This window comes from Ruegeria sp. AL1, assembly GCF_056540905.1.
In genome coordinates, this window is record NZ_JBQFXP010000003.1 from 281594 (window position 1) to 374357 (window position 92764).

A 92764-nucleotide genomic window follows, 5' to 3' on the forward strand; every position below is an offset into this window, starting at 1 on the left:
ATGCGGTCGGCGATCAGCGCGAGGATGGCCATGGCCGCCCCGGCCGAGATACCAAGCCCCACATCCGCCTGCCCCAGCGCCAGATAGATCGACTGGCCCAGACCGGTGGTCCCGATCAGCGCCGCGATCACCAGCATCGCAAAGGCATAGAGGATGGTCTGGTTCAGCCCCAGCAGGATGGTCGGCGCGGCATAGGGCGCGCGGATGTCGCGCATGATCTGCCACTCGGTCGCGCCGCTGGAGATTGCAGCCTCCATCATTTCATCCGGCGTGTTGACCAGCCCGTGCCGCGTGTAGCGGATCATCGGGACGATGGCATAGGCGCAGATGGCGAGGAAGGCCGAGAACTCTCCGATTTGAAAGACCATCAGCACCGGGATCAGGAACACGAACAGCGGTATGGTCTGCAGCATGTCGCAGATCGGGCGTACGATGGTCCAAACCGGCTTCCAGACCGCGCTGGCCAGACCAATCAACCCACCGACCACAGCGCAGGAAAACACCGCCGCGCCGCTGAGATACAGCGACAGCAACGCGCGCTCCCACAGACCCGAGACGAGGATGGTGCAGAGCAGACCCACCGAAAGCGCAGCCAGACGCCAGCCGCCCGCGACCCAGCCCAGCGCGGCAGCGCCGGTCAGGACGAAGGGCCATGGCAGGTTGGCAATGCCGGTCTCCAGTATGCCGATCAGGATCAGGACGATCAGACCTCCGGTCAAATGCCCGCGCCATGCCATGAGCAGAGCGATGGCAGCGCCGACGGCAAAGAGCCCGTAGCTCATGGCGGGCGTCCATGCGAAGCCCCATGTGAAGGGCAGCACGGCCTGATCCAGCCCGATCCGCAGCGGCAGCAACACGTAGAACAGCGAGTTGTTCTTAAGCGCGTCCAGCCACGGCCCGTTAGCTTGCGTGAAAGCCGTCAGGCCGCTGTCGATGGCCGCGGCCATAGGGTCCAGAACGGTTAGTTCGGACGGGTTTGGCAGCCACGCCCAGAACGCGGCGGTGAACAGCACCGCAAAGCCCAGCATCGCCCAGACCACGCGGCTGTCATAGCGTTTGCGTTCTGTCGCCAGCGTGCCGCTCATCCGGTCGATCACCACCGCAAAGACCACGATGACGAGACCTGCCATCAGGGATTCGCCAAACTGCGCCTTACGCATAGTCAGCAGGACCTCCCAGCCGATGTCGTTGAACCCCCCGATGACGGCTGCGATGATCACCATCGACAGGGCGGCCATCAGGCATTGGTTCACGCCGACCATGATCTGCGTCGTGGCGGCGGGGATTTCGACCTGAAACAGCTGTTGGAACCGGGTGCCGCCGGACATGATGGCGGCCTCTTTGATCTCGGGCTCGACCCGTTCCAGCCCCAGCATCACGTTGCGCGCCATGGGCGGGGCGGCATAGATGGCCGAGGCGATCAGGCCAACCACCGGACCAAAGCCAAAGAGCAGCAACAGCGGTGTCAGATAGGCAAAGGTCGGCACCGTTTGCATGATGTCCAGCACGGCCTGCACGAACGCTTTCACCCTTGGCACTTCGTTGGCGAGAATGCCAATCGCACCGCCCATGATCAGCGCCACGGGCACAGACACGGCGACAAGGGCCAGCGTGTTCATGCTTTCGGCCCAATAGCCCGAGGCCAGCACAAAGCTGAGCCCGATAAAGCCCAGCGCCGCCATCGGCAGCCCGCCCAGATACCAGCCCAGCGCGGTGACGATGCCGATCAGGATCGGCCAGGGCGTGTTGCCCAGCACATAGTTGGCGGCGTTCATCGGATAGGTCATCATATCCGAGAACAGCCGCATCGCCGGTTTGATGCCGTCCAGAAACCAGTCGAGAAACGCTCCGACCCATTGAGTTGCGGGCAGTTCCCATGCGGCGGGCCATATGACCAGCCACGGGGCGACACCCTCCAGCGCGAGGCAGATCGCGCCGACGATCACGGTGATCAGCGCCGCTTGTGCCCCGGCCGTCAGACGCGCCTGCTGCGTGGGGATGTCCAGCGCCGTCATGCGTCATCCACCTGCAACGCAGCCGCCAGATCAGAGGGGTGCACGGTGCCGACAACTTTGCCCTCGGCATCGCGCACCGGCACGGGTTCGTATAATTCCATGCAATGCGCCAATGCCGCGTCCAACGTCATCGAGGTCGTCAGACCGGGATCATCCGGGCCGCACTCGGCCTCATCCCGCATGACCGAGGCGACCTTGGCGTGCTGGCCCTTGGCCACATCTTTCGAGAATTCACGCACATAGTCGTCCAACGGGCGCAGCACGATATCCGTGGGCGTGCCGATCTGAACGATCTTGCCGTCGCGCATGATGGCGATACGGTCGGCCAGTTTCAGGGCCTCTTGAATGTCATGGGTGATGAACACGATGGACTTCTTCAGCGTCGCCTGAATGCGCAGGAATTCATCCTGTAACTGACGGCGGATCAGGGGGTCGAGCGCGCTGAACGGCTCGTCCAGAAACCAGATGTCCGGGTTCACGGCAAGGCTGCGGGCGATCCCGACGCGTTGCCGCTGGCCGCCCGAAAGCTGCCGGGGGAAGCTGTCTTCGCGCCCCTCAAGTCCGACCAGAGAAATGACTTCCTGCGCCCGCGCCAGACGCTCCTTTTTGCCGATACCCTGCACGCGCAGCGGATAGGCCACGTTCTCAGCCACGGTCATATGCGGGAAAAGGCCAAAATGCTGGAACACCATGCCCAGCTTTTTGCGCCGCAGATCGGTCAGCACCTTCTTGGACGCGCCCATGACATTCTCGCCATCCACACGAATCTCGCCACCCGTGCCGGGCAGCAGTTGCGAGATGCAGCGGATCAGCGTCGATTTGCCCGAGCCGGACAGGCCCATGATGACGAACAACTCGCCTTCCTGCACCTCGAAATTGGCGTCCTGAACGGCGGGGATGAATCCACCTTCACGCAGATTGGCGGCGGCTTGGTCGGCGTCATTCCCTGACCGAGACAGCGCGTCGGTCAGGGCCTTTTCTGCGCCGGGGCCAAACACCTGCCAGAGATTCCGGCAGGCGATGGCTGGCGTGTTTGCGTCAGTCACTGATGTCAGCTCACTGGGTTGCTGCGTCAACGACGGGGCGCCATTTGCCCTCATTCTCGGCCATCCATGCGGCCACGACTTCCTCGACCGAGCCGCCGTCGACGTCGATCGCGCCCATCATCGGCTGCTGGTCTTCGACCGCCAGTTGGTAGTTCGACAGGATTTCATAAGCGGCAGGCCATTTGTCGGCCATACCGCTCCAACCGGCCTTGAAGATGCGCGAGGGCGAGAAGTCGCAATCGTTTACGGCGTTGGGGTTCGGGCCCCAGGCCGGATCATTGAAACACGCCTCTTCGCCAACGGGCAGATCCACGAACTGCACATCATAAGCCGACATCGCCCAATGCGGCTGCCAGAAGGTGATCAGCAGCGGCGATTTCCGCTCGGTCGAGGCGCGGAGTTCGGCGATCAGAGCGCCCTCGGACCCTGCGGGAACTGCTTTGAACGGCAGTTCCAGACCGGTCATGCGGTCCGCGCCGGGTGTTCCCCAATCGGCCGGGTAATCGACCAGACGACCTCCGGGCAGAGTTTCCGCCGTGGCGAAGACCTGCGCACAGTCCTTCAGCGCTTCCCATGCGGGCAAGCCCGGGCACAGGTCGGCCACGTGCGCCGGGTAAGCAATGCCCTCTTTGGCATCGAGCCCCAGATCACCGATTTCGACCACGGTGCCCTCGGCCACTTTTTTCGCGTATTCATCAGACACGTTGGACGACCAGATTTCCAGCGTCGCATCGATGTCTCCATCGGCCAGCGCCTGAAACTGGTTCATCATGCCCGCAGTGATGTATTCGACGTTGTAGCCTGCGGCTTTCAGCATCTCGCCCGCCACATGCGTGGTGACGTGCTGACCGGTCCATTCGTTGATCGCCAGCTTGATCGGCTCGTCCACCGCACCCATGTCGGCGGCGTGGGCCGATCCGGCAACGGCGATGGCCAATAGGCTTACGCTTAACTTCTTCATGGTATTACTCCCTGTTTTGTTCTGTTTGCCCGACAGCCGCATCAGCGACCATCGGGGGAAATCCGTGGTGACAGCACCTGTCGCAACATGCACAATTTTGGTCGGAAAAGGAAAGGGAACTGTTGCCCCACTTACCACTTTCCGCGACCGAGCGGAAACACGGAAGTTACGCCCCGAACCTCAACCGAAATTTGCACCCTGCAGTCATCATTGGCGCACGTTAAGGATATTGACTGACCAGTCAATAAATTATCTTCTGTCCCCGATCTCTCCAACCAGTATTTCCGCTTGCCTGAAAGGAACAAAAGGGCAACACTTATGGGTGGAGGATCCGGACATGCGCCACTTTGAGGAAATCTACAAAATCTCGGCCAGCCGTCACGGCGGGCCCGAAGCGTTGGAGGCGACGCTCAGCAAGCCCAAAACACCCTCAGAGCTTGCGGCGATGCCGGACGACCGCTGGCTGTCGGTCATCACCAAATGCATCTTTCAGGCCGGCTTCAACTGGAAAGTGATCGAAGCAAAATGGGACGGCTTTGAAACCGCCTTTGATGGTTTTGACGTGGGCAGATGCGCATTCATGGATGATGAAAAGTTTGATGCCCTGATTCAAGACACCCGGATCGTGCGCAATGGAACCAAGATCGCTGCTGTACGCGATAACGCCGCCTTTTTACTGGAGTTGCGCAACGAAGGCGGCGTGGGTCAGATGTTGGGCGGATGGCCGTCCAATGATTATGTCGGGTTACTGGCAATGCTGGGCAAACGCGGGTCACGACTGGGCGGTGCCACGGCGCAATACGCCATGCGGTTTGCCGGGCGGGACAGTTTCATCCTGTCGCGGGACGTAACTGCGCGGTTGATCGCAGAAGGTGTGATTGACAAAGCGGCAACATCAAAGAAGGCCCTTACAGCAGTGCAGGACGCCTTTAACACCTGGATGGATCAATCCGGCCGGTCGCTGACAGAAATCAGCCGGGTTTTGGCGATGAGCCTTTGAAAACGTCTTGCCGCAGGGATCAGGTACACTAGGCTACCGGGTATGATCCGCCCCCTACTGATTTCGATCCTGTGCCTTCTGTTATCTTGCGGTCGTCCCCTGACCGAACAAGAACGCGCATTTGCAGGTCAGATTCACGGCGAGACCTTGAATCTGGATCGTGTCCGACTGGTCGAGGGGGCGCCGGTTGCTGCCATTACATATACCCGAAAAGCACGTCCCCGACTGGCCTGCCGCGAACGTATCCTGCCCCCCGTCAAGGAAGAGACCGTCACTGGAAAACCGGCGGCAGTTGCGCTGTTCAACCGTGTTTACTTTACCCGGGACTGGTATCTGGACGATTACATGTCGCAATACCCCGAACGCGTGAACCTGATCGCCGCCATGTTGCTGGCCCACGAATTGACTCATGTCTGGCAATGGCAGAACCGCAAGACCACCGGATATCACCCTCTGCGGGCAGCCGCCGAGCATGGCCGGGCCGACGATCCCTATCTGTTCGATCTGGACACCTCGCCGGACTTTCTGGCCTATGGGTTCGAACAACAGGGCGCGATTGTCGAGGAATATGTCTGCTGTCGCGCGCTGGACCCCGATGCCCCGCGCACCCAGCGCCTGCATCAGATGCTGGCCGCGCATTTCGACCCCGCACAATTACCTGGCAGCCGTCGCGAAAACGATGTTGGGCTGCCCTGGGCCGGGGCCGAGATTGATAGGATTTGCGGCTGACGCAGATCAGTTGCCCTGGATTGTCTCCAGATACGCGACAAGGTCCACGATCGGTTTGCTGGTCAGGATCGGTTGTCCTGCCGGAGTTTTGAGCGCGGTGTCCTGACCCTCGAAATACGGGCCGTAGACCGGCATCGGGCTGCCGTGACTAACCAAGGGATCGCGCCCGTCTATCCGCGCGACCACCCGGGCGGTTGGAAAAACCCCATCAGAATCGGCAAGCTTTGTCAGGTCCGCCGGTTGGATCACAAGCACACCCGCCATCGGGCCATGACCGGTCGCGTCCAGGCCGTGGCATGAGGCGCAGTAATGCCTGAAAAGCTCGGCCCCAGTCTCGACGTCCTGCGCCCAGGCGCTGTGTGAGGTGGTGGTGAATGCGAGCATCATGACTGCTGCAAGTGTCGACTTGTTCATCGCTTTCCTCCTTTGTGCCCCGCAAACACAGACTTGCCCGACGGGCCTTATGACGCAATGATCCAGATCAACGAAGCGGTTCAAGGGGTTCGGGCAATGACACAATATGCTGCTATCATGCTGGCAGCCGGGATCGGTGTTCCGATCCTCGCGGCACTGAACGCCGCTTTGGGCAAGTTGATCGGTTCGCCAACCACAGCCGCCGTGATCCTGTTCGCGATAGCTTTTGGTGCCTCAGCGGTTGTGATGCTGGCGTTTCCGGGCACAGGAGCCCTGTCGAAAGTCGCGCAAGCGCCCAAACACCTGCTGCTTGCCGGAGTATTGATCGCGTTTTATGTGCTTTCAATCACCCACGTAGCCCCGCATTTCGGGGTCGGAAATGCAGTGTTCTTCGTTCTGATCGGACAATTGATCAGCGCGGCCGCTATCGATCATTTTGGCTTGTTCGGCGCGCAAGTTGAACCGCTGACCCTGATGCGGGCAGGAGGAATTGCCGTAATGGCGGCGGGCGTCGCGATCACGCAGCTGGCCTGAGCGCCCCGCCTTCCAGCTTGAGGATCCGATCCATGCGCGCGGCCAGGTCCAGATTGTGGGTTGCAATCAGAGCAGAGAGCCCGGCCTCGCGGACCAGGTCCATCAAGGCTGTAAAGACCTGATCGGACGTGCCCGGATCCAGATTGCCTGTTGGTTCATCTGCCAGCAGAACACTCGGCTCATTGGCCAGCGCCCTGCAAAATGCCACACGCTGTTGTTCGCCGCCGGACAGCGCCGCTGGCCTGTGATTGGCCCGGGGTGCAACGCCGACACGTTCCAGCAACATCATCGCCCTTTGGCGCGCAGATTTCTCAGAGTTTCCATTGGCCAGTTGCGGCAGAACGATATTCTCAAGCGCGGTGAATTCGGGCAGCAGGTGATGGAACTGATAGACGAACCCGACGTCGCGCCTGCGGATAGCGGTGCGTGTGCGGTCGCCTTTGCCGGTCGCCACCTGCCCTGCGAGCTCAACCGTGCCCCGATCAGGCATGTCCAACAGCCCTGCGATATGTAACAGGGTCGACTTTCCCGCGCCGGATGGGGCCACAAGAGCCACCGCCTCGCCCGCGCGCAGTTCCAGATCAACACCGCGCAATACCTGCACCTCACCGGGCGTGCCCTGCAGATAGGTCTTGGCCAGACCGTTCAAACGCAATGTCACATCATTCATAGCGCAACGCCTCGACCGGGTTCAGCCGCGCCGCGCGCCGGGCCGGGAAATATGTCACCAGAAAGGACAGCCCCAAAGACAGCGCAATCGCCTTGAGCACATCCGACAGATGCAACTCGGCCGGTAATGCATAGATGCCGCGAATCGAGGGGTCCCACACGCCGCCGCCCATCGCGTAATTCACGAAGGAAAAGATCGGGTCGATATACAGCGCAAACAGACACCCCAGGATCACACCCATCGTGGTGCCGATGATCCCGGTGAACGCACCGCAGATGAAGAATACACGCAGGATCGACCCTTCGCTCAGACCGATGGTGCGCAGGATTCCGATATCGCGCCCCTTGTTCTTCACCAGCATGATCAGACCCGAAACGATGTTCATCGCCGCGATCAGCACAAGGATCGACAGGATGATGAACATCACGTTGTCTTCAACCTCCAGCGCGCGCAGGAAACCACCCGAGGCATCCTGCCACGTCCAGACCTGACTGCGCTCACCCGCAGCTTCGAGGATCGGGATCAGGATCGGCCCCAGCTCTTCCGGGCGGTCGACCATTACCTCGATCTCATCAGCCACGCCGTCGCGGTTGAAAAAGCTCTGCGCTTCGGCAAAAGGCATGTAGACGCGCGTGCGGTCAATGTCATAGCGCCCGGCCGAAAACACATAAACCACCTCATAGGCTTTCACGCGCGGCGACGTGCCAAAGGGCGTTTTGACCCCGTTGGGCGAGGTCACCTTGACCCGATCCCCCACCGTGGCCCCAATCGCCCGGGCGACGCCGGATCCGATGGCGATCCCCTGCGGGAAGTTCGCCAGATCGCCTGCGGACTGTTCGGCTTCGGCGATCCCCGGCAAGCTTTGCAAATCCTCGGGGCGGATACCGAACACCTGCACCCCTGAACTGCGGTCCGCATTGGTAATCAGCACCTGCCCTTTCACCAGTGGGGCCGCCCGCTCCACGCCGGGCACTTCGGCGATCCGTTCCGCCATGGCGTCAAAGTCGGCGATGGTGCGATCCACCCGACCGCGTTCATCAAACTCGCCCGCCGAATAAACCGTAACATGGGCATTGGCCCCCAGAATGGTTCCGACGAATTCAGACCGGAACCCGGATCGAACGGACAAGGTGGCAATCAGTGCGAACACAGCCAGCGTGATCCCGATCAGCGAAATCCACGTCATGACGCTGACACCACCTTCGGCTCGCCGTGCGCGCAAGTAGCGCCAGGCGATTTTCCATTCAAACATTGCAAAGGGCGGGGGAGATTTGGCCATTCCTGCCTCGGCTACCGGTTTTGCGAGACCCTTTCGGCATTTGGTCCGAGGGTCAAGCAGGTTATGCGCTCTGGCCGCTCATAGGCCAGAGTTTGAACATCTGACTCAAAGCGAACCGAATCGAAGGCTTGCACATCTGCGCAAGAAAAAAGCGATTGCGGCGAAAACCAGCTATACCAAGGGTTGTGACGCTCTTCACAGACAGCGGTGTATTGTTTCAGCTATGACATCAATACGAGCGTGGAGTTATAAACTGAATTCCAAATGCAACAAATTTCGCGTAATTTTATTTCGCCTTTTGCTTCTTTTGAGGAATTTTGTCACTCTGTTCTTGGGGGAACGTATTAGTGGAGCGGGGGTCGCTCATGGGTATTGAAGGAAACATTGAAAACGCGGGTCCAGTTGTCGCCCGCAACGCAGCGTCGGAACTGGATTGTGAGACAGCTGCATTGCTACGAGCCGCGATCCGGCCGATCTTTGCAAGCGCTGCAAGCTGGGCCAGTCTGGCGGATATTCTCAAAGACAAAGGCTATCGACTGGAATTCCGGCAAGGCCGCCTGTGTGTCACGGATCGCATGACCCGAGATCGCGTGTGCGGCCTGCGCTTTCTGGGCATCGAGTTCATTGATCTTGTGCGCCGAATGGGACGCCCGATTGTCGTGGCGCGTGGCCATGACGCGGATGGCGATCTGCTGAGGGCGCGCCCGACCTCGGGCGCAACCTGATTTTCACCTGACACAATAGCTCTCAGGCGATGCCTTCGTAGATTTCAGCGACTTTGGTCACCGCTGCCTCGGGGCTGAGTTCTTCGCTTTCACCGGTACGGCGACAGGTCAATTCGACCACACCGTTTTTCAGACCTCGCGGACCGACCGTTATACGCCAAGGCAGGCCGATCAGGTCCATGGTGGCAAACTTGCCCCCTGCCCGTTCGTTGCGATCATCGTACAGCGGTTCAAGACCCAACGCCGTCAAAGCGTTGTAGAGTTTGTCACAGGCCGCATCGGCCTCATCATCCCCTTGCTTCAGGTTGACGATTCCACAGTGGAACGGCGTCACGCCCTCGGGCCAGATGATGCCCTTGTCGTCATGGCTGGCCTCGATGATCGCACCGATCAGGCGGCTGACGCCGATGCCGTGGCTGCCCATATGCACCGGAACCGGTTTGCCATCGGGGCCTTGCACCGTTGCGCCCAGAGGTTCGGAGTATTTGGTGCCGAAGTAGAAAATCTGCCCCACCTCGATCCCGCGCGCAACGCGGCGGCGGTCCTCGGGGATCTGGTTGAACAGCACCTCATCATGGGTCTCATCCGTGCGCGCATATTTCGAGGTGAACTCTTCGAGGATCGCCTGACATTGCGCGCGGTCATCATAATCGATCTGGCGGTCGCCAAAGGTCAGGTCGGTGACGGCGCTGTCATAGAAGACCTCGGATTCACCGGTGTCGGCCAGCACAAGGAATTCATGCGTGTCATCGCCACCGATGGGTCCGGAATCGGCCCGCATCGGGATGGCCTGCAAGCCCATACGCTCATAAGTGCGCAGGTAGCTGACCAGATGGCGGTTGTAAGCGTGCAGCGCGTCTTCTTTGGTCAGGTCGAAATTATAGCCGTCCTTCATGTAGAATTCGCGCCCCCGCATCACGCCGAAACGCGGGCGAATTTCATCGCGGAATTTCCACTGGATTTGATAGAGAGTCAGCGGCAGGTCTTTGTAGCTGCTGACATGACCCCTGAAGATATCGGTCACCAGTTCCTCGGCGGTCGGCGTGTACAGCATGTCGCGGTCATGCCGGTCTTTCATCCGCAGCATTTCCTGACCGTAATCGTCATACCGCCCGGATTCGCGCCACAGATCCGCCGATTGCAGGATCGGCATCTGAATCGCGATATGACCGGCTCGCGCCTGCTCCTCATGCACAATGTTTTCGAGCTTGCGCAGCACTTTGAAGCCCAGCGGCAGCCAGGAATAAATACCGGCTGCGGCCTGCTTGATCATACCCGCGCGCAGCATCAGCCGGTGGCTGACGATCTGAGCCTCGGAGGGGTTTTCCTTGAGAACGGGCAGAAAGTAACGGCTGAGGCGCATTTCGTAACCTTTTGGGTGATATTTCAACACAAAGGTGATTATGCCAAAGCCCCGCCCGGGGCAATCATGCTTTGACCTTTTTGCGACCTCGGCGCGGTCGGTTTTCTGATTGACCCGTCTGCGCCGGTTCTCAAAGGTGGCGGGAACGCGCAAAACGAGGCCCCAATGCGAACCATAACCGAACCCGCCCGGCAGATTCCGGTTGTTCACCAGACCGACATTCTGGTCGTGGGATCCGGCCCTGCCGGGCTGGCTGCTGCTCTGGCCGCCGCGCGCGCCGGGGCAGAGGTGACGATCATGGACCGGTTCGGCTGCATGGGCGGCAACATCACCGCCGTCGGCGTCGAAGGTTTCGCGTGGTACCGCCACGAACAGACGGTCGAGGCAGGCGGCATCGGCATGGAGTTCGAGACCCGCGCTAAAGACATGGGCGCGGCGGTGCCGGAAAGCCAATCGCTCAGCTATGAGCTGGACAGCGAAGGGTTCAAGCTGGTCGCCGACCGTTTGGTCGAAGAGGCTGGCGTGCATCCCATGCTGCACCGGCAATTCGTCGCTCCGATCATGGAAGGGGATCGGATCACCGGCGTCATCACCGAATCCAAGGCCGGACGCGAGGCCATTCTGGCGCGTGTCGTGATCGACGCCACTGGCGACGCCGATGTGGCCCATCGCGCGGGCGCGCCGACGCATAAATCCGCGCCGGAGCAGATGATGGCGGCCTCGGTCATGTTCCATCTGGCCGGTGTCGACAAGCGCGCGTTTATGGAAGGGGTCAAGGCCGATCCGCAAACCTACAAGGACTGGGGCGGCGGCGGTGAGTGGAATATCGAGACCTCGGGGAAAGAGGACGACATGTTCTCGCCCTTCGTACACAAACCCTTTCAGCAGGCGATTGATGCGGGGCTGATCCCGCCGCATCTGAACACCATCGCGGGCACCTGGGGCGCGATGCATGATACCGGAGAGCTGACCTATATGAATCTGATCCATCTGGATCAGATCGACGGCACCGACCCCGACAGTATGACGCGCGGCGAGATCGAAGGGCGGCGGCAATCCATGCTGGCCATTGAGGCCCTGCGGCGCTTTATGCCGGGCTGTGAAAATGCCCGGCTGCGAAATTTCGGAATGACCATTGACATTCGCGACACCCGCAAGATCGACGCCGTTTACAATATGACCGAGGATGACGCCCGCCATCAGGGCCGGTTCGAGGATACTATCGGCATCTACCCCGAATTCATCGACGGCTATGGCATCCTGATCCTGCCGACGACGGGGCGGTACATGCAGATACCGTACCGCTCGATGCTGCCCAAGGGGATCAAGGGGTTGCTGGTCGCGGGCCGTTCGCATGGGGCGGATCGGGTGGCTCACGCGGCGACCCGCAACATGGCCTGTTGCGCGGTCATGGGTCAGGGCGCGGGCATCGCTGCTGCCGTGTCGCTGCAAAGCAATCAAGAGCTGGACCGCATGAACCTTGCCCCGGTGCATCGGGAATTGGAACGCCAAGGGGTCCGGATCACCTGATGCAGCACATACCGACCATCGACATCACACCGCTGGCCAATCCCGACGGGGACACCTATGACCGGACCGTCCGGCAGATCATGGAGGCCTGTTCTGATATCGGGTTTCTGTCGATCATCGGAACCGGAATATCTCAGCAGACGGTAGAACAGGTCCGGCAGGTCGTCCGCGCGATCTTTGGCATCGACGAGGCGCGCAAATGGGATCAGGCGATCACCCGCGAGAATTATCGCGGCTATATCCCGATGGGGTTTTTCTCGCCCAATGATGGCTCGGGCACGGCAGACAAATACGAAGGCTACAAGCTGCACCATGAGGTGCCCGAGGATGCGGCGATCCGGCAGGACTGTACGCTCTATGGCCCGAACCTTTGGCCCATTGAGGTACCACAGGCCCGCGAGACCATCCTTGATTATTGGCAACAACTGGACGGGGTGGCCGATCTGTTGCTGGGCGCGCTTGAGGCCGGATTGGGCCTGACGCCGTGCACGCTACGCGATGCGTTCCGAGACCCGATGACAAACATGACGCTGCTGCACTACCCTCCGCAGGCCCCGGATGAGGGCGGCTATGGCATCCACCCGCACAAGGATACCGACGCCCTCACCATTATCGCCCCCGACCCTGTGGGCGGGCTTGAAGTGCAAACGCGCGAGGGCGGCTGGATCACGCCCGACTGCCCGCCCGGAGGCTTCGTTGTCAATATCGGCGACATGCTGGAGCTGTGGTCCGGTGGGCGGCTGAAATCGACACCGCATCGCGTGGTCAATCGCTCGGGACGCGAGCGCTATTCCTTCCCCTATTTTGCGGTGCCCCGCCATGACGTGGTGGTCACACCTTTGCTGCCTGCCCTTCCCGGCTTTAACCGACCTTCGGTACATTGCGGCCATTGGTCGGCCGAGATCTGGCGCACCAACTGGCCCGATGAGGCGGCTACCAAGGACACGCCCGAACTGGGCACCCTGACCGATTGAGGCGCAAAAACCGCGCGCCATGAACCGCTTGCATCGCGGGACATCATGGGCCAAGAACACGGCAACGCTGTGCAACAAGGGAATGCGCCATGGCCTTGCCGGTAAAGGACCAGCTTCGATATTGGGGCGTCACTGCCGCGGTCTTTGTGGTGCTTCTGTACCTGCTGGGTGACGTTCTGTTGCCCTTTGTGATCGGTGGGGCCATCGCCTATTTCCTCGACCCTGTGGCCGACCGCCTGGAACGGCTGGGCCTTTCGCGCATGGCTGCAACCGGGATCATCACGGTCGTCGGTGTCTTGGGCTTTGTTCTGATGATCTTGATGGTGGTGCCTGCACTGATCACCCAGTTGCTGGACCTGATCGACATCTTGCCAAGCCTATTCAAACAATTACGTACCTTTGTTGAAACGCAGTTCCCATCGCTTCTGGACCGCGAATCCAACACGCATCAGATGCTGGTCTCTTTCGGAGATACGCTGAAATCCAAAACCGGTGACGTGCTGCAAGGCGTCCTGGCCTCGCTCGGCTCAGCCATCAACGTGGTCGTGCTGCTGGTCATCGTGCCGGTTGTCGCGGTTTATATGCTGATGGACTGGGACCGCATGATCGCCCGCATCGGAGAGCTGCTGCCCCGCGATCACGCCCCCACGATCAAGCGTCTGGCCGGTGAGATCGACGCGGTTCTGGCCTCATTCGTGCGCGGCATGGGCACGGTCTGCCTGATCCTCGGCACCTATTATGCCGTGGCGCTAATGCTGGTCGGTCTGCAATTCGGCCTGATCGTCGGCTTCATCGCCGGGCTGGTGACCTTCATCCCCTATCTGGGCGCGCTGATCGGGGGCACTCTGGCCATCGGGCTGGCGCTGTTCCAGTTCTGGGGCGACTGGGCACATGTGGGCATGGTCGCGGGCATCTTTGTTATCGGACAGGTGACCGAGGGCAACTTCCTCACCCCGAAACTGGTCGGCAGTTCAGTGGGCCTGCATCCGGTTTGGTTGCTGCTGGCGCTGTCAGTGTTTGGCGCACTGTTCGGGTTTGTCGGCATGCTGGTCGCGGTGCCTGTCGCCGCCGCCTTAGGTGTTCTGGCGCGGTTTGCGACTTCGCAATACCTTGGCAGCCGGCTTTACACCGGCTTGGAAGGCTCGCAGCAGGACAGCGAATAAATGCCCACCCAGCTGAGCTTTGATCTGCCTTCAAAAACCGCATTGGGGCGCGAAGATTTCTTTGTCTCACCCGCAAACGCGCTGGCTGTGGCGATGATCTCGGCCACGTCGTGGCCCGGCAACAAGCTGGTGCTCAGTGGGCCCGCAGGTTCAGGCAAGACGCATCTGGCTCATGTCTGGGCCGCCGAAACTGGCGGGCGGATCGTGCAGGCGGCGACACTGCGACACGAGGATGTACCCGATCTGGTCCGTGGACCCGTTGCCGTCGAAGACGTACCGTTGATCGCATCTGACACCGAGCAGCAGAAAACCCTGTTTCACCTGCACAATCTGGTGCTTGCCGAAAGGCATGCATTGCTGATGACGGGGCGCGCCTCTCCGAACCTTTGGCATCTGCCTCTGGCCGATCTGCAAAGCCGGGTCGATGGTGCGCATCATGTTGCGCTGGATGGACCCGATGATGCGCTGTTGGGCGCTGTGCTGGCGAAACTGTTTCTGGACCGCCAGCTTAGTCCGCCCCCCGATGTCATCGCCTATCTGGTGAAACACATGGAGCGCAGTTTTGAAACTGCCGCAGCGGTGGTCGGCCAACTTGACCGATTGGCGCTAACCGAGAAACGAGACATCACACGCGCCCTCGCTGTTCGCGTTCTGAAGACGTCGCCCACCAATTCCGTTCGCGGCGATTGACCGGGTATCTTTCATTGCGCATCCTGAGCCACAAGTAACTGGAAGCCACATGGAACAGACCATCCAGACGAAACCCCATGACTATGGGCCCTTCGGAAAACCGCTGGTCGACGATCCCGGTGCGCGGGCCTTGTCGCGGGTTGGTGTCGTGGATGTGGGATCGAACTCGGTCCGCATGGTCATCTTTGACGGGGCCGCGCGGTCACCCGCCTATTTCTACAACGAAAAGGTCATGTGCGAGTTGGGGGCCGGTCTCTCGGAAACCGGGCGGCTGAACCCGCGCGGACGCGAACGCGCGCTGGCCGCAATCCAGCGGTTTCAATTCCTGGCCCGCGATATCGGCCTTCCGGCCCTGCACGCCGTAGCCACTGCGGCAGTGCGTGAAGCGCAGGACGGCCCGGAATTCTGCGATCAGGTTCAGGCCGAAACAGGCCTGGCGATCAACGTCGTCAATGGAGAAGAAGAGGCGCGCCTGTCTGCACAAGGCGTGTTGCTGGGCTGGCCCGGCGCTTATGGCCTGATCTGCGATATCGGCGGGTCTTCGGTCGAGTTGGCCGAGATCGGAGACGGCGAGGTGGGCCGCCGCATGACCTCGCCTCTCGGGCCCTTGAAACTGCGGGACATCAAGGGCGGTCGCCGGGCGCGCAAGGCGCATATCAAGAAGACTTTGGAAGATATGCGGGACCAATTGGGCCCACAACGTGACCGACTGTTTCTGGTTGGTGGCAGCTGGCGCGCCTTTGCGCGTATCGACATGCTGCGACGGGACTATCCACTGAACGTTCTGCACGAATACCGAATGTCGCATAAGCAGGTGCAGGAAACCATCAAGTTTATCGAGCAAAGCGACCCGGACAAACTGCGCAGTCAGGCGGGGGTCTCGGGTTCACGCATGGCGCTGATCCCTTACGCGATGGACGTTCTTTCGCGCCTGATCCGAACGTTCAAACCCAAGGATATCGCAATTTCAAGCTATGGTATCCGCGAAGGCCTTTTGTACCAGCAGATGCCGCAACATCTGCGCGACCGCGATCCGCTGATCGAAGCCAGCCGCTTTGCCGAGGCCAAGGACGCCAGATTGCCAGGCTTTGGCAAACATCTGTTCGATTTCGTGATGCCCTTGTTCAAGTCCGCCCCGCCGCAAAAAGTTCGGCTGATCAAAGCAGCATGTCTGCTGCACGATGTCAGCTGGCGCGCGCATCCCGATTATCGTGCCGAAGTGTGTTTTGAGAACGTCACCCGGGCCAATATGAGCGGGCTGAAGCACTCTGAACGTGTCTTTATCGGCCTTGCCCTGCAACATCGCTATCGTAACAAGCGCGAGGGCGCCCGGTTTGCCGGTCTTTACGAATTGCTGGACGAGCGCGGGCAGACCCAGGCCGAAATCCTGGGCAAGGCCATGCGATTCGGAGCCATGCTGTGGATGCAAAGCGACGCCCCCATGGGGTCGCTCAGGTTCTACCCGAAGAAACACGCGCTGGAACTGCGCCTGCCCAAAGCCGCAAAACCTTTGTTCAACGAGGTGGCCGAGGCCCGGTTCAACTCTCTTGCCACCGCGTTGAGATCCGAACCCCGCGTTATTATCCGCGGCTGATCAGATATCAGTGTACCCGTCGGGCGTCTCTGCCGTATCTGGGTCATCTGGCGTTTCCGGCAGAGGTTTCTTGCGGATGATGATATCGCCATTGGGCAACATCTCGGGGGCCGCGTAGCGGCTCCAATCCTGCACCTGAGCCGCCAGATCGGCCAGCGCGGGACCCATCTCTTCGATGAAAGACTGCATTGCCGGGCCAAATTGATCGGACAGGTCTTGCAAATCCTCCAAGGTCGGCGCCATCTCCTGACGCAGCCCTTCCAGAAACAACTCGGCCCCCCCGCTCCATCAGGGATTTTCCCGAGTCGTCCTGCGCTTGGGCAGGGAATGCGGTCACGGCACAGGCCGCGCACAGGATCAGAACATGTCGCATGGGTTGAATATAAGGCACGTGCAACAGCGTTGAAAGGTCACAGATCAATGTCCAGCGTGACAGGAAAATGATCCGAAGCCATCAAAAGCGCATCACGCAATTCAGGGTTCGACCAACAGGCGGCATCGCGAAACGGATGCCAGATGCGCCATTTCGGCAAACGGCCCCGCAAATCTTCGGTGATCATGATGTAGTCCAGCAGCGCTTCCAGAAACCGGCCCTCTTCCGGCTTGGCGAATCGGGCTGTTGCCGGCAGTGACCTCGGGCGCGGCCCGAACGCACGAGCGGCATGCGGATCATAGAGCCCCGCCTGCAACAAGATTTCGACCGATGAGCGTCCGAACAAATGCTCGAACTCATCCAGGCCTGGCCCATCATTCAGATCTCCCATCAAGATCACTGGGTCTTTTACGGCAATATGCCCCCCGACCCGGCGCGCCAGCCAAACGGCTTGCGCCAGTTGTTTACGCCGGTTGGCGATCGAAATCCGTATCGCCTCGTCCCGCGATGCCGCACCATGCGGAGCCTTGGACTTCAGATGCGCCCCGATCAGTCGAAACGCCGTCCCCGAGGCTGTCTCGACCGCCAGTTCCAGCGGTGGCTTCGAGAACCGAACCAGGTCCTCCTTCGCGTCGACGTCCAGATCAATCCGAAATGTTCCGTCAAATCGCGGCGCATCCGGGCTGCCTGCGTCCGAGGTCGCTTCGCCCACCGGAACATGCCGCGCGGTCAGGCTGGTCGGATCAAAAAGCAACGCCAGTTCCTGATGCGTGTCATTGGCAAACCCCATAACCGCATGAGAGGTCCTCAGATCAAACGCGTCGGCAAAGCGCTGCAAAGCCCGCACTGTATTCTGTGTTTTTCCTGTATTGGGCGCTTCGACCACCAGAACTGCATCCGCGTCAAGGGCGGTCAGAACCTTGGCAATCGCCTCAAGTTGCTGAAGTTTCGTGACATCACGCCGACCTGACCAGCTGTCATCCGCAATCAACCGATCCTCGCGATCAAACAGGTTGGCGAACCATTCGATATTGTAGGTCGCCAGCCGCATCCCGTCAGGCCTGCGCGCCCTTTATTTCATCCCAGGCGCGGTTGATGTCGATCATCTTCTTTTCCGCCAGACGGATCGCCTCTTCCGGTACGCCCCTTGCCATCATCGAATCGGGGTGTGTATCGCGCACCAATTGTCGCCAGACCTTGCGGATATCGGGCAGCGCCATGTCACGTGGCACTCCCAGAACCGTATAAGGGTCTTTGGGCGCATCCGGTACGAACCGAGCGCGAAGCGCCTGAAACTGGGCATCGGTCTGGCCGAAAATCCTGCTGACCTCCTCCAGAAACTGGTTTTCATTCGGATGATAGAACCCGTCCGCCATGGCGATGTGAAACAGACCTTCCATCAGATCGCACAAGGTGGTGCTGTCATCGGCAAACATGCGGGCGATCTTGCGGGCATAGTCATCGTACCCGGCCACATCCGTACGGGCCATATCAAAGACACGCGCCGCGCCTGCCTCGTCCTCCTGGGCGATCTGAAAAACCTCACGAAAGGCCGTGACTTCGTCGCGCGTCACTTGCCCATCGGCCTTGGCCATTTTCGCACCCAGCGCAATCACTGCGATCGCAAACGCGACCGAGCGTTCCGGAGGTGTCCGCAGCTTCTCAAAAACGGCGGCCAGGCTTTCGCCCTGGGCAAGCGCACTCAACGCATCGGATATTCGGGTCCAGATCGACATAGGGGCACCCTAACGCCGTAAAGACCGACTGTCAGGTGCGACCAATCACTCCGGCCCAAGAATTTTCTGCATCAGCACAAGATCCAGCCGTTTGCCCCATTTCACGCCAACTTCAGGCAAATGACCAACCTTGCTGAACCCCATCGCTGCATGAAAGTCCACCGCCACCGGATTGGCCGAGGAGATGCCTGCCACAAGCACATGTACGGCCTCACGCCGCGCGATGTCTTCCAAATCGGTCATCAAAGCACGGCCCGCACCCTGCCCTCGCGCCACGGGCATCAATTGGATCGAATGTTCGCGGCACTGCGCATAACCCGGTCCTGATCTGAACGGCCCATAGGATGCAAACCCCACGACCCGACCGGCATCCTCTGCCACCAGAAACGCGGCCCCCCGCGCTTTGATATCCAGACCGATACTGTCAACCGAACGTTCATCCGTCGTAAAGGTGACCAGAGTGTCCCGTATGATCTGATTGGTGATCCGGGCGATCGCGTCCGCATCCCCACCGCGTGCCTGTCGGATGATCATTCCAGAACGCGCGGACCATGCGGCGTATCGAACTCGGCCCGCAAAGCGGCTGGTCCGGTGTCGAATACCACGCGCTCCAATGCGCCCAACTGGGCTGCCAAGTCCAAAGCATCGGGATGGAAAACAACAAGCCGACGCAGCCCGCATCCGCTATCCTGCAACATCCGGGCGGGATGCAGATCCCCCTGCCACTGAATAAGCGCCGGAAACAGGTTGTCGAACGGTAGCCGACCATTCGGCGGGACTGCCATACGCCACCGCAAAGCGCCCCGCGTCAGATCGATAGGATGCCCGACCCCGTCCGGAAAGACAGACAACGCGGCCTCGATATCCGGAACGCGGCAAATCCAGTTGGTCAGGCGCGGTGACCCCTCGAATCGATCCAGATCGAACCACCGGGTACGTTCGGGGTTCGGTGCCTCAGGATCAATGGCAATCGCTTCCAGATACAACCCGTCGCGCAGACCCAACAAACGGTTATGCGTACCGAATGTCTCATGCTTGCCGCCAGCCTGCAGCCGGACCCCAAGCGCGTCTTCAACATGCGCCGTAGCCTCTTCCAACGTGGCCCCGGCCACAGCAATATGATCCAATTCCATCGCACCCTCCATTCCCGGCAGCCTACCTGCAGCAAAAAAGGGCGCAAGCCCAAGCCGCGCCCTTCTTCTGTTTGAAAATACCTTCGGGGGTGAATTTGCCGTCAGGCAAAGAGGGGGCAGACAGCCCCCTGCCCGCCTTACGCCCGCGCCGCGCCAATGAGGCCCAGAATATCCTGAGCCGCCTCGGGAATATTCGTCCCCGGACCAAAGATCGCCTTGACCCCATGATCATACAGGAACTGATAATCCTGCTGCGGGATGACGCCACCGCAGATCACGATGATGTCCTCGGCTTCTGCCTTCTTCAGCTCTTCGACCAGTTGAGGTGCCAGCGTCTTGTGCCCTGCCGCCTGAGACGAGATTCCAATGACATGAACGTCATTGTCCACCGCATCCTGCGCGGCCTCGGCCGGGGTCTGGAACAAGGGACCGACATCCACGTCAAAGCCGATATCGGCAAAGGCAGTCGCGATGACCTTGGCCCCACGGTCATGCCCATCCTGACCCATCTTGACCACCAGCAGACGCGGGCGGCGGCCTTCGGCTTCGGCGAAATCCTCGATGGATTTCTGAATGGCGGCAAACCCTTCGTCGCCCTCATATGCCGCACCATAGACACCGGCCAGCGTTTTCACCTCGGCGCGGTGGCGGCCGAATTCTTTCTCCATTGCCATGCTGATCTCTCCTACGGATGCGCGGGCGCGAGCTGCTTCGACAGCAGCAGCCAGCAGGTTGCCACCCTCGCGGGCGGTGGTGGTCAGCGCGTCAAGTGCGGCCTGACATGCGGCTTCGTCCCGGGTCGCGCGAATGCGCTCCAACCGCGCCACCTGCGCCTCACGCACCGCGACATTGTCGACGTCCAGAATGTCGATCGGGTCTTCCTGTTCCTTGCGGTATTTGTTGACGCCAACGATCACTTCGTCACCACGGTCGATCATCGCCTGACGACGGGCCGCGCTTTCTTCGATCCGCAGCTTGGGCATTCCGCTGGCAACCGCCTTGGTCATGCCGCCCATCTCCTCGACCTCTTCCATCAAGGCCCAGGCTTTTTCGACCAGTTCATTGGTCAGGCTTTCGATGTAATAAGAGCCCGCCAGCGGATCGACCACGTCAGTCACACCGGTCTCTTCCTGCAGCACCAGCTGCGTGTTCCGCGCGATGCGGGCCGAGAAATCGGTGGGCAGGGCAATCGCCTCATCCAGCGCGTTCGTATGCAGCGACTGGGTGCCGCCCAGAACCGCGCTCATCGCTTCATAGGCGGTACGGATGACGTTGTTATAGGGGTCTTGTTCCTGCAGGCTGACGCCCGAGGTCTGGCAGTGCGTCCGCAACATCTTGGAGCGTTCGGATTTCGCCCCGAAATCCGTCATCACCCTGTGCCACAGCGTGCGCGCGGCACGCAGCTTGGCGATTTCCATGAAGAAGTTCATGCCGATGGCGAAGAAAAAGGACAGACGGCCAGCGAACTTGTCCACGTCCATCCCGGCCTGTGTCGCGGCGCGCACATATTCGCGCCCGTCCGCCAGCGTATAGGCCAGCTCCTGCACAAGGTTCGCCCCGGCCTCTTGCATGTGATAGCCCGAGATCGAGATCGAATTGAACTTGGGCATCTCGTTCGAGGTGTAATCGATAATGTCCGAGATGATCTTCATTGATGGTTCAGGCGGGTAGATATAGGTGTTGCGCACCATGAATTCTTTCAGAATGTCATTCTGAATGGTGCCCGACAGAACCGATTTGTCATGGCCCTGCTCTTCGCCCGCTACAATGAAGCTTGCCAGAATCGGGATCACTGCGCCGTTCATCGTCATCGAGACCGAGACCTTGTCCAGCGGGATACCGTCAAACAGGATTTTCATGTCCTCGACACTGTCAATAGCCACACCGGCCTTGCCCACATCGCCGACAACACGGGGATGGTCGCTGTCATAACCCCGATGGGTCGCCAGATCGAAGGCGACTGACACGCCCTGCTGACCGGCGGCCAGATTGCGGCGGTAGAAGGCGTTCGATTCCTCGGCCGTGGAAAAGCCCGCATACTGACGGATCGTCCACGGACGCCCCGCATACATCGTGGCCTTAACCCCGCGTGTGAACGGACCAAACCCCGGCAACGATCCCATATGCGGCAGATCGGCGGTGTCTTCCTGCGTATAAAGCGGTTTGACATCGATGCCTTCCAGCGTCTCTTTGGTCAGATCGCCCAACGGGCGTCCGCGCAGCTCTTTCTCAGCCAGCGCGCGCCAATCCTTCGTATCGGTCATGTCGGTTTCCTTTGTTCCATTCGGACTTCGGCGGGCGCAAACCCGCAATCTTCGGTTTTTGTATTGCACATCAGTTCGGCCACCCCATCAGCACCCGCTGCAAGCCAGGCCAGATCATCGGCATAACCCGCCCACAGCTTCATCACCTGCGCAGGATTCAGACCATGAGGCGCAGGCTCGGGCGCGCCGTTCAACGACGCATTATCATCGCGGCCAGTGACGGGACGGTTCAAAAGCATCTCAAGTTGCGTCTGCGGGTGTCCTGCGAATTCTTCAAACGGCAGCACAAGCAGAGGCACGTCGGGAAACGCACGACCCAGCTCGGTAATCACGTTGCGCCAACTGCGTCGGGACTTTGCGATGCGCGTCCAGCGTGCGGGATCGATCGGCGCGCCGCCTCGTTTGTGCAGATAGGCCGCAACTGATGTCCAATAACTGTCCAGCGCCCGGATGTTCAGACCGATTCTGGTCACCCGGCCTGCAAATGCGCGCGCCAAAATTTGTCCACGCTCCTCAACGCTGGGGTAAAGGCAGGCATAACCAACGTTGCGCTGCATCGAGCCCACAAAGTTTTCCTGACTGATCAGAAGTTGTGTGGCCCCCGATCGCGCGCATTCATCCAATTCTTTCCGCAGCGCCGACTGGATGTCAGGTGTCAGCTGATCGAGACTGTTCAGACCATTTTTTCGAGTACGCGGCGGCCCCCAATACGCCACACCCTGCGCTTTCAGCGCCCGTGCATTGGTGCTCAGGTAATTCTGGAAACTGGTGGTCGCGCAGCGATGCGCGCCGCAATGCAGGATCACTTCCATCTGCGCACCCCATTGCGTCGAGGCCAGATGCAATCTGCGCGCCTAACTGCGCCTGGCTCCATGGCTGTCGCTTCCGCACGCATATTTTTGAAGCCCACCTGCAAATCGCATGTCGCATTCATCGGCACAGGGGCTATATTCAACGTGACAGGAGACCTCATGACACGCTTGATTGGCATTATTTTCTCGTCACTTATGCCACTGGCCGCACTGGCTGCAGATGGCGCTGCACCAGCCGAGGATGCATTTGTACGCCCTGCGGGGGATAGCGAGTTGAGCGAGTTTCTGTGGGTCAGCCGCCCCATTGTTGTCTTTGCCGATACCCCCGCTGACCCACGTTTCCAGCAGCAGATCGACATGCTTTTGCAGGGCGAAGAGGCGATGCGTGATCGTGACGTGATCGTGCTGACCGATACTGACCCGGCCGCTCGATCCCCGATCCGGTCGCAGTTACGCCCGCGCGGTTTCCAGATGGTGTTTGTCGACAAGGACGGCGTGGTCAAACTGCGCAAACCCTCGCCCTGGAGCGTGCGCGAGATTGGCAGGTCAATCGACAAGACCCCTCTGCGCGAACGCGAGATCCGCGAACGGCGCCAAGGCGGCTGAACGTTTCCGCCACGTATTGCGCCTCCGGCGTCTATAGCCGGAGACCCAACAAGATATGACGAAAACGCGGTCATGGTCACTCGAATTCCATGATCACATCATCGACTGCCAAACTGTCGCCCGGTGCCGCGTTGATCTTGGACACAGTGCCTTTCTTTTCGGCACGCAGGATGTTTTCCATCTTCATCGCCTCGACGGTGCACAGCGCCTGCCCTTCCTGCACTTCCTGGCCCACTTCAACGTCAACCTTCACGATCAGACCGGGCATCGGACAAAGCAGCATTTTCGAGGTGTCGGGGGGCAGTTTTTCCGGCATCAATCTTGCCAGCTCCGCCTGACGCGGGGTGCGTACGTGCACTTTCATATCCGCACCCCGGTTGCGGATGCGGAACCCGCCCGAGACCTTGCCAACCTTCAGGACCAGCGGGCTGCCATCTACGTCCAGAACCGCCAGCTGATCCCCCGGTGTCCAGTCCGAGGTCACGCGCGTCGCGGTACCGTCGGAAAACGTCACGGTCGATCCATCGCGATCCGCGTCCACTCCGACCTCAAACTCCTGCCCCTGCAAGGTCACAACCCAGTCCGAGCCCACCTTGCGTTCGTGATTGTCCATCCGACCCGACACGCGGGTCCGGCGAATCTCGGCAACCCGGTGCATCGCCGCGCACGAGGCCGCGATGCGACGCAGGTTACCCTCGGGCAATTCGACGCCCTCAAACCCATCGGGATATTCCTCGGCGATGAAGGCGGTGGTCATGTCGCCCTTGATGAAAATCGGATGGTCCATCACCGCCGACAGGAAGGGCAGGTTGTGACCGATGCCTTCGACCTCAAAACTGTCCAGCGCCACGCGCATCGCTTCGATCGCCTGATCACGGGTCGGGGCCCATGTGCAGAGCTTGGCAATCATCGGGTCGTAATACATGCTGATCTCGCCGCCCTCATAGACGCCGGTATCGTTGCGCACCGCCGCAGGCCCTTCGGGCGCATCGCCCTGCCATTTGCCATTGACCAGCATTGGGCCAGCGGCAGTTTCCTGCGGCGGGCGATAGCGGGTCAGGCGACCGATTGAGGGCAGGAAGCCACGATACGGGTCCTCGGCATAGAGACGGTTTTCGATGGCCCAACCGGTCAGGGTCACATCGTCCTGTGTGATGGTCAGCTTCTCACCCGCCGCCACCCGGATCATCTGTTCCACCAGATCAACACCGGTGATCAGCTCGGTCACCGGGTGCTCCACCTGCAAACGGGTGTTCATTTCGAGGAAGTAAAAGTTCTTCTCACCATCAACGATGAATTCCACGGTCCCAGCGCTGGCATAGTTCACGGCCTTGGCCAAGGCGACCGCCTGTTCGCCCATGGCCTTACGGGTTTCAGGATCGAGAAACGGCGACGGGGCCTCTTCCACAACCTTCTGGTTCCGGCGTTGGATCGAACATTCGCGCTCGCCCAGATAGATGCCGTTGCCGTGGCTGTCGCAAAGGACCTGAATTTCGATATGACGGGGTTGGGTCACGAATTTCTCGATGAAAATCCGGTCATCGCCAAAGGAATTCGCAGCCTCGTTCTTGGACGACTGGAACCCCTCGCGCGCCTCGTCATCGTTCCACGCGATCCGCATGCCTTTACCACCGCCCCCGGCGCTGGCCTTGATCATCACGGGATAACCGATCTCGTTCGAGATTTTCACGGCCTCATCGGCGTCCTCGATCAGACCCATATAGCCGGGCACGGTCGAAACCCCTGCATCCTGCGCGATCTTCTTCGAGGTAATTTTGTCGCCCATGCTTTCGATCGCGCCCACCGGCGGGCCGACAAAGGCGACGCCTTCGGCATCCAGCGCCTCGGCAAATTTCGAATTCTCGGACAAGAAGCCATAGCCGGGATGCACCGCCTGCGCCCCGCTTTGGCGGATTGCGTCCATCACCTTGTCGATCACAATATAGGACTGGTTCGCGGGCGGCGGGCCGATATGCACCGCCTCATCCGCCATCGAGACATGCAGGGCATTCTTGTCCGCGTCCGAATAGATTGCGACAGTGCCGATACCCATCTTGCGGGCGGTCTTGATGACCCGGCAGGCGATCTCGCCCCGGTTGGCGATCAGGATCTTGTTGAACATGGAACGTCCTTTGTCTTGAAGTTCTGGAAACGCAAAACGCCGCCGCAGGGCGATGACCCCACGACGGCGTGATGCGCGATGACAGTTTGGGCGGTGTCCGCCCCGATAAACTCAGAGTTACCGGCAGTTACCTTGCGTCTTGCAGTACAGCACATTGCCGGCCGCGCCGACTGCTGCGCCAAACAGCGGATCGGCGCTGAGGACCGCCGCCCCAACCGCGCCCGCGCCGCCGCCAAGGATGGCCTGTTCGCCCGTGCTGTTGCCACAGGCCGCCAAGCCTGCGCAGACCGATATGGCAAGGAAAAGTTTCGAAATTCGCATGTGTTCTGCCCCTTCAGGTTTCTTGATGCCTCTGCCGCGACATGCATCAAGCGGTCATTGTTATGCAATAACAAAGGCACAAAAATCGCCGAGTGCGCGAGTTTCTGCTGCTTTTTCCACCGCTTAGAACAGAAAAACGCGGACAGGACGATGTGATCAACACAAACCTGCCCGCGCAAGGAAGGGGTACGGAATAGTAGGTGCATGCGCGACGCAGGCAAAACAGAGCCACGCAGCCCGCTCAGTCTGCATTGCACAATTCCCCGCGCCAACCATGCATTGTTTCCGATGTGATTTCCGGCTAAAACCCGCCAAAACGGCGGAATCCCGCGCAAATTTGCGCCGACGAGAAACGGCACACGAGCGTTCACAGCCGCTACTGAAACCGTCACGTTGCTGTTACATTGCCCTCTCAATTCGAGACTTCCAGCAAAGCCCACTTCACGGCCTGGAATTCGTGTCGGGATAGAAAAACGGCTTCTTTTCAGCGTTTTATTCACCAGCTTCACCGGCCCGTGAATTTGGATGTGCAAATTCACACGAATACTTGAGATTCCTCGAGCGATTTCTCTCAAATTGGTGATTTCACTCATTAACGTTTGCGTGAAACCTTGGCCGTGCAATATCGCACACAAGGGACTATCCTCATGAAAACAAAGGGTAAATACGCTCGCCTGCTTGCTGCCAGCGCGCTTTGCGCGACTGGCTTGCCTGCCTTGGCGCAAGATGCACAGACACAAGCGGAGCTTGACGCGCTGCGAGCCCGGGTTGAGGCGCTCGAAGCGTCCACACCCGGTTCCGGGACGGGTGACCTGACAGTCGGGAACACGACATTGGACGTCTATGGATACGTCAAGGCCGACTTCTTTTATGATTTCGACTTTGACCAGGGCGACACGGCGTTCGTTAACGTCGTTGGCGAACCCGCGAACGCAACCTCCGGTTCGTTTGGCGCCACGGTTCGTCAGTCGCGTATCGGTTTGAACACCAGCACGCCCAGCGGCATCGGCGACATTCGTGGCCAGATCGAGGTTGACCTGTTCGCAGCAGACGGCAATGCCGAATTCCGCCTGCGTCATGCCAACATCCGGATTGGTGATGAATGGCTGATCGGTCAGTTCTGGACCAACTTCCAGCCGCTCGACACCTACCCGACCTCGGTCGAATTCAACGGCCCGGTGGGTATCGCCTTTGCGCGTGTTCCGCAGGTTCGCTACACCAACTCGTTTGGGGCCAACACCGAGTTTGCCATCGCCATCGAGGAAAACGTCAGCGGCTCGAATTCGGAAGATCCAGTCTTTACCGCATCCGCTGAATATAATGACGGCAAGTACATCGCCCGCGGCGCGCTGCTGTACGGTAAAGCCGAAGGTGGCGGAGATGAAGTGGACCAGACTGGTCTGACCCTGTCGGGCTCGGCTCGTCTGTGGGAAGGCGGCCTGTTCCAGGTCAACTACGTGACTGGCGAGGCACTTGGCCCCTGGCTGATCGGCCTGGGTGATGCTGTCGTGGGTGGCGAAGCCAACGATGTGGACGGCTTCACAGTCGAACTGCGCCAGCAACTGACGCCCAAATGGAACGTAGGTATCGCCTACGGTTACGAAGACTACGACCTGCCGACCTCGACCGGCACACTGGCCTTCACAGAGCTTGAGACGATCCACGTCAACGCGTTCTACCAGGCAACCGACAGCCTGACACTGAGCGCCGAATACATTTATGGCGAACGGAACGACTCTCCTTCGGGGCAGGATTTCGACGCCAGCCGTATTCAGTTGGCGGCTCAGCTGAACTTCTGATGCATAAAACCGATCCCGCCCGACACAGGGCGGGATCACCCCATGTCCGGTTGCAGGTTGCGGATATGCAACGACCGGGCGCACGTTCAGCGTACCCCATCGAAAATTTCAGGAAATGAAACGCGCGCCGTCGTGACATCGATCACCAGCAGCGCATCATAGCTGGCCGGATCGAACGGGTCTTCGGCAGGTACGACTTCGCGCTCGAAAAACCAGCTCAGGCGTCCGGCATCCAGATTGCCGCGCTCAAAAGGCTGATCCCCGAAATGCTGCCACAGCGCCTCGATAAAAGCTGCGTCCGCACGACGATCAGCGGGCTTGCGATCCCGAAACCGCTCGCGTCGGGTCAGGGGTGTGACGCCCTTGGGGTTGGCGCGTCGGATGGTGAATTGAAAATCGGTGCCGGCCAGGCGTCCGGGAAATCCGCGATGCTTCAGCATGTCGGCTCCTTGTCACTGGTGTGATGTCCGAGAAAAGCGGTGCTGGTCTTGCGGACCAAACGACGCGTCCCTTTGTCAAAGCGGGTGGCGGGCAAACCCCTTTCACGAGATGCAAAAGCCATCAGAATTCCTCCCAGATGCATTGAGATTGCTCCAGCCGATAGGCTTCGAAAAACTGTGTAGCGTCGGGCGAGGATTGTCCGAATTCGACCGCACGATCCGAAAAGGAAATGATGACGCGTGCCGGGTCCAGCTCGTATTTGGCAACATAGGCGACAGCCAGGCTTTCGCACAGATGCGCCATATCAATGGTTGCAATATCATGCCCGATATAGCCCGTGGTTGAACCGATCTTGGGTGCAACAAACCGAAACCTGATCCAAAGCTCACCGGGATTGGTGTCCAGCAGGACCTCGTTCAGATGAACGGGCTGGCCAGACGGAACGGGCAGAAGGTTCTCGGTTTCGGCAAAAGCGGGTGAGCTGCAGCCCAGAACGGCCAAAATCAAGGCGCGACCCCGGACCTGCCAAAGGCAAGCTCCTCTCTCCGGGGTCGCGCGCGCCTGGCTATGGGCCTGCGCAACTCTATGTCCGATTGCTAAGCGCATTTATCAGTTCCGGCCTCAAAGTCAAATTTGCCTGCCCCTGCCCCACCCGAGGCGTCCCGAAAACCAGTGTTCAGGTCACCTCAAGCAAGACTGCGTCCGACACCGCCTGGTTAAAGCGGGATGTTGTCGTGCTTTTTCCACGGGTTCTTGAGCTGCTTGTTACGCAGGCTGGCAAAGGCGCGCGACACACGGCGGCGGGTCGATTGCGGCATGATCACCTCATCGATGAACCCACGCTCAGCGGCAACGAACGGGTTGGCGAACCGGTCTTCGTAATCCTGCGTGTGCTGCGCGATTTTTTCGGCATCGGCCAAATCGGCACGATGGATGATCTCGGTCGCGCCCTTGGCACCCATTACCGCGATCTCGGCCGTTGGCCAGGCATAGTTGAAATCCCCGCGCAGGTGCTTGGATGCCATCACATCATAGGCACCGCCATAAGCTTTACGGGTGATCACCGTGACCTTCGGTACCGTCGCTTCGCCATAGGCAAACAACAGCTTCGCGCCGTGCTTGATCACCCCGCCATATTCCTGCGATGTCCCCGGCAAAAAGCCCGGCACATCGACCAGCGTCAGGATCGGGATTTCGAAACAGTCGCAAAAGCGGACGAACCGCGCGGCTTTCCGGCTGCTGTCAATATCCAGACAACCCGCCAGAACCATCGGCTGATTGGCGACGACCCCAACCGTCTGCCCTTCAAGACGGACAAATCCGGTGATGATGTTCTTGGCGTAATCTTCCTGAATCTCGTAGAAATCCCCCTCATCCGCGATCTTGGTGATGAGTTCCTTCATGTCGTAAGGTGAGTTCGGGTTTTCCGGGATCAGCGTGTCCAGCGAGGTTTCGACCCGATCAGGCTCATCAAAAAACGGCCGTACTGGCGGCTTTTCGCGGTTGTTGAGAGGCAGGAAATCAACCAGACGGCGGACTTCGGCCAAAGCCTCGACATCGTTTTCAAACGCACCATCGGCAACCGAGGACTTTTTGGTATGGGTTGAGGCCCCGCCCAGTTCTTCGGCTGTGACGACCTCGTTGGTAACGGTTTTGACCACATCCGGGCCCGTCACGAACATGTAAGACGTGTCTTTGACCATAAAAATAAAGTCGGTCATCGCCGGGCTGTAAACCGCTCCGCCCGCACACGGCCCCATGATGACGCTGATCTGCGGCACCACGCCGGACGCCATAATATTGCGTTGGAACACTTCGGCATACCCGGCAAGCGAGGCAACACCTTCCTGAATCCGCGCCCCGCCCGAGTCGTTGATGCCGATCACCGGCGCGCCGTTCTGGATCGCCATATCCATGATCTTGCAGATCTTCTGCGCGTGGGTTTCCGACAACGAGCCGCCGAATACAGTGAAATCCTGGCTGAACACATAGACCATACGCCCATTGATCGTGCCCCAGCCCGTCACCACGCCGTCCCCTGCAGGCTTTTGGTTTTCCATGCCGAAATCCGTGCAGCGATGGCTGACAAACATGTCAAATTCTTCAAAGCTGCCTTCGTCCACCAGCAGTTCGATCCGCTCGCGCGCCGTCAGTTTGCCACGGGTGTGCTGAGCATCGATCCGCCGTTGCCCGCCACCCAGACGCGCATTGTTCCGGCGATCTTCAAGTTCGGAAAGGATGTCTTTCATGACGGTAGTCCCTTTTGAAATTTTGCCAGACCTTAGCCGCAGCACAGGCTGAGCCAAAGAACTATTCAGCAAATTTGCAAATACCTTTCGAGATTAATTTATAAAACTGCAAATTTGTTAATTAACACGACAATCGCCACCTGTGCATGGTATTTCTCCGGGGTGGGCTATAATTGTGAACCATGCAGTTCAGTCCGACCTCAACCCATCGCACACCGCCAACACTTGCAACGCTCGTGTTGCTGTCGGGGCTGTCGGCGCTCAGCATGAACCTGTACCTGCCCAGCCTGCCCTTTATGGCGACGTATTTCGAAACTGACTACAAAACCATGCAGCTGTCGATTGCGCTGTACCTGCTGGTTAACGCCGTACTGCAGATTCTGATCGGACCGCTGGCAGACAAGGCCGGGCGCAGGCCGGTTCTGCTGTGGGGTCTGGGGTTGTTCCTGCTTGCCACCCTGGGCTGCATCTATGCCCCAAATGTCGAGACTTTTCTGGCCTTTCGGATGTTTCAGGCTGTGATCGTAGTGGGTATCGTGCTCAGCCGGGCGGCCGTTCGGGATATGTATGATCAGGATCAGGCCGCCTCGATGATCGGATATGTGACCATGGGCATGGCCATCGTCCCTATGATCGGGCCTGCCATCGGTGGGATTCTTGAGGAAGCCTTTGGATGGAAGGCCAATTTCTGGCTTCCGTTCATCCTGGCAGCCTTGACCCTGTACCTGACCTACCGGGATTTCGGCGAAACCGCCGCAGCCAGCGGAAAAAGCTTGTTCCAGCAGTTTCGTGAATATCCCGAGTTGCTGACCTCACCCCGGTTCTGGGGCTATTCGATGTCCTCCGGCATGTCGTCTGGTGCCTTTTTTGCCTATCTGGGTGGCGCGCCTTTCATCGGCACAGAAATCTTCGGCATGACGGCCGCCGAGGTGGGCATCTACTTTGGCGCACCCGCCGTCGGATATTTCTTTGGCAATTTCATCAGCGGGCGTTTCTCTGTCCGCTTCGGAGTCAATCGCATGGTGCTGTGGGGATGCATACTGAACGCCTCTGGCGTCGCCCTCTCGGCTTTGCTCTTTCTGCTCGGCATGGGCACAGCGCTCAGCTTCTTTGGGTTGATGACTTTTGTCGGATTGGGCAACGGCATGTCCATTCCGAACGCGACAGCTGGCTCTCTGTCCGTCCGACCACATCTGGCGGCCACCGCCTCAGGGCTCAGCGGCGCGATCATGCTTGGCGGAGGCGCAGCCCTCAGCGCCTGGGCCGGAGCCTTGCTGACACTGGAATCCGGAGCCATGCCTCTATTGTGGCTGATGCTGGCAACCGCTGGCCTCGCGATATTCGCCATCAGCAGCGTCATCTGGCGCGAGCGCCAATTGGGCCTTTAGTCCGCTTGCACCGATGGCTTTGCAAAGTTAGCCTAATCAGCAAGTAAATCTGCAAAGAAATACCATGGCCACTCAAAAGCTCTATGCTGGCGCAAAACTCCGTGAAATGCGCACGCGCCTGACCTTGACGCAAAAAGAGTTTGCGTCCAAACTGGGCGTCTCCCTGCCCTATCTGAACCAGATGGAGAACAACAACCGTCCAATCTCGACCACCGTTGTTCTGGCGCTCGCGCAAGAGTTCGGAATGGACGTCACAGAACTTAGCACCGGCGACAGCGAGCGTCTGGTGTCCGACATGCGCGAGGCATTGGCTGATCCGGTTTTTGCCGACGCCATGCCCCCCCTTGCCGATCTCAGGCTGACCGCATCCAACGCGCCCGCACTGGCCCGAGCCTTTATCGAGCTGCACAAAGCCTATCGCCAGACCCATGAACGACTGGCATCTCTGGATGAAGCACTGGGGCGCGAGGACGCCCGCATTCAGGCGAGCCCCTGGGAGGAGGTCCGCGATTTCTTCCACTATTGCGACAACTACATCGACGCGGTGGACCGTGCCGCGGAACGTTTTGCCATGCGCGCCGAAGAGGCCGGAGGCATCCGCCAGGCCGCATTGAAGAGTTTGTCCGAACGGGGGATACACGTCACGTTTTCCGACACCGAAACCTTTCGCATTTATAATGCGACAGACAAAACTCTGCGGCTTTCTTCCCGCACCGCGCCGCAAACCCAAGTCTTTCAACTCTTGTTGCAGGTGGCGCTTCTCAGCCAGGACAAACTGCTTGAGGCAACTTTGGATTTTGCCAGATTTCAAACGGAAGAAGCCCGGTCAATCGCAAAAATCGGCCTGGCCAACTACTTTGCCGGTGCGTCGCTGATGCCCTACAGCACCTTCCTCGGCGCGGCGCAGGATTGTCGGCATGATCTGGAATTACTGAGCAATCGCTTTGGCGCCTCCATCGAACAGGTGGCGCATCGCCTGTCCACGCTGCAACGCCCCGGGGCCAAAGGCATCCCGTTCTTCTTTGTCCGGGTCGATCAGGCAGGGACGATCACCAAACGCCACTCGGCTACGCGTTTGCAATTCGCCCGCTTCGGCGGGGCCTGCCCCTTGTGGAATGTCCACCGCGCCTTCGAAACACCCGGCCATTTCCTGCAGCAGCTTGCGGAAACACCCGATGGCGTGCGCTACATCTCGCTCGCGTGCGACGTATCCAAATCAGGCGGGTCCTTCGGCGCACCCACGCGCCGCTACGCCATTGCGCTGGGCTGCGAAATCCGCCATGCCGAGGCACTGGTCTATGCCGACAACCTCGACATCACCAATGCCACTGCCTTTGAACCCATCGGGATTTCCTGCCGCATCTGCGAAAGACAAACCTGCCACCAGCGCTCGGTTCCACCGCTAGAACGCCGATTGAAAATCGACGCGCACAAACGTGGCACCCTTCCTTACGAAGTAACCTGATCTTCTTCTGTTCAAAAATACCTCGGGGGAGTCGCGGCCTGCCGCGACGGGGGCAGAGCCCCCGCCGACGCCTCAGCTTTTAGACAGGATCGCCCATATCGCATCTTTCAGAACCGCGCGTTTCTTGCGCAATTCCACTTCGGCCAGTTCTTCCATCGGCGCGACATTGGTTTCGGCCCGATGGACGATACGGTTGACCTCGTGATATTCATCCGCCAGCCGGGCAAAATGGGCATCGGTTTGCTTGAGCTGGCTCATCAATTCGACCTTTTCGGGAAACTCTTCGGCCAGTTCATGCGGGGTGTGGGACATCCGGTTTGCTCCTTGATGCGTTGTTGCAAGCCAGAATTAAACCTGTCGGGCAAATACCGCTTTGACGCGGATCAAACTTCACATCAAAACCTGTGATTAAGTGCTTACTTCCCGCTCTCTTTATCGTTGCGCAGTCGCCCATTCAGGATGAACCCAAGGCCGGTCATTGGCCTTCGACAAAGCCTCTTTACCCAGCAGATGATCCGACATTTTCTCACCCACCATGATTGACGGCGCATTGAGGTTTCCATTGGTGATCTGCGGGAAGATCGAGCTATCCGCGACCCGAAGCCCGTCCACCCCAATCACCCGGCCCTGAGGATCTACAACCGCATCATCGTCATCTGCACGCCCCATTCGGCAGGTTCCGCAGGGGTGATATGCACTTTCTGCATGTTCAGCGATGAAGGCATCCAGATCTGCATCCGACTGAACAGCAGCCCCCGGTTGAATTTCATGACTTGCAAACGGTTTGAATGCGGGCTGTTCGAAAATCTCGCGCGTGAGGCGGATGCAGGTGCGAAAATCCTCCCAATCCTGTTTGTGGCTCATGTAGTTGAACCGGATCACCGGCGCGTCTTCGGGCCTGCCCGAGCGGAGGGTCACCGATCCGCGCGACGGTGAACGCATCGGCCCCACATGTGCCTGAAATCCGTGCCCTTCAGCTGCGGCCTGCCCGTCATACCGGATTGCCATCGGCAGGAAGTGGTACTGAATATCGGGATATTCGACACCGGGTCTCGAACGTATGAAGGCCGCGCTCTCGAACTGGTTCGATGCGCCCAGACCGGATTTTGTAAATACCCACTGCGCGCCGATCAACCCTTTGCTGAGCAGGTTCCAGTGCTTGTATAACGTGATCGGCTGCAGCGAGGCCTGCTGGATATAAAGCTCCAGATGATCCTGCAAATTTGCGCCTACTCCCGGACGGTCAACCACGACAGAAATCCCGTGCGCGGCAAGTTGCGCGGCGGGGCCGATTCCGGACAGCATCAGCAGCTTTGGGGAATTGATGGAAGAAGCCGCAAGGACAACTTCGCGGCGGGCGCGGATCACCTCTGTCTGCCCGCCACGGATCAGTTCAACCCCGGTCGCGCGCCCCTCTTCGATGACCACCCGGGTCGCAAGCCCGCGCACAATGTTGCAGTTGTCGTATTTGAGTGCGGGTTTCAGATAAGCATTCGCCGCCGACCAGCGCCGTCCTTTCCAGACAGTCTGATCCATCGGGCCAAAGCCTTCTTGTTTTTCTCCATTATAATCGCCTGTAACTTCGTACCCAGCCTGTTGCCCCGCATCGACGAAGGCTTGAAACAAGGGGTTATGTCGAGGCCCTCGTGACACATGCAAGGGGCCATCACTGCCCCGCCAAGATGCGTCACCTCCATGGCCGCCATCATGCCAGGTCTCCATACGTTTGAAATACGGAAGCACGTCCGCATAAGACCAGCCATCCGCGCCCATATCGGCCCAGGTGTCAAAGTCGCGCGCGTGACCGCGCACGTAAACCATGCCGTTGATCGAAGATGACCCGCCGATCACCTTGCCGCGCGGACAGGCCAGCCGGCGGTTGTTCAAATGCGGCTCTGGCTCTGATTGAAACCCCCAGTCATAACGCGCCATGTTCATCGGATAGCTGAGGGCAGCAGGCATCTGAATAAAGGGCCCGACGTCGGTACCGCCGTGTTCGACTACCAGAACCGAGGCCCCGGACTCGCTGAGCCGATAGGCCATCGCACACCCTGCGGACCCAGCCCCGACGATAACAAAATCTGCTTCCATAGCTCTATCTCCGGTCCGCGCGGGTCAAGATTTTTCGTCGAAAAATCTCTTTGCCTCCGGCGGGAGTATTTTCAAAAAGATGAAGAGGTTATTCTCCGCGCGGGAAGCGTTGGGTGTCTTCCACGTCGTTGAGGTCCATGTGGTTGCGCATATAGCGTTCAGACGCTTTCTGCAGCGGTTGATAATCCCACGGATAATACCCCCCTTGCCGCAGGGCCTCGTAGACCACCCATCGACTGGCCTGACTGGCCCGGACCTCCGCATCAAAGCGGTCGAGGTCCCAGCGAGCTTCGGATTTGGCGCGCAGGGTTTGCAGGGTTCCGGCGTGATCGGGATTCGCGGCCAGGTTTTGCGTTTCGTGCGGATCGGCTTCGAGATCAAACAGCTGATCGGGGTCCAGCACGCATCTGTTGTATTTCCACTTGCCATAGCGCAGCGACACCAGCGGTGCATAAGAGGCTTCGGCGGCATATTCCATCGCAACCGGCACGGTGCGGTCTTGCCCACGAGCCAGCGGCACCAGATCCTCGCCATCCGTCCATGGAGCGATCTCGGCCATGTCGACGCCAGCGAGCGCCCCAAGGGTTGGTGTAACGTCGATTGTGGATACCGGTGAATCGATGCGCCCCACGGGAAGGTCGGCTGCTGAAATCATCAGCGGAACCCGAGCCGAGCCTTCGAAGAAGGTCATCTTGAACCACAGGCCGCGTTCCCCCAGCATATCTCCGTGATCTGAAACAAAGAGGATGATCGCCTCTTGCCGGGTCGCGTTCAGCACCTCCAAAATATCTCCGATCTTGTCGTCCAGATAGGAAATATTGGCAAAATAGGCACGGCGGGATTTGCGGATATCCTCTTCGCTTATGTCGAAGCTGCACCAGTCGTTTGCGTCGAAGATTCGTTTCGAGTGCGGGTCCTGATTGTCATAACCAAGATCGGCGGTCTGGGGCAGAAGATGCTCGCAATCCTCATAAAGGTCCCAGTATTTACGGCGCGCCACATATGGATCATGGGGATGGGTGAAACTGACAGTCATGCACCACGGACGATCATCTTTGCCGCGCGCAAGGTCATACAGCTTTGCCTTGGCGTGATGGGCGACCTCGTCATCATATTCCATCTGGTTCGTGATTTCCGCGACGCCGGCCCCCGTGACCGAGCCCATGTTATGATACCACCAGTCAATCCGTTCCCCGGGTTTTCGGTAGTCTGGCGTCCAGCCAAAATCGGCCGGATAGATATCGGTGGTCAGGCGCTCTTCGAACCCGTGCAGCTGATCGGGGCCAACGAAATGCATTTTACCGGACAGGCAGGTGTAATACCCGGCCCGGCGCAAATGATGCGCGTAGGTCGGGATATCGCTGCGGAACTCGGCCGCGTTGTCATAGACCCCGGTGCGCGAGGGCAGTTGGCCGGACATGAAACTGGCTCGTCCCGGCGCGCATAAGGGCGATGCGGTATAGGCATTTGCGAACCGCGTGGATCGCTCGGCCAGTTTTTTCAGGTTCGGAGCATGGAGCCAGTTTGCGGGACCGTCAGGAAAGAGGGTTCCGTTCAACTGATCCACCATCAGGATCAGGATGTTGGGTTTTGTCATTTTTCAACCTCAAGGAACGTATCAAGCACACGCATGGCGTGAGTGACGGCAAGGTCGGGTTCTTCCGGCGCATTGAGGGCGGCGTGGATATACAGGCCGTCAATCAGGGCGACCATGTCCTCGGCGGCCTCAACCGGATCCCTGAGCACCGGGCGCAACGCGTCGATCAGGTTGGATTTGATCCGCGCCTGATAGATTTGCCACAGGCGCAGCGCCTCTTGATTGGTTTGGGCCAGCACATAAAAGGTCATCCAGGCAGCAATAACATCAGGGGTGAAACAGGAGGGTGCGAAACAGGCCCGGATGATCGCCTGTGCGCGTTCCTTTGGTGCGGCGGCTTTCAATTGCTCCCGCACTTCGGTCGCGAAATCGGTCAGAATCTGGCGCATGGCGGCCAGAAAAATCTGATCCTTACCGCCAAAATAATGATGCGCCAGAGCGCTGGACATACCTGCGCGTTTGGCGATCTGGCTGACGGTGACATCCAGAGATTTTTTCACACCAAGCTCGGCGATCGTGGCCTTGACGATCGCATCCCGCCGGATCGGTTCCATTCCGAGTTTCGGCATTCCTGCCCCTTTGTCACGCCTTTAGAGTTGTGACAAAAATGCTAGGGCTTCTTTATTGACTCGTCAATCAATAAACTTGAATTCCGCGGTGGCGGGCTTTCAGACCCCTGAAGCGGGGTTGGCCTTGCAGTTCGACCTTTGCTCATCACAGCTTCGCGCCACGTAATGAAGCTGATTGCGGTCAGGATCAGAGTGCCTCCGGCGACGACCCAGATATCAATGCCTTCGTGGAACACCGCTGCTCCCAAAATGGTGGACCAGATCAGCTGCAGGAAAGTGACCGGCTGAGTGACCGCAACAGGCGCAGCCTGCAATGCAAGCGTCATGAAATAATGCCCGCCTGTCGCGAATGTGGCAATCAGGAACAGGATGCCCAGATCCCACAGACTTGGGGGCTGCCAGACCGAAACCGCGAAGGGAACCAACGCAATGGTAACCCAAATCGAAAGGTGCGCCACAACAACCGACGGGCGGATTTCGCGCACCATAACTTTGGCCAGCAGATAGGATATGCCAAGCGTCAAAGACGTGCCCAGCATCGCCATATGCCCTGCCGTGACCTCGCGAAACCCCGGGCGCAGAATAATGAGGACACCGACGAGCGCCACCAGGATGGCCGCGATCCGCCGAAAGGCCAGTTTCTCGCCCAGAAACAGGGCCGCACCGGCGGTCACGTAAACCGGTGTCATGTAGTTCATCGCCGTGACCTCGGCCAGAGGAATGCGCGTCATCGCAAAAAACCACAGCATCACCGCCAGTGCGTGCACGACACCCCGGACACCAAACAGCGTCAGGTTGCGCTTTGACAGAGGCGTTCCAGATAGGGCGCGCAAGGCGGGAAGCAGAAACACCAAGCCCAGAGCATAGCGAAGAAACGCCGCCTGTATGGGGTTCATATGGCTGCCCAGAGTTTTGACCAGCGCCGTCATGGCCACAAAGGACAGACCAGCCGCGAACATCCAGAACATTCCGGCCATTGGACGCGACAGATCGGTGGTTTGGGTCATGGCACGGTTGAACACCCATTTGAAGGTGGCCACAACCCTTCACATGACAACGAGTTTCGCCGCGATGCCAAGCATGACCAGTCCAACCACCGCATCCAGCACCTGCCAAGCCCGGGGGCGGGCAAAGAGCGGCGACAGTATTCCGGCCCCGTAGCCCAGTGAAAAGAAGAAGACGAAGCTGGAAGTCATCGCGCCCAGCGCGAAGGCCAGCCGATTGTCATATTGGGCTGAAATCGACCCGATCAAGACAACCGTATCCAGATAAACATGGGGGTTGAGCCATGTGAACGCCAGCACCGTCAGCATGGCTGTGCGCAACGTCGTAGCATGAGCGCCGCCGACGTCCATGACTGCTCCACCCTTCCATGCAGAGGCAAGACTGCGCAGACCATACCATGTGAGGAAAATGGCGCCTCCGTACCGCATCACCGTTTCAAACCATGGCACCGTGTGTGCAAGGGTACCGAACCCGGCCACCCCTGCTGCGATCAGGATGGCATCGGACACGGCACAGGTCAGGCACAGCGGCAAGACATGCTCGCGCCGAAGGCCCTGACGCAAGACAAAGGCATTTTGCGCTCCGATGGCGAGGATGAGGCTGAAGCCAAGCACGAACCCGGCGATCATGGGATTGGACATGTGATCTCCTGTAATGCGCTGTTGACTAACCTCTGGCTGTGCGCCAATCAAATTAAAGAAAATTGCATGAGTTAAGTTTGACTAATGTTGCTCGATCCTAACCACCTCGCGGCGTTGTCGGCCATTCTGCGCACCGGCAGCTTCGATGCCGCCGCGACCGAGCTGGCGGTGACGCCCTCGGCCATTTCCCAGCGCATCAAATCACTTGAGGATCGTGTCGGCTCGGCACTGGTTCATCGCGGGACGCCCTGCACGGCGACACCGGCAGGCCTGCGGATTGCACGGCACGCCGAGGATATTGCCCTGCTTGAAGCACAACTGAGCCGGGAACTGACACTGGGCCAAACTGATGGCCCGGCAAGGGTACGGATCGCGGTTCCGGCCGACAGTTTGGCCACATGGTTCATCGACGCGATGGCACAGACATCGGATATGCTGTTCGAGCTGGTGATCGATGATCAGGATCACTCGGCCGACTGGCTGCGGCGGGGTGAGGTCAGCGCGGCCGTGACCGTCGGTGGCCAGCCTGTAGCGGGGTGCGATACGTATGCGTTGGGCACGCTGCGTTATCTGGCAACTGCCAGTCCGGAATTTATGGCGCGGTGGTTTCCAGCCGGGGTATCGACAGAAGCGCTGGGAAAGGCGCCGTGCCTGACATTCAATCACAAGGACAACCTGCAAAAGACTTGGGTTGCCGAACGGACTGGCCGTCGCCTGTCCACGCGGACCCACTACCTCCCGTCCACGCAGGGCTTTGTCGAGGCAGCTATGGCCGGGCTTGGCTGGGGAATGAACCCGATCGCGCTGGTGCAAACTGCCCTTGCCGAGGGTAAACTGTGCGAACTGGTCTCCGGAACACCACTGGATGTGCCCCTGTCATGGCAAACGCGGCGCATCCTCGCCCCTGCGCTAAAACCTCTGTCTCGGGCGGTTCGGCGAATGGCGGCCAAGCACCTGATTGCCGTGGAAGGTGACGTTTGACGCTACGCTCAGACTAGTCCCACGACGACATCCCGGCAGAAACAAAAAAAAGCCCGACCAGATGGCCGGGCCTGAATCGTGATATGACGGCGCGTCAAAGCTGCGCCATGACCTCGTCGGTTGCGTCGAAATTGGTGGTCACACGCTGCACGTCATCATCATCTTCCAGCGCGTCCACCAGCTTCATCAGCTTCTGCATGTCTTCCAGACCCAGCTCGGTGGTGGTGGTGGGTTTCCAGACCAGCTTGGTGGATTCGGATTCGCCCAGCGCCTCTTCCAGCGCGTTGGACACATCGTTCAGATCGGTGTCGGCGCACCAGATGATGTGACCGTCTTCCGAGCTTTCAACATCCTCGGCCCCGGCCTCGATCGCGGCTTCGAAAATCGTGTCCGCGTCGCCTGCATCCGCCTGATAGACCACCTCTCCCTTGCGGTCGAACATGAACCCGACCGAACCGGTCTCACCCAGATTGCCGCCATTCTTCGAAAAGGTCGAACGTACGGTCGAAGCCGTCCGGTTGCGGTTGTCGGTCATGGTCTCGACGATCACCGCCACACCATTGGGACCATAACCCTCGTACCGGATTTCTTCGTAATCGTCGCCTTCACCGGCCACAGATTTCTTGATCGCGCGGTCGATCACGTCCTTGGGGACCGAGTTCGACTTGGCCTCTTTCACCGCCAGACGCAGGCGCGGGTTCTTGTCGGGGTCGGGGTCGCCCATCTTGGCGGCCACGGTGATCTCTTTCGACAGCTTGGAAAACAGTTTGGACCGCGCGGCGTCCTGACGTCCCTTGCGGTGCTGGATATTGGCCCATTTGGAATGGCCTGCCATGGTGCGTCCTCGTCATCGTAGTTTCGTGTTCGGCGCTCATATAGACGGTTGCAGCGCTTGAGTTCAAGAGACCGGCTTGTTCACACGCCCCCCACAGGTATGGTGGCGGCATGACGACAGATCAGATTATTCTATTTAGCCTTTTTGCGACTGTTTTCGGGATGCTGCTTTGGGGGCGTTTCAGATACGATATGGTGGCTTTCACGGCCCTTATGGTTGGTGTCGTCCTCGGTGTTGTCCCGGTTGAACGCGCTTTTGCCGGGTTCGGCCATCCGGCGACCATTATAGTTGCGCTGGTTCTGGTCGTCTCGGCCGGGCTGGTGCGGTCGGGGGCAGTGTTTCTGATCACACGTTCGCTGGTTGATGCCTCGCGCGGGCTGGGGGCGCATATTGCGCTAATGGGTGGCATCGGGGCGGTTCTGTCGGCCTTCATGAACAACGTCGCAGCACTTGCGTTGCTGATGCCGGTCGATATCCAGACCGCGCGCAAGGCGGGGCGGTCCGTGGGTCTGACCCTGATGCCGCTGAGTTTCGCGACCATTCTGGGCGGGATGGCCACGCTGATCGGCACACCTCCCAACATCATCATCGCCTCGATCCGGGCCGAAACCCTGGGCGAGCCGTTCCGAATGTTCGATTTCGCCCCTGTCGGTGGCATCGCTGCGCTGACAGGGTTGGCGTTTGTGGCATTGGTGGGCTGGCGTCTGATTCCGAACCGGGGACCGCAGACTGAAACATCCGAGGCGTTGGCCGAATATATTGCGGAACTGACCATCCCACCCGAGTCACCCCAGATCGGCAAACGTGTCAGCCAGCTTTATGAGGATGCCGAAAAATCTGATGTCGCCATCATCGGCCTGATCCGGGATGGGAAACGGCTTTATGGGCGGTCTGCCCACAGGACATTGCAGGAAGGCGACGCGCTGGTGCTAGAGGCCCGCCCCGAAGCGTTGGATGAATTCCGTGCCGCGCTTAACCTGAATTTTTCGGACACACGGCGACAGGAGCTGTTGACCGCCGAAGGCGACGGGCTTGAGGTGATCGAAGTTGTGGCAACCGAAAGCGCCCGCATCACCGGGCGCACCGCGCAGGGTCTTGGTCTGGCGTGGCGGCAGAGCACGGTATTGATGGGGATCTCGCGTCAGGGACGTCAAATCACCCAGCAGGTGCGCAAGACCGAGGTCGAGGCCGGGGATATCCTGCTGTTGCTCTGCCCGCGCGACCGCAGCGCGGATGTGACCGAGTGGCTGGGCTGTCTGCCCTTGGCCCAGCGGGGCCTGAACGTGACGGCCAATGACAAGGCGTGGCTGGCAATTGGCCTGTTTGCCGCCGCCGTGCTGGCGGCCAGTATCGGGCTGATCTATCTGCCCATCGCTTTGGGGCTGGTCGTTGTGGCCTATGTGCTGACCAAGATCATGCCCATAGCCGATATCTACAATCACATCGAATGGCCCGTGGTGGTGCTTTTGGGTTCAATGATCCCATTGGGCAGCGCGCTGGAGACGTCGGGCGGGACTGAAGTGATTGCAAACGCATTGATCCAACTGACCAACGGCTTGCCCGCATGGGCCATCCTGACCGTGCTCATGGTGGTCACCATGACCCTGTCGGATGTGCTGAACAACACCGCAACCGCCATCGTCGCCGCCCCCGTCGGCATCCAAATGGCGCGTACGCTTGAGGTTTCACCCGACCCGTTCCTGATGACGGTGGCCGTAGCGGCCTCGGCGGCGTTCCTGACGCCGATCGGGCACAAGAACAACACGCTGGTGCTTGGTCCCGGAGGCTATCATTTCGGCGATTACTGGCGCATGGGCCTGCCGCTTGAGATTTTGATCATCGCGGTCTCGATCCCCTCAATCCTTGTGTTCTGGCCGCTTTGACGGGTAAAGGCAGCGCATGAAACGCTTTCTGATCCTGCAACTGCGCCCGGAAACCGATGCCTCGGATGCCGAGTACGCCTCGATTCTGGACAAAACCGGCCTCAGCCCCGCGCAGACCCACCGCATCCGGTTGGATTGCGAAGACCTGCCCGAGGGGCTGGACGTCACCGACTATGCCGGTGTCATCGTGGGTGGCGGACCGGGCTGCGTCAGTGACGATCCGGCCAGCAAATCTGCGCTGGACGCAAAGATCGAAGGCGCGATCATGGGGCTGATGCCGCAGATCACCGGGCAAGATCATCCGTTCATGGGCTGCTGCTATGGCCTCGGGATCCTGACCGCCCATCTGGGTGGCGACGTCAGCAAGCGGCAATATGGCGAACCGGTCGGCCCGTCCGATTGCCGCCTGACCGAGGATGGTGCTCAGGACCCTCTGACCGCTGGGCTGCAGCCGGAATTCGAGGCTTTTGTCGGCCACAAAGAAGCGGTGCAATCCCTGCCGGACGGCTGTGTGCATCTGGTGGCCTCGGACCCCTGCCCGTTCCAGATGATCCGTTGGGGGCAGAACGTCTATGCCACGCAGTTCCACCCCGAGGCGGACGCGCATGATTTCGAAGAACGCATCCATATCTACAAGGATCACGGCTATTTCCGGCCCGAAGATGCGCAAGGCCTGATCGATATGTGCCACGCCGCCGACGTCACCCAACCGGGCGAGATCCTGCGCCGATTTGCACAACGCTACGGCTGACCCAACGGAGCGGTTGCCTGATCCACGACCACTGGCATAGGCTGTTCCGAACGGCTTTGGGAGGAGTTGTTCTTGGACTTGCTAATCAATGTCGGCCTGCCGCTGTCGTTGGCAATCATTATGCTGTCTCTGGGCATCGGGCTTGAGGTCGCCGATTTCCGTCGTGTCCTAAGCCGGCGCTACCCTTTTGCCATTGGCGCATTGTGTCAGGTCGTGCTGCTGCCGGTTGCGGCGTTCATCACGGTCAAGCTGTTTGCCCTGCCCCCCGAGATCGCGGTGGGGTTCATGCTGCTCAGCTTTTGCCCCGGCGGGGTGACCAGCAATATCCTGTCAAAGCTTGCCAAGGCCGATGTTGCCCTGTCGGTCAGCCTGACCGCGGTCATCAGCCTGCTCTCGCTCATCACCGTGCCCATACTGGCGGCCTGGTCTGTCGCACATTTCATGGGTTCGCAAGCGCCCGAGGTTTCGATCACCGGATTGGCCATCGCCCTGTTCCTGATCACCACGCTGCCGGTGGCCATCGGGGTCAGCATCCGGCATTTTGCCCCCGGTTTCGCCGACCGGATCGAGGCAGGCTTGTCGAAACTGGCAACCACGCTGTTTGTTCTGGTCGTTCTTGCCGCGCTGGCGGGGAACTGGCAATTGTTTGTTGATAACCTCGGCATCATGGGGGCCGGGCTGATCACCCTGAACCTTGCCTTGCTGCTGATTGGATTGGGGCTGGCGCGGGTTGCAAATCTGTCGTGGAATGAAAGTAAGACCGTCTCGATTGAGACCGGCATTCAGAACTCGACGCTCGGGATTACACTGGCCGCGCTGATGACCGGGACCGAAAGCGGGTTCAGCCCGCTGGCCCTGCCATCCGCCGTCTACGGCATAACCATGTATGCCGTGGCGCTGCCGTTCATCCTTTGGTTCCGCCGCCGCTGAAAGGACTTTTGATGACCAACAATACAGCAGACGCAATCGTTGTCGGCGCCGGGCTGGCGGGTCTGACCGCAGCAGCCGAGCTGAGCGACCGGGGCAAGAAGGTCATTGTTGTGGATCAGGAACCTGCGCATTTTCTGGGCGGGCAAGCGTTCTGGAGCCTGGGCGGACTGTTCATGATCGACACCCCTGAACAGCGACGCATGGGCATCCGCGACAGCCATGATCTGGCCATGCGCGACTGGTTGGGCAGCGCGCAATTTGACCGCGCGGAAGATGCATGGCCCCGCAAATGGGCCGAGGCTTATGTCGAATTCGCCGCCGGAGAAATGCGTCCCTGGCTGCACGAGATGGGCCTGCGCTGGTTTCCCATCGTCGGATGGGCAGAACGCGGCGGCTCCTATGCGGATGGGCACGGTAACTCCGTGCCGCGCTTTCACATCACATGGGGCACCGGACCCGGCGTGCTAGAACACTTCATCCGCCGCGTTCGCGGCCATGTCGATGCCGGTCTGATCCAGCTGAAATTTCGCCATCAGGTCAGCCATATCATCATGCAAAACGGCTGTGCCAAGGGCGTCTCGGGCGAGGTGCTGGCAGATGACACTGCCAAACAGGGGGCCCGCACCAACCGCGATGAGGTCGGTGAGTTCGAAGTTTACGCCCCTTCGATCATTGTGACTTCAGGCGGGATTGGTGGCAATTTTCAAATGGTGCGCAAGAACTGGCCCCGCGACCGGCTGGGCGAGCCGCCAAAGGAAATGGTGGCAGGCGTGCCCTTTCACGTCGACGGCCGCATGATCGCGATCAGCGAAAAGGCTGGCGGGCATGTGATCAACGGCGACCGGATGTGGCATTACACCGAAGGCGTGCGAAACTGGGATCCGATCTGGCCGTCTCATGGCATTCGCATTCTGCCCGGCCCCAGTTCGATGTGGTTTGACGCACGCGGCAACCGGATGAAACCGCCCTGCCTGCCGGGTTTTGACACGCTGGGAACGCTCAAGGAGATCCTGAAAACCGGGTATGAATACAGCTGGTTCGTGTTGACCCAGAAAGTAATCAAGAAAGAATTTGCCCTGTCCGGGTCCGAGCAGAATCCTGACATGACGGATGGGGGCTGGCGCGAGGTGCTGTTCCAGCGGGTTCTGACCGGATCAAAAGCAACGGCACCGGTCGAGGCGTTCAAACAGCATGGCGAGGACTTCATCGTTGCCAACACCCTCAGCGAGCTTGTACGCGGCATGAACCAGATGGGCGAGGCCCAGATCGACGAGGCCCATCTGCGCGCTCAGATCGAGGCGCGGGATTCGCAGGTGGATAATCCGTTCACCAAGGACGTCCAAATGGCGGCTATACTGGCTGCGCGCAACTATCGTGGTGACCGGCTGATCCGCACCGCGAAACCGCACAAGTTTCTGGACCCGGCCAATGGCCCGCTGATCGCCGTCAAGCTACATGTACTGACCCGCAAGACTCTGGGTGGGCTGCAAACCAATCTGGACGGCCAGATGATCGGCGCGGATGGTCAGGTCGTCCCCGGCCTGTTTGCCGCCGGTGAGGTCGCGGGGTTTGGCGGCGGCGGGTATCACGGCTACAACGCGCTGGAAGGCACGTTTCTGGGCGGCTGCATCTTTTCGGGCCGCAATGCCGGTCGGTCGCGCGCCGTGGCCTGATCAGGGCGTGCGAATGAATTTCAGAACCGGCTCGCCCGAAGCGTCCAGCATCGCAAGGCTGTCACCCGCGACCGCGTAGGTCGCAACGGTCTGCAAAGCTGCGAAGAACTGCCTTTCAACCTCTTCAATTTCAGGGGCGCAGGCCATCAGGGTGGCCGCCATGTTATCGGGAAACTCCAGGGTGGTGCCCGACAGCCGGGCCTGCCCCATGAACCGGTTGCATCCGCCCGTACCGCTGAACGCGCCGTCTTGTGCAAAGGACAGCTGCGGCGGTCGGTCGGTGGTCAATGTGTCGGCATTGATGCCGATGGCGGTCCAATTGGTATCACCCAGGCCCGGTTGGTTTTCACCGCCCACCTGCACCAGCAGCAATTCAGCTGTTTCTCCGGCCCCGTTGGTCAGCACCGGATGCACCGTGTCAGTAATGAACAACAGCTGTCTTCCGTTATAGATTGCTGCGCTGACGGAATAGGTCAAACCATCCCGGATCAATGCCTCATCATAAGTCAGCTCGAACTCTGCAGGCACCGCGCTCAGCGCATAGCGCTGGGATGCCAAGGTAACTGCGGGCGCATCCGCCAGCGAGATATCCTGCAACTGGACATAAAGCGTGGCATCTTCGGGCACAGCAATCCGTTCGCGGTAGGTGGCGGTTCCCGTCACCGTCCCTGCATGGCTTTGACTGCCCAGCAAGGCCACCAGAACAGCAGCTGCTATGATCGCTTGACCGAGTTTTGGAAAAGGCATGATCCCATCCTTTCACATCCGTGTTTGATGAAAAGATTGTGGCTGGATCGGCATTTACAAGCCCCCCAAATCCCGTGTCGGCAAATTCGTGCCAGCCGCTACAGCGGCCAGATCAGCGGGATCAACAATGAGGCCAACAGTCCCACTGTCAGATTCAACGGCACTCCCACCTTGAGGAAATCCGTAAATCTGTACCCACCGGGGCCGTATACCATCATGTTTGTTTGATACCCGATCGGCGTCGCAAACGAGGCCGACGCGGCCACCATCACCGCCACGACCAACGGTCGCGGATCGATCCCGACAGCCTGCGCCAATCCGATGGCGATGGGCGTGACAACCACGGCCACGGCGTTGTTCGACACAAGCTCGGTCAGAACCGAGGTCAACAAGTACACCGCCCAGATGATCAGGAAGGGTGGCAAGACGCTGAGACCCGGTGCTATGGCCTCGACAATCAGCGACACCGCGCCCGATTTATCCAGCGCCGCTCCGATGGCCAGCATCGAAAAGATCAGCGCCAGCAAGCGGCCTTCGACAAAGGAAAACGCCTCATCGGCATCAATGCAGCGGGTCAGCAGCACCACAGCCACCGCCAGCACCGACAACAGCAGGATCGGGGCCACACCCATGGCCGCCAGCGCAACGATCCCAACAAGCGCTCCGATGGCAACCGGGGCGTGGCTGCGACGAAAGGCACGGGCTGACGGCTGTGTCACATCAACCATTTCCATATCCGCTGCCAATTTCTGAATGTCGGCAGGAGACCCTTCGAGCAGCAAGGTATCGCCCACGCGCACGACCAACGCATCCAGTTGCCGCCCGATATTCTGGTTCCGCCGATGCACGGCCAGCACATACACGCCATAGCGGCGGCGCAGGCGCATTGTACCCAGCGAGCGCCCGACCATCCGACACCCCGGCGTGATCAGAACCTCGACCGTCTTGGTCTCGACCGCCGAAACCTGATCGACGCGCTTGAGCTCTTTATTGCTTTGCAGGCTCAGCAATTCGGTCATCTCGGTGCGCAGAACGACGCGGTCCCCAAGTTGAAGTTCCACACCTTTCAGGTTGCGGCGCAACGATTCATCGCCCCGGATCACGTCAATCAACCGCACGCCGGGGCGTTTGAACAACTGCACCCCTGTCACCTCGCGCCCGATCAGGTTGCTTTCCGGTGGAATCACGGCCTCGGTAAAGAACTTCATCTTGGAGCGGTCGCTGAGCAAGGTGGCCATGCTGTCCCGGTCGGGCAGCAGGCGCGGCGCGATGTAACGCAGATAGACCATGCCATAAATCACCAGTGCGATACCCAGAGGCGTGACCTCGAAAATCGTGAATGGCGTCATGCCCTGCGCGCGGGCCACACCGTCCACCAGCAGGTTCGTCGAGGTCCCGATCAGGGTCAGCGTGCCGCCCAGAATGGCCGCGTAGCTGAGCGGGATCAGCAGCTTTGAGGCAGGAACATTCAGAGTGCGCGCGATTTGCACGAAAACCGGAATCATCACCACCACAACCGGTGTATTGGATACAACCGCAGACGCCAGAACCACGAACCCCATCAACAGGCCGATGGCGATGCGCGGGTTGACCTGCGCCTGCTTCTGCGCGGTCGAGGTGAAGGCATCAAGCGCTCCGGTCCGCACCAAAGCGCCCATGATGATGAACATCGCGGCAATGGTCCATGGCGCCGGATTCGACAGGACTGTCAGAGCGTCTTGATACGGCAGGATGCCGGTCACCAGCATCAGGGCGACACCGCCAATAGCCACAACCTCGGTCGGGTAAACCTCGCGCAGGAACATGATGAACATGCCCGCGACGATCATCAGCGCCAAAATCGCGCTGCCGGTTTCTGTCAGTTGAAGGAATTGCATTCTTGGTATTCTGTCCGAACCCTGGCCTGGCACACGCGCCCGACAGGCAGTTTCACGCATTGCACGCGGCAGAGCAAGCCTGACATCACTTTACAGCGGCCCGGCCTGCTGCAAACGCCCGCCAACGCGTATCATTTGCACAGATTTGGCCTGTCCGGTGCGATCATCGGTCTCAACGAAGACACCGCTCAGCGTCGCCTCACCATTTGCCGGCGTGAACCGCGCCTTGGGCATTCCGGTGATAAAGCGGCGCATCGGCTCGACCTTGTCCATGCCGATGACCGAGTCGTAATCGCCGCACATCCCGGCATCGGTCAAATAGGCTGTACCTCCGGGCAGAATCTGCGCATCTGCGGTTGGCACATGCGTATGCGTTCCAACGACAAGGCTGGCGCGCTTGTCGCAGTAGTGGCCCATGGCCATTTTCTCCGAGGTTGCCTCGCAATGCATATCGACAAGGATGGCCTGGGCCTGCCCGCCACGAGGATGGGATTTCAGGATCGGCTCAATGGCGGAAAACGGATCGTCAAAGGGCCGTTTCATGAACACTTGCCCCAGCACCTGAACCACCAGAATCTTGCGCCCGCCCGGTGCGGTATACAGGCGATGCCCTCGCCCCGGCGCGCCCTTGGCAAAGTTTACGGGGCGCACGATGCGCGGCTCGGATTCGATGAACTGCAACATATCTTTCTGGTCGAACGCATGATCACCCAATGTCAGACAGTCGGCCCCGGCATCCAGCAACAGTTTGGCGTGATCGCCGGTCAACCCCATCCCGTTCGACGCGTTCTCGCCATTGATCACAACAAAATCCAGACGCCATTCGTCGCGCAGACGCGGCAGATGCTGCTGAACGGCCGCACGTCCCGCGCGGCCCATGACGTCACCCAGAAATAGTATTCTCATGCAATCCGTCCTAAGTGTGGCGCCAGACAAGCACAAGTGATTAAACTCGGGCCATAAACCGTCAAAAGTGTTTCCCAAAGGAGAGTTTCATGCACCGTTTCATACTACCCGCCGCCGCACTGCCCCTTCTGGTTGCATGTGATCCGGTGCCCGAACAATCCACTGAACTCGCCAACCCGGCGGCCACTTTCTGCGTCGAAAGCGGCGGCACCTACGCAATCCGTGATGGCGCCGACGGGCAGACGGGCGTTTGCACCTTACCGGACGGCCGCGACGTCGATGCCTGGGACTATTTCCGCGAGAACCACACCGGCTGATCACCGCTAAAAGGTCATAACCCGACTTTCGGTAATCACCATGTCCAGTGGCTGATCCGTGGGTTCCAGTGGCAGGTCGTCCGCCTCCTGCGCGTCAAAGGCAAAGCCGATGGCCAATGTCGGACGTATGGCACGCAACCTTTCCAGCGTGCGGTCGTAAAATCCACCCCCATACCCAAGTCGCCCACCCCTCGCATCAAACGCGACAAGCGGAACGATCAGAATTTCAGGGTCGAAATAATCATCGACCTCGGGCACTTTTGCACCGAAGGGGCCATCTTTCAGCACCCCTTCGGGAGACCAGCGCGAGAATTTCAGCGGTTGTCCTGCCGCCTGAATGACCGGAACGCCGACCGGTCCGTACGCCGAGGCTTCGGCCATCGCAGGCAGCGGGTCAATTTCGGTTCGGATCGGCATATAGCCCGACAACGGCACGCCCCGATGGCCTGCCAGAACTTCGGACAGACGCCCGGCAGCGCCGGGCAGGCGCGCGTCAAAGGCGATCTTGCGGCGCGCAAACGCCAACTTGCGTGCGGCGGCCTTGATTTCAGTCAGATCGGTCACAGTAGCACCACGCTGGCAAGCCCCAGAAAGATGAAGAACCCCATGACATCCGTTGTGGTTGTCACAAAGGTTCCCGATGCCAGCGCAGGGTCAACGCCCAGACGGTCCAGCACAACCGGTACTACCGTACCTGCAAAGCCCGCGATGATCATATTCACGACCAAGGCTGTTCCGATCACGACCCCCAGTAACGGAGAATCGAACCACAGCATCCCCACCGTCCCCAGAACAATGGCGAAACACAGCCCGTTTAGCATTCCGACCAGCAATTCCCGCCGGATCACGCGCATCACGTTCGACTCCGTCAGGTCACGCGTGGCCAGCGCCCGTACGGCCACCGTCAGCGATTGCGTGCCCGCATTACCCCCCATCGAGGCCACGATCGGCATCAGGATGGCCAATGCCACAAGCTGATCAATCGCCGCCTCGAACTGCGAGATCACCAGCGAGGCACATATCGCCGTGCACAGGTTCACCGCAAGCCAAGGCAAACGCCGCCTGCTGGTGGCGGCCACGCTGTCGGACAGCGAGCTTTCGTCACTGACCCCGGCCAGCCGCAGAATGTCTTCTTCGTGCTCTTCGTCCAGAACCACCATGGCATCGTCAATGGTGATCACACCGACCAGCCGCCCGTCTGCATCCACGACGGGGGCCGAGATCAGGTGATATTGGTTGAAAGCATAGGCCACATCTTCTTCGTCCTGATCGACGGGGATGGTGTGAAATTCCTCTTCCGCGATAGCACGCAACAGCGTTTGCCGACGCGCCGCCATCAGCTTACCCAGCGCAACCTGAGCGATAGGTTTCAACCTCGGATCAACAAGGATAATGTGATAAAACTGCTCGGGCAAATCTTCATTGGCGCGCATGAAGTCGATGGCCTGCCCCACCGACCAATGTTCGGGCGCCATGACGACCTCGCGCTGCATGAGGCGACCGGCCGAGTTTTCCGGATAAGACAGTGCCTGCTCCGCAGCGATCCGCTCGGAATCCTCCAGAACGTCCAGAATCGCCTCTTGCTGTGGTTCTTCCAGATCTTCCAGCAGGTCGACGACATCGTCGCTTTCCATTTCGCGCACGGCTTCGGCCAGAACATCGGGGCGCAGGACGTTGATGACCTCTTCCCGAACGGCCTCATCCAATTCCGACAGGATATCGCCATCGAATTCCTTGTCGTAAAGGCGGATCAGGCGCGACCGGTCAAATGGGTTGATCTGTTCCAGAAGGTCGGCGATGTCGGCCGGGTGCAACGGCTCCATCAGCTCGTTCAGCTTATCGCGGTCATCAATGTCGACCGCGTAAAGAATGGCCGCTACGGTCTTTCGGTCCAGCGCATAAACGTCGTCTTCATTGGGTGCTTCGGTCACGGGTTCATCAAAGCCTGTCGTCATATCTGCCCCCGTTCATTCCGTCATTGACCACTAATTAGAAGAAGCAGCTACCGGAAAACAATGACAATGCGGCGATTTACCGACAAGTTCCGCCCCCTTATGCTGTTTCAAAGTCCCATACAGGCGGAGATGACAGAAAATGGCGCAAAAAACGCTTCTGAAAGGGCGCGTCCTGAGTTTCAACGGTTCTCCGTTCGAAGGAGAGCCGACCGAGGCGGTCACCTTTAGCGAAGCGGTTCTGATCGAAGGCGGACGCATCTCGGCGGTTGGTGATGCGGACGGTCTGGGCAAGGCGAATCCCGGCGCAGATGTGGTAGATCATGGTCAGCACATCATCATGGCCGGGTTCGTGGACGCGCATGTGCACTACCCGCAGACCGCCATGATCGCCAGCTGGGGCAAGCGGCTGATTGACTGGCTGAACACCTATACGTTCCCCGAAGAGATGAAATTCGGGGATCGCGACTATGCCTCAGAGATTGCCAACCGCTATCTGAACCTGACAGCGGCGCATGGCACCACGACGATGTGCAGTTTCTGCACCATCCATCCCGAAAGCGTGGATGCCTTTTTCGAGGCCGCACAGCAGCGCAACCAACGCGTGGTTGCTGGCAAGACCTGCATGGACCGCAACGCGCCCGAAGGGCTACGCGATACCTCCCAATCGGCCTATGACCAATCACTGGCCCTGTTGGAGAAATGGCACGGGACCGACCGGCTGTCCTATGCGATTACGCCGCGCTTTTCGCCCACCTCCACACCTGAGCAGCTTGAGGCAATGGGCGCACTCTGGGCCGAGTATCCGCATTGCCTGATGCAGACCCATCTGAGCGAGCAAACAGATGAAATCGCCTGGGTGCGAGAGCTGTTTCCGGATGCGCGGGACTATCTGGACACTTACGAGAAGTTCGGTCTTTTGCGGTCAAACGGCGTATATGGTCATGTCATCCATCTGGAATCTCGGGAACGCGACCGCCTGCGCGAGGTGGATGCGGCACTGATCCATTGCCCGACCTCGAATACCTTCATCGGCTCGGGCCTGTTCGACATGACCGGATTGGTTCAGGACGGGCACCGGGTCGGATTGGCGACCGACACGGGCGGAGGTTCCAGTTTCTCGATGCTGCGGACAATGGCGGCAGCGTATGAGATCGGACAATTGCGCGGAGCGCCCTTACACGCGGCACAATTGCTGTGGCTTGGTACCGTGGGATCGGCACGATCGTTGCGAATGGATGATTGCATCGGCAACGCGGTTCCGGGGATGGAGGCAGATCTCGTGGTATTGGACCTGGCCTCGACCCCCGCCATTGCCCAGCGCGAAGCCTGCGCCGAAGATGTGTGGGAAGCGATTTTCCCGACCATAATGATGGGCGACGATCGCGCGATTGCCGAGGTCTGGATTGGCGGCAACCGCGTTCGCGTTTAAAGGAATGCGCCTTGCGGCGCATGCCTCCGGCGGAGGTATTTTTGAACAGAAGAAGGGCGCAGGTCAGCTTTGCAAAGCCCTGGCCAGTTTGGTCTGACGTTCGATCAGCTTTGGCAGGTCCAGCGTTGTGATATGGCCGTCGCTGACGATCTGACGGCCTTCGACAAACAGGTGCTTGACCCGCATCGGGCCCGCCAAAAGCAGCGCGGCCTTATCCCAGCTGCCTGCGCTTTCGATGCTACGTACATCCCAAACGGCAATATCGGCGCGTTTTCCGGGTTCCAGCCTGCCGCAATCAGGTCGGTTCAGCACATCGGCGCCGCCTCGGGTCGCAATCTCGAGCGCTTCGCGCGACGACATGGCATCGGCGCCGTTCGCCACACGCTGCAGAAGCATAGTTTGGCGTGCTTCGAGGATCAGAGAACCGTTATCGTTGCTGGCCGATCCATCCGCGCCCAGACCAACCGTCACACCACGATCCCGCATCGCCCGAACAGGCGCGATTCCCGATCCCAGCCGGCAATTCGAACAGGGACAATGCGCAACACCAGTTTGAGAACGGGCAAAAAGATCAATCTCGACCCCGTCGAGTTTGACACAATGGGCGTGCCAGACATCTGAGCCCGTCCACCCCAGATCTTCGGCATATTGCCCCGGGCGGCAGCCAAACCGGGCGTTAGAATATGCGATATCTTCGTCGTTTTCGGCCAGATGTGCGTGAAGCATCACGCCTTTGTCGCGTGCCAGCAAAGCGGTATCGCGCATCAAATCCCGGCTGACCGAAAACGGCGAACAGGGTGCAAGCCCGACCCGGCACATCGCCCCTTCGGACGGGTCGTGAAACGCGTCGACCACGCGGATCATGTCTTCGAGGATCGTCTCTTCCCGCTCAACCAGTGAATCCGGTGGCAGGCCTCCGTCGCTTTCTCCGATGCTCATCGCACCCCTTGTGGGATGAAAGCGCAATCCAATCTCGGCGGCTGCGGCGATTGTGTCCTCCAGCCTTGCGCCATTGGGATAAAGGTACAGATGGTCCGAGCTGAGCGTGCATCCCGACAGCGCAAGCTCGGCCAGACCGATCTGGGCCGACACGAAAATCTCTTCCGGGCCAAAACGCGCCCATATCGGATAAAGCGTTTTCAACCACCCGAACAGCAGGGCGTCCTGCCCGCCTGGAACCGCCCGCGTCAGGGTCTGATAAAGATGGTGGTGGGTGTTCACTAGCCCCGGTGTCACCACACAACCCGCGGCATCATGCACAATGCCATCTGTCGTCAGCCCCTGCCCGATCCGGGCAATCTGGCCTTCGCGGATCAACAGGTCAGCCCCTGCAAGTTCCTGCCGCGTATCATCCATGGTCAGAATGACGTCGGCGTTTTTGATCAGTATTTCAGGCATATCAACCACTCCTGCAACTGCCCGCCTCATGCATGGAGTGTTCGGCTGGTGGAAAACGGGCTCAAGAACCAGCCGGGTTGAGACTAGGACAGAGCGCGCATCAGAGCAACCGGGTCAATAGCGCTGCAGGATGTTCAGCGCCTCTGCGTGGAGCGCGGCATTTGCGGCGGCCAGCACGCGCCCGCCCTCATGCGTCGGGTTGCCCTGCCAATCGGTAACAATGCCGCCTGCCGCCTGGATGACAGCGATAGGGGCCTGGATGTCGTAGGCCTTCAGACCAGCTTCGATTACAAGATCAACCTGCCCTGCCGCCAACAAGGCATAAGCATAGCAATCCATACCGTATCGGGTCAGTTTTGCTTGCTGTGACACAGCGCGAAACCCGTCGCCCTCGGCCTGAGAGCCAACCTCTGGAAACGTGGTGAAAACAATGGCTTGGTTCAGAGACTCTGTGGCTCGCGTGGTCAGAGTGTTGCGCCCATGAGGGCCAACGGCGAAGGCTTGCCCGTCTTGCCCCACAAAACGTTCGCCAATATAGGGCTGGTCAATCACACCCAGAAACGGGCCGGATGCGTCACCCAACGCGATCAGGACGCCCCATGTTGGTGTCCCGCTGATGAAACCACGCGTGCCGTCAATGGGATCCAAGACCCAGACACGTCCACTGATTCCTTCTGTCTGGCCGAATTCCTCGCCCAGAATCCCGTCCTCGGGCCGGTGACGGGCCAGAACGGCACGCATGGCTTGTTCGGCATCGCGATCCGCCACGGTTACCGGATCAAAGCCGGTTTCCAGTTTGTTGTCTGTTGCCAGGTTTGATTGGCGAAAAAAAGGAAGAATGGCCGCACGCGCCGCGTCGGCCATTTCTTCTGCAACTTCCAAATCGGTCAGAGGGGCATTTTGCATAGGCAACCCGTGCGATCCCAGCCCTGCTGTGTCAAGCCGATTCGATCAGGCGACGTCACTGAGAACACGCGCCAGTTCGAACAGGCGGCGGCGCTGGTTCTCGGGAATCGCGTAATAAGAGCGGACAAGATCCAGTGCCTCTTTGTCGCCCATCAAATCTGCGGGCACGGATTTTTTGTCCGAGTCGGACTTTTCCGTTTCTTCCAGACCTTCGAAAAAGAAGCTGACCGGAACGTCCAATGCTTCGGCGATGTCCCAAAGGCGAGACGCGCTGATCCGGTTGGCACCTGTTTCGTATTTCTGAATCTGTTGAAACTTGATACCAACTTGCTGCGCCAGCTGCTGTTGGGTCATGCCAATCAGCCAGCGGCGATGCCGGACGCGTTTGCCCACATGAACATCGACGTGATGAGTCATTGGTGATCTCCTTTAACACAAACAACTGTTCGGGAACGCGACAGCAGCCATCACCGCCAGGCTAGCGGGTTGCTGCTTAAGAACTCCCTAACTTCGGATCGTGCCTCCCCCGAACAGCACCATGGGCTAATATTGCCGCAAATAATAATTTTTTCAAGCGGGTTGAATCGGTTGTGGGCGGCATTGGATTGCGGTTGTGCTGAAATATGCTGCTTTATGCAGCTATACATTCAGGATTCGCGTATCCACTTTGAAAGATGACCTTACGGAACCCTGACCGGGAATTGACAACACGGGACACCCGTTCACCAATACCCAAAAATCCGGAGAGCCACATGCAGGCCTATCGCGTATCAGCCAAAGGGGTCGCCCCCGACCTGCGTTCTGTCGACCTGCCCCCGACGGGTCCGGATCAGGTGCGCCTGCAAATTCGGGCCTGTGGCCTGAACTTTGCGGACTTGCTGATGCAGAAAGGAACCTATCAGGACACGCCCGAGGCGCCGTTCACACTGGGGATGGAAGTTGCCGGGATCGTCGATGAGGTCGGCGCGGCCGTTACTCATATCAGTCCAGGCGACCGGGTTGCGGTCTATTCCGGTCAGGGCGGGCTGGCGGAGTACGGTGTTTTTGATGGTGACCGGGTTATTCCGATCCCCGAATCGATGAGTTTTGAGGACGCCGCGTCCATTCAGATCGCCTATGGTACCAGCCATATTGCGCTGGACCACCGCGCCCGTTTACAACCCGGCGAAACTCTACTGGTGACGGGGGCTGCGGGGGGTGTTGGCCTGACGGCTGTCGAAATCGGTAAATTGATGGGTGCAACAGTCATTGCCCAGGCGCGCGGGCCTGAAAAGCTGGCTGTCGCTCAGCAGGCTGGAGCAGATCACCTGATTGACGCGCAAGATGACCTGCGGGACCGCGTGTTATCGCTGGGCGGCGCGGATGTGGTGTATGACGCAATTGGCGGCGACGTGTTCAAGGCTGCCTTCCGCGCGACCAACCCCGAAGGCCGGCTGCTGCCGATCGGGTTTGCCGGTGGCGACGTCCCGCAAATCCCTGCCAATCATCTGCTGGTCAAGAATCTAACGGTGATCGGGTTCTACATCGGAGGGTATCTCACCTTCCGGCCCGAGGTCGTACGTGACAGCTTTGAAACCCTGTTTCGCTGGCATGTCGAGGGCCGGATCAAACCGCACATTAGCCACACCCTGCCCCTGTCCGACGTCGCACAGGGGCTTGAACTGCTACGGGCGCGGAAATCTACCGGCAAGATCGTGATCACGATGTAGACCCGATCACCCCGCAACCGCCTTGAGCGGAGGGGTGCCCAGCATCCGGAAATTCTGGCGCACTAGCTGTGCCAGTGCCTCGACAACCTCGCCCCGGCCATCGCCAGCGCCATAAAGGTTGATCTTGTGCGCCGGAAGCTCGGGCAAGTGGCCGCTTGAATCGATCTGCTCAAGATGCGCAGCTTCGGTTCCGTCCAGCATGGCGTGAACAGCCAGGTCTGCGCTGACGGTGGCTTCGATGGTTCGGTCATTTTCGGTTTCCACCGACAGCTCCCACGGAATGCCCGCCGCATCCAGCGCTGCGATGACCTGCGGGCGGAACAAACAGCGCCGCCCCAGTGCCAGCGGAAGCGGGTCTTTGCGCCAGGCCGAACCACCCGATGCACCGATCCAGCGCAGCGGCAATTCAGCCACGGTCTCAGCCCCCTCGCCATCCGAAGCTTCTGTCGTCAGGATCAGGTCGCATTCGCCGCGCTTGAACATCTCTTTCAATTGCAGGGAATAAGACGATACCAGTTGCACGCGGACGCGCGGAAAATCGGCGTTAAAGCGTTGCAAGACGCGCGGTACCGCCGGATAGACGATATCATGGGGCACCCCCAGCACAACCTCGCCCTCGAAGGCCTGATCGGTCAGCTTCGAAATCACCTCATCGTTCAACGCAACCATACGGCGGGCATAGACCAGCAGTTGCTCTCCGGCGGCGGTCAAGGCGATTGTCCGCCCGCTACGATCAAGCAATTCCAGATCCAGAAGGTCTTCGAGGCGCTTGAGCTGCATGGACACCGCAGATTGCGTCAGGTGCAGAAACCCCGCCGCCCGTGTAACCCCGCCGTGATCCGCCACAGCCACAAAGGACCGCAAGGTGGTGATATCAAGATTTCGCATCTTCACGATCCTTTATGAGACAGTTCAAAAACATTCATTTTAAAAATATGTCATCATCACGCATATAGATCAAGGAAATTGATTGAAACGCGATGTCTCATCGATAACTCAGGAAAGGGCAAAACACATGACCCATATCGAGATCACAAGACGCTGCACCGCCGCCCGCCGCGCACGCCCGGGGCTTTGGGCACTTTTGCGTCTGGCACGGCAACGACGACAGTTGGCCAAGCTTGAAGACCGCGCATTGGACGACATCGGTGTCACCCGCCAACAGGCCCGCTCAGAAGCCGCCCGCCCATTTTGGGATGCCCCTGAAAACTGGCACAAACAGCTGTATTAAATGGCAAATGTCCACGATTCGGCGGCATGAAGGCCATAGCCGCCGAATTTACTGACAGTTTTGCTGAGTTTTAGGCGTAAAACCCTTGAAACACGAGGCGCACTCTCCGATATTTGCTGAGGAAACCAGCCCGTATCAGTGGGCTGAGAGCAGAATTATGGAGGGAGACCCTTTATGGCACAATTCGACACGATCCGGACAGCGGCCGGTGCGCGCGCTGCCGAGATTGATGAGGGCCTGCGCGCCCATATGAACAAGGTCTACGGCACGATGTCCGTAGGCATGCTGATTACATTTGCCGCGGCCTGGGCCATTTCGGGTCTGGCAACAACAACCGATCCGTCGGCGGCGGTTGCTGAACTGGGTGGCGGTAAATACCTGACTCAGCTTGGCTACTCGCTGTTCGCGTCGCCGCTGAAATGGGTCATCATGTTTGCCCCGCTGGCCTTTGTCTTTGGCTTCGGCGCTGCGATCAACCGCCTGTCCGCTGCCGGTGCGCAAACCGTGTTTTATACCTTTGCTGCCGTCATGGGCGTTTCAATCAGCTGGATTTTCCTGGTCTTCACCGGCCAGTCGATCATTCAGGTGTTCCTGATCACCGCCATCGCCTTTGCCGGTCTGTCGCTGTACGGCTACACCACCAAAAAGGATCTGTCCGCGATGGGCACATTCCTGATCATGGGTGTGATTGGCCTGATCGTGGCTTCGATCGTCAACATCTTCATCGCATCTTCGGCAGTTGCCTTCGCTATCTCGGTGCTGGGTGTTCTGATCTTCGCAGGTCTGACGGCTTATGACACGCAGAACATCAAGACCACGTACCTGCAGATGGCACATTCCGGCGATCAGGAGTGGCTGGGCAAAGCCGCAATCATGGGCGCGCTGAGCCTGTATCTGGACTTTATCAACATGTTCATGTTCCTGCTGCAACTGTTCGGCAGCCGCGAATAACACGAACTTGTATATATCTCTGAAAGGGCGGGTCAGTTTTGACCCGCCCTTTTTTGTTGAACACCGTCACCTGATCAGCAACGAAAAAGCCCCCACCAATCGGCGGGGGCTGATGACGGGTTAAGCTATCGAATCGTCAGCTACAGTTCAAAGGAACCGCAAAGCCCGAGCTGCGCCTGGACGATCCTTTACGGAACACATCTCCCGCTGGCAGGCATCCGGTAAACTGCTCTGCGTTCTGCCCAAACGCCGCTCCGACCGAATTGTCGACCTTGGTCTCGCCTTCGGGCGTTCTGAGAACACCATACAAGGTACCGTTCACGCGGACTGTACTCAGGAACAGGCTGGTATCCTGACCGGAGACCAAGACGGCGTCCGTGTCAGAACGTCCGCCGTTTTCAATGGCCACGCGGGCCACTTTCTCGGGGTCGACCTGATCCGTTGTCACAGGAACCGTGGGCAGTGCGGCCAACTCTGCAGGGATATTCGTAGCGGGCGGCAGGATTGCGGCAGCGCCATTGCGGTCAGTTGCAACGCGGGGCTCACCATCAATACCGGTAAAACCGACGCCTTCACGGTTGAATGGATCCTCGCAGGCTGACAACGTCAAAACGGCGAGAGCGGGCAAGATGATTTTTTTCATGACGATCAACATTTTGGAACGGTTAGCTCAAGCGTAGCGGTACGATGCTGAAAAAAGCAAGCCGTCCGGCGGCAGAATGCCTGCCGCGCTGATGCGCCTCTGCAACGCCCGGAATCGGCTTGGACAGCAGATTTGGCGCATTTCTCTCACCTCACGACACATGAAAAAAGGGACCTTGCGCTGGCAAGATCCCTTTCGCATTTCATGTCCGAAGGTAAATTACTTGATCTTGCCTTCTTTGTACTCGACATGTTTCCGAGCGACCGGGTCGTATTTACGAATGGTCATTTTCTCGGTCATGGTGCGCGCGTTTTTCTTGGTCACGTAGAAGTGGCCCGTGCCCGCGGTCGAGTTCAGACGGATCTTGATTGTCGTCGGCTTCGCCATGGTTATCTCCTGCGTCCGAAAAGGCAGGGGCCTTTCGGTTGAATCCTTATGAGCGTGCGCTTTTACCCGCTCGCGCGCCCGAGTCAACCGGAATCGGTCGCCAATCTCGACAATTCCTGCCCACGTCAGCACGCGTTACCGGGTCCCGATTTGGCAAGATCACGGTTTCGTGATAGCCTGCCCCGAGCGCACCCTGCCAAGAGACCGATTACAAGCTCGATGCGCGAGGCACAAATCTCAGGCCAGCCTATCACTTAGCAGTATGTTTTAAGTGGAACTTTTCTGGGGGCAATCATGACAGAATGGGAAATTCACGGCGAAGAGCTGGCCAATTGCAACTGCAATTTCGGTTGTCCGTGTCAGTTCAGTGTTCTTCCGACACATGGCAACTGCGCGGCGGTGGTCGTCTATGATATTCAGGACGGCCATCATGGCGACACGGATCTGGCAGGTGTGCGCGCCGCCGGGGTGTATCACTGGCCGGGGCCAATTCACGAGGGCAACGGTCAGATGCAATTGATCATCGACGAAGCAGCAAGCCCCGATCAACGAGCGGCCATCGAAGCTATTATGACCGGCAAGGATACGGATGAGATGGCCACTTTCTGGTTTGTCTACAGCGCCATGGCGCCGACCAAGCACGAAACGCTGTACCGTCCCATCGAACTGAAATGGAGCCGCGAAGAGCGCACCGGCTACGCCAGTGTGACAGGCATTTTCGACCTCGAGGTCAACCCGATCCCGCATATCGTAACGGGCGCGCCGCATCGGGCCTCGATCCAGTTGCCCAACGGGTTTGAATATCGCCACGCGGAATCAGCATCAGGAACGGCAAGAACAAAGGGTGGGGCCATCGATCTGCAATTCGATGCCACGCACGCACATCTGGCACATCTCAATATCTCGGGGCACGGCGTTCTTGGCGCTTGAGGCTTTGAAAGCATGACCAGAGAGACCATCCAGCCGTCTGTCAGCGCGGTCGACACCCTGATGCGGCAAGACAGGCGGATCGTCCTGTTTTGCGTTCTGCTGATCGTGTTGGGCGCGTCCTGGTATACGGTGGCGGGTGTGGGGATGAACATGTCCGCGCTGGACATGACGCGCATGGCCGGGCCGATTGGGGCCCCTATGCAAATGCCAGGTGGCGTGTCGTGGAGCGCATCCTACGCCGTACTGATCTTCCTGATGTGGTGGGTCATGATGATTGCGATGATGACGCCAAGTGCCGCTCCGGCGGTTCTGCTATACGCCGCGATCAAGAGGGTGGGCCCGGACAAGCATCGCGCAGCGCGCCTGAGTCTTGTGTTTCTGAGCGGGTATCTGGTGGCTTGGGCTCTGTTCAGCATTCTCGCAACCGCTGGTCAATGGGGGCTGGAGTTGATCGGGCTGTCGGACGGCCCGATGATGACGATCCGGTCCAAGGTTTTCGCTGGCGGCGAAATGCTGGCGGCAGGGCTCTATCAGCTCTCCAGCCTGAAATCCGCGTGTTTGCGTCATTGCCGCAGCCCCGCCCGCTTTTTGACGGATCATCACCGTCCCGGGGCTTTTGGAGCATTTCGCCTGGGGGCCATGCATGGTGCATATTGTCTCGGTTGTTGCTGGGCATTGATGCTTTTGCTGTTTGTGGGCGGTGTGATGAACCTGTGGTGGATTGTCGGGATCGCGCTGTATGTCGGTCTCGAGAAGCTGTTGCCGCAGGCCCGCTGGCTGGTTCCGACGACCGGAATCGGGCTGATGGTTGCGGGGACATGGGTGATTTTCGGTGGGGTTTTGACCCCGACCTGATCGACAGATATGCGCGGAGGGCCTGTAAGCCGGATCCTGTTCCGGGGTTGCCCCCTTCGATGACCATTCATCTGGGCCGTGCATTGCTGCGCGGCTCAAGCTGCCAACCCGGTCCCTCTTGGCCAGAACAGGCCTAGCGGCGGTATCGGCTGACGCCGACCGGCCCGCGCGGGGACCCTATTTGGCATTGCTCCCGGTGGGGCTTGCCGTGCCACCGCTGTTGCCAGCGGCGCGGTGGGCTCTTACCCCACCGTTTCACCCTTACCCAGCCGCGTCGGGCGCTGCCCGAGTTGGTTGGGCGGTCTGATTTCTGTGGCGCTTTCCGTCGGGTTGCCCCGCCCGGGCGTTACCCGGCACCGTTGTTCTGTGGAGTCCGGACTTTCCTCCGGGGCCGTAGCCCCGACGGCCATCCGGCCCTCCGCGCGTGGGCGTGGGTAGGCCCTGTGCCCGGCGACGTCAAGGGTGCAGAGGGCGGGAAGGGGCCAGCCCCTTCTTGGCCTGCGGCCAATTCAACCCCGGGATATTTTTGGCCAGATGAAGAGCGGATCGGGTCTAAGGTCTTGTATGCCGCAAAGGGGTGAAATCTGCCGGTTCGAGAGGGCCCTTTGCCCAGGGACGGAATCTGAGCCGGACCGCGGCCAACAGGGTTGCGTCGTCGGTTTCGGAAGTGAAACCGACCTTTTGCGCCAAAACGCGGAAACTGTGCATCGGTGCGTTTTGATACGCGGTTTCGGAGCCGCGATTTTGAGCCAGGTTCTGGCGTTCCAGTCTCTGCCAATCGAACCGGGGGCCGGGATCGATCTTGCGGCCCGGTGCCATGTCGGAATGGCCGATGACACCGCTTTCATGGATGCGCCACCTGTTTTGAATGTCTAAAAGCAGGGCTTCAAGGGTAGCCATCTGAGCCTCGGCGAACGGATGATCGCCGCGATTGTCGAGCTCGATTCCAATTGAACGTGAGTTGATATCACTGTGCCCGCACCACTCCCCTACCCCGGCATGCCAGGCACGGTCTGCTTCCCGCACCATCTGCCAAAGCGTGCCATCCGAACCGATCAGGTAATGTGCCGAAACTTCGTAAGACGGGTCACATAACCGCTCTAGCGCGGCCAGTGCGCTGTTCATCGCGGTATAATGGATCACGATCAGCGTCGGGATCAGCCCATCCCGGCGCGGGCCGAAATTGGGTGACGGATGCCAGACCGGTTGCAAAGCGTCAGTTGCTGACGGCACTACGGAACGGGCTCGGGTCCCAACTGCAGGCATACCCGTCTCCATCGGGGTCCAGCCCTTTGCGGTCCCGTTGCGGGCCGCCTGTCGAAAGGAACTCGATCTGGGCCTGATCCGGGGATGGGAAACGGGCGCAATTGCGGTCGGCCTTGGCCTGAAGGTTGAACCCGGCGCGGCTGTATAAAGGTGTCCCGACAGGGTTCGATGTACTCAGCGCGTATTGCACGATGTTCGGTTGACCATCCGTGCCGCGTTCGGGCACGGCGGTGGGGGCGACAACCTCATAGGTCTGGCGATTTTCCGCGATCCGGGCGGCGTCCGACTCGATGCTGCGACGGTTGGAAACTGCGGCGAAGTCCTGTTCGTCGGAAATCGAGGCGGTATTGGGCGCAGGCACGGCAGGAGCGGGTTGCCCGGACGTACTGGCCAGCGCCGCCGCTGTCTGGTTGGCGATATCTGCGGCGCTGTCTGAGGTTGCGGGCTGAAGCTCTCCGCTGGCGGTCAGGGGAAGTTCGGACACGGGTTGCGGTGGCCCGAACGGGTTGCCGGCATAGCCCTGCCCGGCAAGCTGCGCCTCGCGCTGCGCCTGATACTGCGGTGTGTTGAATCCGGTGCCTTCGACCGGGGCGACCGTTTCACAGGCTGCAACCGCGCCAAGGGCAGGAATCAGAAGCAATTTGCGCATAGGGCTGCTCCGCTTTTCGTTGTCTTGCCTGACCCGAGGCTTACCACCATTTACCGGGCTTGGCCACAAACCCGGCCGCATTTTCGAGCGCATAAGCGGTGTTGAGCAAGTCGCCCTCTTCCCAAGGACGCCCGATCAGCTGCAAACCCAGCGGCAAACCCTGTTTGTCCAGACCCGCGGGCACCGAGATACCCGGCAAGCCCGCGAGGTTCACCGTCACGGTGAACACGTCGTTGAGGTACATCTGAACCGGATCGGCCTCGGTCATTTCGCCCAGACCGAAGGAGGCCGAAGGCGTGGCCGGGGTCAGGATCGCATCGATTCCGGCGGCAAACACATCCTCAAAGTCTTTCTTGATCAGGGTGCGGACACGGCGGGCGCGGTTGTAATAAGCGTCGTAAAAGCCTGCCGACAGCACATAGGTGCCGATCATCACACGGCGCTGGACCTCATGCCCGAACCCCTCGGCGCGGGTCTTTTCGTACATCTCGGTAATGCCGTCACCCTGCGCCAGATGCGCGCGGCGGCCATAGCGGACACCGTCATAGCGGGCGAGGTTCGAGGACGCCTCGGCGGGCGCAATCACGTAGTAGGCGGGCAGCGCGTATTTGGTGTGCGGCAGCGAGATATCGACGATCTCGGCGCCTGCGTCTTTCAGCATCGCGGCCCCGTCGGACCACAGCTTTTCGATCTCGGCGGGCATGCCGTCCATGCGGTATTCCTTGGGGATACCGATTTTCTTGCCCTTGATATCACCGGTCAGCATCGCTTCGAAATTCGGCACCGCCAGTTCGGCGCTGGTCGAATCCTTGGCATCGTGGCCACACATGGTTTCCAGCATGATCGCCGCGTCGCGCACGTTCTTGGTCATCGGCCCGGCCTGATCGAGCGAGGAGGCAAACGCGATGATGCCCCAGCGCGAACAGCGGCCATAGGTCGGCTTGATGCCGGTGATGCCCACAAAAGCGGCGGGTTGGCGGATCGAGCCGCCGGTGTCGGTGCCGGTTGCAGCCAGACACAGGTCGGCGGCCACAGCCGAAGCGGACCCACCCGAAGACCCACCCGGCGTCAGTTGCGCATCGTCATTGCCGCGCCGCCACGGGCTGACGGCATTGCCGTAGGTTGAGGTTTCGTTGGACGAGCCCATAGCGAATTCGTCCATGTTCAGCTTGCCCAGCATCACTGCACCGGCATCGGCCAGTTGCTGCGAGACGGTGGATTCGTACTCCGGCTTGAACCCGTCCAGAATTTTCGAGGCCGCCTGCGAGGGCACGCCCTTGGTGCAAAATAGGTCCTTGATGCCGATTGGCAGGCCGCACATGGACGGTGCGTCGCCCGCCTTGATCCGCTCATCCGCGGCCTTGGCGCGTTCCAGCGCAAGCTCGGGTGTTTTGTGGACAAATGCGTTGAGCGCATCGGCGTCGTCAATTGCCTTGAGACAGGATTCGGTCAGCTCGACCGAGGTCACATCACCCTTACGCAGCGCATCGCGGGCCTCGGCCAGGCCCAGTTTGTTCAGATCGCTCATGTCTTACTCCACCACTTTGGGGACGGCAAAGAACCCTTCGCGCGCGTCGGGGGCGTTGGCCAGAACCTTGTCCTGCTGGTTTCCGTCGGTGACCACATCCTCGCGCCGCTTCAGGCGCATCGGCTCGACCGAGACCATCGGCTCGACGCCTTCGACATCCACTTCGTTGAGTTGCTCGATGAACCCAAGAATGGTGTTGAATTCGGATGCCAGCGCCGGCAGCGCATCATCCTCGACCTTGATCCGGGCCAGTTTGGCCACCTTGGCGGCGGTGCTTTGGTCAATCGACATCGGTAACCCTCATATACGCTTAGGGGGCGTTTACCTGTCCGGGGCAGCACTCGCAAGACCATGGTCGAACGCGGCCCTGTCGGTCACGCCGACCCACCGCAAAAAGGCGTCAAAAGTGCCATTCATTTTTGCATAGCCTATATGCAAAAAAGTAAACTGATTAGTTCATTTTTTGCCTTGAAAAACTATACCGAACAGTTCATTTCATAGCCATGGCACAGCCACTATCGGAGTTAAGACTATGAAAACGTTCATGACAGCCTTTGTATTGGCCACAACTGTATTCGCGGCACAGGCCCACGCGTTCGGGCCAACCATGAACAGCCTTGTACGAGACCTGAACATCCCCGAAACGGTCTCGGAACCAGCCACAAAGAGCATCACGCAACAGGGCAACTGACCCCTCGCCCTGTATCCGGGTCGGGGACTCCTCACCCGACCCGGAATTTCTGCAAATGGCTGCTGCGCTGACGGCGTCGAGTCGCTACCATGGTTCTGCAAGACCAAGCCGGTTTCAGATCGGCAAACCTACGGAGCAGAGAATGGACGCGCGCAAGCAAGCAGTTCTGGACGCAATTGATGCGGCCAATACACAAGACCCCACCCTTGAAGACGGCCAGCCCGCGGCCTTGCTTTATGGCCAACGGATGAGTGCCGAATTGAACCGGCTGTTTCCCGACGCCTCGGACGCGCTGCAAATCGCCGCGCGGGGTCAGCACGTAGAACGCTGGAAGCTGAAGCGCACCGAATACCCCGAAGGACGCGCCGGATACCTGGCGTGGCGCAAGGCGCAGGGCGTCTACCACGCCGAAGTTGTTCGCGGGTTGATGGAACAGGCGGAATACGGCGCAGATCAGTTGGAGGCCGCCGAGCGGATGCTGCGCAAGCAGGGGATCAAGCGCGACGACGAGGTGCAGGCGCTTGAGGATGTGATCTGCTTTGTCTTCCTCAAATGGTATTTCGCGCCCTTCGCGGCCAAGCATTCCGACGAGAAAATCCAAAGCATTGTGGAAAAGACCGCACGCAAGATGTCAGCCGGGGGGCGCGCGCGCGTACTGTCAGAATTTGATCTGCCCGATCATCTGGCGGCGGCATTTCGCGACTGAGAGCCCCGGATCAGGAACCGCCGGTAGACCTCGATCATCCATCCCAACATGATGGCATTCAGGATGTGCCACATGAAATGCGTGCCTAATGGAAGCTGGTCGCACAGGGGCATGTCCGTGGATCGAAAGGTGATGGACGCAATCAGAATGGCGGCACCGACCGCCATTCCCCGGGCCAGCGCGGGGTCCCGGTGCCGCAGCAGAAACGCGTAAATCAGGATCAGCAGCGGAACCGGCGCGTAGGCGGATGACCCGCCCAGCCCCGGCACGAACCGGAACAGCGGAACCGTGGCCACCGCATAGGGCACGAACAGCAGGGATCCGATCAGGGCATAGCTGGCCCTCATCCCCCAGACGTCGCGGTTGATGGCGAAAATGTAGACAAGAATGAACAGCAGAATCGGCGTTGTGTCCGCGATGGCCGCCCAGACCTGCGCATGTGTGTGGAACAGGAAGCTGCCAACACCGATAATGGCCAGTATGGCGACCAGAAGAGAGGCCATCGGCATCCCCTGCCCCCGCACCCGCTGCCACATGATGAACGCCGCAATCAGAAAAGCCGCGTTGGTCACCGCATTGATCGGCTCGGCCCAATAGTGGGGGGACAGCCGCTCACAATAACCGTCAATTTCTCTGGTCCAGTCCATGGATTTTTACATAGCGGATGCTAGGCTGTCTCCAAGCGAATTCTGGGAGGGAATGTTCATGAATATCATATGGCTGGGTCACGGTAGTTTTCGGATCGAAACCGCGGGGCAGGTTTTGCTGATCGATCCATGGCTGACCGGCAATCCTGTCCTGCCCGAGGACCGGCACGACGATGCGGTTGATGGAGCAACGCATATTCTGCTGACCCATACACATTTTGATCACGTAGCCGATGTCCTTCCGCTGGCCAAACACCTGAAGGTGCCGGTCGTCGGACAATATGATCTGATGGGGTATTGGGCCGAAGCCGAGGGCATTGAAACGGTCGGCTTCAACAAAGGCGGTACGGTTGACCTGAACGGCGTCAAAGTGTCGATGGTCCCCGCGTCCCACAGCTCGACCTTTTCCACGCCTGACGGGCTGCGGTCTGGCGGGACCGAGGTCGGGTATATGATCGCAGCCGAAGGACATATGCTTTATGTGTCAGGCGACACCGATATCATGGCCGACATGGACTGGATGGGTGATTACTACAAACCCGATATCGGAATTCTGTCGGCAGGCGGACATTTCACCATGGATATGACGGGCGCGGCCTATGCAGCCAAACGTTACTTTGACTTCAAAACCGTGATTCCCTGCCATTACAAAACCTTTCCGATCCTCGAACAGTCGGCACAACCTTTGATCAACGGTTTGCCCGGCGTCGACGTGATCGAACCGGAGGTGATGCAGGCGATCACACTCTGATGCCTGCATCTGACTTTTCTGCGCAGGAATACGCCCAGCGCATTGCCAAAACCCGTGCCGGGATGGACCGGTACGGAATTAGCACTCTGCTGGTCGCCGACCCGTCAAACATGGCCTGGCTGACCGGGTATGATGGATGGAGCTTTTATGTTCCGCAGATGGTGATCCTGCCCGCCAGCGGTGCGCCGCTGTGGTGGGGTCGCACGCAAGACAAGGCGGGGGCGGCACAGACAACCTGGCTTGAGGCGTCCGACCTGCATGACTGGCCCGAAGAGCATGTGCAACACTCCGAGCACCACCCCGTCGACTCGCTGGTTGGGTTGCTGCGCGCACGCGGATGGACCTCTGGTCTGGGCGTCGAAATGGACAATTACTACTACTCTGCCGCCAGCCACCGCATTCTGGAACGCGCCTTCGGGGCCAAGGCTTTGATCGATGCAACGGGCCTTGTGAACTGGCAGCGGGCAGTCAAAAGCGACACCGAGATCGCGATGATGCGCAAAGCTGGGCGTCTGACTGGCCATATGCATTCAGTATTACGCGCGGCCTTTCGCGAAGGGATGCCCAAGAACCAACTGGTGGCCGAGGTTCAGGCCGCCGGTGTGGCGGGTCTGCCCGATCTGCCCGGGGATTACCCGGCAATCGTGCCCATTGCGCCTTCGGGGACCGAGGCCTCCGCCTCGCACATCACATGGAACGACCGGCCTTTGAAGCGCGGCGAGGCGACATATTTTGAAATTTCCGGTTGTTTCAGGCGCTATCACTGCCCGGCCAGCCGCAGCCTGTTTCTGGGCGAACCGCCGCAGGACATTCGGCGCGCTGAAACCGCTGTTTTGACGGCCATCGACGATGCTCTGACCGCCGCGCGCCCGGGCACTGCTTGCGAGGACGTGGCGCAGTGTGTCTATGACAGCTTCGCCAAGGCGGGCTACGTCAAGGCCAACCGAACCGGATATCCTATCGGCCTCAGCTATCCGCCAGATTGGGGGGAACGCACCATGAGTTTGCGGCCCGGCGATCAGACAATTCTGCAAGAAAACATGACGTTTCACCTGATGCCCGGCCTTTGGACGCCGGACTGGGGATTGGCCATTACTGAAAGCTTCGTGGTGACACCGGATGGAGGGTCCGCTCTGGCCGATATCCCGCGCGAAATGGTGGTGAAAGCGGCCTGAGTCACGCACGCTGCGCAGCAAAAAAAGCGCGCAGCATGGCGGCGGCCTCATCAGCGGCGATCCCGTCGTAGATTTCAGGACGGTGATGGGACTGAGGATGCGAGAATACGCGCGCGCCATGGGCAACCCCGCCCGATTTCGGATCGGATGCACCATAATAAATCCGCCGTATGCGCGCTGCGGCCAGGGCTGCGGCGCACATCGCGCAAGGTTCCAGAGTCACGTAAAGATCGTGATCCGGCAGGCGCTCTGATCCGGCCTCGGCACATGCGGCACGCAAGGCCAGAATCTCGGCGTGCGCCGTTGGATCATTCAGTTCCCGCGTGCGATTGCCAGCCATGGCGACAATTCGCCCGCCCGGCGCCACGATTACGGCTCCAACCGGCACCTCGCCACGGTCAGCTGCGGCCTGCGCCTGTTCCAGCGCCAGTTTCATATGCGATCTGAACTCCATGCTTCTGACTGCCCCAGAAACCTGCCTTTCGCAAGCCGCGCGGATGCGCTATGGCCCGGGGATGAGCAACACTCCCCCACCCGGCGACCGGATCGCCAAAGTACTGGCCCGTGCCGGTGTCGCCTCGCGCCGCGAGGCTGAACGCATGATAGAAGCAGGTCGTGTCACCGTGAATGGCAAGGCCATCACCAGCCCCGCGCTGAACGTCACGCCCAAGGACAGGATCACCGTGGACGGCAAACCGGTATCTGAGCCCGAGCCCGCGCGGCTTTGGCTGTATCACAAACCTTCGGGTCTGGTGACAACCGCGCGCGATGAAAAAGGGCGCGAGACGATTTTCGACAAACTGCCCGAAGACATGCCCCGGGTGATGAGCGTCGGGCGGCTGGATCTGAATTCCGAAGGGTTGCTGCTGCTGACAAATGATGGTGGCATCAAGCGCAAGCTGGAACTGCCCGCGACCGGCTGGCTGCGCAAGTATCGCGTCCGGGTGAACGGTCGACCCAAGGATGAAGATTTTGAACCGCTGCGCAAAGGTTTGGTGATCGGGGGCGAACGGTTTCAGCCCATGACAGTCTCGCTGGATCGTCAACAAGGGGCCAACGCCTGGCTGACCATCGGCCTGCGCGAAGGCAAAAACCGCGAGATTCGTCGCGCCATCGAAGATATCGGATACGTGGTGAACCGTCTGCTGCGGGTGTCTTACGGTCCATTTCAGCTGGGCAATCTGAAACCCGGCGAGGTCGAGGAAATCCGCCGCCGCGTTATGCGCGATCAATTGGGGCTGGATGCCGAGGAAAAACCAACCTCATCCGCAAAGCGCCCGTCGCGCCCGCATCGAAATCGCGCGCCGATCGGCAAGAAACCTCGCAAGTGACGCAGGTTAGGCAACCTTTCCCCTAGCACCGCGCCCCCTGATACCCTAAATTTTTCGTGAATGTGGTCAAACTAGGGGGCGATATGTCCGGGACCGGAGTGCAGAAACTGACCTATGTGGTCTTGCTTTTGCTGTTGTTTGGCCTTTGCACTGGCGTGTTGGGAGGGCTGTAGGGTCATGGCCAAACGCTATGGCGGCAAATTCAGCCCGCAGGGCGACAACTCGGAGCCCGATGCACAACCGCGGGGGCAGTTTGACGGTGCACGTGTCGAACCTGCAGGCGCGCGCGCGAACATTCTGTTTCTGCCCGCAATTCCTCTGGTGTTTTTATCCCTCAACGATGGCGCAGTTGGCATGACCATCGGGCTGGTGGCTGCCGGTTTGCTGACTGCCGCAGCCTTTTTGTTGCGCGAAGGATTGCGCGCCGAGGCGGCGTATCATGCGCGCCGGACAGCCCGCCGCCCGGCGTTTCCGCGCAAGATATTCGCCAGTGTGCTGACCGGGCTTGGCGCTGCTTTGGCCTCTTACCGAACCGAGTATCTGGATGCAGACGCTGTCGCACAGGCCAGTCTGTTGGCCCCGCTGCTGTTCGGCGCTGCCGCGACCGTATTGCACTCTGTTTCCTTCGGGCTCGATCCGTTGAAAGACAAAGGCATGGAGGGCATCGATACCTTCCAGCAGGATCGCGTCGCGCGGGTTGTGGAAGACGCAGAATCCCGCCTGACCGAAATGAGCGATGCAATCAAACGCGCGGGTGATCGCAAGATCGAAGCGCGTGTGGAGCGGTTTCAGAATACCGCCCGTGATCTGTTTCGCACGGTCGAGGAAGACCCCCGGGACCTGGCCGGTGCCCGCAAGTACCTGACGGTTTACCTGCAGGGCGCCCGCGATGCGACGGTCAAGTTTGCGGATGTTTATGCGCGCACCCGCGACAGTCAGGCGATGGCCGATTACACGGCCCTGCTGGACGATCTCGAACAGAATTTCGCAGCCCGCACCCGCAAGCTGCTTTTGGATGACCGCAGTGATCTGACGGTTGAAATTGACGTGCTGCGCGAAAGATTGCAGCGCGAAGGCGTCCGGTTGGATTGACCGGCCAATATTTGAGTGAGGATTGCCCCCATGTCCGAAGATATCAAAAACAAAGCGGTCGAGGCCGAAGCTCTGGTTCAGGAAGTAACAGCAGTCACCCTGCCCGAGCCAAGTACAGCCGTGGTTGCGTTGGAGGAAGCCGATGAACCCGTGGGTGCGGAAATCCGCAAACGCATGGATGAGATCGACATGGGCAACACCAACTCGATCGTGTCCTTCGGCTCTTCCGCGCAAGCTGAACTGCAGGAGATCAGCCAGGCCATGCTGGCTGATGTGCGCAACAAGGACGTGGGACCGGCTGGCGACAGTCTGCGCAATATCGTCACGACGATTCGCGGGTTTTCCATCAGCGAACTGGATGTAAGGCGCGAACGCAGCTGGTGGGAAAAGCTGATGGGCAAAGCCGCACCCTTTGCCAAATTTACCGCGCAATTCGAAGAAGTTCAGGGCCAGATAGACCGTATCACCGATGATCTTCTAAGCCACGAACATACGCTGTTGAAAGACATCAAGTCATTGGATGTGCTGTATGAAAAGACGCTGGGGTTTTATGACGAACTGGCGCTTTATATCGCGGCGGGCGAAGAAAAGCTGACCGAGCTGGACAGCCACGACATCCCCGAAAAAGAGGCCGAGGTTCAGGCTGCCCCCGAAGAAAACCAGGTGATGAAGGCGCAGGAATTGCGCGACCTGCGTGCCGCACGAGATGATCTGGAGCGCCGGGTGCACGACCTGAAGCTGACACGGCAGGTGACCATGCAATCGCTGCCGTCGATCCGGCTGGTGCAGGAAAATGACAAGTCTCTGGTAACCAAGATCAACTCGACGCTGGTGAACACCGTGCCTCTGTGGGAAACGCAGCTGGCACAGGCGGTCACCATCCAACGCAGCGCCGAAGCGGCCTCGGCCGTGCGTGACGCCAATGATCTGACCAACGAATTGCTAACTGCAAACGCCGCCAATCTGCGCGAGTCGAACAAGATGATCCGCGAAGAAATGGAACGCGGCGTGTTCGATATCGAGGCCGTCAAACAGGCCAATGCGGACCTGATCGGCACGATCAACGAAAGCCTTGCGATTGCCGATGAAGGCAAAGCCAAACGTGCAGCGGCCGAACAGGAATTGCAGAAAATGGAAGCTGAACTGCGCGACACGCTTGCCTCTGCCAAGGCACGGCAGGACGGGATTGGGGACAATGCCGGAACGGCAGTACCGGGCTGAGGACGGATTGGTGATCCCTGCGGGGAAGTTCAGATCAGCTCTTGCTGTGGTCGGCCTGCTGGGCCTGGCCGCCTGCGAGACTGCGCCGGTCACCTCGATCATACCCGAGGCCCGGCCGACGCCCTCGCAAACTGCAGCCAATGCCTATGTTCCGGCCTCGGCCGCCAGTCAGGATCTGGCCCGGTTCTATGATCGCATTCAAACTGACCTGCTGACCCGTGGATTGCTGCGGATTGATGGCGGCGGGCCGGACACGCCCTACGAGGCCGACGATCTGGCCCGCAATTTCGAAACCATCGCGTTTTACAGCGAGTATCCCGATGACGCGATTGCTATCGGTTCCCGTCAGACCGATGGACAGCTGAGCCGCTGGACGGGACCAGTGCGCATCCAGCCGGAATTTGGCCCCTCGGTCCCGCCGAACGTGCGCGACGAAGACAAGGCCCGCGTCACCGCCTATGCCAAAAGACTGGCAAAACTGACAGACCATCCGATCTCGACCGTCAGCCGGAACGGGAACTTTCACGTGTTCTTTGCCGGAAAGGATGACGCAAGTTATCTGGTCTCGCGCGTCAAGCAACTTGTTCCGAATATCGGGCAATCCGCGCTGGAACTGATTGCCAACCCGCGCGCCTCGTTCGACTGTTTTGTCTTCGCCTCTGCCACAAGCACCGCCCCAAATGTCTATGTACGCGCGGTTGCGCTGATCCGTGCAGAACTGCCGGATCTGGTGCGCCTCAGCTGTATACACGAAGAAATCGCACAAGGCCTGGGCCTGCCGAATGACAGCCCCGCCGCGCGCCCGTCGATTTTCAACGACGATGACGAATTTGCGCTTTTGACTAGCCACGACGAAAAACTTCTGAGCATGCTGTACGATCCGCGTCTCGAACCCGGCACAACTGTCGAGCAGGCCCGTCCCGTGGTGCGCATCATCACCCGAGAAATGATGGGTCAGCCGCTCTGACCCCGTGAACAGGAGAACCCCAATGGGAATATTCGATTTTCTGACCGGAGAATTCATCGACGTCATTCATTGGGTCGATGATACCCGCGACACCATGGTCTGGCGTTTCGAGCGTGAGGGTCACGAGATCAAATACGGCGCCAAGCTGACAGTGCGCGAAGGCCAGTCGGCGGTGTTTGTGCATGAGGGGCAACTGGCGGACGTGTTCACGCCGGGTCTTTATATGCTTGAGACCAACAACATGCCGATCCTGACGACGTTGCAGCATTGGGATCACGGGTTCCAGTCGCCCTTCAAATCCGAGATCTACTTCGTCAACACGACCCGGTTCAATGATCTGAAATGGGGCACCAAGAACCCGATCATGCTGCGTGACCCCGAGTTCGGCCCGACACGTATTCGGGCATTCGGCACCTATACGGTGCGGGTGAAAGATGCGGCGAAATTCCTGGTCGAGATCGTCGGCACCGATGGTGAGTTCACCATGGACGAGATCAGCTTTCAGATCCGCAACATCATTGTGCAGGAGTTCAGCCGCGTCATTGCCGGATCGGGTATCCCGGTTCTGGACATGGCCGCGAACACTGCCGATCTGGGCAAGCTGATCGCCGCAGAAGTTTCGCCCGTTCTGGATGGGTACGGGTTAGAGATGCCCGAATTTTATATCGAGAACATCTCGTTGCCGCCTGCAGTCGAAGCGGCGCTGGACAAGCGCACGTCGATGGGGCTGGCCGGAGATCTGGGTAAGTTCACCCAATACTCCGCAGCCGAGGCGATGACGGCGGCGGCCAATAACCCCGGTCAGGGCGGTGGTATGGGGGCCGGTCTTGGCATGGGCATGGGGATGGCAATGGCGCAGCAGATGTCGAACATGGCAGCGGGTCAGCCGAGCGGCCCCTGGGGCGGTCCCGCCCCCGCTGCCCCGCAACCCGCGGCACATACGGCACCGCCTCCTCCTCCGCCCGTTGAGCATGTTTGGCATATCGCGGTGGATGGGCAGACCAGCGGGCCGTTCTCGAAGGCCAAGATGGGGCGTATGGCGACCGAAGGGCAACTGACCCGCGACACCCATGTCTGGACCGCCGGTCAGGACGGCTGGAAAAAGGCCGGAGAGGTGCAGGAGCTGGCACAATTGTTCACGATCTTGCCGCCTCCGCCTCCGGGGGTGTGATTGTTTCAAAGTCTCAATCAGCTAGGCTGTTTCATGACATCAAGCGAACACCGTTTCCCCTGCGAGCAATGTGGCGCAGATTACCGGTTTGATCCCGGCAACGGCACGCTCACCTGTGATCATTGCGGGCATTCAGAACAGATTGGCTCTGGCCCATGGGGCGGGGCCAGTCTGCGCGAGCTGGATTTCGACGCGGCTCAGTCGGATACCTTGCCCGAGACCGAAATTGAAGAAACGCGCGTTCTGACCTGCCCGAACTGTGCCGCGCAGGTTGAGTTTGACCCCAACACTCATGCCGCCGAATGCCCGTTCTGCGCCACACCGGTTGTGACCGATACCGGGATTAGCCGTCATATCAAGCCACGCGGCGTGTTGCCTTTTGGCGTCGATGAGCGCGCGGCACATAAAGCCATGGAAGACTGGTTGGGCCGGTTGTGGTTTGCTCCGAACGGGCTGAAGGAATACGCCCGCAAGGGGCGAAAGATGCAGGGGATTTACGTTCCGTACTGGACCTTCGATGCGGATACGAAATCCGCCTACCGAGGGGAACGTGGCGTTGTCTACTATGAAACCCGCACGGTCACGCGCGACGGCAAGCGCGTGCAGCAACAGGTGGCCAAGGTGCGGTGGTCCCCGAAATCGGGCCGGGTCGCGCGGTTTTTTGATGATGTTCTGGTTCTGGCCTCGCGGTCCTTGCCCAAAAGCTACACCGATGCGCTGGAGCCCTGGGACCTGGCGGCCCTTGAACCCTATCAGCCGGAATATCTGGCCGGGTTCAGGGCCGAAGCCTACACTGTCGATCTGCAGGACGGGTATCAGGAAGCAAGGGCACATATAGCGCGGGTGATTGAACGGGATGTAAGGTTCGATATTGGCGGCGACCGGCAGCGGATCCACGCGGTTGAAACCGATATGCGCGATATCACGTTCAAACACATCCTGCTGCCGGTCTGGATGGCCGCCTACAAGTATCGCGGGCAAAGCTATCGCTTCGTCATCAATGGACGGACGGGCCGGGTTCAGGGCGAACGGCCCTGGTCGGCGATCAAGATCACCTTGGCCGTGTGCGTCGGTCTGTTGGTGGCCGCCGGTGTCGGGTATCTGGCCGCAACCGGCCAGTGACGGATAATCACGTCTTGCCTAATCGGGTTTCGGCGTTCATTTTCCCCGAAACTGATGGGGCGCGACGTGACACTCTCTGTTCTAGATGACCTGCTGAAACAGCGGCATTCGTGTCGCGCGTTCCGACCTGATCCGGTGCCTCGGGACATCATAGAACAGATCGTGCGCAGCGCCCGGCATGTTCCCAGCTGGTGTAATGCACAACCCTGGCAGGTCGTCATCACCGACCAAGCCGAAACGGACCGGTTTCGGCAGGCCCTGATGGATGAAGCAAGCCATGGCGCACCCGCGCCGGATCTGCCCTTTCCGACCGGATATTCCGGTGTCTACGCCGACAGACGCAGGGCATGCGGATGGTCTCTTTATGACGCGGTCGGGGTTGCAAAAGGTGACCGGGCAGCCTCGGCGCAGCAGATGATGGAGAATTTCTCGCTGTTCGGTGCGCCACATTGCGCGATCATTTCCAGCCCGTCCGAGCTTGGCCCCTATGGCGCGATGGATTGCGGAGGCTTTGTGACCGCATTTTCGCTGGCTGCACAAGCGCTGGGGGTTGCAACCATCCCACAGGCAGCGGTGGCCAGTTACGGACCATTCCTTCACCGGTATTTCGGCATTGGGGATGATCGGCTGATCCTGTGTGCGATCTCGTTTGGGTATTCGGACACGGACCACCCCGCCAACGGGTTTCGCACCGACCGCGCCGGTTTGGACGAAATCATCGACTGGCGCGATTAATCTGTTGAAACAATAAAGGGCGAACCCGACAAGATGCGTGCGCTGTTGCAAAGAGTTTCCGGTGCCTCGGTTTCAACCGGCGGGGCGGTGATTGGCAAAACCGGGCCGGGTCTGATGATCCTTGTCTGTGCGATGCAGGGCGATGACGACGCACAAGCGGGTCAATTGGCCGAGAAAATCTCGAAACTCAGGATCTTTAAGGATGAGGCTGGTAAGATGAACCGGTCGATCATGGATATCGGTGGTTCGGCACTGGTGGTCAGTCAGTTCACTCTGGCGGCTGACACGTCGCGCGGCAACCGGCCCGGATTTTCCGGCGCAGCCCCCGCGGCCGAGGGCGAACGGCTTTACAATCGGTTTGTCATCGACCTGAAGGCGCTGGGGATACCGGTCGAAACCGGTGCTTTCGGGGCCGACATGGCGGTCGAGCTTATTAATGACGGGCCGGTCACAATCTGGATGGAAAGCTGATGCAAGACAAAACACACGCCCTGGAAATCTGGCGCGCCGGAGTGGCGGCTGTCGATGGCTATACCGCAACCCAAAACGCACTTGGCACGGTGGAGAAACCCGACTGCGTTCTGGCCGTAGGCAAAGCCGCAGCTGCAATGGCGCAGGCCGCGCTGGACCAGTTTGGCCCGGTTCCGGCCCTGATCGTCACCAAGGATGGCCACGCTGATGATCTGCCCTCGGGCACGCGGGTCATCGAGGCATCGCATCCGGTTCCAGACGCACGCAGTCTGACCGCCGGCAAAGCCCTGCGCGAAGCGGTCGAAGCGTTAGGTGCCGAAGCCCATCTGTTGCTGCTGGTTTCTGGCGGGGCGTCTTCTCTGGCCGAGGATCTGGTCGCGGGCGCGGAACTGAGCGACCTCGCCGCCCTGAACAAAAGCTTGTTGTCCGAAGGTTTGGACATCACCGCGATGAACGCCCAGCGGCGCCGGCTGTCGCGGATCAAGGGCGGCGGGCTTTTGTCATTTTTCAACGGCCGGCAGGTCACGGTACTGGCGATCTCGGACGTGCCCGGAGATGATATTGCCGTCATCGGCTCGGGGATCGGCGCATTGCCTGAAAATCACGACTATCAGGCGACAACCCGGATCGTCGCCTCCAACGCCATCGCGCGGTCGGCAGCGGCGAAATCGGCCGCGGATCGTGGCCTCACGCTGTTGGCGAAAGAGGAATCGCTGCACGACGACTTCCTGGCCATCGCTGCCAAGCTGGGTCCGCGCCTGCGGGACATGGCACCGGGCACCATGATCTTTGGCGGCGAACCCACCGTGGTTCTTCCGGAAAACCCGGGACGTGGGGGCCGCAATCAGGCGCTGGGCCTCGCGCTGGCCCGCGAGATCGCCGGGTGCGACGGGATCACTCTGATCGTGGGCGGAACAGACGGGACGGACGGACCGACCGAGGCTGCGGGGGCCATTGTGGATGGCAGCACATGGGACGACGGGGCAGAACAGGCTTTGGCCCGCGCCGATAGCGGAAGCTTTCTGGAACAGGCTGACGCGCTACTGGTCACAGGCCCGACCGGAACAAACGTAATGGACCTGATTGTCGCGATCCGAAGATAGCGCGGCGGTTGTGTTCCTCAGAGTGAAAGGCCGTTCAGACCATGACGCTTAACGCCAATTCCCTGCGGGACATCGAAGACCTGCCGGATATGGGTATCCACATGCCCGATGGGTGCCGCCTTTCGGCCCGCGTCTGGAAACCAAGGGATGCCGAAGCAAACCCTGTCCCGGCCATTCTGGAATACCTGCCCTATCGCAAGCGCGATGGCACCACCACGCGGGATGCGCTGACCCACCCCTGGTTTGCCCGGCGCGGCTATGCCTGCATCCGCGTCGACATGCGCGGCAATGGCGACAGCGAAGGGACGATGGAGGACGAATACACCCAGCAAGAGCTGGACGATGCCGTGGAAGTGATCCGGTGGCTGGCGGATCAGCCGTGGTGCACGGGTGCGGTCGGCATGATGGGGATCAGCTGGGGCGGCTTCAACGCACTGCAGGTCGCCGCAATGCGCCCCGTGGCGTTGAAGGCGATCATCACGCTCTGCTCTACTGCAGACCGATATGCGGATGATATCCATTACAAAGGTGGCTGCCTGCTCAATGAGAACCTCGGCTGGGGCGCGACGATGTGGTCCTATTCTTCCCGCGCGCCGGACCCGGAATTGAGACCGGACTGGCGCGAAATCTGGCTGGATCGGTTGGAGAATGAGCCGTTCTTGCCCTCGGTCTGGCTGCGTCATCAGGCACGGGACGCGTATTGGCAACATGGCTCGGTCTGCGAAGATTTCAGCGCGATCCAAGCCGCAACTCTGGCCGTGGGCGGATGGGGTGATGCTTACAAGAACACGGTGCCCTGGCTGGTTGAAAGCCTGAGCGCTCCGGTCAAGGGGATCGTTGGACCCTGGGTGCATAAGTACCCCCATTTCGCCGTACCCGAGCCCCGCATAGGGTTCCTGCAGGAAGCCTTGCGTTGGTGGGACCGCTGGCTGAAAGGGAGAGAGACCGGTGTCGAAAATGACCCCGACTACCGCGCGTATTTGATGGACGGTGTCAGGCCTGCCCGCTGGTACGCCGAGCGATCGGGGCACTGGATCGCCGAGGACTCGGGGGCCTCCTCGCATATCCCGTGTCAAACCTTTGCGTTGACAGACGCTGGACTTGGCAGTGACGGCCCGCTGGACACCCGTATTCGCTCGCCACACAATTGTGGTATGGAAAGCGGCGAGTATTGCGCAATCTGGCTGGGCCCGGACATGCCCGGAGATCAGCGCGGCGACGACGCGTTGTCCGCCTGTTTCGACGGTGCGCCGCTTGAAGGTGATCTGGACATTGTGGGCGCCCCACGCATCCAGCTGAAGATCAGCGCCGACACCCCTCAGGCTCAAGTGGCCGTGCGCCTGAATCATCTGCATCCCGATGGCGCATCTACCCGGATAACCTATGGCGTGCTGAACCTGACGCATCGTGACAGCCACGCCCAACCCACCCCGTTAAGACCGGGTCAGGTATATGATGTAGCGCTTGATCTGGACCACATCGCCTATCGTGTGCCCAAGGGTCACCGCCTGAGGGTTGCCATCTCAAGCGCCTATTGGCCGCTGATCTGGCCGTCACCCGAAAGCACCGAACTGCATCTGACCGGCGGGCAGATCACCCTTCCCACCCGCGATGCGGCGACATCGGATGAGTGCCACTTTGCGCCTCCGGATTCGGCCGAGCCCCGGTCGGTGACGCAGTTACACGATGCCAAAAACGTGCGGCGCGTTGAGGTGGATATGAACACCGGAACCGTACACCTGACTATCGAAGACGACTTTGGCAAAGTGCAGGACGAAGATCACGGTTTGATCAATGGCAGCACGGCTTCCGAGATATGGTCCATTCATCCCGACGATCCGCTGACCGCCCGTGGGTCTTGTCAATGGACGCAAGAGTTGGAGCGCGATGCGCATAAATTGCGCACCCAAACCAGTTGCGAGATGTGGTCAGACAAAACCCACTTTTACCTCAGAGCATCAGTAAGCGCCTTTGAGAACGAAGAATTGGTGTTCTCAAAAAATCTGGAGGACAAGGTACCACGCAACCAGATGTGAATTCCGACCCCGGGTGACAGGACATTAGACCTTGCCCGGTGGACCGAAATGCGCCAACGTTGACTCATGCGTCAATAAAAAGCCCGACAACGGGCAGAACATCCATACAACTGGGAGATCTCTGGATGAACGATCAACTCACTCACATGTCTAGACTGGTTGCGACGGGGAAAATGTCGCGCCGTGAATTCATGGGCAGGGCGGCGGCCCTGGGTGTGTCCGTCGCCATGGCAGGTAGCGTCTTTGCAACGGCCGCACGTGCAGCAGGACCCGTCAAAGGCGGTACCATCCGCGTTGGAATTCAAGGCGGCGGGTCTTCCGACAGCCTGGACCCTGCCGTTGCTGCAAACTCGACCGCGACACAGGTTCTGCGCCTTTGGGGCGAGCCTCTGCTGGAACTGGCACCAGGAGGTGGACTGTCGAACCGCTTGGCTGAAGAGTTCGAAGCATCCGACGACGCACGTGTCTGGACCTTCACCATACGCTCGGGCGTCAGCTTCTCGAATGGTAAGGAATTGACGGCTGACGACGTATTGGCCACGATGGAACGACACTCCGGCGAAGACACCAAATCCGGGGCCTTGGGCATTATGCGCGGCATCCAGAATATGCGCGCCGAAGGTAATCAATTCATCATCGAATTGAGCGAGCCGAATGCCGACCTGCCATTCTTGCTGACCGATTATCACTTGATGATCCAACCCAACGGCGGCAAGGATGATCCGACCGCTGCGATCGGCACTGGACCCTACATTCTGAAAGATGTCGAGCCGGGCGTGCGTTTTGTCGGCGAAAAGAATCCTAACTATTGGGACGATTCCATCGGTCATGCCGACACTATCGAGTTAATCGTCATCAACGACGACACCGCGCGGGTGGCGGCGCTGCAATCCGGACAGGTGCACATGATCAACCGTGTCCCGCCGCGGACAGCGAAGCTGGTTGAACGTGCACCCAATATCAACGTGCAGACCACCGCTGGCCCCGGCCACTATGTATTTATCATGCACTGCAATACTGCGCCGTTCGACAACAAAGACCTGCGGCTGGCGCTGAAATACGCCATGAACCGTCAGGAAATGGTCGACAAGATTCTGTTCGGCTATGGCTCGATCGGCAACGATATTCCGGTTAACGCATCTTATCCTTTGTTCACCGCGTTGGAGCAGCGCCAATATGATCCGGACAAGGCCAAGTTCCATCTGAAGGAATCCGGTTTTGACGGCTCGATCCTTTTACGAACCTCGGACAACTCGTTCCCAGGTGCGCCGGATGCAGCGGCACTGTTCCAACAATCCTGCGCGACCGCAGGCATCAACATCGAGATCAAGCGCGAGCCCAATGACGGGTATTGGTCAGAAGTGTGGAACGCCCAGCCTTTCTGCACCAGCTATTGGAGCGGACGCCCCACACAAGACTCGATGTATTCGACTGCGTATCTGTCTTCGGCAGACTGGAACGACACCCGTTTCTTCAACGAACAGTTCGATCAGTTGCTGTTTGCTGCGCGTGGAGAGCTTGACAACAACAAGCGCAAGCAGATGTACGCGGATATGGGCACCATCGTCCAAAACGAGGGCGGGCTGATCTGCCCGATGTTCAATGACTTTATCGACGCATTTTCAGTCGAATTGGACGGTTGGGTCGAGAACCACCCCGGCTTTGACCTGAATAACTTCTACGCTCCGATGACCATGTGGGTTGCTGCCTGATATGGGAATCGCGATGAAACTTGTGGTCCAGCGCGTTGCGCTGGGCCTTTTGCTTTTGTTGGCCGTATCCGTGCTGATTTTCGCCGGTACGCTTATCCTGCCCGGCGACGTGGCCCAATCGATCCTTGGCCAGTCCGCAACCCCCGAAGCGCTCGCCAATCTGCGTGCAGAACTGGGCCTGAACGAACCCGCTGTGTCCCGCTATTTCGACTGGCTGTTCGCCGCGTTGCAAGGCGATCTGGGAACTGCGCTGACCAATGGTCGTGACATTGCCGAGAGTATCGGTCAACGCATGTCGAATACCCTGTTTCTGGCCTTCTGGGCCGCCATTATTTCGGTGCCGCTTGCCATCCTGCTGGGTCTGATCGCGGTGCGGTACAAAGATCGCTGGCCCGACAAGCTGATCTCGGCTGTGACCCTTGCCTCGATCTCGATCCCTGAATTCCTGATCGGCTATCTGCTGATGTATTTCATCGCCGTGAAACTGGGCTGGTTCCCCTCGGTCGCGATGATCGGCGATCATATGAGCCTGCTGCAGAAGCTTCAGGCCATCGCGCTGCCTGTCATGGTGCTGACGCTGGTGGTTCTGGCGCACATGATGCGCATGACCCGCGCGGCGATTCTGAACGTGATGCAATCGGCCTATATCGAAACAGCCGAACTCAAAGGTCTGACCGGGTTTCAGGTGATTGCGCGCCATGCCTTTCCGAACGCCATCGCGCCCATCGTTAACGTCGTGATGCTGAACCTCGCCTATCTGGTGGTGGGCGTCGTGGTGATCGAAGTGGTCTTTGTGTATCCCGGCATGGGGCAGTATCTGGTGGACCACGTGGCAAAACGCGACGTTCCGGTGGTACAGGCCTGCGGGCTGGTTTTCGCCGCCGTCTATATCGGCCTCAACATGATCGCCGACATCGTTTCGATCCTGGCCAACCCGCGTCTGAGGCATCCGAAATGAAGAACATTCCTATCTCTGCAATGATCGGGTTGTTCCTGACGGCCCTCTACTTTCTCATGGCGCTGCTCGCGCCGCTCATCGCGCCTTACGGCATGGCCGAGGTGGTTGGCGATGTCTGGGAACCCTCGAAGATCGAAATCATGCTTGGGATCGCCCCTGCCGGTTTCACTGAATCAAATTTCTGGCTGGGCACCGACAATATCGGACGCGATCTTCTCAGCCGCATGATCTATGGCGGGCGTACTACCATCTTCATCGCGACAGCCGCGACGATCCTATCGTTTGTGACCGGCTCGGTCCTTGGCTTCTTTGCCGCCGTGATGGGCGGCTGGGTCGATCAGGTGCTGTCCCGATTTGTCGATCTGATCATGTCAATCCCGACGCTGATCTTTGCCCTTGTGGTCCTGTCGGTGATGCCGGTGACCGTGCCGATCCTGATCGTGGTCATGGGCCTGCTGGATTCGACCCGCGTCTATCGTCTGGCCCGCGCCGTGGCTGTCGACATCACCGTCATGGATTATGTCGAAGCCGCGCGTCTACGGGGCGAGAAAACCGGCTGGATCATCTTCCGCGAAATCCTGCCCAACGCCCTGTCGCCGCTGGTGGCCGAGATGGGCCTGCGGTTTATCTTCGCCGTTCTGTTTGTCTCGACCCTGTCGTTCCTGGGCCTCGGCGTACAACCGCCCGAGGCAGACTGGGGCGGCATCGTTAAAGAAAACAAGGAAGGCATCGTCTACGGCATTCCTGCCGCCCTGTTGCCCGCCGTGGCCATCGCAACTTTGGCGATCTCGGTCAATCTGGTGGCTGACTGGGTTCTGAACCGTACCACATCGCTGAAAGGAGGCCGGGGATGAGTGATACCCTTCTCAAGGTCCGCGACCTCAAGATCGGCGCGACCGTCTATCCGCCGGGTGAGAAACCCCATGACATCGAGATCGTGCACGGGGTCAGCTTTGACCTCGAACGCGGCAAGGTGCTGGGGCTTATTGGCGAATCCGGCGCCGGGAAATCCACCATCGGTCTGGCCTCGATGGCCTATGGCCGGGGCGGTGTGAAGATCACCGGAGGCGAGGTCTGGGTGAACGGGCGCGATATCCTGAAGACATCTCTCAAGGATATCCGCAAACTGCGCGGGGGTGAGGTCACCTATGTGTCCCAATCCGCTGCCGCGTCGTTCAACCCGGCCAAGAAGATCATAGATCAGGTGGTCGAGGCTGCGGTCGAACAGAAAAAGTTCAGCCGCAAAGAGGCCGAGGCCCGCGCGCGTGAACTGTTCGCCAAGCTGGGTTTGCCCGACCCGGACAATATCGGTGAGCGGTACCCGCATCAGGTTTCGGGCGGCCAGTTGCAACGCTGCATGACGGCGCTTGCGCTGTGTCCTGAACCCGATCTTGTGGTGTTCGACGAACCCACCACGGCGCTGGACGTGACCACGCAGATCGACGTTCTGATGGCCATCAAAGAGGCCATCGCCGATACCGGTGTTGCAGCGCTCTATATCACCCACGACCTTGCCGTTGTGGCGCAGGTCAGCGATGACATCATGGTTCTGAAGATGGGAAATACCGTCGAATACGGCACCACGGATCAGATCATCAACAACCCGCAGGAAGAGTACACACAGGCGCTGGTGTCGGTGCGATCCATTGAACACGAGGAAAAACAGCCCACGCCCGACCCGGTGCTGCAGGTCGATGGTATCACCGCGCGCTACAAGGGGCTGAATTTTGATGTGCTGCACAACGTCAATGTCGAGCTTCATCCGGGGCAGACGCTGGCGGTTGTGGGCGAATCCGGCTCGGGTAAATCCACGCTGGCGCGGGTGATCACCGGTCTGCTGCCACCCCGCGATGGTGAGATCACCTTTGCCGGGCGCAAGCTCAGCCCTGATCTGGCCGGACGCACCCGCGAGGACCTGCGCGAGTTGCAGATGATCTATCAGATGGCCGATGTGGCAATGAACCCGCGTCAGACCGTCGGCACCATCATCGGTCGCCCGCTGGAGTTCTACTTCAACATGCGCGGGTCCGAAAAGCGCAAGCGGATCATCGAACTGCTGGATGAGATCGAGCTGGGCGAGAAGTTCATGGATCGCTATCCGGCAGAGCTGTCGGGCGGTCAGAAACAGCGTGTCTGCATCGCGCGGTCGCTCGCGGCCAAGCCCAAGATGATCATTTGTGATGAGGTCACCTCGGCGCTGGACCCGCTGGTGGCGGATGGCATCCTGAAACTGCTGCTGGACCTGCAGAAGATCGAGGATGTGGCCTATCTGTTCATCACACACGATCTGGCCACGGTGCGCGCGATCAGCGACAGCATTGCGGTAATGTATCAGGGTCGCGTGGCGCGGTACGGTTCAAAATCGCAGGTACTGAGCCCGCCGTTTGACGATTATACCGACCTGCTGCTCAGTTCGGTTCCCGAGATGCAGTTGGGATGGCTGGAAGAGGTCGTCGCCCATCGCAAGATGGAAAGCGCCGGGAACTGACTGCCACGTGCGCCAGTTTCAGGAAACTTCGAGATCCCGGCGCAACCGTGTCGGGATTTTGCTATCCCGGACGTGAACAGGCATCCCTCGGGCACCGAAACCCATAGGGTCCCGGCACATACGATTTCAGAGAGGCCAAGCGATGGACCGCAAACTTCTTCTCATCATCCTCGACGGTGTCCCATGGCGCAATTTCCGCCGTCTGTTCGGCAATCTCGAAGGCTGGGTCGACAGTGGTGAGGCGCGGGTTTGGAAGCTGCGCGCGGTGCTACCCTCGACCTCGGCCAGTTGCTATGCCTCGATCCACACCGGGGTCTCGCCGCAGGAACATGGCTGCACGGGCAACGGCAACGTATTTCGCCTGAGCCACAAGGACGTGTTCAGTCAGGTGCGCGAGGCCGGAGGCGTGACCGGGGCCGTCACCCACAGCTACTGGTCGCAATTCTTCAATCGTCACCCGTTCGATTATGTGCGCGACGTGGAATATGACGAACCCCAGAGTAAAACCATCAACCATGGCCGGTTCCACTCGATGACCGGGTACAACGCGGCCAACCAGATGACGCCTTGCGACGTGGATCTGTTCGCCACGCTGACCAACCTGTGCCTGCGCTTTGGGCTAGACTATGGCATACTGCACACCTGCACACTGGACAGCATGGGGCATCGTTTCTTTCACGACTGCCAAGAGATGGACCACGCCTGTTTCGTGATGGACGAGATGCTGGCCCCCTTCATTCCCCGATGGCGACAGTTGGGGTACGACGTCATCGTCACCGCCGACCACGGACAGGACGAGCGCGGCCACCACGGCGGGCGCAGCGCGCTGCAGCAGGAAACCGCGCTGTATTATTTTGGTGGTGCGGAAGGTCCCGAGGCAGATGTGGTGATTGACCAGTTGCAATTGGCACCCACGATCCTGACCCGGATGGGTGCCCCGGTGGCAGAGTCGATGAAAGCCCAACCGTTCCTACGGTAGCTTAGCCATAGGGCCAAATCTGCTGGCCCAAGGCCTCGATGGCAACCGATATGCGCTCGAAACTGTCCGCAGCACGTTTGACCGAGGTCCGGGCCCTCAGATACCCATGCACAAGGCCCGCTTCGGTGATGCAATGCGCCTGCCCCCCAGCATCGGTTATTTTTGCGCAATAGGCAGGTCCGTCATCCCGCAAAGGGTCACACTCGGCCGTGACTACCACAGTCGGCGGCAGACCAGAAAAATCGTTGTCTTCAAGCGGCGCAAAAGTCGGATCGCCCTGCGGCACTGTTTCGCCGCAACGCAACTTTTCATAGAAAACGATATCTTCCAGCGTCAACAGAGGCGCATGGGTATGTTCTAGATACGAGCCTACAGAACGGTCGCCGCCCAAACCGGGATAGATGAGCACCTGTCCCAAAGGGGCCTCCAGCCGTCCACGTGCATAATGTGAAACGGCCGCAGCCAGGTTCCCTCCGGCGCTGTCTCCGGCCAGAACCATCGGATCGCCAAAGGTCCCGGCAACCCAGTTCACTGCCGTCCACGCATCCTGAAATTGCGCCGGATGGAGGTGTTCGGGGCACAGACGGTAATCAACGGCAATCACCCTGTACCCGGTCTGCGCACAAATCTCGGCACAAACGTCATCGTGACTGTCCAACCCTCCCACGACAAAACCACCGCCATGCAGGTAAATGACAGACCGGGTCGGATCGCCTGCGGTATAAACGCGAACAGGCACGCCATCGGCCTGCCTGTCTTCCACCTCGACCGCCGAAGGGCGGGGCTGGCGAAACGCCTGGCACATCGCATTGTAAACACGGCGTTGATCCTCGACAGGAAGATCAACCGCATCATCAGGATAGCTTTCGGCGGTTCGTCTTATGAACGCCCAGGTTTCTTCATCAATCAGGCGTTCATAGTCCATATCCCCTCCCGGTCAGGCAACCCATTCCCATGGCCGGGTGAATGATCCCAGCACTTTGCTGACATCGTCCTCGGAAGACCCGTTCGCGTCAAGCTGCGCGACAAGCCCCCGCTTTTTGTCGTCGGTCACAGAAACCACACGCGCCGCGACACCCGCCTTTTCCAGAGCTCCGTTATAGACACGCGTGATCGCCTGTTTGCGCAGTTCCGGCTTGAATACCTTGCCCACAGCAGTCTTTGGCAACTCGCCCAGGATGGTCATGTGCTTGGGCTGAGCCGCCCGTTCATGCACATGCACGTCGCAGTATTCCATCAGCTCTTTCTCGGTCACACTGGCCCCTTCGACCAGTTCGACAAAGGCGCAGGGCACCTCGCCCGCATAGGCATCCGGCTGACCAATCGCACCGGCAAAAGCTACAGCATCATGTCCCAGCAGCGCCTCTTCGATTTCGGCAGGATCGATATTGTGACCGCCTCGGATGATAAGGTCCTTGGCGCGGCCTGTGATCCACAAGTAACCATCTTCGTCAAACCGGCCCAGATCTCCTGTGCGCAGGTATTTCTCGAAATGATACAGGTTCTCGTTCTTGTCCGCTTCGGTATAGGTGTTGCCCGCAAAAACTCCGGGGTTCGAGATACAGATCTCTCCGATCTCGTTGGTGGCGGGTTCAACCGGTCCGTCGGGCCCATCCTGCAGAATTTTGACATCCGTATAGGGGAACGGAATCCCGATCGATCCGATCTTCTTCTCACCATCCACCGGGTTGCAGGACACCAGGCAGGTCGCCTCGGTCAGGCCATACCCTTCGACGATGGTCACGCCAGTTGCCTCTTCGAACCGACGAAACAGCTCGACCGGCAAGGGGGCAGAGCCGGAGAAGGCCGTTTTGACGCTTGAGATATCGGCATCCACCGGGCGCTGCATCTTGGCGGCGATTGCTGTGGGCACGGTGATGATAAAGGTCACTTTCCAGCGTTCAATCAGCTTCCAGAAATTGTCGAACACCCCGTCGCCGCGATATCCTGCCGGCGTCGGGAACACCACATGCGCGCCCGAGGACACGGCGGCCATGACAATCACATGCACCGCAAAGACGTGGAACATCGGCAGCGGGCACATCACAACATCCTCTTCCGAGAAGAGCAGTGTGTCGCCCAGCCAGCCATTGTAGATCAGGCCCGAGTACTTGTGCTGCGCGACCTTGGGCATTCCGGTGGTGCCACCGGTGTGAAAATAGCAGGCAACGCGGTCTTCCTTGCTGTCTTCAAACGTCAGCGTGGTCGGCTGTTTTGCAAGTTCTGCGTTGAAATTCTTATAGTCCGCATGCGCCAGATGTTCCTTGTCACCCATCTTGGGGCGCAGGAATGGCACCAGCCACGACTTTGGCGGGGTCAGATAACTGTTCAGGTCGATTTCCAGAATCGTATTGACCTTGGGCGCATGGCGAACGGCTTCTTCCACCTTTTGCGCGACATCCGTCTTGGGAAAGGATTTGAGCGTCACAACCACCTTGGCGCCGGTCTCGCGCAGGATGGCCGAGATCTGCTCGGGCTCCAGCAGCGGATTGATCGGATTCACGATCCCCGCCACGGCGCCACCCATCATGGTGATCAGCGTCTCGTTACAATTCGGCAGGATGTAGGCCACCACATCCTTTTCACCGACACCCAATGACCGGAACAGGTTCGCCGCCTGATTGACCTTGCCCAGCAGCTCGGACCATGTGAGCGTTTCGGCCTTGTCGGTGGGGCCGGACAGCAGCTGAAAGCTGATTGCCTTGCTATTGGGATATCTGCCAGCTGTCCGCGACAATAACTGGTGAAACGTTACCGGGACATCCCGGTCCGCCCACGGCATTTCCTGCTCAAGCTTTACCTTGTCGTCAATTCCCACAAAGGCCATGCGTTTCCTCCCTTTTGTCCCGCACGTCTCGCGAGCATTTCCCCAATAGGATGGGAGCAAATCCGCGCAGGTTCAAGCAACGGGTTAGTGGCCCGGGAAGCGAAAAACACAATTACGCTACGGCGGAAAGAAATTTCCCTTGCGTCAGGCTATTCGGCGGCAACACCGTCGGTGAACTGCAGACGCGCCAGACGCGCATACAACCCCCCCTGTGAAACAAGGTCGTCATGCGTGCCCTGTGCCACGATCTGACCAGCATCCATAACCACAATCCGGTCCGCCTTCTTCACAGTCGCCAGACGGTGGGCCACGATCAACGTGGTCCGCCCTGCGCGCATCTGATCCACGGCCCCCTGAACAGCCCGCTCGCTTTCCGCATCAAGCGCCGAGGTCGCCTCGTCCAGCAACAGCACAGGCGCGTCCCGCAAAATCGCGCGGGCGATGGCGATGCGCTGTTTCTGCCCGCCCGACAACATCACCCCCCGTTCACCGACGAAACTGTCATACCCCTCCGGCAAGGCCGAGATGAACTCATGCGCGGCGGCGGCGCGGGCAGCAGCTTCCACTTCGGCATCAGTGGCATCCAGACGACCGAACCGAATGTTCTCGCGCGCCGAGGTCGCAAAAATAGTCGGGTCCTGAGGGACAAGCGCCACGTGTCGGCGAAACTCGGCGCGATCGAGGTCACGCAGATTGATGCCGTCCAGACTGACCTGCCCGGAATCGGGATCGTAGAACCGCTGGATCATCTGAATGACAGTCGTCTTACCAGCCCCCGACGGGCCCACAAAGGCCACGGTTTCACCCGGGCTCACCTGAATCGACATGTGATCCAGCGCCACCACATCGGGGCGCGCGGGGTAATGGAAGGTCACGTCGTCAAACCGGATGTCACCCCGCACGGGGCTTGGCAACGCTTTGGAATGCGCGGGGTCGTTTACGGTATCCTGGGCATTCAGCAATTCCACCAATCGCTCGGTCGCACCGGCAGCTCGCTGCAGTTCACTCCAGATTTCCGACAGGGCCGCGACCGAGCCTGCCATGATGATCGAATATATCACGAACTGGATCAGAACGCCCTCGGTCATCACTCCGTTACGGACGTCGTTGGCCCCCATCCACAAGACACCCACGATCCCCGAGAACACCAGAAAGATCACGATCACCGTCAAGATGGCGCGCGTCTGGATGCGGCGCAGAGAAACTTCGTACGAAGTTTCTGTCATATCTCCGAACTGTTTGCGGCTTGCCTGTTCATGGGTAAAGGCCTGAACCGTCTGCACCGCGCCCAACGCTTCGCCCGCGTTGCCCGACGAGGCGGCGATCCAGTCCTGATTTTCCCGGCTGATGACGCGCAGGCGGCGGCCCAGAACCAGAATTGGGACGATCACCAGCGGAATCAGCAACAACACCAGCCCGGTCAGCTTGGCCGACGTCAGCAGCATCAGAACCAGTCCGCCGAAGAACAGCAGCATATTGCGCAGCGCGATCGAGACCGATGATCCCAGCACAGATTGAATCAATGTGGTGTCCGTGGTGATCCGGCTCAGAACCTCTCCGGTCATGATACGTTCGTAAAACTCGGGGCTCATCCCAATGACACGGTCAAACACGGCCTTACGGATATCGGCGACCACACGTTCGCCCAGCCGGGTGACCAACGCGTAGCGGATGCCGGTGCCGATGGCCAGAATCGCGGCAATTCCAAGCGCTGCCAGAAAGTACCAATCCAGCAATTCGCCGTCTTCGATCCGGAAATTATCGACCACACGGCGTACAGCCAATGGCAGGGTCAACGTCATGCTGGCAGTCAGGATCAGCGCCAGTGTGGCGCCGATCATCAGCAGCCGGTAAGGCTTCATAAACGGCCAAAGAGACGCCAAAACGCCGATTTTCTTCGACCGCGCGCGCTCTTCGGCGGCACCAGGCGCGGGTTTTGCTGATGGACTGGCTGAGGCGGTTCTTGCCATGACTGGCCCTTACGTCGTGTTCGCACTTGAGTGTCAGCTTCTTGACCTCCGCGACCCGCGCGGTCAAGCGCGCCGCACGAAATGGCACTCTTTAAGGGCCTTTTGACGCAGAATTTTCGGGCTGATCTGGAGCGGGCGGCGGGAATCGAACCCGCTTCATCAGCTTGGAAGACAAGCGCTTAGTTGAGTATTTGCATAATTTTTTCAACCACTTGGAAAGCGGGTTACTCAAATTTTGTAGGTTTTGTGTCGGAACAAATTTCTTGGAGCGGGCGGCGGGAATCGAACCCGCGTCATTAGCTTGGAAGGCTAAGGTCTTACCACTACACAACGCCCGCTCTGTTGTTTCACCACCTATTTCAAACAAAATTTGACGTCAAGAGCATGTTTCATCGAACCTTCGGCACTGAGCTTTAAACTTGCATTTGGCATAGACCATACATAACAAAATTTGTGGTCGATTAGGCTTCCACTAGCTTTGTCTCGCGACATTCGTTGCCCCCACTGATCGGCAAGTAAAGTCGTCATCTGCCGGGCAAAGTGGTTTTAACGCGGGACCTCTCGAACTGCGGTCA

Annotated in this window: 90 protein-coding genes, 1 tRNA gene and 1 other RNA gene (1 of these 92 only partly in view); 44 read left to right on the forward strand and 48 right to left on the reverse strand. The window is 59.5% G+C overall.

The window, feature by feature from the left end; translation table 11 throughout:
- The 3 genes in view from ACRZ9X_RS06840 to ACRZ9X_RS06850 are tightly spaced (at most 10 nt apart) and all read right to left on the reverse strand, a layout consistent with a single transcriptional unit that may run on beyond the window.
- Positions 1-2015, reverse strand: the 5' portion of a protein-coding gene (locus ACRZ9X_RS06840) for an ABC transporter permease (protein ID WP_480517121.1). 46 nt of this gene lie to the left of the window's left edge; the window shows 2015 of its 2061 coding nt (coding positions 1-2015); the start codon lies at positions 2013-2015; its stop codon lies beyond the left edge, outside the window.
- Positions 2012-3061, reverse strand: coding sequence for a quaternary amine ABC transporter ATP-binding protein (locus ACRZ9X_RS06845; protein WP_480517123.1), 1050 nt, complete (start codon positions 3059-3061; stop codon positions 2012-2014). Before ACRZ9X_RS06845 ends, ACRZ9X_RS06840 begins: the two co-directional genes overlap by 4 nt.
- A 10-nt stretch (positions 3062-3071) precedes the next feature.
- Positions 3072-4022 (reverse strand): ABC transporter substrate-binding protein, encoded by a 951-nt coding sequence (locus ACRZ9X_RS06850; RefSeq protein ID WP_480517125.1) that lies wholly within the window; start codon positions 4020-4022, stop codon positions 3072-3074.
- Positions 4023-4359: 337 nt separating this feature from the next.
- Here ACRZ9X_RS06850 and ACRZ9X_RS06855 point away from each other — a divergent pair, with 337 nt between their 5' ends.
- Together ACRZ9X_RS06855 and ACRZ9X_RS06860 are read left to right on the forward strand one after the other, a co-directional pair.
- Positions 4360-5022, forward strand: coding sequence for a DNA-3-methyladenine glycosylase I (locus tag ACRZ9X_RS06855; protein WP_480517127.1), 663 nt, complete (start codon positions 4360-4362; stop codon positions 5020-5022).
- Positions 5023-5064: 42 nt separating this feature from the next.
- Positions 5065-5751 carry a hypothetical protein gene (locus ACRZ9X_RS06860; protein WP_480517129.1) on the forward strand — a complete coding sequence of 229 codons (687 nt, stop codon included), beginning with the start codon at positions 5065-5067 and terminating at the stop codon, positions 5749-5751.
- A gap of 6 nt (positions 5752-5757) precedes the next feature.
- Here the strand turns inward: ACRZ9X_RS06860 and ACRZ9X_RS06865 are convergent, their stop codons facing one another.
- On the reverse strand, positions 5758-6165 hold the full coding sequence (locus ACRZ9X_RS06865; RefSeq protein WP_480517131.1) for a c-type cytochrome: 408 nt from the start codon (positions 6163-6165) through the stop codon (positions 5758-5760).
- 96 nt (positions 6166-6261) lie between these two features.
- On the opposite strand from ACRZ9X_RS06865, the gene ACRZ9X_RS06870 reads away from it, so the two are divergent.
- The gene (locus tag ACRZ9X_RS06870) at positions 6262-6699 is read left to right on the forward strand and encodes a DMT family transporter (RefSeq protein ID WP_480517133.1); all 438 of its coding nucleotides are present in this window, start codon (positions 6262-6264) and stop codon (positions 6697-6699) included.
- Here ACRZ9X_RS06870 and ACRZ9X_RS06875 read toward each other — a convergent pair.
- Both ACRZ9X_RS06875 and ACRZ9X_RS06880 read right to left on the reverse strand, forming a co-directional pair.
- Entirely contained in the window at positions 6683-7369 is a 687-nt protein-coding gene (locus tag ACRZ9X_RS06875) for an ABC transporter ATP-binding protein (protein ID WP_480517135.1), read from the reverse strand. The genes ACRZ9X_RS06870 and ACRZ9X_RS06875 overlap by 17 nt on opposite strands.
- Positions 7362-8648, reverse strand: a complete 1287-nt coding sequence (locus tag ACRZ9X_RS06880; protein WP_480517137.1) for a lipoprotein-releasing ABC transporter permease subunit — start codon at positions 8646-8648, stop codon at positions 7362-7364. The genes ACRZ9X_RS06875 and ACRZ9X_RS06880 overlap by 8 nt, the downstream gene beginning before the upstream one ends.
- A 365-nt stretch (positions 8649-9013) precedes the next feature.
- Here ACRZ9X_RS06880 and ACRZ9X_RS06885 point away from each other — a divergent pair, with 365 nt between their 5' ends.
- Positions 9014-9373: a hypothetical protein gene (locus ACRZ9X_RS06885; protein WP_480517139.1), complete on the forward strand. Its 360-nt coding sequence runs from the start codon at positions 9014-9016 to the stop codon at positions 9371-9373.
- 22 nt (positions 9374-9395) lie between these two features.
- Here ACRZ9X_RS06885 and proS read toward each other — a convergent pair whose 3' ends face one another.
- Complete coding sequence (gene proS, locus ACRZ9X_RS06890) at positions 9396-10736, reverse strand: proline--tRNA ligase (RefSeq protein ID WP_480517141.1); 1341 nt, start codon at positions 10734-10736, stop codon at positions 9396-9398.
- A gap of 108 nt (positions 10737-10844) precedes the next feature.
- Here proS and ACRZ9X_RS06895 point away from each other — a divergent pair, with 108 nt between their 5' ends.
- The 5 genes from ACRZ9X_RS06895 to ACRZ9X_RS06915 all read left to right on the forward strand — a co-directional run bounded on the left by ACRZ9X_RS06895 (position 10845) and on the right by ACRZ9X_RS06915 (position 16687).
- Positions 10845-12266: an FAD-dependent oxidoreductase gene (locus tag ACRZ9X_RS06895; RefSeq protein ID WP_480517306.1), complete on the forward strand. Its 1422-nt coding sequence runs from the start codon at positions 10845-10847 to the stop codon at positions 12264-12266.
- Positions 12266-13240, forward strand: coding sequence for an isopenicillin N synthase family dioxygenase (locus tag ACRZ9X_RS06900; RefSeq protein WP_480517143.1), 975 nt, complete (start codon positions 12266-12268; stop codon positions 13238-13240). Before ACRZ9X_RS06895 ends, ACRZ9X_RS06900 begins: the two co-directional genes overlap by 1 nt.
- A gap of 89 nt (positions 13241-13329) precedes the next feature.
- Positions 13330-14403, forward strand: coding sequence for an AI-2E family transporter (locus ACRZ9X_RS06905; protein ID WP_480517146.1), 1074 nt, complete (start codon positions 13330-13332; stop codon positions 14401-14403).
- A complete protein-coding gene (locus ACRZ9X_RS06910; protein ID WP_480517148.1) occupies positions 14404-15093 on the forward strand; it encodes a P-loop NTPase family protein in 690 nt (229 codons plus the stop codon).
- Positions 15094-15142: 49 nt separating this feature from the next.
- Positions 15143-16687, forward strand: a complete 1545-nt coding sequence (locus ACRZ9X_RS06915) for a Ppx/GppA family phosphatase (protein WP_480517150.1) — start codon at positions 15143-15145, stop codon at positions 16685-16687.
- Here ACRZ9X_RS06915 and ACRZ9X_RS06920 read toward each other — a convergent pair whose 3' ends face one another.
- The 7 genes from ACRZ9X_RS06920 to ACRZ9X_RS06950 form a co-directional block, all read right to left on the reverse strand.
- Complete coding sequence (locus tag ACRZ9X_RS06920) at positions 16688-16957, reverse strand: hypothetical protein (protein ID WP_480517152.1); 270 nt, start codon at positions 16955-16957, stop codon at positions 16688-16690.
- 140 nt (positions 16958-17097) lie between these two features.
- The gene (locus ACRZ9X_RS06925; RefSeq protein WP_480517154.1) at positions 17098-18111 is read right to left on the reverse strand and encodes an endonuclease/exonuclease/phosphatase family protein; all 1014 of its coding nucleotides are present in this window, start codon (positions 18109-18111) and stop codon (positions 17098-17100) included.
- A gap of 4 nt (positions 18112-18115) precedes the next feature.
- A complete protein-coding gene (locus tag ACRZ9X_RS06930; protein WP_480517156.1) occupies positions 18116-18796 on the reverse strand; it encodes a TerB family tellurite resistance protein in 681 nt (226 codons plus the stop codon).
- A 45-nt stretch (positions 18797-18841) separates the two neighbouring features.
- A complete protein-coding gene (locus tag ACRZ9X_RS06935) occupies positions 18842-19330 on the reverse strand; it encodes an N-acetyltransferase family protein (RefSeq protein WP_480517158.1) in 489 nt (162 codons plus the stop codon).
- On the reverse strand, positions 19327-19929 hold the full coding sequence (locus ACRZ9X_RS06940) for a VOC family protein (protein WP_480517160.1): 603 nt from the start codon (positions 19927-19929) through the stop codon (positions 19327-19329). The genes ACRZ9X_RS06935 and ACRZ9X_RS06940 overlap by 4 nt, the downstream gene beginning before the upstream one ends.
- A 137-nt stretch (positions 19930-20066) precedes the next feature.
- A complete protein-coding gene (scpA, locus tag ACRZ9X_RS06945) occupies positions 20067-22193 on the reverse strand; it encodes a methylmalonyl-CoA mutase (RefSeq protein ID WP_480517162.1) in 2127 nt (708 codons plus the stop codon).
- Positions 22190-23038, reverse strand: a complete 849-nt coding sequence (locus ACRZ9X_RS06950; protein ID WP_480517164.1) for a hypothetical protein — start codon at positions 23036-23038, stop codon at positions 22190-22192. The genes scpA and ACRZ9X_RS06950 overlap by 4 nt, the downstream gene beginning before the upstream one ends.
- Positions 23039-23164: 126 nt before the next feature.
- Here ACRZ9X_RS06950 and ACRZ9X_RS06955 point away from each other — a divergent pair, with 126 nt between their 5' ends.
- The gene (locus tag ACRZ9X_RS06955) at positions 23165-23611 is read left to right on the forward strand and encodes a DUF4174 domain-containing protein (RefSeq protein WP_480517166.1); all 447 of its coding nucleotides are present in this window, start codon (positions 23165-23167) and stop codon (positions 23609-23611) included.
- Between the two features lie 76 nt (positions 23612-23687).
- Here ACRZ9X_RS06955 and ACRZ9X_RS06960 read toward each other — a convergent pair whose 3' ends face one another.
- Together ACRZ9X_RS06960 and ACRZ9X_RS06965 are read right to left on the reverse strand one after the other, a co-directional pair.
- Positions 23688-25733 (reverse strand): acetyl-CoA carboxylase biotin carboxylase subunit, encoded by a 2046-nt coding sequence (locus ACRZ9X_RS06960; protein ID WP_480517168.1) that lies wholly within the window; start codon positions 25731-25733, stop codon positions 23688-23690.
- A complete protein-coding gene (locus ACRZ9X_RS06965; protein WP_480517170.1) occupies positions 25715-26647 on the reverse strand; it encodes a hypothetical protein in 933 nt (310 codons plus the stop codon). The genes ACRZ9X_RS06960 and ACRZ9X_RS06965 overlap by 19 nt, the downstream gene beginning before the upstream one ends.
- Positions 26648-26701: 54 nt before the next feature.
- On the opposite strand from ACRZ9X_RS06965, the gene ACRZ9X_RS06970 reads away from it, so the two are divergent.
- Positions 26702-27853 carry a DcaP family trimeric outer membrane transporter gene (locus ACRZ9X_RS06970; RefSeq protein WP_480517172.1) on the forward strand — a complete coding sequence of 384 codons (1152 nt, stop codon included), beginning with the start codon at positions 26702-26704 and terminating at the stop codon, positions 27851-27853.
- A gap of 86 nt (positions 27854-27939) precedes the next feature.
- Here ACRZ9X_RS06970 and ACRZ9X_RS06975 read toward each other — a convergent pair whose 3' ends face one another.
- From ACRZ9X_RS06975 to ACRZ9X_RS06985, 3 genes are all read right to left on the reverse strand, one after another.
- Entirely contained in the window at positions 27940-28293 is a 354-nt protein-coding gene (locus ACRZ9X_RS06975) for a hypothetical protein (RefSeq protein WP_480517174.1), read from the reverse strand.
- Positions 28294-28414: 121 nt separating this feature from the next.
- The gene (locus tag ACRZ9X_RS06980; protein WP_480517176.1) at positions 28415-28900 is read right to left on the reverse strand and encodes a DUF6497 family protein; all 486 of its coding nucleotides are present in this window, start codon (positions 28898-28900) and stop codon (positions 28415-28417) included.
- Positions 28901-29010: 110 nt separating this feature from the next.
- On the reverse strand, positions 29011-30543 hold the full coding sequence (locus ACRZ9X_RS06985) for an acyl-CoA carboxylase subunit beta (RefSeq protein ID WP_480517178.1): 1533 nt from the start codon (positions 30541-30543) through the stop codon (positions 29011-29013).
- A gap of 182 nt (positions 30544-30725) precedes the next feature.
- On the opposite strand from ACRZ9X_RS06985, the gene ACRZ9X_RS06990 reads away from it, so the two are divergent.
- Both ACRZ9X_RS06990 and ACRZ9X_RS06995 read left to right on the forward strand, forming a co-directional pair.
- A complete protein-coding gene (locus tag ACRZ9X_RS06990) occupies positions 30726-31931 on the forward strand; it encodes a multidrug effflux MFS transporter (RefSeq protein WP_480517180.1) in 1206 nt (401 codons plus the stop codon).
- Between the two features lie 64 nt (positions 31932-31995).
- Positions 31996-33396, forward strand: a complete 1401-nt coding sequence (locus ACRZ9X_RS06995; RefSeq protein ID WP_480517182.1) for a helix-turn-helix domain-containing protein — start codon at positions 31996-31998, stop codon at positions 33394-33396.
- A gap of 72 nt (positions 33397-33468) precedes the next feature.
- On the opposite strand, the gene ACRZ9X_RS07000 is transcribed toward ACRZ9X_RS06995, so the two are convergent.
- The 6 genes from ACRZ9X_RS07000 to ACRZ9X_RS07025 form a co-directional block, all read right to left on the reverse strand.
- On the reverse strand, positions 33469-33708 hold the full coding sequence (locus ACRZ9X_RS07000; protein WP_480517184.1) for an HP1242/YdcH family protein: 240 nt from the start codon (positions 33706-33708) through the stop codon (positions 33469-33471).
- A 120-nt stretch (positions 33709-33828) separates the two neighbouring features.
- Positions 33829-35487, reverse strand: a complete 1659-nt coding sequence (betA, locus tag ACRZ9X_RS07005) for a choline dehydrogenase (RefSeq protein ID WP_480517186.1) — start codon at positions 35485-35487, stop codon at positions 33829-33831.
- 88 nt (positions 35488-35575) lie between these two features.
- Positions 35576-37084 carry a choline-sulfatase gene (gene betC, locus ACRZ9X_RS07010; RefSeq protein ID WP_480517188.1) on the reverse strand — a complete coding sequence of 503 codons (1509 nt, stop codon included), beginning with the start codon at positions 37082-37084 and terminating at the stop codon, positions 35576-35578.
- A complete protein-coding gene (gene betI / locus ACRZ9X_RS07015) occupies positions 37081-37653 on the reverse strand; it encodes a choline-binding transcriptional repressor BetI (protein WP_480517190.1) in 573 nt (190 codons plus the stop codon). Before betI ends, betC begins: the two co-directional genes overlap by 4 nt.
- A gap of 41 nt (positions 37654-37694) precedes the next feature.
- Complete coding sequence (locus ACRZ9X_RS07020; protein WP_480517308.1) at positions 37695-38660, reverse strand: DMT family transporter; 966 nt, start codon at positions 38658-38660, stop codon at positions 37695-37697.
- A 39-nt stretch (positions 38661-38699) separates the two neighbouring features.
- Positions 38700-39299 (reverse strand): LysE/ArgO family amino acid transporter, encoded by a 600-nt coding sequence (locus ACRZ9X_RS07025; RefSeq protein WP_480517192.1) that lies wholly within the window; start codon positions 39297-39299, stop codon positions 38700-38702.
- Positions 39300-39383: 84 nt separating this feature from the next.
- Between ACRZ9X_RS07025 and ACRZ9X_RS07030 the strand changes: the two genes are divergently transcribed.
- Entirely contained in the window at positions 39384-40280 is an 897-nt protein-coding gene (locus tag ACRZ9X_RS07030) for a LysR family transcriptional regulator ArgP (RefSeq protein ID WP_480517194.1), read from the forward strand.
- Positions 40281-40374: 94 nt separating this feature from the next.
- Here ACRZ9X_RS07030 and ACRZ9X_RS07035 read toward each other — a convergent pair whose 3' ends face one another.
- Entirely contained in the window at positions 40375-41115 is a 741-nt protein-coding gene (locus ACRZ9X_RS07035; RefSeq protein ID WP_480517196.1) for a YebC/PmpR family DNA-binding transcriptional regulator, read from the reverse strand.
- A 110-nt stretch (positions 41116-41225) separates the two neighbouring features.
- Between ACRZ9X_RS07035 and ACRZ9X_RS07040 the strand changes: the two genes are divergently transcribed.
- From ACRZ9X_RS07040 to ACRZ9X_RS07055, 4 genes are all read left to right on the forward strand, one after another.
- Complete coding sequence (locus tag ACRZ9X_RS07040) at positions 41226-42998, forward strand: SLC13 family permease (protein ID WP_480517198.1); 1773 nt, start codon at positions 41226-41228, stop codon at positions 42996-42998.
- A 16-nt stretch (positions 42999-43014) separates the two neighbouring features.
- The gene (locus ACRZ9X_RS07045) at positions 43015-43749 is read left to right on the forward strand and encodes a glutamine amidotransferase (RefSeq protein ID WP_480517200.1); all 735 of its coding nucleotides are present in this window, start codon (positions 43015-43017) and stop codon (positions 43747-43749) included.
- 72 nt (positions 43750-43821) lie between these two features.
- The gene (locus ACRZ9X_RS07050; RefSeq protein ID WP_480517202.1) at positions 43822-44679 is read left to right on the forward strand and encodes a bile acid:sodium symporter family protein; all 858 of its coding nucleotides are present in this window, start codon (positions 43822-43824) and stop codon (positions 44677-44679) included.
- Positions 44680-44690: 11 nt separating this feature from the next.
- Complete coding sequence (locus ACRZ9X_RS07055) at positions 44691-46352, forward strand: FAD-binding dehydrogenase (RefSeq protein WP_480517204.1); 1662 nt, start codon at positions 44691-44693, stop codon at positions 46350-46352.
- On the opposite strand, the gene ACRZ9X_RS07060 is transcribed toward ACRZ9X_RS07055, so the two are convergent.
- The 3 genes from ACRZ9X_RS07060 to ACRZ9X_RS07070 form a co-directional block, all read right to left on the reverse strand.
- Entirely contained in the window at positions 46353-47099 is a 747-nt protein-coding gene (locus tag ACRZ9X_RS07060; protein ID WP_480517206.1) for a YbaY family lipoprotein, read from the reverse strand.
- Between the two features lie 98 nt (positions 47100-47197).
- On the reverse strand, positions 47198-48976 hold the full coding sequence (locus tag ACRZ9X_RS07065; protein WP_480517208.1) for an SLC13 family permease: 1779 nt from the start codon (positions 48974-48976) through the stop codon (positions 47198-47200).
- Between the two features lie 90 nt (positions 48977-49066).
- Complete coding sequence (locus tag ACRZ9X_RS07070) at positions 49067-49882, reverse strand: TIGR00282 family metallophosphoesterase (RefSeq protein WP_480517210.1); 816 nt, start codon at positions 49880-49882, stop codon at positions 49067-49069.
- An 89-nt stretch (positions 49883-49971) separates the two neighbouring features.
- Here ACRZ9X_RS07070 and ACRZ9X_RS07075 point away from each other — a divergent pair, with 89 nt between their 5' ends.
- A complete protein-coding gene (locus tag ACRZ9X_RS07075; protein WP_480517212.1) occupies positions 49972-50199 on the forward strand; it encodes a putative hemolysin in 228 nt (75 codons plus the stop codon).
- Positions 50200-50205: 6 nt separating this feature from the next.
- Here the strand turns inward: ACRZ9X_RS07075 and ACRZ9X_RS07080 are convergent, their stop codons facing one another.
- Together ACRZ9X_RS07080 and mgtE are read right to left on the reverse strand one after the other, a co-directional pair.
- Entirely contained in the window at positions 50206-50763 is a 558-nt protein-coding gene (locus ACRZ9X_RS07080) for a 5-formyltetrahydrofolate cyclo-ligase (protein ID WP_480517214.1), read from the reverse strand.
- On the reverse strand, positions 50760-52154 hold the full coding sequence (gene mgtE / locus ACRZ9X_RS07085; protein WP_480517216.1) for a magnesium transporter: 1395 nt from the start codon (positions 52152-52154) through the stop codon (positions 50760-50762). Before mgtE ends, ACRZ9X_RS07080 begins: the two co-directional genes overlap by 4 nt.
- A gap of 139 nt (positions 52155-52293) precedes the next feature.
- Between mgtE and guaD the strand changes: the two genes are divergently transcribed.
- The gene (guaD, locus tag ACRZ9X_RS07090; RefSeq protein ID WP_480517218.1) at positions 52294-53583 is read left to right on the forward strand and encodes a guanine deaminase; all 1290 of its coding nucleotides are present in this window, start codon (positions 52294-52296) and stop codon (positions 53581-53583) included.
- A 63-nt stretch (positions 53584-53646) separates the two neighbouring features.
- Here the strand turns inward: guaD and ACRZ9X_RS07095 are convergent, their stop codons facing one another.
- From ACRZ9X_RS07095 to ACRZ9X_RS07105, 3 genes are all read right to left on the reverse strand, one after another.
- Entirely contained in the window at positions 53647-54981 is a 1335-nt protein-coding gene (locus ACRZ9X_RS07095; protein WP_480517220.1) for an 8-oxoguanine deaminase, read from the reverse strand.
- A gap of 114 nt (positions 54982-55095) precedes the next feature.
- Positions 55096-55887, reverse strand: a complete 792-nt coding sequence (gene hisN, locus ACRZ9X_RS07100) for a histidinol-phosphatase (protein WP_480517222.1) — start codon at positions 55885-55887, stop codon at positions 55096-55098.
- Positions 55888-55932: 45 nt separating this feature from the next.
- Positions 55933-56304: a helix-turn-helix domain-containing protein gene (locus ACRZ9X_RS07105; RefSeq protein WP_480517224.1), complete on the reverse strand. Its 372-nt coding sequence runs from the start codon at positions 56302-56304 to the stop codon at positions 55933-55935.
- Between the two features lie 335 nt (positions 56305-56639).
- Between ACRZ9X_RS07105 and ACRZ9X_RS07110 the strand changes: the two genes are divergently transcribed.
- Positions 56640-57596 (forward strand): NADPH:quinone oxidoreductase family protein, encoded by a 957-nt coding sequence (locus tag ACRZ9X_RS07110; protein ID WP_480517226.1) that lies wholly within the window; start codon positions 56640-56642, stop codon positions 57594-57596.
- A gap of 6 nt (positions 57597-57602) precedes the next feature.
- Here the strand turns inward: ACRZ9X_RS07110 and ACRZ9X_RS07115 are convergent, their stop codons facing one another.
- The gene (locus tag ACRZ9X_RS07115) at positions 57603-58484 is read right to left on the reverse strand and encodes a LysR family transcriptional regulator (protein WP_480517228.1); all 882 of its coding nucleotides are present in this window, start codon (positions 58482-58484) and stop codon (positions 57603-57605) included.
- Positions 58485-58611: 127 nt separating this feature from the next.
- Here ACRZ9X_RS07115 and ACRZ9X_RS07120 point away from each other — a divergent pair, with 127 nt between their 5' ends.
- Together ACRZ9X_RS07120 and ACRZ9X_RS07125 are read left to right on the forward strand one after the other, a co-directional pair.
- Positions 58612-58827: a DUF1127 domain-containing protein gene (locus ACRZ9X_RS07120; RefSeq protein ID WP_480517230.1), complete on the forward strand. Its 216-nt coding sequence runs from the start codon at positions 58612-58614 to the stop codon at positions 58825-58827.
- A gap of 174 nt (positions 58828-59001) precedes the next feature.
- Positions 59002-59778: a Bax inhibitor-1/YccA family protein gene (locus ACRZ9X_RS07125; RefSeq protein ID WP_480517232.1), complete on the forward strand. Its 777-nt coding sequence runs from the start codon at positions 59002-59004 to the stop codon at positions 59776-59778.
- Between the two features lie 136 nt (positions 59779-59914).
- On the opposite strand, the gene ACRZ9X_RS07130 is transcribed toward ACRZ9X_RS07125, so the two are convergent.
- Together ACRZ9X_RS07130 and rpmG are read right to left on the reverse strand one after the other, a co-directional pair.
- Positions 59915-60421, reverse strand: a complete 507-nt coding sequence (locus ACRZ9X_RS07130) for a membrane lipoprotein lipid attachment site-containing protein (RefSeq protein ID WP_480517234.1) — start codon at positions 60419-60421, stop codon at positions 59915-59917.
- Positions 60422-60640: 219 nt separating this feature from the next.
- Positions 60641-60808, reverse strand: a complete 168-nt coding sequence (gene rpmG, locus ACRZ9X_RS07135; protein WP_010441901.1) for a 50S ribosomal protein L33 — start codon at positions 60806-60808, stop codon at positions 60641-60643.
- Positions 60809-61102: 294 nt separating this feature from the next.
- Here rpmG and ACRZ9X_RS07140 point away from each other — a divergent pair, with 294 nt between their 5' ends.
- Both ACRZ9X_RS07140 and ACRZ9X_RS07145 read left to right on the forward strand, forming a co-directional pair.
- Positions 61103-61738, forward strand: coding sequence for a DUF1326 domain-containing protein (locus ACRZ9X_RS07140; protein WP_480517236.1), 636 nt, complete (start codon positions 61103-61105; stop codon positions 61736-61738).
- 12 nt (positions 61739-61750) lie between these two features.
- A complete protein-coding gene (locus ACRZ9X_RS07145) occupies positions 61751-62593 on the forward strand; it encodes a DUF2182 domain-containing protein (protein ID WP_480517238.1) in 843 nt (280 codons plus the stop codon).
- A gap of 9 nt (positions 62594-62602) precedes the next feature.
- On the opposite strand, the gene rnpB is transcribed toward ACRZ9X_RS07145, so the two are convergent.
- The 5 genes from rnpB to gatC all read right to left on the reverse strand — a co-directional run bounded on the left by rnpB (position 62603) and on the right by gatC (position 66327).
- An RNA gene (rnpB, locus tag ACRZ9X_RS07150) (RNase P RNA component class A) lies at positions 62603-63015 on the reverse strand.
- A 130-nt stretch (positions 63016-63145) separates the two neighbouring features.
- Positions 63146-63859 (reverse strand): N-acetylmuramoyl-L-alanine amidase, encoded by a 714-nt coding sequence (locus ACRZ9X_RS07155; RefSeq protein WP_480517240.1) that lies wholly within the window; start codon positions 63857-63859, stop codon positions 63146-63148.
- The gene (locus tag ACRZ9X_RS07160) at positions 63810-64508 is read right to left on the reverse strand and encodes a hypothetical protein (protein WP_480517242.1); all 699 of its coding nucleotides are present in this window, start codon (positions 64506-64508) and stop codon (positions 63810-63812) included. The genes ACRZ9X_RS07155 and ACRZ9X_RS07160 overlap by 50 nt, the downstream gene beginning before the upstream one ends.
- Before the next feature lie 40 nt (positions 64509-64548).
- Complete coding sequence (gene gatA, locus ACRZ9X_RS07165) at positions 64549-66036, reverse strand: Asp-tRNA(Asn)/Glu-tRNA(Gln) amidotransferase subunit GatA (protein ID WP_480517244.1); 1488 nt, start codon at positions 66034-66036, stop codon at positions 64549-64551.
- A gap of 3 nt (positions 66037-66039) precedes the next feature.
- A complete protein-coding gene (gene gatC / locus ACRZ9X_RS07170; RefSeq protein WP_170325838.1) occupies positions 66040-66327 on the reverse strand; it encodes an Asp-tRNA(Asn)/Glu-tRNA(Gln) amidotransferase subunit GatC in 288 nt (95 codons plus the stop codon).
- A 241-nt stretch (positions 66328-66568) separates the two neighbouring features.
- Between gatC and ACRZ9X_RS07175 the strand changes: the two genes are divergently transcribed.
- Positions 66569-66727 (forward strand): hypothetical protein, encoded by a 159-nt coding sequence (locus tag ACRZ9X_RS07175; protein WP_480517246.1) that lies wholly within the window; start codon positions 66569-66571, stop codon positions 66725-66727.
- Positions 66728-66869: 142 nt separating this feature from the next.
- Positions 66870-67433 (forward strand): DUF4202 domain-containing protein, encoded by a 564-nt coding sequence (locus ACRZ9X_RS07180; protein ID WP_480517248.1) that lies wholly within the window; start codon positions 66870-66872, stop codon positions 67431-67433.
- Here the strand turns inward: ACRZ9X_RS07180 and ACRZ9X_RS07185 are convergent.
- Entirely contained in the window at positions 67406-68080 is a 675-nt protein-coding gene (locus tag ACRZ9X_RS07185; protein WP_480517250.1) for a ceramidase domain-containing protein, read from the reverse strand. The two genes, ACRZ9X_RS07180 and ACRZ9X_RS07185, sit on opposite strands and share 28 nt — an antisense overlap.
- A 58-nt stretch (positions 68081-68138) precedes the next feature.
- On the opposite strand from ACRZ9X_RS07185, the gene ACRZ9X_RS07190 reads away from it, so the two are divergent.
- Both ACRZ9X_RS07190 and ACRZ9X_RS07195 read left to right on the forward strand, forming a co-directional pair.
- A complete protein-coding gene (locus ACRZ9X_RS07190; protein ID WP_480517252.1) occupies positions 68139-68831 on the forward strand; it encodes a metal-dependent hydrolase in 693 nt (230 codons plus the stop codon).
- Positions 68831-70006: a M24 family metallopeptidase gene (locus ACRZ9X_RS07195; RefSeq protein ID WP_480517254.1), complete on the forward strand. Its 1176-nt coding sequence runs from the start codon at positions 68831-68833 to the stop codon at positions 70004-70006. The genes ACRZ9X_RS07190 and ACRZ9X_RS07195 overlap by 1 nt, the downstream gene beginning before the upstream one ends.
- Position 70007: 1 nt before the next feature.
- Here ACRZ9X_RS07195 and ACRZ9X_RS07200 read toward each other — a convergent pair whose 3' ends face one another.
- Complete coding sequence (locus tag ACRZ9X_RS07200) at positions 70008-70460, reverse strand: nucleoside deaminase (protein ID WP_480517256.1); 453 nt, start codon at positions 70458-70460, stop codon at positions 70008-70010.
- Between ACRZ9X_RS07200 and ACRZ9X_RS07205 the strand changes: the two genes are divergently transcribed.
- The 15 genes from ACRZ9X_RS07205 to ACRZ9X_RS07275 all read left to right on the forward strand — a co-directional run bounded on the left by ACRZ9X_RS07205 (position 70459) and on the right by ACRZ9X_RS07275 (position 87392).
- A complete protein-coding gene (locus ACRZ9X_RS07205; protein ID WP_480517258.1) occupies positions 70459-71337 on the forward strand; it encodes a pseudouridine synthase in 879 nt (292 codons plus the stop codon). The genes ACRZ9X_RS07200 and ACRZ9X_RS07205 overlap by 2 nt on opposite strands.
- Before the next feature lie 177 nt (positions 71338-71514).
- The gene (locus tag ACRZ9X_RS07210) at positions 71515-72429 is read left to right on the forward strand and encodes a 5-bromo-4-chloroindolyl phosphate hydrolysis family protein (RefSeq protein WP_480517260.1); all 915 of its coding nucleotides are present in this window, start codon (positions 71515-71517) and stop codon (positions 72427-72429) included.
- 30 nt (positions 72430-72459) lie between these two features.
- Positions 72460-73650, forward strand: coding sequence for a toxic anion resistance protein (locus tag ACRZ9X_RS07215; protein WP_480517262.1), 1191 nt, complete (start codon positions 72460-72462; stop codon positions 73648-73650).
- Entirely contained in the window at positions 73625-74617 is a 993-nt protein-coding gene (locus ACRZ9X_RS07220; RefSeq protein ID WP_480517264.1) for a DUF2927 domain-containing protein, read from the forward strand. The genes ACRZ9X_RS07215 and ACRZ9X_RS07220 overlap by 26 nt, the downstream gene beginning before the upstream one ends.
- Before the next feature lie 22 nt (positions 74618-74639).
- Entirely contained in the window at positions 74640-75788 is a 1149-nt protein-coding gene (locus ACRZ9X_RS07225) for an SPFH domain-containing protein (RefSeq protein WP_480517266.1), read from the forward strand.
- Between the two features lie 33 nt (positions 75789-75821).
- Complete coding sequence (locus ACRZ9X_RS07230; protein WP_480517268.1) at positions 75822-76910, forward strand: TFIIB-type zinc finger domain-containing protein; 1089 nt, start codon at positions 75822-75824, stop codon at positions 76908-76910.
- 54 nt (positions 76911-76964) lie between these two features.
- A complete protein-coding gene (locus tag ACRZ9X_RS07235; RefSeq protein WP_480517270.1) occupies positions 76965-77645 on the forward strand; it encodes a nitroreductase in 681 nt (226 codons plus the stop codon).
- A gap of 33 nt (positions 77646-77678) precedes the next feature.
- Positions 77679-78116: a D-aminoacyl-tRNA deacylase gene (gene dtd / locus ACRZ9X_RS07240; protein WP_480517272.1), complete on the forward strand. Its 438-nt coding sequence runs from the start codon at positions 77679-77681 to the stop codon at positions 78114-78116.
- Complete coding sequence (locus ACRZ9X_RS07245; protein WP_480517274.1) at positions 78116-79219, forward strand: glycerate kinase type-2 family protein; 1104 nt, start codon at positions 78116-78118, stop codon at positions 79217-79219. Before dtd ends, ACRZ9X_RS07245 begins: the two co-directional genes overlap by 1 nt.
- Before the next feature lie 41 nt (positions 79220-79260).
- Positions 79261-81255, forward strand: coding sequence for a CocE/NonD family hydrolase (locus ACRZ9X_RS07250; RefSeq protein WP_480517276.1), 1995 nt, complete (start codon positions 79261-79263; stop codon positions 81253-81255).
- Positions 81256-81380: 125 nt separating this feature from the next.
- Positions 81381-82967 carry an ABC transporter substrate-binding protein gene (locus ACRZ9X_RS07255; RefSeq protein ID WP_480517278.1) on the forward strand — a complete coding sequence of 529 codons (1587 nt, stop codon included), beginning with the start codon at positions 81381-81383 and terminating at the stop codon, positions 82965-82967.
- Between the two features lies 1 nt (position 82968).
- Positions 82969-83925 carry an ABC transporter permease gene (locus ACRZ9X_RS07260; protein WP_480517280.1) on the forward strand — a complete coding sequence of 319 codons (957 nt, stop codon included), beginning with the start codon at positions 82969-82971 and terminating at the stop codon, positions 83923-83925.
- Positions 83922-84779, forward strand: a complete 858-nt coding sequence (locus ACRZ9X_RS07265) for an ABC transporter permease (protein ID WP_480517282.1) — start codon at positions 83922-83924, stop codon at positions 84777-84779. Before ACRZ9X_RS07260 ends, ACRZ9X_RS07265 begins: the two co-directional genes overlap by 4 nt.
- Entirely contained in the window at positions 84776-86413 is a 1638-nt protein-coding gene (locus tag ACRZ9X_RS07270) for an ABC transporter ATP-binding protein (protein ID WP_480517284.1), read from the forward strand. Before ACRZ9X_RS07265 ends, ACRZ9X_RS07270 begins: the two co-directional genes overlap by 4 nt.
- 142 nt (positions 86414-86555) lie before the next feature.
- Positions 86556-87392: an alkaline phosphatase family protein gene (locus ACRZ9X_RS07275; RefSeq protein WP_480517286.1), complete on the forward strand. Its 837-nt coding sequence runs from the start codon at positions 86556-86558 to the stop codon at positions 87390-87392.
- 1 nt (position 87393) lies between these two features.
- On the opposite strand, the gene ACRZ9X_RS07280 is transcribed toward ACRZ9X_RS07275, so the two are convergent.
- From ACRZ9X_RS07280 to ACRZ9X_RS07295, 4 genes are all read right to left on the reverse strand, one after another.
- Positions 87394-88317: an alpha/beta hydrolase gene (locus ACRZ9X_RS07280; protein ID WP_480517288.1), complete on the reverse strand. Its 924-nt coding sequence runs from the start codon at positions 88315-88317 to the stop codon at positions 87394-87396.
- Between the two features lie 12 nt (positions 88318-88329).
- Positions 88330-90219, reverse strand: a complete 1890-nt coding sequence (locus ACRZ9X_RS07285) for an acyl-CoA synthetase (RefSeq protein WP_480517290.1) — start codon at positions 90217-90219, stop codon at positions 88330-88332.
- A 149-nt stretch (positions 90220-90368) separates the two neighbouring features.
- Positions 90369-92189 (reverse strand): ABC transporter transmembrane domain-containing protein, encoded by a 1821-nt coding sequence (locus tag ACRZ9X_RS07290; protein WP_480517292.1) that lies wholly within the window; start codon positions 92187-92189, stop codon positions 90369-90371.
- Between the two features lie 264 nt (positions 92190-92453).
- Positions 92454-92527, reverse strand: a tRNA-Gly gene (locus tag ACRZ9X_RS07295).
- Positions 92528-92764: the final 237 nt, after the last annotated feature.

Coding starts and splice junctions, on each gene's coding strand:
- ACRZ9X_RS06930 (WP_480517156.1), bottom strand. CDS start 18,796: ATGTCGATCTGGACCCGAATATCCGATGCGTTGAGTGCGCTTGCCCAG.
- ACRZ9X_RS07275 (WP_480517286.1), top strand. CDS start 86,556: ATGGACCGCAAACTTCTTCTCATCATCCTCGACGGTGTCCCATGGCGC.
- ACRZ9X_RS07205 (WP_480517258.1), top strand. CDS start 70,459: ATGCTTCTGACTGCCCCAGAAACCTGCCTTTCGCAAGCCGCGCGGATG.
- ACRZ9X_RS06900 (WP_480517143.1), top strand. CDS start 12,266: ATGCAGCACATACCGACCATCGACATCACACCGCTGGCCAATCCCGAC.
- ACRZ9X_RS07145 (WP_480517238.1), top strand. CDS start 61,751: ATGACCAGAGAGACCATCCAGCCGTCTGTCAGCGCGGTCGACACCCTG.
- rpmG (WP_010441901.1), bottom strand. CDS start 60,808: ATGGCGAAGCCGACGACAATCAAGATCCGTCTGAACTCGACCGCGGGC.
- ACRZ9X_RS07285 (WP_480517290.1), bottom strand. CDS start 90,219: ATGGCCTTTGTGGGAATTGACGACAAGGTAAAGCTTGAGCAGGAAATG.
- ACRZ9X_RS07225 (WP_480517266.1), top strand. CDS start 74,640: ATGGGAATATTCGATTTTCTGACCGGAGAATTCATCGACGTCATTCAT.
- ACRZ9X_RS07115 (WP_480517228.1), bottom strand. CDS start 58,484: ATGCGAAATCTTGATATCACCACCTTGCGGTCCTTTGTGGCTGTGGCG.
- ACRZ9X_RS07045 (WP_480517200.1), top strand. CDS start 43,015: ATGAAACGCTTTCTGATCCTGCAACTGCGCCCGGAAACCGATGCCTCG.
- ACRZ9X_RS07270 (WP_480517284.1), top strand. CDS start 84,776: ATGAGTGATACCCTTCTCAAGGTCCGCGACCTCAAGATCGGCGCGACC.
- ACRZ9X_RS07000 (WP_480517184.1), bottom strand. CDS start 33,708: ATGTCCCACACCCCGCATGAACTGGCCGAAGAGTTTCCCGAAAAGGTC.
- ACRZ9X_RS06860 (WP_480517129.1), top strand. CDS start 5,065: ATGATCCGCCCCCTACTGATTTCGATCCTGTGCCTTCTGTTATCTTGC.
- ACRZ9X_RS06995 (WP_480517182.1), top strand. CDS start 31,996: ATGGCCACTCAAAAGCTCTATGCTGGCGCAAAACTCCGTGAAATGCGC.
- ACRZ9X_RS07180 (WP_480517248.1), top strand. CDS start 66,870: ATGGACGCGCGCAAGCAAGCAGTTCTGGACGCAATTGATGCGGCCAAT.
- ACRZ9X_RS07070 (WP_480517210.1), bottom strand. CDS start 49,882: ATGAGAATACTATTTCTGGGTGACGTCATGGGCCGCGCGGGACGTGCG.
- ACRZ9X_RS06875 (WP_480517135.1), bottom strand. CDS start 7,369: ATGAATGATGTGACATTGCGTTTGAACGGTCTGGCCAAGACCTATCTG.
- ACRZ9X_RS06975 (WP_480517174.1), bottom strand. CDS start 28,293: ATGCTGAAGCATCGCGGATTTCCCGGACGCCTGGCCGGCACCGATTTT.
- ACRZ9X_RS06935 (WP_480517158.1), bottom strand. CDS start 19,330: ATGATCATCCGACAGGCACGCGGTGGGGATGCGGACGCGATCGCCCGG.
- guaD (WP_480517218.1), top strand. CDS start 52,294: ATGGCGCAAAAAACGCTTCTGAAAGGGCGCGTCCTGAGTTTCAACGGT.
- ACRZ9X_RS07120 (WP_480517230.1), top strand. CDS start 58,612: ATGACCCATATCGAGATCACAAGACGCTGCACCGCCGCCCGCCGCGCA.
- ACRZ9X_RS07215 (WP_480517262.1), top strand. CDS start 72,460: ATGTCCGAAGATATCAAAAACAAAGCGGTCGAGGCCGAAGCTCTGGTT.
- ACRZ9X_RS06925 (WP_480517154.1), bottom strand. CDS start 18,111: ATGCGGCTGGCGACCTACAATATCGAATGGTTCGCCAACCTGTTTGAT.
- hisN (WP_480517222.1), bottom strand. CDS start 55,887: ATGCAAAATGCCCCTCTGACCGATTTGGAAGTTGCAGAAGAAATGGCC.
- ACRZ9X_RS07155 (WP_480517240.1), bottom strand. CDS start 63,859: ATGCCTGCAGTTGGGACCCGAGCCCGTTCCGTAGTGCCGTCAGCAACT.
- ACRZ9X_RS06990 (WP_480517180.1), top strand. CDS start 30,726: ATGCAGTTCAGTCCGACCTCAACCCATCGCACACCGCCAACACTTGCA.
- ACRZ9X_RS07110 (WP_480517226.1), top strand. CDS start 56,640: ATGCAGGCCTATCGCGTATCAGCCAAAGGGGTCGCCCCCGACCTGCGT.
- ACRZ9X_RS06910 (WP_480517148.1), top strand. CDS start 14,404: ATGCCCACCCAGCTGAGCTTTGATCTGCCTTCAAAAACCGCATTGGGG.
- ACRZ9X_RS06955 (WP_480517166.1), top strand. CDS start 23,165: ATGACACGCTTGATTGGCATTATTTTCTCGTCACTTATGCCACTGGCC.
- ACRZ9X_RS06915 (WP_480517150.1), top strand. CDS start 15,143: ATGGAACAGACCATCCAGACGAAACCCCATGACTATGGGCCCTTCGGA.
- ACRZ9X_RS06965 (WP_480517170.1), bottom strand. CDS start 26,647: ATGAGTGAAATCACCAATTTGAGAGAAATCGCTCGAGGAATCTCAAGT.
- ACRZ9X_RS07220 (WP_480517264.1), top strand. CDS start 73,625: ATGCCGGAACGGCAGTACCGGGCTGAGGACGGATTGGTGATCCCTGCG.
- ACRZ9X_RS07055 (WP_480517204.1), top strand. CDS start 44,691: ATGACCAACAATACAGCAGACGCAATCGTTGTCGGCGCCGGGCTGGCG.
- ACRZ9X_RS06850 (WP_480517125.1), bottom strand. CDS start 4,022: ATGAAGAAGTTAAGCGTAAGCCTATTGGCCATCGCCGTTGCCGGATCG.
- ACRZ9X_RS07040 (WP_480517198.1), top strand. CDS start 41,226: ATGACGACAGATCAGATTATTCTATTTAGCCTTTTTGCGACTGTTTTC.
- ACRZ9X_RS07185 (WP_480517250.1), bottom strand. CDS start 68,080: ATGGACTGGACCAGAGAAATTGACGGTTATTGTGAGCGGCTGTCCCCC.
- ACRZ9X_RS07290 (WP_480517292.1), bottom strand. CDS start 92,189: ATGGCAAGAACCGCCTCAGCCAGTCCATCAGCAAAACCCGCGCCTGGT.
- betI (WP_480517190.1), bottom strand. CDS start 37,653: ATGCCGAAACTCGGAATGGAACCGATCCGGCGGGATGCGATCGTCAAG.
- betA (WP_480517186.1), bottom strand. CDS start 35,487: ATGGAAGCAGATTTTGTTATCGTCGGGGCTGGGTCCGCAGGGTGTGCG.
- ACRZ9X_RS07230 (WP_480517268.1), top strand. CDS start 75,822: ATGACATCAAGCGAACACCGTTTCCCCTGCGAGCAATGTGGCGCAGAT.
- ACRZ9X_RS07200 (WP_480517256.1), bottom strand. CDS start 70,460: ATGGAGTTCAGATCGCATATGAAACTGGCGCTGGAACAGGCGCAGGCC.
- ACRZ9X_RS07190 (WP_480517252.1), top strand. CDS start 68,139: ATGAATATCATATGGCTGGGTCACGGTAGTTTTCGGATCGAAACCGCG.
- ACRZ9X_RS06980 (WP_480517176.1), bottom strand. CDS start 28,900: ATGCGCTTAGCAATCGGACATAGAGTTGCGCAGGCCCATAGCCAGGCG.
- dtd (WP_480517272.1), top strand. CDS start 77,679: ATGCGTGCGCTGTTGCAAAGAGTTTCCGGTGCCTCGGTTTCAACCGGC.
- ACRZ9X_RS07210 (WP_480517260.1), top strand. CDS start 71,515: ATGGCCAAACGCTATGGCGGCAAATTCAGCCCGCAGGGCGACAACTCG.
- ACRZ9X_RS07175 (WP_480517246.1), top strand. CDS start 66,569: ATGAAAACGTTCATGACAGCCTTTGTATTGGCCACAACTGTATTCGCG.
- ACRZ9X_RS07265 (WP_480517282.1), top strand. CDS start 83,922: ATGAAGAACATTCCTATCTCTGCAATGATCGGGTTGTTCCTGACGGCC.
- proS (WP_480517141.1), bottom strand. CDS start 10,736: ATGCGCCTCAGCCGTTACTTTCTGCCCGTTCTCAAGGAAAACCCCTCC.
- ACRZ9X_RS07060 (WP_480517206.1), bottom strand. CDS start 47,099: ATGCCTTTTCCAAAACTCGGTCAAGCGATCATAGCAGCTGCTGTTCTG.
- ACRZ9X_RS06960 (WP_480517168.1), bottom strand. CDS start 25,733: ATGTTCAACAAGATCCTGATCGCCAACCGGGGCGAGATCGCCTGCCGG.
- ACRZ9X_RS07250 (WP_480517276.1), top strand. CDS start 79,261: ATGACGCTTAACGCCAATTCCCTGCGGGACATCGAAGACCTGCCGGAT.
- ACRZ9X_RS07095 (WP_480517220.1), bottom strand. CDS start 54,981: ATGCCTGAAATACTGATCAAAAACGCCGACGTCATTCTGACCATGGAT.
- ACRZ9X_RS07195 (WP_480517254.1), top strand. CDS start 68,831: ATGCCTGCATCTGACTTTTCTGCGCAGGAATACGCCCAGCGCATTGCC.
- ACRZ9X_RS06885 (WP_480517139.1), top strand. CDS start 9,014: ATGGGTATTGAAGGAAACATTGAAAACGCGGGTCCAGTTGTCGCCCGC.
- ACRZ9X_RS06870 (WP_480517133.1), top strand. CDS start 6,262: ATGACACAATATGCTGCTATCATGCTGGCAGCCGGGATCGGTGTTCCG.
- mgtE (WP_480517216.1), bottom strand. CDS start 52,154: ATGACGACAGGCTTTGATGAACCCGTGACCGAAGCACCCAATGAAGAC.
- ACRZ9X_RS07140 (WP_480517236.1), top strand. CDS start 61,103: ATGACAGAATGGGAAATTCACGGCGAAGAGCTGGCCAATTGCAACTGC.
- ACRZ9X_RS07020 (WP_480517308.1), bottom strand. CDS start 38,660: ATGACCCAAACCACCGATCTGTCGCGTCCAATGGCCGGAATGTTCTGG.
- ACRZ9X_RS07030 (WP_480517194.1), top strand. CDS start 39,384: ATGTTGCTCGATCCTAACCACCTCGCGGCGTTGTCGGCCATTCTGCGC.
- betC (WP_480517188.1), bottom strand. CDS start 37,084: ATGACAAAACCCAACATCCTGATCCTGATGGTGGATCAGTTGAACGGA.
- ACRZ9X_RS07125 (WP_480517232.1), top strand. CDS start 59,002: ATGGCACAATTCGACACGATCCGGACAGCGGCCGGTGCGCGCGCTGCC.
- scpA (WP_480517162.1), bottom strand. CDS start 22,193: ATGACCGATACGAAGGATTGGCGCGCGCTGGCTGAGAAAGAGCTGCGC.
- ACRZ9X_RS07075 (WP_480517212.1), top strand. CDS start 49,972: ATGCACCGTTTCATACTACCCGCCGCCGCACTGCCCCTTCTGGTTGCA.
- ACRZ9X_RS07130 (WP_480517234.1), bottom strand. CDS start 60,421: ATGAAAAAAATCATCTTGCCCGCTCTCGCCGTTTTGACGTTGTCAGCC.
- ACRZ9X_RS07280 (WP_480517288.1), bottom strand. CDS start 88,317: ATGGACTATGAACGCCTGATTGATGAAGAAACCTGGGCGTTCATAAGA.
- ACRZ9X_RS06985 (WP_480517178.1), bottom strand. CDS start 30,543: ATGAAAGACATCCTTTCCGAACTTGAAGATCGCCGGAACAATGCGCGT.
- ACRZ9X_RS06865 (WP_480517131.1), bottom strand. CDS start 6,165: ATGAACAAGTCGACACTTGCAGCAGTCATGATGCTCGCATTCACCACC.
- ACRZ9X_RS06905 (WP_480517146.1), top strand. CDS start 13,330: ATGGCCTTGCCGGTAAAGGACCAGCTTCGATATTGGGGCGTCACTGCC.
- ACRZ9X_RS07105 (WP_480517224.1), bottom strand. CDS start 56,304: ATGACTCATCACGTCGATGTTCATGTGGGCAAACGCGTCCGGCATCGC.
- ACRZ9X_RS07235 (WP_480517270.1), top strand. CDS start 76,965: ATGGGGCGCGACGTGACACTCTCTGTTCTAGATGACCTGCTGAAACAG.
- ACRZ9X_RS07025 (WP_480517192.1), bottom strand. CDS start 39,299: ATGTCCAATCCCATGATCGCCGGGTTCGTGCTTGGCTTCAGCCTCATC.
- ACRZ9X_RS06855 (WP_480517127.1), top strand. CDS start 4,360: ATGCGCCACTTTGAGGAAATCTACAAAATCTCGGCCAGCCGTCACGGC.
- ACRZ9X_RS07160 (WP_480517242.1), bottom strand. CDS start 64,508: ATGCGCAAATTGCTTCTGATTCCTGCCCTTGGCGCGGTTGCAGCCTGT.
- gatA (WP_480517244.1), bottom strand. CDS start 66,036: ATGAGCGATCTGAACAAACTGGGCCTGGCCGAGGCCCGCGATGCGCTG.
- gatC (WP_170325838.1), bottom strand. CDS start 66,327: ATGTCGATTGACCAAAGCACCGCCGCCAAGGTGGCCAAACTGGCCCGG.
- ACRZ9X_RS06970 (WP_480517172.1), top strand. CDS start 26,702: ATGAAAACAAAGGGTAAATACGCTCGCCTGCTTGCTGCCAGCGCGCTT.
- ACRZ9X_RS07065 (WP_480517208.1), bottom strand. CDS start 48,976: ATGCAATTCCTTCAACTGACAGAAACCGGCAGCGCGATTTTGGCGCTG.
- ACRZ9X_RS07255 (WP_480517278.1), top strand. CDS start 81,381: ATGAACGATCAACTCACTCACATGTCTAGACTGGTTGCGACGGGGAAA.
- ACRZ9X_RS06880 (WP_480517137.1), bottom strand. CDS start 8,648: ATGGCCAAATCTCCCCCGCCCTTTGCAATGTTTGAATGGAAAATCGCC.
- ACRZ9X_RS07035 (WP_480517196.1), bottom strand. CDS start 41,115: ATGGCAGGCCATTCCAAATGGGCCAATATCCAGCACCGCAAGGGACGT.
- ACRZ9X_RS07245 (WP_480517274.1), top strand. CDS start 78,116: ATGCAAGACAAAACACACGCCCTGGAAATCTGGCGCGCCGGAGTGGCG.
- ACRZ9X_RS07260 (WP_480517280.1), top strand. CDS start 82,969: ATGGGAATCGCGATGAAACTTGTGGTCCAGCGCGTTGCGCTGGGCCTT.
- ACRZ9X_RS06940 (WP_480517160.1), bottom strand. CDS start 19,929: ATGGAATTGGATCATATTGCTGTGGCCGGGGCCACGTTGGAAGAGGCT.